The following is a 115,343-nucleotide window of genomic DNA, read 5'->3' as shown; positions in this document are numbered from 1 at the left end:
TTCCTATTTCAACTATGCCAAGAGTAAAAAGCTAGCTCGAACAGATGATTTTATGAAATTTATGGAATTGAAAAGGATTATAAAAACAAACGCTTTAACTACCTTTTATCAACCAATATTTGATTTATTTACAAATAATATCATAGGATATGAAGCGTTAAACCGCCCACCAATGTCGAAGCAATTTCCGACGACAGAGAATTTTTACAGTTACATTGGGCAAACCAATCAAGTGTTTCAGCTTGAATTACTTTCCAGAAATTTAGCGATACAAAAGTTTCATAGTGAGGTTAAAAAACACCCACACCAAAAAGATCATTTACTATTTATTAATATACATCCTAACGTGTTAGTAGACTCTAAATATAGAAGTGGAGAAACATTAGAGCTTTTACAAAAGTATCAGATATCACCAAAACAGGTCGTTTTTGAATTGACGGAAAGAACAGCTGTAACGGATTTTCCAATGTTCGAACGTATTTTATCAAATTATCGTTCACAAGGATTTCGAATTGCAATCGATGATGCGGGAAGTGGCTTTAATAGCTTAAAAACACTGGTCCATTTGAAACCAGAATTCATCAAGTTGGATCGTACATTGATTGATAATATTCACTGCAATGCTTCGCAGCAGCAATTAATTCATTTACTCGTTGAATTTGCGCTGGAATCAAGTACGACCGTACTAGCAGAAGGTATAGAGAAGATGGAAGACTTACAATTTTTGAAGGAAAAAGGAGTCCATTTAGGGCAGGGCTATGGTTTAGCAATGCCAAGTCCACAATTTCAATAAAATTACATTAGGTCTGGTACACTAAAAATCATTTTTAGTGCCGGGCTTATTCACGGTCCAAAACTTCATATAATCCATACAATCCGTTTAAATTCCCTTTACATTCAACTGTTATGATTGCCTTATCAAAGATTAAGGAGGCAATAAAATGAATGCACGTGCAATATTTATTGATATGGATGGAACACTGCTAACAGCCTCAAACAATATTTCCCGACGTAATTTAGAAGCAATTTATAAGATTATAAATCAAGGCACCAAAGTTTTTCTGTCTACTGGCCGACATTATGAAATTACCGTTCCTTATCATCAATCACTAGGATTACAAACGCCAATGATCTGTTTAAATGGCGCCTCCATTCACGATGCATGGGCAGGTAGAACAATGCAGATGAGGCCTATCAAACTAGATGAACAACGTTTTCATCGTCTTACCGCAGAGATTGATTGTAATGTTATCGTTCATACAGCAACAGGATTTTACTGCAAGGAAATGAGCCCTGAAATAACAGAATGGGTGGAATCAGGTCAAACTTCTCCACGTTATATTGGCGATTTAAGACAGGCAAATTATCAGAATGTACTCAAATATAGTGTTCAAACAGGAAGACCAAGCCCAGAACTATCCTCTTTATTTAAAGATGATGCAAATGTCATTAATTGGAATAACGGGTTTGAAATTGTTGCTCGAGGTGTTTCTAAATGGTCAGCCATTCAAATATTACTTCGCGCATATGGAATTAACCCAAATGAAGTCGTAACCTTCGGGGATGGACCAAATGACATCGAAATGCTACGTCATGCAGGAGTTGGTGTGGCCATGGAAAATGCTAGTAAAGAAGTAAAAGATGCAGCAGATTATGTTACAGGACATCACCAAAACGACGGCTTAGCTGAATTTATCGAACGTTATCTTATTCAATCATTTGCTATTTGATTTGTGTAAAGTTATGTTTTGTCTAGAAAAAAAGAGGTTGCCACCAAAAGTTAGACTTTTGGGACAGCCTCTTTCTACTTATTTTTGATCAAAGTTAATACGCTAGCCCTTACTTGAAATAACAGCTTCAATACTTAGACTTCTATCAAATTTTTCTCCAGAATGAGAAGCTCCTGATCAGCTATTTTCCGTATAAACCTCCGATCATGCGATACAAATACTATGGTTCCTTCATATCCAGCGATAAACCTCTCTAATGCTTCAATCGCTTGAATATCTAGAAAGTTAGTCGGTTCATCTAATAATAGAATATTATATTCACCTAAAAAAAGCTGGCAAAGTTGTAAACGAATCGCTTCTCCTCCACTCAATGACGTCACATTTTTTCGTAAATCTGTCCCTACAAACTGCATCAAGTGTAAAACACTTCGTAAAAATCCTTCCTCATAATCAGAACGACTTTTCACAAATTCGAGAACTGTTTCATCACTGCTGAATTGATAACTCATTTGACGAAAATAACCGATTTTGGCTTTAGGTGAAATTGTTAGTCCTTTCCCTTGCTCCGCGATATGATGCAGCAACGTACTTTTACCACTACCGTTTGCACCTGTAATTGCTATTTTCTTGCCAAGTGGTAACTGGAAGCTTGTATCATTCAATAACATTTTATCCTTCAATTGAAGTGTTAGCCGTTCTGCCATAATGGGAAACTTATTATGAAGCTCCACTGACTTTGACTGGCGGAACACGATTTTTCTTTCTTCTTGGACCGCATCCACTTCCTGTAATTGTTCCATCCTTTGTTCAATCGCTTTTGCCGCCCGATGGACTGACTTTTGGCTAGTACCTTTCGATTTTGATTCAAACATCCGATTCGCTTTTGCCTTTGATTCTTTTTTTGACATGCTCCCGGCCTGCGCAATTTTTTCCGCTTTTTTCATTTTTTCTTGAGCGGCTTTTTCCAATCTACTTTTTTCTTTGAGGAATTGCTCATGTGCTTGCTGCTGTTGTTCCCGTTCTATTTGCTTCTGCTCTTTATATTCACTGTAGTTTCCTTTATATACATAGATCTCTCCATCACGTATCTCCCAAATCGTTGTAACGAGCTCATCTAGGACAGTACGATCATGACTGATTAACACTAGCGCTCCATAGTAATATCGTAATTCGTCTAATAAAAAGGAAATACCCTCTTGGTCTAAATGTGTTGTTGGCTCATCAATCAATAAGGCTTCATAATAGTTGGTAAATAACTGTGCAAGCTTTAATCTTGTTTGCTCACCCCCACTTAGCTGATCTGAATCCTTTGGTACGGCTAGTTTACCGACCAAGGCAGCATCCGCTTCGGTAGCAGTTGGCGCTTCCAATTGTTCAAAATAACCACAATCGACATGCCGATTTACAACGCCACTTGTCGGCTGGATTTTACCTACCAATAGCTTAAGCAATGTGCTTTTTCCTGCACCGTTTTTCCCAACGATTCCGATCCGATCAAATTGATGAATGGCTAATCGATTCGTTTTTATTACTTGTTTATCTAAATAAGTCACTTCAACATTTTCTAATTCAAAACATATTTGTTCCATAATTGCTACCTCCGAAATTTGTTGAATTTCGTATCGATAGCTATGATCGATACGAGTTGGTTTGCGTTAGTACCAAACTCGTATCAAAAGAAAAGTAACATCATCATGGTTATTTCCCCCCATTCCATAAAAGTCATAAAAAATCACAAGCAACTGCTTGTGATAGTGGAGTAAAAGGGAAAAGTACTATCCTCCAAAGAATAGAGCCTCAGTAAATAAGCCCACTTTCTCGTACAATAATAAAAGGAATTCTAGACAATAAAAAAGAAAGGTAGAAAACTCCGCCTTTCTAAACATGACATATTGTATCGCGATTCATTCTATTCGGCAGTAAGACTTACCGATTAAAAAATCGCTATTATATCAAATGAAGATTATAAAAAAGGACAGACTGATCCCGTTTACTCTGCATACACAAAACAGAGTCTTTGAACATATTAAATTACTGGCTCAAAGCTGGGAATCGTAGTCTCATAGCATGTGTCACCTTCTCATAATCCTCCTTAACGTATCAAAATTAATTACAAAAATTATTATATAACCTGCACAAATAAAAGTCAAAAAGAACTGAGGGGTCAGGTACATCGTCCCAGTTGCTTCTCGCTAAATTTATCTAACACAGGTGATAACGAAGTGGGACGGGGGGACTGACCCCTCGTCTCTATCTTCTTACTATTACTTTGCTTAGTCCCGAACCGATAACGGCAACGACTAATCCAACTACTGTTCCTGTGGTAATGCTACTTAGAACAGCAAATGTTCTTGTAATAATCGCATGGCCTATAGGAGGCAATTCACTTAAATTTCCTCCCAGAGTAGGTGCTGTAGGAAAAGCTTGATTCCACAAGAGTTGATGTGTAAGTGCAAGTAATATTCCGTAAAATACTCCTACGAGTAACAAGGCTATAAAAGGTTTGGTTGCTTTTTTAGCTAATACAACTACAATCCAAACGACCGGTGGAAAAAATACTAATAATGAATTTGCAAAGCTACCTGATTCAACTCAATTCAGATCATGTGCAATAACACGTGGAACACCCAATAACGCTAATAAGAATAATAAGCCAACTGAAATACCTAATTTATTCTTCATTTCTTCATCCCCTATCACTATTTAAATTTTGTGCCGTTCTTATCCGCACAACTATACAATACCGACAATTTCTTATATCCCACTTAACTAATTATTAAATATTTCTTAAATAGGGGTCAGGTACATCGTCCCATATAAAAATCACAAGTAGCTACTTGTGATTGTGAAGATTTAAAGGGAAATTATTTTTCATGTCATCCTCATATATTTTTACTATCTATCAAATATTACTTAGTAACTTCGTCATTTGCTATGATTAGATTTGGGTATAAAAGAGTAAAGATTTAGTGCTAGGTTTGTGAAAGCATATCATTTATGTCATTTCTCCAAGTGTGGTATTTCAATGTCATCTTAATCAAGCTTCAGGTACTACTAAGATAAGTTGCATAAGTTGTACTATCCTTCAACCAAGGAACGGTAAATTAAAATCTCATTATTATGTTCAATTATAATTAACATGGGAGCATCACCTTTTGTATATTCTCTGTCGTTTGTATCATAAATTATTGTTCCTTTTGGAAGTTTTGAGGCATAAAAGTTTCGATACCACAATGTATTAGTAGTCTGTTTTTTAATCTCACCAATTTTGTCTCCCTTAGTATATTCCTTACTTTTAATCCATTCTAAATCGGAAGCATTTGAATAGATAAGCCCATCTAATTTCAGAATGTCTGCATTAGGATTGCCATTTAAAATTTCCTTTGCTGTGGGATTCCCCAAACCAAAGTGAGGAAAGGAACCAGTTAAACTTAAAACGGCTAATAAAACTATAAATAAAGATAAGCTAATAAATATGGCAACTTTTCTCCACAAAGTGATTTTCTCCCCCCCCACCTAATATTCATTGAGCTCTACCTTGAGTAGTAGTAAAAATTTATTTTCTTATTCCATTATCCAGTTGCATTATATCAAAAATTTTTTCATACAGAAAAAGCATTTACCGATTAATCCGAATAATTAAATCACAAAACTATCAATTGAAAGGCTAATAAAAATAATTGTCCATAACACTATCATTTCAAAATATAGCTTTTTATATTTGGACCACTTCTCTTTTCCTTCATCAAAAACCTTAGTTACTTCTCCGAATAGAATTATTATAAAGATGGTAGGTATAAATACTAGCAATTTAATAAGATGTGCTTTTTGTTGTTCAGTCTAATATTCATATCCTAATGTAGATGAATAGACAATCACACAGTACAAAATCAAACAACCAATATATCCAATTAATCTTAATAAAAACTTTTTACGTTGCAAATTACCCCCCCTAAAAATAATCGCTTATAAAAAAAACAGGAATAATCCACTTGACGATTCCTGTTGTTGTTTTAAGTAATGCACCCGCTCGTGCAATAAAAATATTCAATTATTCACCTTTTGGTTGTTTGTAGGAATATTGAATCAAAAACCCAAAAAACTAATGCAGCCAGCATAGCTGTAATATAAAAACCTATTGATATTAAAGGATTTTCCCCAAATAACACAATAATAGCGATTGCTGAAGCTATAAAAGCCCCTATTGCATATACTATAAAATTTATAATATGATATTTCTTAGGATTCTGATTTAACTTGAATTGAATCGGAGTAGCAAATAATGCATAGAAAATAAAGTAAAAGATTGCAAACACTATAATTGCTATATAGTGGAAATTAGTTGTTGCAATCGTAGTGATTATGCTAAGTGTCAATGCAGCACAAATTGAACATAGTAGGGAACGAGACACCATATTCGAATCTATCCTTATTTTACTTTTTACATTCATTATAAAATCACGTCCTAAAAACTCTTATTAAACAATCGCAACAGCTAGTTAAGAGTTACCAATTATCCCCATCATTACCTAATTTGTTTCTAGTTTCATCCAATGTTTTTTCTGTATATATCCTCTCTGAATCACTTGCATTTTTTGCTCCGTTTTGTGGGTCAATTTTCAAATTCTTTTTCTTCACTATCAAATCAATTGCAAAACCAATGATTAGTATTCCGACAAATATTATAAGTAATAACATCCATAATTGCATCCTTTAACCTCCAACTTTTATTCACCCTAAAAGATATAATCCGCGTCTTTACCTGAAAGATCTTCGTTACTGATAATAAATCCACCTATTCTTTCTTACTTATTCCTATTTAGTATTACTACTTCATAAATGGATCAACAGCGCATTTGCTTTATTAAAGGAAAGCTTCATTGTCATTTAAGAAGAAATATTAGCTTCATGTGCAAAGTTCGCGCTAGCCCACTCACCTTCGCTCTTAAATAACTCATGTACAGCTTCACGGTCCGTCGGAGGTTCATCTATCCAATTTAACAGGGTACGAATAATAGATTCTTTATTTGGGAAGTAGTGGATAAAGACTTCAGATTGCTCATGAAGTCGTGTCGTCCAAATCTGAGAACGCACCATCACCATTGAATAGTATGTTCGAATGAGTTTACGAGCGAAGCCTTGTGTAAATGTTTTAAAATCTTCGTTAGAAGCTGTATCTAACCTATTTAACGTCCGATTTAGAGACTCAGAAATATCACCATTGAAGCGAATTGCTATCTCCGATGTAAGTTTGTACGGACCAAACCGTTCTCCTATATCTTCTCCGTACACACAAACACAGATTTCCTTTAGAAATGCATTTTCGTAATAATTTGCAGGGTCAATCGTATAGTCGTAATATGCAACAGCTATACCAACATCACGAACCAGAGAACGATACTTTTGAGAAAGTTCTCCAGCAAGTTTCTTTAATTCAGCCAATTTATCGGAACTCAATTTGCCATCAAACATAGCGATAAGGTCTAAATCTGATTTAAAAGCAACAGCTTCACCTCTGGCTACGCTACCGTACAAATAAACACTATGCAATTGTTGATGAAACAATTTTCTAAGACTCTCGACAGATTCACGAATGCAAGGTACATAGACTTTATCAATTTTATCTAGACTAACATCGCTTACAATATATCCATTAGAGTCTAGACCATATCCAGCTCTTAAAATCGCCATTTCTATCTCCTCCCTCTTTCCTTACTCCAGCAGTTCAAGATCTTTATACTTCTATACTAACATAATATTCAAAAATATCATTGGGTTTTTGTATATAGAAAAAGACGACCATTTTTTTAAAAGATCGCCTTGTTTAATACTTGTCCCGTCTAGCTTAGCAACGTTTAAACTATTCAACGGGTATCCAAATTTCCATCTCATATTCATTGGTTTCTTCTTTGCCGAACATATCAGCCTTTACTATTTCTATTTCAGGCATTCCTTCTTTTATCGTATAACCTTCCTTGTCAAACACCATCCATAGTTCTCCATAAGTATTTGGAATCTCCTTAGAAGGACCGACATGTTTGAACACTACATATTTTTGTTTTGGGAAAGTATGTAAGGTCAATCCTTTTTCAATTTTATGGAAGTCAACAGATTGCATCTCAATTCCACAGGTATAAAAGTAATGGTCACTTCTTGGAGGTAAACATACTCCTACAATTTCATCTATATTACCTTTTGAGATAAATTTTTGTGATTTTGCCCATAATTCTGGGATTGGATAAACAATATCACCGCTCCATTTTCCTGCAGCACTATACCCAACTAATACAAATGAATTCCTTATAATTTCTCGAAAAAACATAATTAATCCCACCTTTTTATATAACAATATTCACTTGCTTCATAGTAAGTATAGTGAACAATTATATGCTATTCCTGTTTTTTCTTGCTTTTTACAAACCGTTTTATTGAAAGTTACCTGTATCAATTAAATTAACTTTCTTCGTTTATAATCGTACGTATTCATTAAACTTTGTACCTATTCTTGCGCTTGTCCATTCCAAAACGAATAAGTTTTTAGCAAAAATGGGTAACTCTTTTTCATATCCACAAGATTCCTTAGTTGTCTTTCCTATACAAACAAAATTCCCTTACATAAACTGTATTAATTGTATGAAAGAGAGGTTATTAACTTGCGAAAATTATTTAAGGCAAGATTAAAAGGTGAAAATGAAGTTCCTCCTGTACAAACTAATGCTTTTGGTTTTGCAAAATTCGTAGTCGCTAATAAAAGTAGAACTAAGATTAAGTTTACACTTGAAGTTAAAAATATTGAAAACTTCGTTCAGGCGCACATCCACTTTGGCAGACGTGGTGAAAATGGACCTGTAATAGTATTCCTTTTTGGTGCTGACTTAGAAACACTTGAGGAACAAAATGGTATTACGACAAGAAAAGGCGTAGTTACAGGAACTATTACGGATGACGATATTGTAGAAAATGACGTAGGTGTAGAAACTGTAGAAGATTTATTGACATTAATGGAGCAAAAGTTAACCTATGTAAATGCTCATACTGAACAAAATCCAGCAGGTGAAATTAGAGGTCAAATTGTACCACTTTAATTTTCTACGGGTTGAGGGGTCAGACCCCTCGTCCCAGTCCCCTCGTCTCTAATTCCAATAGCTGTTTTTTCATTTCTATTCCTCCTCGGTAGCCGGTCAGTGATCCATCCTTTGCTACTACTCGATGACATGGTACGGTAATTAAAATTGGATTCGCTCCAATTGCCGCTCCTACAGCTCGAACTGCAGTTGGTTTATCGATTGCTTTTGCAATGTCGGAATAGGATTTCGTTTGTCCATAAGGTATTTCACGCAACGCATGCCACACAGCTAGCTGAAAATCTGTTCCATTAAAGTCAACTGGACATGTAAAAGTTTTACTATTTCCTTGCAAATACTCTAGGATTTCATTTGCATAAGGCTTTAGCTTCTCCACGTCTTCCACGATCGAACCTTCGGGGAAATGCTTCTGCGCCCAATCTGTTAACTCTTCGAGGGATTTATTCTGCGAACCTACAAAACATAGTCCATTAGTAGTTGCAGCAATATACATATTCCAATCCTTTTCTTTTAACAATGTCCAATAGATTGCACCTTGATCTGTCTTCATTTACTTTCCCTCGCTTTTTTAGATGTTTTTTGATATAACTGGCGAAAATGCGCTGGTGTTTGTCCCGTTTTCTTTTTAAAGAGCGTTGTTCGGAATACCAACACATATGGAGATATCTGTAATAGCTTTATTTGTTTATAGCAAATATTCCTTAGCAGCTTTTATACGTAATTCTTGTACAAACTTAACAGGAGTTATCCCCTTTACTCTTTTAAACGTTCGATGTAAATGATAGGGACTCCCATGAGCGATATCCGCCAACATAGCTAGTGTGATTTTTTCTGTAAAATTGCTTTCAATATATTCGGTGATTAGAGCCACCCATTCCTGATCAGGTAACTTTTCATTGGTTGGCTTACAACGTTTACAAGGACGAAAATTATTAAAGATGGCTTGTTGTGCGGTATGAAAAATACGTACATTTTCTTTTCTTGGAATTCGCGATTTACATGAAGGCTTACAAAAAATGCTAGTAGTTTTACCGCATAGTAAAATTGATCATTGTAAATAGCATCATTCGTTATGATCGCTTGCCACATTTCATCTGTCATCACTTCAACGTCACACGACATATCCCTATCCGTCATATTTCTCACCTCTACTGTCATTGTATTCCCTCTACAAGAAGATTGGAAGACCTCCGAGATATAATAGCAAGATATCAAAATAGAACATAGGGGTCAGACCCTCTGTCCCATTCATTGCTGCCAAAACCGTGGGACGAGGGGTCTGTCCCTTCGTCCCACCAATCCAAGATATAATAGCAAGATATCAAAATAACGCTTGTGGTAAGATAAGTCCATAGAAGAATAATGAGTAAAGGAGGTTGAAGCAATTATGACGTGGTATGAAGCTCAAGATGATATCGTAATTCCATTACCTCATGACTTTGATATACATATTAATATGGACTATTTAACTAGAGAAAAGAATGAGTTGCTGTATGAAATTGATGATGGAAAAATTAGAAGAGCGGTAGCCATTGGGAATACTATGTTTCTGTTGCAGATCAGCGTAATCGACAATAAGGAAATGGTTGTTGAGGTTTTAAATGAAGATAAACCTATAGAAAGATGGCAACGGGAAGCAATTGTGGCTTATATTCGTGAATGGTTTGACCTAGATACAGATTTAACACCATTTTATGATATGGCCAAAACAGATCCATTACTCCATACACCGGCTGAAGATTTTGTTGGATTACGAATTATAGGGATCCATGACCTATTTGAAGCGTTATGTTGGGGAGTAATTGGCCAACAAATCAACTTAACATTCGCCTATTCTTTAAAGAAACAGTTTGTCGAGCAATTTGGTGATTCCCTTGAGTGGAATGGAAAACAGTACTGGATGTTCCCATCTTACGAGAATATTGCCCAATTAACACCCTCAGATTTAGAAACAGTTAGAATGACCGTAAAAAAACGGGAATACATCGTTGGTATAGCCCAATTAATAGCAAGTGGAGATTTATCCAAGGAAAAATTATTAAACATGGACTTTAAAGATGCAGAAAAAGCTTTAATAAAAATTCGAGGCATCGGTCCTTGGACAGCCAATTACGTGCTTATGCGCTGCCTTCGGTTTTCAACAGCATTTCCAGTTGATGATGTAGGACTGATTAATTCCATTAAAGCCTTACAAAATATGGACCGAAAGCCAACGAAAGACGAGATCCTAAAAATAGCATCACCCTGGAAGAACTGGGAAGCATACGCAACCTTCTATTTATGGCGTGTACTTTATTAATGGGACGAGGGGTCTGACCCTTGAATAATTTATTTCGTTTCACAAATCCTAAAGGGACATTCGTTTATAGAAAGGAAGAATCCTATGAAAAATAATAAAACTAATGCGAAAAAACGATTTGGAACGATAAAATCTTATCAAGAAATCAATAAAGATATTGCTAAAAATAAACAACAACCTGTTCCCCAACCGAAAGATTATGATGAGATTGAGTATTAGGGATTGACCTGATACGACAAGGTATAAAATAATACCAATTTACAGCTCTGCAATTACTAAATTAGTTCCCTGATCACTTCCAAGGAAATTTCGCATACTAGTACTACCACCTAATCGATCTTCCAACACTTCCCTTAAACAATGAAGGTTGACCGCTAGGTGGTAGTTTTTATCGTAGCCCATATAATCATCAAAATTCTATCTAAAAAGAAATCCGTATCCTAGTCCCTTCACCCAATTTACTTTCCACCAAAATTTCTCCACCATGGGCTTCCACAATTTGTTTTGCAATGGCTAATCCTAGCCCGCTTCCTTTATGTTTTTCCCCTGTATTCGTCCCACGATAATACCGAGTAAACAAATTTTTTATTTCTTCTTCGGCAATACCATTACCATTATCCGTTATGATAATGTGAATGTGATCTCGTTGGTTTTCAATGGCAATTTGAATATTGGTATCTGGCGGGTTATGAACAATAGCATTGTAGATTAAATTCATTAAAGCACGTTGCATCAAGGTTCTATCAACTTTGAAACGATACATTTCTATTTCAGTCGAAAAATCAAGATTGGTTTCCTCGTATAAGGGATGATTTAAAATCTGGATAACCGAGTCCCTTACGATTTCAATTAGATCTTCTTCCTCTTTTTGTAATGGAAAAGAAGTACTTTTTAATTTATAGGTTAGATTTAGATCTTCAATAAGGTGTTCGATATAGTCCGATTTATTAAGAATGATATCGACGTATCTTTTCTTTTCAGATTCATCGAGATCGTAATCCTGAAGCAGTTCAGAATATCCCTTGATAGAAGCTAGCGGGGTTTTTATATCATGCGTAATATTCGTTACCCACTCCTCCCTTGTTTTTTCCATTTTTCCTCGTTCCATCTCATTGGACTTTAAGGTAGAAGCTAATACATTTAAATTTTGAAAGACACTTTTATAAATTCCTTTTGGATGATATACATTACTAAAATTACCTTTAGCTAAATTTTGGATACCATCAGTTATCTGTACAAGTGGTTTAGCTAGCCGCTTACTGAAAAAGTAACCAAACAACAATGCTATAAAGGTTACAACAATTACAACCATTGATATAATTTGAATACTATCTCGTATCAATGTTTCTCCCCGGAAATAAAAGTTCGCCTTCCCAATGACCTCTTCCGGAAATCCCATGATATAGCTTAGATCACGGTGGTCCTTTTCTAGCATCCCTACAAAAATCGTTGAGTTTGCAAGTGCTCCAGTAAACTTATGATAGTGAATTAAATTAGCCGGGGTATAATGGCTAGGTGCACTAATCGGTTTAAATGCACTATAGATCTCAGAACCGTTTTCATCGAGTACCTGAATCCAAATATCACTTTCTTCTAGTTCGGCTAACTTCAGTTCAGAAATGGATACCTCACCCTTCTCAACCTGAATATCGTCCGCAAAATCCAAGGTATAATGGCTTGGATTTTGATATGGCAAAATAAGATCCTGATCAATAAAATTACCACGGACTAAGGATATATTAATAATGAGAAACACAATAAACGATAACAACAGGCTTAACAACAAGTACGCGAGAAATTGGGTGGTAATTTTCCATTTCATGAATGATTCCCTCTAACTTGTAGCTTATATCCTAGCCCTTTCACTGTTTTAATCCATTTCGGATGACTTGGATCATCTTCAATTTTTTCTCTTAGTCTTCGAATATGGACCATAATCGTATTGTCGAGTCCAATATAGTCTTCTCCCCAAACTGCTTCACAAATTTTACTCTTACTAAAAATTTGGTTCGGGTGATTTGCTAAATAGATTAGTAATTGCAGTTCCTTTGCTGTAAGTGTGATAGATGAATCTCTCTTTTTCACCTCTCCCGTATTCGGGAAAATCATGACATCTCCAAAGGCAATATTCCGATCTTCACTCTTTTGTTGTGTAACATAGTCATTTCTTCTCAATTGTGCCTTGATACGAAATAGCACTTCTTTGGTACTAAAAGGCTTTGAAACATAATCATCTCCACCAATGCCAAGGCCAAGCAGCTTATCAATTTCGTCCGATTTTGCTGATAGAAATATAATTGGTGCGAAGGTAATCTTTCGCATTTCTTGGCAGACCTCATAGCCCTCGATATCTGGAAGCATAATATCGAGAACGATGATATCTGGATTATTTTTTTCACAAAGATCGATTCCTTCTTGACCAGTCGTTGCCTTGTCAATCTGCTGAAAGCCATCCTTCCTTAACACGGTTTCTAGTAGATTTAAGATATCAACTTCATCATCGACTAGTAATACTCTCTTTTCCGATATACCTGGTAATGACATGGTTAAGCTCCCTTTCTAATATCCTATATTGTTATAGTACATCTTTTGTTCGGAAACGTAAAAACCCCATGAAAACTGCAAGCAAAAATAAACTAATTGAGACAATAAGCATGATGAAACTTTTCCCACCCATATCCAATATATCGGACATGGATGAGACGACTGGATAATCCCATGGATAATAAATCCAATACTTCTCTGAATTAGCGACAAACATGGCCGGAAAAGCAAGTCCTGCACCAATTACCATCGGAACACCAAAATGGGTAAATCGGTAACTCATATAAAAGATAACCCCAATAATAGTGAAGGTTGAAAGAAATAGAACACCAAATCGTTTTGCCATCCACCAGAAAGGAATGGAATCCATACCAAGGACCATCGCTGCCAAGATAATACCAACATAAAGCAGCACCAAACTATATACGATAACTCCCATGCCTACTAATAGTTTTGATGCATACACTTTTCCCCTCGCTACTGGCAATGCTAATAACTGCTTCCAGTTATTATTGCTATGTTCCATTCTCGCCATCATGGCAAGGACGACGGTAATGATGAGGGGCAAAATCAACCAGCTGTACACTGACATACTTCCCTGATACAACAGTGTTAGAAAGCGATTTTCCATTTCCTCTGCTCCATCCATTGTGGCAAAATCCAAGCCTTGAAAGATGGCAAACATCGTTAAAATGGTTGTTGTCAGGATAATTTTGGATCGCTTTAATTTATATAATTCCACGTTAAGTAATGTCTTCATCCAGATTTTCCTCCTTACAATATATCTTTCTGTTTAAATTGCCACATGCCAGCGAACAAAAAAATTGCCATCAGAATGAAGTTGCTGCTCAGCACCTCACTTATTTCCTCATAAACCAAACCATCTGTGAAAAACGTAAATGCATACGGGTATAACTCTGCTACGTCTGGAAATTGAAATATTAAGGTGGTTGAAAAAATAACTCCAGCAAACCCAATCACAATCGAGATTATCTTATTTTTAAAGAAGGAACTTAACCAATTGTGTAGACTAGCAACAGCTAAAATCATTAGCATTTGTTTTCCGACATATATTCCATAGCTACCCCAATCAACTTGTTCCGGAAAACCCATGATATTCCCAACCAAAACTAGTCCTAGCATATTTAATAAAATGAGTAGCACGCTATAAAACAAACCTGCAAGAAACTTTGAAAAGTAAACTTCTCCCCGGCGAACAGGTAAACTTAATATTTGCTTCCAGTTATTTTGACTTTCTTCAACATGATAGATTATGGCATAGATTATTCCAATAAACATCGGTAAAAAGATTCCCCATCCAAGTATGCGATGATTTTCTAATAAGAGTAGATCCCAAGAGGTGTAGCCAGGTTCTGCCGTATCGAGTAGGTAATCATATCGGATACTAAAATCCAAAAACATTGCCAACGTGGTCCCGGCTGGAATAACGAATAAAAAAAGCCAGATCCAGCCTTTTTTTTGCTTATAGATTTCTAGCCAGATCAATGCTGCCAGCTTCATAAAATCTCCTCCTTGCCTGTAATTGATAGGAAGATTTCCTCTAAGGAATGTTTTTTCATCATCAATTGATGTACATCATATCCGTTACTAATGAGCTCTCGGTTAATTTTTGCAGGTTGAAGATTAGGATCAAAATAAAGGAAACGTTCGTCACCTGTATAAGAAATACCAATATCGTTTAAAAAGGCTTCTACTTCCACTCTCGGTTCAACTTCCATTTGAATTACTGCTTTTTGTTTTCCTCGTAAATCATCCATGGTACCTTGAAATAACAATTTTCCATTGTTAATAATACCAACATGGGTTGCCATTAATTCGATCTCACTTAAAATATGACTGGATATTAAAACAGTTATCCCATATTCCTTGGGCAGGTTTTTGATCAGTTCGCGAATCTCAATAATACCTGATGGATCCAATCCATTGGTTGGCTCATCCAATATAAGCAGTTCTGGATTACCAAGAAGTGCTTGGGCAATGCCAAGACGCTGCTTCATGCCAAGCGAGAATTTTTTTACCGCTTTGTGCTGTACATTTGTTAATTTCACAATTTCCAACACACGAGCGATTTCGTTTTTTTCAACCCCTAGTATTTTCCTGGTAATCTCTAGATTTTCACGTGCCGTTAAATGTGCATAATAGGATGGTGTTTCCACCATGGAACCGATACGTTTTAAAATTGCTAGGCGATCTTCTTTAATCGGCTTCCCAAATACTTTCACATTTCCCATTGATTCCTTAATTAATCCTAGTAGCATGCGAATTGTTGTCGATTTCCCAGCTCCATTCGGCCCTAGAAATCCATAAATTCCGCCTTTAGGAACCTGTAAATTAACGTGATCTACTGCCATGAATTTTCCAAATTTCTTCGTTAAATCTCTAGTTTCAATAATATAAGTAGTCATCATTTCTCCTCCATTGTTTTCAATACATTCATTCTACCTCCTGTACCTTAACTCATAATTTTCCGTACCTTAAATAAACCTTAAAAATAAGAACATTACATTCAATCGCTGTTGCAATAAATGGCATGTTTATGCTACATCATCCATTAGCTTCACAAATATCAAGTAAATATGTTCGACTAAATCATTGACTTAGATTCAATTTATTGGTATTACGAGAATAGAGATATACATAATGAATGGGTGGGATTGAATTGTCTAAAGCGGATAATATGCTTGCGATTTTATGGTTATTACGTTCAAAAAAACGCATAACAGCGCAGAATTTGGCAGATGAACTTGAATTGAATATTCGTACGGTATACCGGTATATCGATGCTCTATGCGCAAGTGGTGTACCGATCATTGCAGATTCTGGACACCATGGTGGCTACCGATTATTACATGAGTTTGTAGAAGCACCATTGTTTTTTAACTCTGATGAACAAAAAGCCCTTGTACACGCTGCCCGTTTTGCGCTTGGAGCTGATTATCCTTATGGAGATGCACTTGATCAAGCGATATCAAAATTAAAGAAATATACAAATGATGTACAACGGGATGCTATTGAACGTCATTCCGCTGGATTAGATGTGATTCAATCTCCATTCACTCAAACATTACAGCCTGTCCTCGAGGATATTGAAAAATCGGTAGCTAGCAGCCTTACCCTTGAAATCATCTATCAAAAAGAACATGACCCGGAGTCATCAGTTCGTTCGCTTGACCCTTATGGACTCGTTTTCTGGATAGGAAAGTGGTATGTGGTGGGGCACTGTCACTTACGCAAAGCAGTCCGAAACTTTCGAGTCGATCGAATTCATGGATTACGTCTAACAGATAAAACCTTTGAGCGACCGAAGCATTTTGAGGCAAAAGAATTTTTCCTTAAAAATCTCCTTCCTACTAATAATCCTAAGGAAGAGCTTATTGATATTCGCATAGAAGGACATCCACAAACACTAAAAGACTTACACAATAATTGGTTTCTTGAACAACTTGAAATTGAGTTTAGGGATCATGAGATTTTCTTTCAGTTGGATAAGAAATCAACTATCGTTTTTTTACCACATATATTACTTTCCTATGGAAAGAGCCTAAACATACTCGAGCCAAAATTTTTAAAAGAAAGATTAGTAGACATCACGGCTGACCTACATGACTATTATCAATCCCATTAAACTTCACTGACAGTAGATGTCAGTTATGGTGTAGTACACTTAAGTCACAACAGTTTGTTTATTACCCAAAACCATAAAAAATATCTAAAAGGAGTGTATTAACATTTATGCGAGTACAAACATTGGACTTATATGACTATCATAGGTGGGCGAATCAGCACGTTTTTGACCATTTGAAAGCTTTTTCTACAGACGTATATAGGAAGGAAATTCAAAGTGTTTTCCCTTCCATAGCGGAGGTTTTCGCTCACATGTATTTGGTCGATAATATTTGGTTCTCGGTAATGAAAGGCGATTCGAATGAGGAATTGACCGAAATAATTTCACGTACACAGAAGGAAGTAGAAGGGAAAAGCCTTGAGCAAATGGAATCCATGTTCCAACAAGTTTACGAGCAATGTCAAGACTTCCTTAAAAGTCAAGATGACTTGGATAAAATTATAATTTGTGAACATCCTCAATTTGGGCGTTTGGAAACACCACTTTCACAGTTGGTTCAGCATGTTGTCAATCATGGGACTTATCATCGCGGAAACATAACAGCTATGCTGAGACAGATGGGACATGAAGGTGTACCAACTGATTACGTTTTTTATCTATATACCTTGTCCTAGGTCAATCCTGACGATTAGTTGGTTTAGTCAATTGTGACTTCACCAATCTTATATCTTCCGTCGGGCAGTTTTTCTTCCATTTCTAGCTGGATTCCTGGCTTCATAGTTTCTGGATCTAGGATAGCTACTAATAGTTGATAAGTGCCTGCAGTAATTTCATTAGAAATATCTAGGTTAGCTACCTCTGTATGCTTGCCTGGCAACCATGCTCTTATATCAATGCCATCGAGCAATTGTTGATAGACGATTTTTCCGTCTTGATCTGCTAAGGATAGTTCTACTGGCCATGGGAAATAGAATGGGGCTACTCCCCTATTTTCCCATTGCATGGTTACTTCGGTTTTGTTAACCGATGTTTGTATTAAACGAAAGTGATAGCCAATTTTGTTTAAGAATTGATTGATTCTAGCTTGTAGTTTACCATCGGTTGGATAATAGGTAGGTGAGCTTGGACCTAACCAGCTAACATGCGTTGCTTGTAATTGCTCCATTACCCTTAGGAACTTAGAAGTAGAAAAATAGTCGCTCCAATCGTCTGTTGGTGCAAATTCTCCTCCGATTGGACGAGACTTCCATGCATCAGGCATGGCTGGATTTTGTTCATTTGTTAACCAAAATTCATAGCCATCGTTAATCCAACTCAAGAACTCTTCAATAGTATGATCATACCTACCAAACATATCATTATACAGTCCCATCTCGTTATTGATTGCAATCTGATGTGGTCGTCTCATCAATAAAATTTTGTTCTTAAAATTATCTGTATAATGATTGACATATGTTTCGGCTGTCGGAAGCTTCGGAAAAGGAATATAAATGCCGTCTTCTTGAAGAGTATGCCATTCCCCCCAATGTCCTAAGCTTCCAAGTTCAACAAATGCAATAGCTGGTTCATGATCATACTTTTCCGCTACTGCTTCAATTAATTTTTTATGGTAATCAATTAACGTATTGTTGTAATAATTAGGGCTAAATCCACTGCCCCACTCATGCTTATACCAAGTGCCATCTTGATTGATTTCCTCATACAACCAATCTGGGATATCCATATGTGAAGACTCTCTTGGGTAGTCAAGCACTACTCGAAAGATTAATTTGATGTTTTGATTTTTCCAATATGTTAATCGAAACTTCTCTTCAATGCTTTCAAAATCATAAAATCCTTTTTCAGGTTCGAGCTCCCTCCATGTGAGGTTAGCATATACTAGCGAATGAGGCTGTGAATACGGGCCACCATCGGCGGGAGGTGCAAAGCCCATAAAAGGATTCACCGTCACTTCTTCCACTTGTGAACTAGGGAAAAATGTTTTATTAAACATGATGATGAATACGACAACTAATAAAATGATCACTATAAGTACATTCATTTTTTTCACATCCATTTCCCTATGCCGCATAATCCCCATTGTAATTAATGAGGGACACATCTTTCACGCCTTCTACCGCTGATATTTTGTTTACGAAGGCAGTATTATCGCCCTTGATTTTCATTTCGATGGTTAGCTTAGTGAAGTCATTTCGGACAACCTTTGATTTTAAGCTATGCTTGATTTTCCCTAGTTGGTACTTAACGGATTCCGTGGCCGCTTCTTCATAATGAATGATCAATAAAAAGATTTGGTTTGTTCCTTTTCGCCTTGTCATTAAAAAGACTACTAATCCTATTAGAATGGAGCCAAATATCGCTAGTATGTACACGCCAGCACCAATTGTGATGCCAACCGAAATTGCCCAAAACATAAAAATAACATCCATTGGATCCTTAATTGCTGTTCTAAATCGAACAATACTTAAAGCCCCGACCATTCCTAAAGATAGCACGACATTTGTACTGATTGTCATGATAATCAGTGTGGTTATCATTGTCATCAGTATTAGCGTTACATTAAATGTATGGCTATATACCACACCGCGAAACGACTTTTTATATATAAAGAAAATGAACATACCAACAGCAAATGCCATCAATAATCCTATCACGATACTTTGTAACGGAATACTTCCTATCATATTATCCTCTAGAAAATTGCTATTAAAAATATCATTGAAATTTAATTGGTTTTCCATATTGCTAGCCCCTTCTTTCTATCTTTCAAACATTGTTTCGTTTCACTTTTTTTCACCTTCAAATCCGTTTAAAGTATTCAATCTTCTTGCCATTTCTTGAATGATGTGCCCTTTCGCTTCTACAGGCTGTGCACAATACGTAAAGTAGCCAAAATTTCTACAGTAATAACGGAGTCTTCCAAAAGCTACTACTAGTCCAATTAACCCAGAAATAAAGCATGATAATCCATAGCTTCCAACTAACACCGTAATTGGTGCGGTTATTAAACTAACCAGCAGATAACTGGAAATAACAATCAGAGCCCCTTTTCTGTCATCAAAATAAAGTAAAATTTGCATAACGACAAACATTATAATGAAAAAATAATTTCCAACGGTAACAATATTAAAAATGTCGACCTGTTCAACTGTAATTGGCAATAGACTCGTGCCAATAGCAATTGCACAGACGGTAAAAAACAGTTGAAATTCCATGATGAACACGATCTCTTTCGATAACACGTTAAACATTTTCATATGTGCATTTTGGATCTCTTGATAAGAGGATGACCCAATCACTTTGTCGTAAAAGGATTTATATTTATTGTAAAAGGCAGTCTCAACTGTTAGAACAAAAATAATCATCGCTGGTAGAATGGTTAGGAATGCATAGAAGAATGGGACATCAAATAATGGTGCCATCACGTACGTGTCACTGACAATCATTTGTAAGTCGCTTCCCCAGATCATAAAAGCATGAATGAACAAACCAAACGTGTAAAATAGTCCCACAAAAAATAAGGACGGGTATTTCGAGAAATACGTTAGAAAGTTAAAATATTGCTCATTATTAATAGGAAAACGTTTTTTAATACTGTTAATAAAGAAAAGCATAAGTAACAAAAAGCCAATATTAACGCAAATAATTAAGTGGGTTGCGGTTAAATAGTCAAATGCGACATAGCATACCCAAATAGCGGCGATAGAACTTAGTACACCAACTAAAAATCCCATGATGATTTGCTTGTAGTATTTTAGCGCTGAAATGTACATCATTAGTCCCCAAATAATAATTAACTCGATTAAAAATAAATAAGCAACTAGCTTAAACATGAAATCCAGTGGGGATAACAGAAAAAAGACAGCACCAATAACTCCCCCGATTACGACTGTGACAGCAATCATTCCATATAACGAGGACAAAATATTTTCCTCTTTATTCTCATAAATTTGATCGGCGAGATATCTTGTGCCAACCATGATGAAGCCACTGGTTATAATTTGTGAAAAGACAAAGCTATACAACATTCCAGCAAGAAACAGCTCTCTTTCATAGTAGGGAGTACTCGTTAATTCAAGAAATTGCTGGGCGACTGTTAGGAGTAAAATACACAAAAACAATGGACCTGTAATAACGATGGAAGAGAAAGTAAATGCTTTTACCCCTCCAAAAAAGCTTTTATCTTTCACTAATTTTTTTAGTTGTATCCCAACTCCTGCCATTCCGCAACCCTCTTTTTTTATAAATTTTTTTGTAATCATCTATAAATGTAGACTTTGCATAGAGGGCCTCTACTCTCTTCTGGCCGTTTGTTCCCATCACACTTCGAAGGTTTGGATTTTCAACTAGTTTCATAATCGCTTCTGCTATCGCTAAATAATTCATCACAGGCACAACGTATCCTGCTGACCCATAGCCATCATCTAAGCCGGTAATCAATTCCCTACAACTTCCTACATCCGTACAAACGAAGGGTTTTCCACAAGCCAGACCTTCTAAAATCGCCAATGGTTGACCTTCACTAATACTAGTTAGGACCAAAAGATCCATTCGTCCAATATGCTCCTTTATATTGATGGATCCGGTAAAATAAACGTCATCAATCCCGAGTGAATGAACAAGCTGTAGACATTCCTCATAGTATTCTAAATCCTCTTCATATGGTCCAAAGATGAAAAACTGCGCATGTGGCACCTGCTGTTTGATAATTGCGTAGCTGTGTAGCATCGTTTTAATATCTTTAATCGGAACGACACGTACAATAGCACCAATGTTGATGTACGCATCATCCTCCTTTGTTTTCTGAGGTAAGTGTCTATAATCCATAGCATCCACCCCATTAGGAATGATCGATATCCTCTCTTCCTCACAGCCAATCTCTATTTGAATCTCTTTATTTTTAGTAAATAGACTAATAACTTCATCCGAATAAGAATAGGCACAATTGGATAACGAGTAAAAATACTGAATCCAAAAATCCTTAAACGAGCCATGAATCCAATCGGCTTTAATTATTTCTTCCTCTCGTTCCCGGGTGTATATGCCATGTTCTGTTAACACAAATGGCTTGTCGTAGCGATACTTGCCGAATGCACCTACAACCCCGGCATAGCCAGTCGATACACTATGATAGATATCCGCTTCAACCAATGGATTGGTTAGGACTAATAGTAACGGCACCAGCATCGAACGAACTGACCAATACATTTCTGTAAATGGAATTTCTGTTTCCTGCTCCACACAGAGCTCTTGAATGATGTCAAAGATGTCCTTACTTGCCATAAAATTAGCGACAGAATCTATTTTTACTTTTCTACTGTAAAATAGGGATAAGAAGTCCTCCCAATTCGACACTTGGTTCGTTAACAGGGACTTAATCACGTTTTTTTGTGACTGATTCAACTTATAACTTTTACCTGGTATGCCCTTCTCGGGCAAGTAGGAATCCAAAAAAACTTCCCTTACTTCGACTAAATTACTAGGAAGCGTATATTTAAACTTACCTCTGTCCTTTTCTTGAGCACCTATCGCATAGATGATGAATTCGTGTTCTGGCATGGAAGTGATTAACGTTTGAATCCAACTAGATACTCCACCAGTAATATATGGATAGGAGCCTTCAGCAACGATACAAATTTTCATGATTCCCCTCCTAGCTCGATTGAGAACTTGGATGAATGAGCACGTATGAGGTAATGATTATCACTTATTTTCTCCACCTCACAGCCATCTCCCCGAGTAAAAGTTTTATCACTGCGTAGAATAAAATCTAATTCCCCTGCAAACTGATTAATGTACACATCCAACCGGTTGCTTGTTTGCGAAACAAATACTTCTGCTTGTTGGAAGTTTTTCACAACAGCTGCACTTTCGGAGGCTGTTTGACTTTTCATCCAGGGATAATTCACCTTCACATCATGCATCATTTTGTTAAATTCCTTTAATAATGTATCCCAATCCTTTGATCCACTTCGCTCCCTATCTAGCAAATCATCTGGATGGATAAAGTGAGAAAAAGCACCGATAGAAGTGGCAGAATTCGCAATACTCCATTTGCTTTCATCGATATAAAGATAATTTGATGTGAACCTCGGAATTTCTGTATACCAATCGTTTGATTCAAACTCTTGTATATATGCGATCTGTTCCTCCCCGTAATAATATAAAGAAGCAAGATTAGTGACAGACGGAATCGCTTTTTGAATTGCTTTTTTCCCTTCTTCACTTAATACATTTGACGGTGGAACATAGGTGCGCAAGGTGTAGTCTGGAAAAAGTTCATTAAATAAGCTTTCTACCTCTTCTAATGAAGAAACCATATCCTGTTGATCCTTCCAGGCATTGTAGCCTAATTCATCAACCTTTGTTTGATCCAACGTTAACGATTGGTGGTTGTATCCATGAACACCCACTTCTCCTCCCATTTTAATGAGTTCACGTCCATAGATTTTTAGATTTTCTTTTACTAAACGTTCATTAAACGGGCTTTTGATTTTATCGTTATAGGTTTCAATTAAAACCCCGGTATAAGTCAGATCGTTTTTTATAGCTGTTTTCACCATGTCTGGCCACCATATATCCTTAAAAAAAGTAGGGATATCTCGCTTATAATTCGCATAGATCTGCTCATCGTACCCTTCCGGAAAGGGAGCAGGAAAATCATCAATATAGACTACCTTTGAATTCAAAATGGGATAAATATAATCGTCATTTAAGTAGCTAATCGCCCCTGAAATAAGGCCGCGATTTAGTTTTGAACTGAGCATTGTCCCATTAAACACCATAAACTGACCATCTTTATAGGAAGAACTCCATAGAAGTGGTATTCCATCTGATGATTGTACATGTAGGGTAGCGGTATCTTTTAATCGGAGATACAATGATGAGTTAACTATAAACTCCTTGTCTATCTTTAATCCTTGTGCTTTTAATAATAAATCTGAGACCATTTCCACACCGACTGCTTCTTGATATGTCGTATCTGTTTCATAGATCCCCAGTTTCTGATACAAGTTGAAATATGTTGTACCCGGTTCTGGAAGAATACCGAAAAACACCTTCCCTCCTAACGAAACATAGTCCGTAACCTTGTTAAAATCCTCTACTTTTTCTAAATCAGAGAAGAGAATAATTACCGTTTGATAGCTGGAAAGATCAGCTGGCATTTGTAAAACAGGAATTGTCTCATACTTCTTCTTCATATAATCTAATGTTCTTTCAAAGTTATCAGTTAAGGTTTTACTTTCTATTGAACTTGAATCATACAAAAGTAACATCTTATCGTGTTGGAACTGTTGTACTTCCTCATCTGATAGAGCCGACGTATACTCAAGCTCTGTTGCGTGTCCATTGGTAATTCCAAAGCTTAATAAAAATTGAGAACGAGACACTTGAATGGATATGCCCAATAAAAATAAAAATAAGATAATCATGACCATTGTTTTACTAATCCTAAAATTATAGCTCAATTTTATCCCCCTAAGTCCAATAACGAACAATGCTTAACCCAAACTCTGATAAATAAATAGGTCGTTCCTTTAGCTCTTTTAAAACTTTTTTTAATTCCGTTTGATTGTTTAGAGAGAATTGTAGTTTCATAGCCAATAGATAAGCCATTTCATCGAGTGGATACTCCTCTTTAAATCTATTACTATATAATTTTGCTTTTTGATAGTTTTTCTGCTCTAACTCCAAATTAATTTTATCGATAAAATGTTGATTCGTTCTTTTTTCGTCATCCAGGATCTTTTCTAATAATGCAGAATATATTCCTTGATATTTCTGTTTAGTTTTCTCATCTAGGAAACCACTTTGCAAAAAATCATTTATCGTATCTGCATATTCGAATGTGATAGACATATCATCTGGATGTCGATGCATTCTTGCTGAAAAAATTTGAATCGAATTTTGGAGTTTTCGCTTCATTTCCATAATTGCGGTAGCAGCATAATGCGATGTTTCTGAGTCCTCATTTTCTAAAGCCATTTGTAAAATGATTGGATCCGGGACCGCGTTTTCTTTTAAGCAATGAATGAGCAGCCTTCTCTTTGTTCTGTTATCGTTTAATAACAATGCATCCCGAATAGGAACATAGTTTAATTCCGAGGCGACATTCACAAGGTTCGTTCCTAGCTCCAGTGTAGAATGTACCTGACTGTTTTGTTCTTTACTATGCTTTTGGCCGAATGAGTGAAAAAGAACTAAGACTAAAATAATGCCTAGCACAGGAAAGAATGTGATAATAATTGATTTAAATAGTCCATTTTTCCTTTTATTAACGATCGAAAAAGTCGTATACATTACACAAAAAACAAGATAGATTAGAATAGCTAGTTTATACATAAGCATTATCCTTTTTAAGCGCTTGGGAGCTCTGTTGCTCTCTCGTTATTTTATCCTGATGTTGATACGCACAATGCAGTGCGGATGAGATTAATTTAGAGATTACTGTCATTTTGTTTAAGTTAAACAAAGTCAACTGTTCAAAATTAGTTCTGTATACTTGAATCACCCCTATAGCATTTTCTTGTACCATAATTGGTGCAGATAAGTATGGTTGTTGGTCATCAAGTTTTTTATTTACATAAATTTGATTTTTGTTTATCGTTTGTATAAGACTCGCATTATTTGTCATTGCAAGTAAAGGATTTCTATCCAATCCTTCCGATTGAGCTACTAACCTTAGATGTTTGTGTGAACGATCAATAATATAAAATGCCACTGCTTTTTCTTTCATAATTTCTTCAACAATTTTTATGGAACCATGATAAATTTTGGTTGGCTCAAGAGAATCTAAATGCTTCATTACTTGGTAGACCGCTCCAAAACTGTCATTTGTATATAGTAGTTGGTTTTGTAGTTCATTTTTTACGGTTAATGTGTCATTGAAGATTGTTTGCAGATGTTTATATCTTTCATCTGATCCATCTACATCCGACCTTAGCTGTATAATTCTTTTATCTTTTTTATCGATAAGATAACCAATTGTAAGTCCTACAAATATATAAATTCCAATATGAACTAATGTATTATGATCAACTAATAGTGAAATTAATTCCCTACCATTCATAATATTTTCATAAAGGAACCAGGTCGAGGCTAATCCAATTGACAGGATTGATTGATTCCGACCAAGTATAAATGATGTTATAACGATGTAGAGAAGTGGATAGTCTATCATTAAAAGATAATCGTAGATGTAGATGCTTAGTAAGTAGATTATAGCTAAGATGACAAAGTTCTCGAGGTATGGGATCATAGGTGTAAACGATATCCTTCTTTTTCTTTTTTTATTTAATAGTAGGTCAAACTTGTCGGTACTATTATTTTTAAACCATTGAAAAGTCTTTTCTAATCCTTCTTCTAAGCTATGAAGTGGGACCCAATCCAGATCTTGTTTTATTTTTGAGTTACGTAATCTTGAATTCTTTATGTCTCCTGGTTTTGGATCGTCATAAATAACATTCTGTACTTTTCCCATTTTACTTAAGCTATTAATTAGTTCATTTATACTAACCTCTTGATTCGTTGACAGATTATATATTCCGCTAAGGTTTGATTCGACACCACGAAGAATTGCATTCGCAACATCTTGAACATAGATAAAGTCCCTTGTCTGCTCTCCGTCACCATATACGATGACATCTTTTTGTTGAAGGACGCGATTAGTAAAAATAGAAATGACTCCACCTTCCCCAGCCGTACCTTGCTTCGGGCCATAGACATTGGAAAAACGGAAGCAAAGCGTACTTAAACCATATACCTCTTCCCACTTCTTACAATATAGCTCTCCAATCCATTTATTTATTCCGTAAAGCGATATTGGATCACAGGTGGATTCCTCCTTTAGAGGAATTTCTTCATTTAAACCATAGACAGCCGCAGAGGATGCAAAGACTACTTTTTCTGTTCCATATTTTTGGGATAACTGTAAAATGTTAGCTAGACCTAATACATTTGCTTTTGAATCAACAAATGGATCGTCCATTGATGTTCCAACGTCAACTTGGGCAGCTAAATGAATAACGACATCAAATCTATTGGCTTTAAAGACTTCTTCACACTTTGGATCCTCGACTTCTAAGTTATAGAATTTGTGTTTAAATTGTACATTCTCTTTGTTACCCGTAGTTAGGTTGTCAATTATAAACACCTTATGACCTTCCTTATGAAACGTCTCTGCTACAAAGGATCCTATGAAGCCATATCCTCCAGTAATAAGAACTTTCACGTTATCACCCCCAATTGAACCATTTTTTTTTGATATTATTGTTAGGTTTTGTTTTGTACTCCTAAAAAAATTCTATATAAAGAATATTAATATGCTTAACGTTCTTAAAAGAGAACTTATTTTATTATAAGTACTTTTTCCTATTAAGTAAAGAGCGACTATTGTCGAATGTAGTATTTAACGAAACAAAATAAAAAACTGTAAAGAAAAATCCTCATAAATGTTGTTTTTAACAACATTTATGAGGATTTTAAGACGTCCTATCCTTTATTTAGTTAACTAACCCTTCTTCTTTTAGGTAGGCATGGGCTACTTCTTCAGCACTTTCCCCCTCCACAGCAACTTGATAGTTCATTTCACGCATTTGCTCATCGGTTATTTTGCCAGCTAGTTGATTTAATATATTCTCAATTTCTGGATATTTTTCCAATGTATCCTTTCTAAGTAGTGGTGCTCCTTGATAAGGAGGAAATAGTTCTTTATTGTCTTTTAATACTTTTAGATTGTATCTTCTCAACTCACTATCTGTAGAGTATGCATCAATTAAATTTATATCTCCCTGTTCAATTGCGGTATATCGAAGTTTTGGTTCCATCGTTACTAGATTAGGAAATTCAAGATTATATAATTTTTGAATACCTAAGTAGCCATCTTCTCGGTCTGTGAATTCTAAGGTGAAACCCGCTTTGACTTCTTCTATGCCACGTAAATCCGAAATTGTATCGAGATTATGATTCTCTGCAAACGACTGTGGAACGGCTAATGCATACGTATTATTATATTGCATTGGTTCTAGAAGAACTAAATTAAAATCTTCTAATAACCCATCTCGTGCTTGTTGATAAACTTCTTGTCTATCATTACTTACAGCTGTTTCTTTCAAAAATTGTGAAACGACCGTTCCAGTGAATTCGGGATAAATATCAATACTACCTGATTGTAAAGCATTAAATAGGAATGGAGTTTTCCCAAGACTTGGCTCTAATTCAACTTCTAATTTCGTTTCGTCCTCTATTAGGATTTTATAAATATTGATTAATATTTCAGGCTCTGACCCTAATTTTCCTCCGATAACAATCGTCTCTTGACTTCCCTTTATCAAATTAGGCACTAACGATATGCTTATCGCCAAAACAACGATGATTCCAATTGTTGCTAGCGACTTTTTGTAGGAAAGCTTCTCCATTCCTCGTAATAGTAAGTCAAACATAACTGCTAATAATGCAGCAGGTATTGCACCGATCACTATAAGAGCCGAATTATTTCGATCGATTCCAAGTAAGATAATATCACCTAAACCCCCTGCACCAATCAATGCAGCAAGTGTGGCTGTTCCAACGATCAGAACCATAGAAGTACGAATCCCTGCCATTATAACTGGCATCGCTAATGGTAACTCTACTTTCATTAATCGTTTCGTCGTGTTCATCCCCATTGCCATGGCGGCCTCTATCAAGGATGAATTCACCTCTTTAATTCCGGTATATGTATTACGCAAGATTGGAAGTAAGGCATAGATGACTAAAGCAATGATGGCAGGAACTTTACCAATACCAAATAGTGGAATGAAAAGTCCTAATAACGCTAAAGATGGAATCGTCTGCAAGACAGCCGTAATTCCGATAATACTCTCAGCCAATCTGGCTTTTTTAGTTAAATAAATCCCCAGCGGAATTGCTATGATGACAGCAAAGAATAGTGCTATAAAAGAAATTTGAATATGCTCAAAAAGAGCTTGTATCAGTTCACTTTGCCGGTTTTGAAAAACTTCTATAAAGTTAGACATTTCCATCCCTTCCTTCCACTATCTGTCTAGAAAAATAGTGAATGAGCGTTTTTCTATTCACGACACCAACCATTTTTCCATCCCTTTCAACCATAAGTTGGTCATGTTGAGATAATTGTTCCAACACTTCTTCAAGTGATGCAGTAATGGAAATGGTTGTTGATTGCTGTGGTTTATTATCTTGGAGTGGTGTTTCGACGAATTCTTCCAAATTAAAGTTTGAACCTAGTTTAGTTGTTGGTCCTATAAAATCTTTCACAAAGTCATTGTTAGGGGTTTTCAAAATCTCATCTGGGGTTCCCAGTTGAATAATTTTCCCTTGATTCATAAGGCAGATACGATCCGCTAATTTAATAGCTTCGTTCATGTCATGTGTAACAAACACAATCGTTTTCTTAATCATCTTTTGTAGATGGATTATATCCTCTTGCAATTTATCGCGACTAATAGGATCTAGTGCACTGAATGGCTCGTCCATTAAAATAATCTCTGGATCAGCGGCTAAGGCACGAACGACCCCCACTCTTTGTTGTTCTCCACCAGAAAGCTCGTTAGGTTTTCGGTTACGGTATGTTTCTGGATCTAGACCAACCATGTCCAATAATTCCGTCACTCGTTCATGAATTTTCGCTTTTCCCCATTGTTTCAATTCAGGCACAATCGCAATATTTTCTTCAATGGTCATATGTGGAAAGAGAGCAATTTGCTGTAGGACATATCCAATATTCCAGCGTAACTCATGTATGTTGTATTCGCTTATTTTTTCCCCATCTATAAAAATGGTACCATCACTTAAGGGAATCAAACGATTCATCATTTTAAGTGTTGTTGTTTTACCACTACCACTTGGACCAATAAGAACAAAAAATTCCCCTTTATTCACCGTAAAACTGATTGAATCAACTGCAGTTGTACCGTCTTTATATCTTTTTGACACATCCTTAAAAGAAATCANTACGTAGGAGGTAGAGTCGGTTCTTAAGGCTTTAAGTAGAGGGGGCAGGTCCATTGTCCCAGTGGGACAATGGACCTGCCCCGTCGCCTCCTCAATTATTTTTCTTTTAATACTTCTTTCATTTGCTGATATTCATCGCTTGTGATTTCCCCGTTGACGAATCGTTTTCCTAAAATGGTCATTGGAGTGTGCTGATTATACATATAAGCGCTTCGTTTACGATTACATACTATAATCAACATGACCATGATACCAAAGAAAATAAATGGGAAAATAAAAAATGGAAAGTGTACAAAATTCATATCAAACAACTCCTTTTATTTATTTAATCGTTTCTTTCGTTGCCCCCATGGTTTAAAGACAGATATGCCGAAGATAAAAATGAGGGAAATTAATTGTATAATGACACCTGCCCATAAAGTAAGCTGAGACTCAGAGAGATTATATCCATTTCCTGTTACTGTAAGCTCCTGTAAGTTATTTAATGTTAGTCCATACATTCCCCATATATTAAGAACAATAAGAAATACTGTTAAAACTTCCTTCACGATGACCCACTTAAATTTAAAGAATCCCCATTTGGTCCAAAGAGATAAAAGAATACCGGTAATGGTTGTACCAATCGTTGCTGCTTTGATGGATGTTTTCGAAAGGACGTGCATAATAGCATAACAGCTCTTCATTACGCTTACATCATCCGTTGTAGCGGACGTAATACTTAAAATAAGAAACGTAGTCATGTTGCCTAACATAATTGCTGCAAATAATATATGAAGTGTGATCAATCCTCTCCTTGCCGTCATAGAAAGCTTCACTTGTTCACCTCCTGCCTACAAAATCAACTATATCAAGCAAAGTTGAACATCCTCTGACACATCTATAAACTTTTTATAAAATGAATATAAAAAAACTTACCAATTACTTGGCAAGTTTTACATTACGATTTCAATGTTTTTTATTGTTACTCCAACAGGATATAATAAACAAATTCTTATCCTTGGAACCGATAGCCTGTACCCCATACGGTTTGAATATACTGAGGGTTTGCAGAATCTTTCTCTATTTTCTTACGAATTCGCTTAATATGAACTGTTACAGTTGCATTATCTCCCATCGAGTCCAGTCCCCATATTCTTTCAAATATCTGTTCTTTGGAGAAAACTTGATTTGGGTGTAATGCTAAAAATGTCAGTAATTCAAATTCTTTATTGGTGAACTCCACCTCTTTATCCTTCATAAACACTTGTCTGGATAGCGTGTTAATATGAAGGTCTTTTATATATATGTCGCTGTTCGATTCATTTGTCTGCATTAGTCGGTCATACATAGCAAGATGTGATTTCACCCGTGCAACTAATTCATTTGGGCTGAATGGCTTTACGATGTAGTCATCCGCACCTAGACCTAAGCCACGCACTTTATCAATGTCATCGGATTTTGCCGTAACCATAAGAATAGGAATATTGGTTTCCTTTCTAATCATTTTACATAGTTCAAATCCATCAATCTTAGGCAGCATTAAATCAAGCAAAATTAGATGGAACGTCTTACTTCTTACTTTCTCTAAGCCATCCATTCCATCTGATGCTATTTCTACTTGAAAACCGGCGATTTGCAGGTAATCTCTTTCTAATACAGCGATACTCTGGTCATCTTCAATGATTAATATTTTCTTACTCATTTCCATCATCCTTTACCTTTTGCAGCGTGAAATAAACACGCAGACCTCCAGTTTGTATATTTTCCGCCCATATGCTGCCACCATGCACCTGTATTATTTGTGATGCAATTGCTAATCCAAGCCCACTACCACTCGTGCTCCGAGAAGGATCAACGCGATAAAAACGGGTAAAGATGCTCGCTAGTTCTTCTTCAGGAACTCCTTTCCCGTTGTCACTAATACATACCTCTATCATTTCCTCTCTATCAGTAAGTGATATTGTAATTCGTCCTGGTGTTCTTTCAATATATTTCACACTATTGTAGACAATATTTTGTATAACACGGATCATTTTATTTCGATCTATGAAAACATTGCTTTCGACGTCCATATGTTGAAAAACGAGTTGGATTCCTTTTTCCTCCAAATCATCTTCTATCTCTCGCAAATAGTCATCCATAAATGCTGTCACATTCACCACTTCAAAGTGAAATGACTCCCTGTTTACATCTAATTTAGATAAAAGCGAGAGTTCCTCTATTAACTGATTAATATATGTTGCCTTAGAATGTATCGTATCAAAATATTGCTTCTGTTTCTCTGCTGTATTTGCCACTCCATCCTGTATTCCCTCAACATAGCCGATAATGGACGTGATTGGCGTTTTTAAATCATGCGAAATGTTTGCGACTAATTCTCTGCGATTATGCTCATATTTATCCCTTAGTTCTAGGGACTCCTTTAATTGCAACCGCATATTATCAAAAGTTCGGATGAGTTTATTCAATTCATCTTTTCCTTTCGGTCTGATCGTAAAATCAAAATCGCCTTTACTAATATTGTCTGCAGCGCTAGATAATTGTTTTACTGGTTGTAAAATTCTTTTCGACATAAAATAAGATAACAGTACATTGGTACAAACAAGTGTAAGAATTAAACTCAGAAATAAAACTGGGAAAAACACTCTAGCAGATGTAACAAATGATGGCGAATTCTCCAATATAAAAATTGATCCCTCCATACCGTCCTGAAAATAGAAATCATATTGCATGACGGAATAATGTTCATTTTCCACCCGTACTGGAATTGGTCTAAAGTCCTCGTCCCCGAACGAAGGCACGTCATTATTACTTATTTTTTTTAGATTGTCTGAAGTATATATCAATTCATTTCCCTTACGAATCACAAGGTTAGCTTCTTCCATTTCAAGCTTTTCAGATATCGAATGGACAAAGGATGCATCGAATAGTTTCTCCTGCTCTATTGATGCCGTTTTTTTCAATCGATTAAAAAGTTCAACATTTTCTCCCTGCGCATTTCCCCACCAATGGCCTGAATGAAGTGCGGTATTACCACTAAGAACAACATATAACAAGAACATAATTAATGCGATCACAATTATTGGCGTAACAATCATGGCAGCATGAGATAAAATAAGAAGCTTTCGAATGGGCATAAGCATTTCTCCTTCTGTGTACGTTCCATACTAATCATAATTACAAAAAAGGAACTAGAAGTAAACGAATTATAAACTTTTTATAAACTAGTATGATCTCTAATTTGTAAGAGTTAAACACAAGTCTTGATAAAAAGTAACCCTTGATCATATTACTGTTTTTGCTTCTTTACATACATAAAGTATGTATGTTAAACTGAAGAAAATTACATTATGGGGTGAATTTTAATGAATTTTAATAGTTTTTATCCAGTGGTAATGACTGACAAGGTTGCCGAAACAAGTGAGTTCTTCCAAGAGTATTTTAGTTTTTCCACTATCTTTAAGACGGATTGGTACGTAAGTTTGAAAAAGGAAAATACAGATTATGAATTGGCCATTTTGGACAAAAGACATGAAACAGTTCCAGCTACTTTTAGGAATGATGTACAGGGGTTGATCCTTAATTTTGAGGTTGATAATGTTGATGAATATTATCAGCTGTTAATTAATCAACATCAATTACCGTTACATTTAGATATTCGGGATGAAGCTTTTGGACAACGTCATTTTATTACTAGTGACCCAAATGGTATTTTAATTGATGTTATTACTATCATCCCACCGGATCAATCGTTTCAAAAAAGCTATCAAGAGCAAGTCTGGAAGGAAGATTAAAGTGGGCGATTATGTACCTCTAAAACTTTATTTCGATGAACAATTAGCTATTCGATTATCGAAATTAATACGTGAGCATTACCCCAGTTTCTCATCAAATTCTTTTATATCAAGTATAACTAAACAAGTAGAGGGTAAGGAATTAAAGGCACGAGTTGAAGTAATAGCTGATGAACTATACGTCCATTTACCAAATGACTACTCTGAAGCCATTTCAGTTTTGTTACAGATAATAGGCCCAGAAAATGAATCGGAAGAAGGAATGTTTACCGAGGGGTATTTTCTCATGCCGGTAGCAAAATTTATTGAAAATTATGGTCTTGATGACTTTGATTTATCCATGGGGGCACTTAAAGAGATTACGAAAAGGCATACCTCTGAATATGCAATTAGGCCGTACCTTGCCAAGAATATTGACCTCTGTTTAGAATATTTTAATGAATGGGTTACTGATACCAATTCCCATGTGAGACGCCTAGTTAGTGAAGGTACTCGTCCAAGACTACCATGGGCAAAGAAAATGGAACCTATACATAACGACCCACTTAATAATCTTACTTTAATTCAGAAACTATTACATGACACCTCACCTTATGTACAGAAATCTGTTGCCAATCACATAAACGACTTGACGAAGGATTATCCCTCTGATGTACTATTATGGATAGAAAATATAATAGAAAGACACCAGGAGATAAACACAAGCTTGATAAACCACGGATTACGAACATTGATCAAAAAGAAAGATACAACTGCAGAAAAAATAATAACAACTATAAATAGGGTGTGACAGATAGACGATGAGAAAAACAAAGGAAGAAACGATTTTTACAATTAATCGTTTAATGGATGTTGCAAAACGCCATTTTACTGAAAAAGGTTATGCAAATGTTGCCTTAGAGGACATTGTAAAGGAAGCAGAACTAACGAGAGGAGCGGTTTATCACCATTTCACAAACAAAAAGGGACTATTTCTAGCTGTATTTGAAGAAATTCAAAAAGAAGTTGGGATATATGTAGAGAAAGAGGCTATAAAAAGTGATGATATGTGGGAACAACTTATACATGGTTGTCGAGCATTTCTAAACGCTGCATCTAAACTAGAAAATAAAAGGATATTATTAATTGATGGTCCCGCAGTTTTAGGATGGGATACTTTCCGTATGATGGATCAGAAGTATTCAATGAACTCATTATATGAACAATTAATGATCATGCAAGAACATGGACTGATTACTTCACCATCAATTGAAACTTTAACTCATATTTTATCTGGTGCTATGAATGAATCTGTCCTTTGGATTACAGATCAACCCAATAGAGACCAAGCAATTGAGGCAGTTATGAATGTATTAAAAACCATGTTAAGCGGTATAAAAAAATAAGAAATAGTGGGACGAGGGGTCTGGCCCATCGTCCCAGTTTTTTTGCCATAAGAAATCTAACATCCTACTCAGAAAAAGCAGTAATTGCCTCTTCCATAAACTGTAGTACTTCCTCTTTTACTGGATAAAGATTGATATCTCGAGATTTTTCCGGTGATTTACGTATTTCAAAAAATTTATCACCAAGTTCTTCATTTCCTTCAAATAGCTGATCAGATAATATCATTGTATCTTCAGCAATGAGTTGGCCTTCTTCTGAATCAGGAGTAACGCCTTTTTCTAGAGCAAGTTCAATCCTACGATTTATGTTAATCCACTGTCGAATACTTGGTCCATCCTCTTCCATTTTCGGAAGCCTTTCTTTAAGCATTTCCTTCTCTTCTTGGTCAAAATATTGATCCCAATGATGATCTATATTTTCTTTATTCTGTGCATCCCGAACTAAAGGGATTAACTGCTCCCATTTCAAATCACCCTCAGCGTGAAAGACATTGAGTAATGTAGTTGTATGTTTAACTGATGTATTCCATTCTTCAATCTTTTGTTCTAGTGAATTTTTATGAGCATGAAGCAATTGCTCGATCGTAATTTTGGTTAATACTTTTTCAATATCTTTTAAGGATAAGTTTAATGTTTTTAATAACGTAATCTTCTCTAAGGTAAGTAAATCCGTTTCAAGGTACAATCGTTTCCCATTTGCATCTTTTTCACTTGGTGTCAATAAGCCTATTTGATCGTAATACCTCAATGTTCTAACAGAAATATGTAACTTTTTACTAACTTCTCCAGTGGTGTAAATATTCATCCCCAATTCCTCCTAAAAAAATCTTGCAGGTTACGTAACGTCACCATGTACACTAACTATAGCATAAATGGAAGGAAGGAATTTTAATGAATAACTTTTTTAAGAAAAGCCCATGGTCATGGAAAGAACTTATACAAATGATTGTCTTAGTAATCATATTTGTTCCATTCTTTATTGAGTATCTATTATTACAATCATTAACGGATTGGTTTCAAAATGATTTATATTCTGGAACGCTTATAGGATTAATCATGGCAATCATTTTTACAGTAGGGCTTTATTTTATTGCTATCAAGCCTAAACAATTATCATGGAAGGAAGTCGGTCTAAAACGTTTATCCAAGTCTTATTTTAGGTCGACAATTGGTTGGATCATTATACTATTTGTTGGTACGATCGTACTCTCTTATATCATGGAATGGCTATTCAACATTGGAACTGATAATAGTAAGACAGAAAGCATACAAACTAGACTCTCAACATTTAACATCATGATCGCTTTTATTTCAGCGGCAGTCATCTCACCAATTTACGAGGAGATCTTCTATCGCGGATTTTTGTATCGCTGGATTAGAACAAAATACGGACTAGCTACTGGTATGATTGTTAGTTCGTTCATTTTTATGATTGTACATATTCCAACCTACAATTCCTTGCCCTATACATTCTTGTCTGGGCTAGTTTTTGCATGGACCTACGAAAAAACACAGTCTATCTACCCAGCAATAATCATTCATAGTATATTTAATGGAATGTCCATACTATTGACAGTGCTATTGTAGTCAAAAAAATCGACCGGTGACAGGTTAAATTTATCAATACATGTTTTACCCCTAAACGGCTGGAGTGTAAAAAGCAGTCCTGTCATGAATTCCAACAAAACTGCTTTTTACAGTTGCCTTTATTATACCTTTACAGAAGACGGAAAATAACGGTTCTTCAAACGGGTAGATATAACTTCTAAGATGATAGCTATAATTAAGATCGCGTATGTAATCAGACCAACTTCCCTTAAATCAAAATAAAATCCTGATGCCATAAATAGTTCAAATCCTATACCACCTGCTCCTGCAGCTGCTCCCATCGCAACGGCCACTGAAAAGTTAATTTCAAATCGGAGAAAAGTCCAAGACAATAAATATGTGAAGGTGGAAGGTATGATACCATGTACAACAATATGCCACCAGCTGGAGCCTGTTGCCCGTAGCGCTTCAATAATACCAGGGTTTACTTCCTCAATTGCTTCTGAAAAAGCCTTTACTAAGTACGCAATCGAATGAAACAGCATTCCAAGTACTGCTGCTTCACTTCCTAAGCCTGCAGCAATAGCAAAGATAAGTACCCATAATACGGTGGGAACTGCACGGATAAATGCGACAAATACCCGTACTACTTTCGCAATCCAAGGTTTTGATATATTATCTGCCGCCAATAGTGATAGAAAAAAGGCAATAACCGCGCCAAAAATTGTTGCCAACACACCTAACCCTAACGTAATTCCGATTTGATAGATTGCCTCTCCCCAGCTAAAATGACTTAAGGCTGGCTCAAAAAACATTACTCGTAGATTATATACTGTTTCCGTAATCGCCCGTTTTATCTGTAGTCCCGTATAGTTAAAAAAGAAAAACGCTAGTACCGTTAGTCCTGTTAATATCCAAATGGTCCATTTAACTACGGAATCCACTTTATTTCCAGATTTAATATTAATTTGCCCATTCCTCTTACGCTTGATCAAATTCGGATTAATCTCATTAACCATTTCCATTATAATATCACCTTCCGTATTTTATTTGATAATAATTCAATAACAATGACGGCGATAACAATGGTAAATGTGATTAGTGCAACAACATTATAATTCATGTTTTTATAATAGAGGTCGAACATATATCCAATTCCAGTCCCTGTTAAGATTCCAACCAATGTTGCACTACGAATATTAGTCTCAATCATAAACAAAATCCAACTAAGCATTTGTGGAAGGCTTTGCGGAATGACGGCTTTACTTACAATATGGAAGTAGGTTGCACCGGTAGCAGTGAGTGCCTCTACAGAGCTTTGATTTGCTTCATCTACCGACTCAATAAATGCTCTTGTCAAGAAGCCTACTGTTGCAACAAATAATGCCAAGAATCCAGTCATCGAATTTTGACCAAATGAGATAAGGAGAATGAGCGACCATGCTACAACAGGAATATTTCTGGAAAATGAAGCAATAAATCTAGCAATCACACTAAAAAATTGATTCACTTTTGTTGTCTTAGAGCCCATTAATGCTAAAAAAAGTGATACAACCGCAGCTAATGTTGTAGCCGCAATCGACATAAATATCGTCTCACCTAATTTTTCTAGAATCTGAGGCATTTTAGTTAATGACTCTTGCGTAATTAACAGATTAGAGAACATCCAACTAATTGCAGCAGGTATGGTCATCATACCATCTATTAAGTTAAATTTAGTAATCGAGGTAGATAAATAGGTTACAATAATAATTAAGATGAGAAAAAAAGTAGTTTGCCATTTTTTTGTATGCATTCTCTTTTCGTTCATACTCCTGCTCCCTTAAACTGTTATTAATTCTCTCGATTCGATTCCGTATATATGCTCAATCTGATCTCTATAAAGAATTTTACTTGGCCCATCAAAAACAATTTCTCCTGCTTTTAAACCAATGATTCGATCCGCATATTCCTTGGCTACTTCCACTTGATGAAGGTTGACAATACAAGTAATTCCTAGCTCCGTACTAATCATTTTTAAATAGTCCATGATTACTTTTGAGGAATTTGGATCAAGGGATGCTATTGGCTCATCGCAAAGAATAAGCTTTGGATCTTGTATAAGGGCACGACAAATTCCGACTCGTTGCTGCTGTCCACCACTTAACTGATCACAACGTTTATATGCATGCTCAGAAATACCAAGTTTTTGTAACAAGAAAAAAGCACGTTCCTTCTCTTCCTCCGTAAATTTTCCTAGAACACCTTGGATGGTAGATTTATAACCAAAACGACCATGTAACACATTTTCGATAACAGTTAAACGGGGCACGAGATTATAGTGCTGAAATATCATCCCTATATTTGTACGAAGCTTTCGTAATTCTTTTTTCTTCATCGCCCCTACATCAACTCCATCAAACTTGACTTTTCCCTCACTGATTTCAACCATTCGATTAATGCATCGAAGCATGGTAGATTTTCCTGCGCCAGATGGTCCGATAATCGATAAAAACTCTCCAGCTTTCACTTCAAATGACACATCATTTAATACCCTGGTCTCCCCATCATACAGTTTACTTAGTCCTTCAACCTTTAGTAATGACATGGAAAAAGCTCCTTTTTAAATTATTGGAAATATGGAGTATGTATTACTAAATACATACTCCATTTTAATTCCGTTCAATTCCCTACCTAGTTCTGAGATAACTCACGAATTGGATTGAACCACTCATCTTTAACGGGAGCAAATCTTTCTTGATCAGATTTAGAGAATAACCCTCCCTCTTCCGAATCTTTAGGTACAAAAATCCCCTCATTATTTGCTATGTCATCAGAGGTAAATACTTCTTTGATCCGATCATAATCCTCTTGTTCCAGTACATCCATATTTGCAACAAATGGGGCATTTAATACAGGCGTTACACTCATTAACATAAATTCACTTCCAGTTACCGTATTAAATGGCTCTGCAGCATCGTCTTTCACTCGATAAGTCGTACCAACTTTATTCTCTTCTCCATCAACAACTTCAACATAATTATTTACACAGGAATCACAGAATGCTGCAACATCAGCATTACCATTTAGTAAATTAACCGCTGATCCTTGGTGAGAACCACCAAACAATACTTGGGAGAATAGTGGACCACCTTCCATTAAATCCTCTTCCGTTAAATCCATATCAGAGAAATGTCCTAGAATAGAAGAAGATGGAACAACAAATCCAGATGTTGAACTGTTGGATACAAATGAAAATCTTTTCCCTTCAATTGTATCTAAAGAAAATTCGCCATCGACTTTAAAGTCATCTTGATCGTCCACATTAACAGACAACCAACTATGATACATCGCGTCGTCTAATGTACCGGATGGACCAGTTGCAACAACAATTGGCTCAATCTTGTCATTTTGTTCCTTAGCTTCGATATAACCTTGGGCACCCATAAAAGCAAGGTCCGCATTATTATTAACGATCGTTTCAATTGCAATTGCATAATCCGTAGTTAAATGATGCTCTATTTCTTTCCCTGTTGCATCTGCAATTGCGTCTCCAATTGCATCTCGTGCAGATTTCAAATCATTTCCAGATTCATTTGGGTACCAAACAATATCAATTACATCGTCTGATCCAGCACTTCCTACCGAACAAGCGGCTAACATGACAGTTGCTACAAGGAACATAACACCTAAAACCCATCTCTTTTGCATAATAATTCCCCTCCATGATCATTAAAATGGCAATTCCTTTCTACAGTGAAGGATCTTCCTTCAAAGCTAGTCTTATTAAATCACAAATTTTGATTAAATTGGTTGAATTTACTATTTCTTCACACAACTTTAAGGAATTTAACATTAGGTAAACAAAACATTTACTGGGCTTGTGATATCGCCTATTTTAATGGGTTTTCCAAATAATCCATGATAATCCGTCCCACCGGTCATTACTAGATTATAAGAATCTGCTAATGCTTCTACTTTTTGATAATCCTGCTTGGTATGGTCCATATGATTTCGTTCAATACCACCTAAACCAGCATCTACCAATTCTGGAATAAGCTCGTAGGAATCAAGCTGACCGGGATGGGCAACAACTGCTAATCCCCCATCAGCAACAATAGCTTCTACTGCTGTAAAAACATCTACATACTCGATATCTCTAGCAAAACTATTTTTAAAGAGCTTTATATACAGTTCCCTATAGGTGGACGAGGAATAATTAGCATTCGTCAAATGGTGCATAATATGTTGCTTGTAAATCGTCTGACTTGGTAATGCATTTTCTTGTATTATCTTTTCGTCAATGGCATATCCGCTATCTATTATTTGTTGAATCTGCCACAAGGAGTTTTCCTGCCTTCTTTGCAAAATTGGTTGACAAATTGCTCGGATATGAAAAGCATCTGGATGATAATCATAACCAAGAACATGTACTTTACGCTTTCTTTTAAAATCATAGGCAGAAATTTCAATCCCTGGAATGGTGGTAATGTTATATTCCTTACCAAGTTTGCTTATAATTTTTTGTCCATTAACGGTATCATGGTCAACAATACTTAGATGGGTTACACCGTTATTCTGTGCCTCTTTCAAAATATCTCGTACAGAATCTGAACCATCAGAGTAGTGACTATGTACATGGAGATCAGCCTTCATTTCTACCACCTGCCGCCACCATGACCTGTTTGGAATTCATGTCGAAAATCTGATCACATAGATTTTCCATAAATTCTATATCGTGAAATATACCAACAAGTGTTGTTCCACTGGACTTTAGCTTTTCTATTACCTCACGAACCTTGTGTTTGGATTGCTCATCTAAACTCGCTGTAGGCTCATCCAACAATAACAGTCTAGGTTTTTTCACGGTTGCTATTGCAATATTAAGTCGTAATTTTTCTCCACCGGAAAACGTATTCGGAAATGTATCCCATATTGTTGGATCCAGTTCAAAATGCGATAATGCTATCTCCGCATCTCGCTTAGCGACTGCACTTGATTCTCCCATTTCTAGTACTGCTTGTTCTACTAGTTCCCTGCAGGTTCTTCTCGGCATGACATTTAAGAACTGCGAAACATAACCGATTTCATGTTTACGTAAATAAATAATTTGTCTTTCAGTTGCTTCTTTTAAGTCCAGCCTTCCAAAATACTCGGATTCAAAGTAAATGTTTCCCTCATCAGGAAGATACGTACGGTAAATACTTTTTAAAATCGTGGATTTACCACTACCACTTTTTCCTACGATGCCAATAAATTGCCCTTTTTCTAATTGAAAAGTAATATGGTGTACTGCTTGCCTAGTCGTACCAAAGTGATGATTATTAAATTTCTTCCCAACATCATGCACTTCCAATATGGACATCCTTATTCCCTCCCTTTGTTCCTTCTATAACTCGTTGTTGTCATCACCTGTCCGTTCACAATCGTCGTTGGAAGCATCGGATATCCATCGTCCATTTGTTCAATAATTATAATATCTGCCTTTTTACCAGGTTTGATCGAACCTAGTTCATGATCTAGATGGACAGCTTTAGCTGGATTTAACGTCACCATTTGGAACATTTCATTTAGATCATTCCCATACGTCTCGTTTAGTTCAAAAATCGCATGTAGTAATGCAGCAGGATAATAATCACTGCAAAGAATGTCTACATTTTGACTACCGATAGCTTCAGCAGCTGATAAGTTTCCAGAATGGGAACCACCGAGAAGCACATTCGGTGCACCTACCATTGTTTGTAATCCTAATTCTTTAGCTTTTTTTGCAACCTCCATGGTAATTGGGAATTCGCTAATGCTTGTTCCAAAAGACTGAACTAACTCTAACTTATCGATATGGTCATCATCGTGAGAGGCTACCGCAATTCCTTTTTCTATCGCCATACTTGCTACTTCAGATATTTTTTCCAGTGTTAATGATTCCCTACTTCTTCGTTCAGCAATGATGACATCCACTTCCTCATCCGTTATATTACGATAACCTTTTAAAGTATCACGGAACACTTCCAAATTTCGATACTGACCCTGGCCAGGAGTATGGTCCATAAACGATAAAAGATGGACTTTATCTTGTTTGATATTTTTGATTAAACTATCCACCCCATCCATGTTGTCCAGTTCAAATCTGGCATGCAGGCGGTGACGAATTAAATGGGGGTGATGATGTGTTCGATCAATTGCATCTACTAGTCGCTGAACATTCTTCGGAAAACGCATCGGTTTATGGGTAAAAACATCCTCTCGGTAGAATGATAAAGAATGGAATATCGTCGTAATTCCATGACCGATTAAGATTTTTTCCGCTTCCCTCAGACTAATATCAACATCCATTAAACTTGTTGGTCTAGGGGATACAATCGATTCAATATAATCAGAATGTATATCAATAAATCCGGGTGAAATATATCCTCCTCTTGCATCAATAAAACGAGCGTCCCACCTACTATCTAATAGGCTTTCCGGGATAATATCATGAATTAACTCCCCTTCAACAACCACTGCATAACCTTCGACTATCGCTGTTTCCGTCACTACTTTTCCATTATGAATTATGATCAATACACCAAACCTCCTATAGCAATGAATAGACTAACTGTTGGGTATACTTATGAGCGGGATCCTCTAAAATCTGATCCGTTAACCCTTGCTCAACAATCTCTCCGTTTAGCATAACTATGGTCCGATCCGCGAGCATTCGAATAACAGCCAAATCATGGGAAACAACTACCATACTAATGCCAAATTCCCGTTGAATGCTTTTAATTAAGTCAAGTACATCAGCCTGTACAGAAAGATCAAGTCCAGTTGTAACTTCATCTAAAAATAATACAGGCGGATTATTGGAGAGTGCCTTCGCAATTTGGACACGCTGCTGCATCCCCCCAGAAAAATGGCGAGGTTCTTCCTTCATACGAAAACCAGGAATATGAACGGTCTCTAGTAATCTCTTCCCAATTCCCTCCATTTCCCCAACATTCCTATTCCCTGCAGCAATCAATTTTTCTGCGATGTTCCCAATCGAGGAAAAGTTCATTTTCAACCCATGTACTGGATTTTGATAGACCATTCCATATTTATAATTGCGGATATAACGTTTTTTTTGAGAGGATACTTCGAACAAATTATGCCCACTTAGTTCCTCATCATTGAGAAACACTTCTCCTGAAGTTATCTCGGAGTCAAAATAAAGACATTTCATTAGGCTGGATTTCCCACTTCCACTTTCTCCAACGACTCCCAAAATTTCACCAGCAAACAAATCTAGTGAGATATTCTGACAAGCATACACCGTTCCACAAGACTCACAATAATTTTTCGTTAAGGATCGATCTTTTGCGTTTTCACATTGGTCACAGCCAGATCCAAATTGCCGATTTAAATTCCGCACCCTAAGAATTGGTTGTTCATGCATCAACACTTTCCACCTCTTCTTTCTGAGCTGAATTTAATCTTTCCATACAAAAGCTACTATCATTACACTGGAATACCTTCTGTCCTGTTTGATCATCGAATAACTCATCGAAAAATACATCTGTTGCTCCACATAGGTGACAAGACTTATCCGTAAAATCTTCCAACCTGAACGGATAATCATCAAACGCAAGAGAAGCCACATCCGTATAAGGTGGTATTGCGTATATTTTCTTTTCACGACCAGCTCCAAATAAAATTAATGCGTCAGATTGATGCATCTTTGCATTATCAAACCGCGGGATAGGACTTGGTGCCATAACATAACGATTATTTACATAAACAGGATGATCCGCTCCAGTCGATGTTGTTCCGTACTTCATAATCTGTTCAAATAACATTAGCCAGGCTCCACTATACTCTTGCTCTGAATGAAGCATTTTCGTAACAGCTTTTTTTGCTTCATACGCCCTAAGAGGTTCTGGTTCAGGAACCTGTAGGATTAGAATCTGGTCTTCAGTTAGTTGAACTTCAGGAATGCGATGCCGAGATTGGATCAATGTGGCGGCTTGTGTCTGTTCGGTTATTTCTACCCCTGTCGTTAATTGGACGAGTTTCTTTATATTTACAGCGTTCACTGACTCATCTGCACCTTGGTCAATTACCTTTAATACATCCTTTTTTCCGATGAGTGATAGCGTAATTTGTAGTCCTCCGGTTCCCCAGCCACGAGCAATGGGCATTTCTCTTGATGCAAATGGAACTTGATAGCCTGGTATTGCTACCGCCTTGAGGATGGTACGGCGAATTTCTTTTTTGGAACCTTCGTCTAGAAAGGCAAAATGTGTCTTACTTATCATTTTTTCCAACCTCCTGTTTAACTCCTCGTACACTATCGAGTTTCGATTGAAAAGTTACATAATGTGGAAGCTTTAAATGTGATATAAAACCAGTTGACTCAACCGAATCAATATGCAATAACACAAATTCCTCATCATGTGTTGGAAAGGAAGCTTCTGGATGTTCTAAGCATTGATCAAGAATGCTCATAGCAATGGCCTTTGTTTCGTTCTGACCGAAACAAATCCCATATCCAATCTCAAACTCTAGTTCGTTCCCCTGTTGTTTATTTTTTTTCGTGACTGGTACAAAGGACTCGACTTCCGTTACTTTCACTTCTCCAATATAATAATCTTCTTCCTGATCCTCTACGGTTTCATTTGGTGGTGCAACATAGATTGGTACCATTCCGACCCGAACTTCTCCAACCGTTGGATGAACCTGACCATATCCACGTAAGGAAGCATAGCCTAAGGAAGTAACGGCACCGGTTTGACCTCGAGTAAGAGTTTGCAATCTCTCGCTACGAGTAGCAGGAAACTGTAGACTTTTTTTCGTGATATCATCTGGAGGATTATTATCCGCTTCGTGTTTTGTAAACAACCCCTCCTTCCGAAGATAATCTACTACCTTCGAAAAATAGATCAAGTCATTTCTTAAAGGTCTAGAAGATATTTCCTGTTCATAATCAGTTACCCACTGCTCGATTTCTTCTTTTGTTTCATGTATTAATTGAAAATCTAAAAGGCGGTGGGTATAATCACTGGATGCTCCAAGCAATTGTCCTCCCGGGATATCTTTAAAACTGGCAGAAATGCGGCGCTCAACAAACATACACTCCGTTTCCACTGTTTGACTGTAGTAGAGCCTTGGTAATGTAGAACGATGAGCACGAAGTAAGAAAACCGCCTCTTCCATACTTCCTTCTGCTTGTTTAATTGCTAAGGCTGCAAGATTAGGTTCATACAGACTGGCTTCTGACATCACTTGATCAACTAAAGCACCCATCGTAGCAAGAATGGTTTGAATATCAATCACTTCTTGCCCTCTTAATCGCTTATAAGTTAATCGTTTAATAGAAGCTTCAATAGCTTCAGTTCCCCCTTTTACAGCAACATACCCCATTATTGAATTCCTCCATTCCGTACGACCTTAGTTGTTCGTGGAATACAAGCTACTTGAGATGTAGCATCTGTCAGAATCATATCGATACCTAGTGGAAACTCTTTGATTCTCTCATTTCTTGCTTGGATAATCGGCTCTGTAACATCTAGTTGAATAGTTGTTTGTTGTTGAATACCTGGGCCACTTAGAAAAAGATTTCCTTCCTTTGTAATTCGTTCATTCTCGAAAATCCATGTAGCAGCATATTGAGGGTCTAAAAGGTTACCAATCTTGCATTTTTCCATAGACTCTAATATTTCTTGCTCTTCTGTTCCCTGTAAAACAATCACAAAATCCGCTTCAACAATTGATACATTTCTAGCAAAGGTATATTCAGCAATTTGTTTTTCTACATTCTTATGTTTGTTTGATACAATATGAAAACTGACCTCTGCATCAAGCAATGTTAGGATAGTAAGATACGTTGCTTCGTTACAATCCCACCCATTTGTTTGTGAAGTAGTAGGTTTTATTGTGGAAATCTCCCCTGGCCTAGACATGCTATGTAGCAATTTACGAAATACATCTTGCATATCATGTACAACATCTATCACTAGTAAAATCCTCCTTTTTTCTATTCAACCAAGCTAAATATCCATCGTTTCAAATTGAACTCTTGTCTTTAATAACTCAGTCTGTTTTTTTACTTTTGTTTTAAATATCAATTGTTCTTCTTCCAGCAGTCGCTCTTCCCATTCATTTGTTTCTTCTACATTTGCTTTATATGCACTATCAATGATAGCTAGATGTTTTGCGAGTTCGTCCTTCATTCCAATCACAATACCGATTCCGATTTGCTGATGGATTTCTACTTTTGCTTCAGTTACCAGTACCTCACCAAGATGGAAAAGAGAATTTTTAGCGGTTTCCCGCATTTTTATCATCGTCAATCCATATCTAGGGGACATGATTTCTCGATATGGGTAGCGCTCAATTATACTTTCCGCAAATTCCCTTGCTACGTCTGAATTCCCTTGAATGAGGATTTCTGTTCTTCTTCGTCGATTCATTCTTTCGACCTCCTTCCAAGTTTATAGTAACTTGTCGCCAAGTTACCCTGTGTTAAGAAATCCTTAATTGTTTGTAAATGGAATTAACAATGAATTATTTTTTTGTTTTGGATGAGAGGTGATGGCGGTTGATAGGGGTGGCGATGGTGGGTGATTGTTTGCGGATGGTAAATTGTCGGTTGTGAGCGAATATTTGAGTTTATGAGCGAATCATGAATAGCTATTTTTAGGCCAAAACAAAAAAAGCACATCACCCAAGGTTAACGGGTTCGGTTTAGGAGTACAAAACACTAAAAAACAACGGAAATAGAACCTTAAATAGTTAGTAATTAACACTGTAAATGACATATGAATTAACATTAAAAATAACACAAAAAAAGAGCTTGGATAATCAAGCTCCTTTTCCTATGATTTTATATGTCATTTTATTCAACAATCGCGCCCGGTTGCTGAAGATTGTTATTGAAGTAAACTGCTCTACATTACGGTTCGCGGAAGCGTGCACTTTTTTGCAGGGCTAATGTTGTGCCTTTCTTTTTGCATTTTTGCTATTGACTTCGCATAGTTGGTCTTATACTGTACGATGCACTATTCAAATTGTTAGCTTTATAATCCGAGTCTGGCACCTACTTCTGCAAACTCTATATCTTTTCTTTCTGCATTCCAATTACCCCCTGTTTGTCCGTCCCATATCGCTCCTGTTTCAACGAAACCGACAGACACAAACAACTTCCGGACGGCTTCGTTTACCATCCAATATGATGTAGAAACTGCATCGGCTTTTCCTTGTGGAAACGACTTTATATAATCAATAACTTTCATCATTGCTTGTTTGCCAAATCCTTTGCCTTGATGCTTTTTATCAATCATAAAGCGATTAAGTCCATAAGTAGATTTATCTCCATATTTTTCACATAAAAATGCACTTTCCGCCAGTTCGTAAAATCCAATATCGACATATCCTATGACTTCATCATTGTTGCATATAGCGAAGATCATAGGAGGTTTTTCGTCGTTGAGTATCTTTACATAGGCTTTAGCCAAACAATATATGCTGGAATCCACATTTCCTTTCTGCTCGTCTGTTATGCTTAACTTCAACACTGCCTCAAAATTATCGTGGGTAATTTTTCTTAATTCAATCATTTTTCTTCCCTACTTCCGAAAAATTCTATTATTCGCCCTTTGTTATTCAAGTATCCTGACCCGTTAGCAGAAAGGTTGCCGCCTAATTTAACAATTGCACTCGTTTTATTTCTCGCCTGTTAGTATTCAATGAAATGGCCCGTTTGTTGAATAAGCTCATTCAGTTCTTATATATATTTTAACACAAAATTTCCATTTATCTTCAAAAAAACAGTACATTTTTTTCAAGTGAACTATCTTAGATATATAATATTTTCCAAAGAAAATTCTTTATCTGTTATTCCTAATCTTTGAGCGGGTGTTTTTACGGTTGTTTGTTTACCTTCCTTGCTTTTGAAAGGTAAACAGAAGTTGTAGTACGTTCTTAGTATGGTTAATGCCATTTGAGCATACTTTGGATTGAAGTTTGAATAAATATAGCTTTTTCCATCTCCGCGAGCCGTAGTAAGAGGTCTTTCTAATATAGATAATCTCCTTCTGATATGCTGAATAAATGAATTGGTTGCATTATCATTAACAGTCACGATAAGTTTTGCAACTTCCTTTGGTTCAAGAGAAGATAAATCTGTTGTGCAATCAACAGAGCGAAAACCTCTGTCAATGGATGCAAGTGGATGTTCGATTGGATTGTCAGCATACTCATTATGGCTGCCCGAACCATCACTAACTTTCTTATGAAATATATGGGTTTTAAATAGCTCTTTGAGATATAAGTAAGCTAATTTTCGCAAAGAGTTTGTTCCTACTTCATTTAAATCTCCCCATTCGAGTAAATCCTGTTTTGCTTGTTTGAACTCCTCGTATGCCTTTTTTCTAGATTTAGTCTTATCCGTTTGACATAAAAAATGATGACCGTCAGTAAGGCGAATTTCCTTGGAAAACACACGATTGATTGAATTGATTATGGATTTGTCATCATCTGTTACAAAACGCCATTCTGAGGCATTTACAAGCTGTTTTATCAGCCAAAAATGAGCAATGTTAGTATAGGCGGCGTGAACGTGTAATCCATCAATGTACTTTTCTCTCCGTTCAAATTTTCGGAGTTCCTGATAGTATTCTGTTTGTGATTGGGTATCCGTTTTTGAAGGGGGCTGAGGAAAATAAGAATATTCACCAAACCTAGCGTTCCTCTTTGCAAATTCACTTAAATGGTCTTCTTTAAACAGCTGAGTATCCTGTTCCACATCGCTTAACGTAATATCCCAATCATATGCTACGTCACTTCTAAATACATATCGAGACAAGACATCCGAAGTAATAATGACACTGGTAGGAAGTTGGAGTTCTTCAATCCCATTAAATTGAGAACCACCTTGACCTTTCTTTCTTACATTGTTTAGATGATATATCATTCTATCGCTGTTTAGCCACATCTCACCAAACTTAGTATTTTTTAATGGGCGAGTTTCGTGTTTCTCTAAAAATTCTAAACATCTACGGTAAAGTATCTCTAATTTGTCATAATAAGTGCCTCTTCCGATGCCAAGGATTTCACAAGTTCTAGTAACAGGGGTTCGGTTGAGAAGTAGCTTGGCGAACATTGGTATAACATCATTTCTCTTTTGATGGTAAGTTGTAGACTGCCTTTGATTTGGAAGTACATTAGTGAATTTATTGCATTCTTTACATTGGTATCGTTGTGAATTGGATTTGCTTTTTCCTCTTTTATAAAAAGCTTTTGGTTCATTGAATGGGGTTAAGTCAAATGCTGAACATCCATCTTTATGAAATTCATATTCTGGCTCTATGTCTTTTACTGTTTCAATACGAACCAGTCTTTTAATTTCTTCTACAACAGACCAATTCGAAATAGTTAAAGTCCGTGTTTCCAACACAGCACCCATTTTCTTTAGTGGGGTTGGGTTGCATATTAACGATTTTTCACCACCAGAAGTAGCCAGCTTGTACCTATTCGGCTTCCCTTTAATGTCAAACTTTTTTTGAGGCAGTCCATACCACTTACAATAGGGATTTACACAATGGTTAAACTGGAGTTGGTGAGTTTGATCATTCAATTCAAGCTCAATTGGTCTAAACAGCAATTCCTTATATCTAGTGCCAAATTGTTTTGGTGTGAGAACATCATAATTCTTAACTCTAGCAGCAATCTCTTCGTCAGATAAAGGGGGATGAACGATAACAGAGTTTTCATCTCTATTAGCTAAACGCTTTAACTTAACCAATTGCATCCTCCTTCACTAAATCCTCGATTTCAAGTTGTTTGATAATCCGTTTATTGTTTCGCTTATTTTTTATCCACTCGATAAAATCTTCATCGTCTAGTATATTGATTAGTATTTTATCTACAACTTCGCTTTCTGTGTACTCCGTATATTCAGAATAATAATTAACTATCGCCCTTACACGTTCAGAAATCAGCCAGTCTACATTATCGGACTTGTTATTCTTTGGTTTAATAAATTTCATCTTTATACGACCTCATCAATTTTAACATCCACTTTAACAAGCACTTTGGGTTGTGAAAATAACATCATTTTTACCATACTTATTAGGATGTTGACAATAGCTATTGTCATCCTGTTAATTAGTATGCCATTTTGTATGTTATTTCATACGTTAATTATGACAAAACATTGATACAAGGGCAAAAGATAGAGGTCCAAATCATATGTGATTTGGACCTCTAATTTGTTTGGTATTTTAATTTTTGTACTTCAAAACCGAACCCGTTAACCCAAGGTGCTGTGCTTTTTTAAATGTCGATGGTAATATCGTATTTGAATTTATCGCTACGATATAATATCTTTGTATGTTCTAAGACTGACTGAGAATCAGCATCAATACAATCGCTTTCAACTATAATGAGCGGTACCATACTTTTACATGCTAGCAGTTGTTGCTCCTTTGATGTTGGAAACGTAACACTTAGGAAGGTTTTTCTGCTAGTGAATCGCTGGATCCCTTGTTCTCGATAATACGCAAACATAGATAGTATGGATGGACCATCTTCTTCGATCGTTGGTAAATTTGCTTCATTTACATACGAATAGTGAATAGCAATTGGTTCCTCATTGATCAATCGCAACCTCCCTATTTGATAAACTGTATCCACCTCACTAGCCTGTAAAACTTCGTAGATTTTGGGATCATAGGTTATTTTTTCGCATGATATATTGATGGTTCTTAAATCGTACCCCATTTTTTCCATTTTTTCTGTAAAACTCGTTTTCCCTGTAAGTGGTAGCTGAATGGGAATTGACTTCTCCTTTAAATAACGTCCTTTCCCTTGGACCGAATAAATATAGGAACGCTCCTCTAGTTTTAATAAAGCATTTCTTACCGTAATCCTAGGAACATCGTACATTTCTGCCAATTCATTCTCAGAAGGAAGTTTAGCTCCTGGGGGTAGCCTCTTTTCGATAATCTGTTTGATTAAATCATCGATAATAACCGACTCTTTTTGCACAACCATGACATTCAACCTCCTTCTTATAGGTACTTCTTGTCTCTACGTATCCTTTCAATATTTGCTAGTACCTCAATGCATATAATTTAAAAGACCTTTCTATTTATCGTAAATGGAAAAAAGGGTAATGTCTAGAATGGAATTTTGCTTCCTGTAACTCATTAATATTTATTGAATTCCACTATTACCCTATTGTTTTCGTCCATTTCACTAATCCTTTTACATCATATACTAGTGTAAATAAATTGTAATTCATTCGCGTATTAAATATTGCCATTACATGAGTTTATAACCAGGAGGGATGATCATGCCATGTTTACCAGGCTACCGGTACTGCGGTCCGGGGTGTAGTGGTCCAGGTGCACCAGTAAACCAACTAGATTACTATTGCATGCAGCACGATGCTTGCTACCGTCAACATGGTTCTAGAAGAGTATGTGATGATATATTTTTAAGACGTCTCCAGCCGTATATCCATAGAAGAGATCAACTAGGTAGAGATGCTGCATTTATGTATCGGGTTATTTCGTTAAAGCGGGGGTTTTAGCAGGATTGCAGTGGCGTGAATATTGCATAAAAATTAAAAAGATGCCCACACTTCTGTTTCGCAAGTGCCGGGCATCTTGAAATAGACTACATTTCAGATGATTCAAACACGTCTACAAACTTCTCAAATTAAATTGAACTTACCGCTTCCTCAACAGATGTGGTACCAGTAACTACTTGAAATTCTTTTCCTATTGTTGACTCATTTTCTAAACTAGCAAAGATAACACGTGCTACATCTTCTCTAGGAATTTGACCCCTATCGAGTTCTGAGGCTACCTTTACTTTCCCAGTTCCTTTATCATTGGTTAACCCGCCAGGATGGATAATCGTATAATCTAAATCGGTCCGCTTCAACCATTCATCCGCATAGTGCTTGGCTGCAACATATGGCGCGAAGGATGGTGGAGCATCCTGGATTGCTTGACGTCTCGTGTCAAAGGAACTAATCATGACAAATCGCTTCACACCAGCAACTTTTGCTGCCTCGATGGTTTTAACTGCACCATCCAAATCAATCATAATGGTTTTATCTTTTCCAGTATGTGGACCAGAACCTGCTGTGAATACAATCGTATCGACTCCCTCAGCAGCACCTGCAATGGTTTCAATGTCGTCTTCTAGGTCCACCACTACAGTTTCCGCACCCACATTTTCAAAAAAGGAGGCTTGCTCCTGCTTACGGATCATCGCCTTTGCTTCCAATCTATCACTATCTTGAATAAATGATACAAGATGTTTCCCTATTTGGCCATTTGCCCCTACAACAAGAACTTTCATTTACTACACCCTTTCCCAATTATTTTATAAGACCTTCCGCAATAATAATTCTAATCTATAGTATTTCCTTATTTTTATCGTAAATCGAAAAAATGGATGATGTCTAGAAAACTGCCTCATTTGCGCACAATTCACACGAGTTATTTCAATGGTAATGATAATAACACCACCGATACTCGGAAGCTTTTCTACACTAGATTCTTTTTCTCCTAATTTACAAGTCCATTAGCATAACTGAAAGCTTTATAAAATATAGCCAAATTTATCCAAGGAATTAGATCTTAAACAAAAGCTCACAAATATTGTAATATCAACATCTGTGAGTGCGTTAAGCTATTATTATACTGATTTTTTTATACAAACAAATCCATGATATATGAAACGAATTGGTTTAAACCTTTTAACCTGTACCCAAGAACGTGTAATTCAGTAATAACAAAAGCAACACTTAGGATGATTGTGTAAATAACTAATATCTTTCTCTTTTTTTCTTTAATCATATACCGATAATCTAAGAAGGATATGGATACAAACAACAGGATCAATAAGAAAGTTTGCATTAGTCGTCCACTTCCTTCACTTTTTCCAGAGTAGGATGAATAATTAATCCGGATCTCCTTACATTTGATTCCACTTTAAAATCAAATGTAACCTGATTTAAATATGCAGATGAACCGCTTATTTTCTTCCAGTAATCAGGATAGAATCTCCTGATGTCTCTACCGATTCCATATATATCTGCATTCATTTCTGAAGCTGCTTGAAATTCGTTTACAACACTATCTTTTATGTGTTTGGTTATTTCCTTCTCTACGGATTTTACATGTTCCGGTTTTAGTAAATCTACTGGACATGTCTGGTCTAGCAGATTCCCCTCCAATGTCACATCCACCTTAACGGTAATGCTTTCACCTTTCAATTGAGGTCTTACATTACTTTGAAAATCGGTTAGTTGAAAGGTGAAATCCTCCTCATTCTGTTCTGGACATTTACCTTCAATTATCGAATAGTTTAATCTATTCTCTACAATTTGTGTCCCTGTTGTTTCTGGTCCATAAATATAACCTTTCAACTTATCCTTGTCGAATATAGCAACTCCATTTAGCTCATATGTTTCAATTTCCCCTCTAATTTCCTTTGGATGAATGACATCCAGCGCCACCTCTACACCAGGAGTTGCAAGTGATGTCATTAAATCTCGTAGCCTAACCTCTACAGCATTAATTTGTCTCAACTCAGCGCCTTCGATAATTTCTGCCATCGCTTTTGCAGGTACACCACCTAGCTCTATTTTATTGTTTAATAAATCTTCCGCTGACCCAGGCGTAACAACAACTAGTGCTCCTGCTCGACTATCTCGATCTCTTTCAAACCAGGTAATAACTGGTGATAAACCCGCTCTTGCCATTTCATCACCGAAGATAAGGATTTGTAAATGTGCCCAATATAAACGACGAGGAGACAACTCATTTAAGTTTCTAATGGCACCCAACACAGTACTCCCATTGGCAGTTACACTCCAAGTAGGTAACTCAGAACCACCACCGCCCCCTCCTTCTTCTGGAGTAGGTGGTTTAATAACTTGGGCCGTTATTTTATATTCCTCTTCTACCTTATCTATACCTACTCCCATTACTACAGCTACCTCATTTAATTCTTTTTGATCCCAACATCCAGCTAATAAGAAAAGTAGAAAAATGGCTAAATAGCAATGTTTAAACTTCATATTATCAATTTCTCCTATTAAAATGACGTTCTTTGTTTCCTTCTTGCATCCTATTTTGGTTATCGTTCGTAACTTCTTCTGGTCTTTGCTCCATTCCCCACCATGGTGCTCTTATAAATAAATCTTTCCAATCCTCTTTATGAAAAGGAACTAAAGGCGCTAAATAAGGAACACTAAAGGAACGTAAAGAGTTAACATGAATGAAAATGAAGATTAATCCGAAAATCAAACCAAATGCTCCCAAAACAGACGATAAAATTAATAATACAAACCTTAATAATCTAGCGGTGATTGCAATGTTATAGGATGGTGTTGTAAAGGAACATATAGCTGTAAGTGCTACTGCGATAACGGTTGCTTGGCCTACCAAACCTGCTTCCACAGCTGCTTGACCTAGTACTAAACCACCGACAATTGAGACTGCTGCACCAACTGTTTTTGGCAATCGTATACCCGCTTCCCTTAGGATCTCAAAGGTAATCTCCATGATTGCAACTTCTATTGCAAGTCCAAAAGGTACACCTTCTCTTTGTCCGGTGATTGCAATTAATAACGGAGTTGGTATCATTTCTTGGTGATAGGTAAGTAAAGCCACATAAAAACCTGGAAGGATAACCGAAAGTATAAAAGCAAACCCTCTCAGTAATTTCATAAAGCTAGATATATCGTAACGCTGATAATAATCTTCATTTGACGTTAGAAATAGTCCAATGGTTGCCGGTACCAGGAGTACTACTGGCGTTCCGTCAACCATTATAGCTATCCTACCCTCAAGTAACCCAGCTGCAATCCTATCTGGTCTTTCTGAATTAAAAACGGTCGGAAAAGGGGAATATCTTTTAGGGTCTTCAATCATCTCCTCAATATAAAGTGACTCTAAGACTCCGTCAATGCTTATCTTATCGATACGAGAAATAACTTCTTTAACAATATTATCCTTCGCTATTCCATCTATAAAAAGGACGGCTATTGAAGTCTTACTCTCTTTACCTATAGATTTCTTATAAACCTGTAGCTTCGGTGTGTTTATCCTTCTTCTAATTAACCCAATACTTGTCATCAAAGACTCATTAAACGATTCACGCGGCCCACGAACGACCGTTTCTACAGTTGATTCTGAAACAGGTCTTCTTTCCCCACCTGCCGTTTCCGCAGCGTAGGATATATTGTATCCATCTACAAATATGATCGAATACCCTTGTAAGAGATGTTCAATTACTTCATCATGCTTCGTAATTTCCTTCATTTGATTCGTAGATAACGTGATTTTATTAATAACATCGTTTATATTCGTAATTTGATTATTTAAAGCTCGGATAACATGTTGGTCTATGATTTCTTTTTCTACCAAGCTGTCTATATACAAAATTCCTACTTTACAACTATCTCCTTGGATATATCTTACGCAAAGATCCGAATCACTACCGAATAATTCCTTGTATCTTTTAATATTATCATCTAGATCATTCAGAACTATCTTTTGATTCTTTTCATTTTTGGAGTTTTTTGATTTTGCTTGCTTTATTTCTTTCCTTTTTTTAAACATCATTATTCCGCCCTTCTAACTTTGCACCTGGTTTTCTAAACTGACTGATAATTAGCAGGACAAGCGGTAAAATAAATCCAATAAATGTAGCGTAATAAGGATAGTAATCTGTTAAAAATCGATAAATTCCTATTAAATCTTCACTATTTATGATGGATACAATGGAGAGTAGTGCTGCTATAGGAATGACCAAAATTTTGTGATCCTCCACCTTAAACAACTGTGCTAATCCCAGAGCCAAGGCATAAAGAAATAGGGTTACTTTTGCGAAAGATCCTAGTGACCATAGTAAGATCCCTAAAATATCTAATCTCTGTAATGCACCCATTTGGATGTCCCTTAAAATCAGGAAAGTGGGAAAGTATAGACCCTGCGCTCTTTCTTCTCCATAAATTGCAACAACTCCTGTTACTGGACCAATAAACATAATAATCAGTATTAACATGGTAATGACGGAGTACCTTTTCAGTTGTTTTGTGTCCTTAACAAAAGAAAATATCATACTTAAGACAAAAATAGAGCTATATACCGAAAGAAGTGTCATGGTCCCATCTAGGGTAGGTCGTATCGAATCCTCTAAAATTGGGAGAAAGTTATGATAATCCTTATCTTTATGCGTAAGAATGGATGCTAAAATACCTATTGGAATCAAAGACACTAGAATAACTTGATTCGTTCTAACAATTACTTCTAGCCCACAACGGACTGCATAAACAGCGAGCATTAAAATAGCGATTAAATAAACGAATATAGGTGTCCGAGGAGTAACGGCAGCCGTATAAAACTCTCCAAATCCTCTAATTGATAAACTTGCTTCATGAAGGAAATATATTAAAAATATAATGACAACCAATTTTCCTAACCATTTCCCAAGTATTAATTGGGAATATTCAACCATGGTACATCCTGGATATCGTTGTGACAATAACGCAACCGTAACACCAATTAAGATAGCTGGAATAATAGCCAATAATAATGAAATCCAACTATCTCGACCTGCATAGCCTATGATTACAGGAATAATTAAAAGATGACCTGTAACGGTGATGCTTGTAATTCCTAGCATTAAGGCTTGTGTCTTACTAATATTGACATTTTTCATGGAGGCACCTCAATACTTTCTGAAGTTTAACAATAGTAGTTTACACATTAAGTAGTTTTTTACTCATTTCAGTGGTATAACGAAAAGGGAAATTTAATGTATGAGAAAAAAAAATAGGAAGGCTGCATTTGTCTTCCTATACGTAAGTCTAATTAGCATCTGTTACTACATGTAATGGAGCTAATTTTCTTGAATATTTCGCTTCTAATGAGTCTACTTCTTTTACTTGACTATTTATTGAAAAGAATTGAATTCTTTTACGGCTTTTATCTCTTCATGATTGCAATTGACGCAATAAAAATAATGTAAGCAATGATGGTTTTCCAATGACTTACGATCACCGTCATAAAGCTTTATCATGTCAATATCCATATACGCACTATAATCATCAAAATAATCGGTTATTTTACCTTGATCATCTATATTTGATTTACAGTTTGGGCATTCAATGGTAACGGATTCAAAACCATTACATAAGGGACAAAAATACATCCATCCCAACTCCTTTATTTTCTGTCTATATTTAAAATTTCTCAAGGAAGCTTGATTTATGTAAAAAACGAAAAAGTAAATTAAAAGATATGAACTTGGTTATGTTGGATGAAAAACTTAAAATAAAATAACGGTCCGACAATTTGTCAAACCGTTACAAGGTTATTAGGAGAAATCTGGGGGACAAAGGGTCAGACCCACTGTCCCAGTAGAACAATGGATCATTTCTAAAAATCCCTCAGGATGGTCGATTTACTAAAATAGAGCAAATTGTATTAAAGGAGGCGTGTGAATTAAAAACCGGCAACAATGAGTTTGGAAAAGATAAAATAAACTATGCCATTAGAATACCTTCAGATTTGGATTCTTATTGTATCGCAGATAATATTAAGAATTATTTACTCACTACTTGAATACAGTCATCAAAAGAGGAAGCCACCTTATGTGACTTCCTCCATTCCCTTAATAGCTTCTTCTTCGTTGCCAAATGTATAAGTAAACTCCTGATAAGATTAGTATGAAGCTCAAAGCCAAGTAATTAAATATGGAAGTTGCGGTATTTGGGAGCCCATTCCCAATAATTGAATCCTTATTTATTGTACCTCCCTCGTCTTCCTTTGGTTGATCCTCTAATCCATTATCGCCATCTCCATTTGGCTCCGGATCATCATCCTCGTTTGAACCTTGTCCACCAGAGCCATCCTTATCCTCATTCCCTGAATCATCATTTTCATCTGGATCTTCAATGTCACCAATTGATTCGTCATCTTCTCCTTTTACGAAAGACCAGATTGGTGAACGAATATAACCCGAGTAGTCATCCGTAATCGTCGCGTACCAGAAGTATCTTTCGCCTTCGGTTAAACCCGACCATGTTACTTCGGCGGTTTCACCACTCTGGACATTTTCAACAGATCCAATTTCATTATCCGTATACACATTGACCGCAAAAGAATCAGTTGCAACACGTTTTTCCTGTGCCGATAAGTCTAGGTCAATGACAAATTCATCTTTTCCAGGGTATTCCTCTGAATCATAATAATTATAGTCATCTACATAAGGAGAGTACGTATTGACATAAATTTGATTATTATCTGTGTCAAAATGTAATAAGCGCATATAGCCTTGTCCACCTTCAGGACCTGCTTGATAATCTGCTAACATCTGATAAACTGCACGATCAGGTTCACCGTCACCATCATCATCAATCTCATCGATCAATGTTTGTGCTTCATGATAATGACCAGATAACACGGCAACAACGTTCTCATTCGGAATGACAACCTCTTGGTAAAGTTTTTCCCCTAATGGATGTCTTGTACCTGTTGCTTGCAAGTACTCATGGAATGTTAATATCGCTGTACGATCAGGGTGCTTACTTAATACCTCATTCATCCAAGCAATTCCCTCATCATCAATTCCCCATCCTAAATACATCATGATATAATCATTACCCTCAACCGAAATTAAGTCATAATGACCACGGTTATTTAAATAAGAACCACCATAGTATTCCTTATCACGGAAGCGATCTTCACCGAAATATTTATAATACTCGGCATAATCCTCCGTTTTTTGTAATACGTCATGGTTACCGGCTAACACACCATAAGGAATGTTCGCATCATCTAAAGTTCTCATATATTCATCCGCATAGTCCCATTGGTATGCTTGATCTGCTTCATCAACCAAATCTCCGCTATGGAAGACATATTCAATCTTCATCTCTTCTTGCATTTCCACAATCCATTCTGTCTGACGCTCGAAAATATGTGGATAGCTTTCTGAGTAATATTGTGTATCAGACATCCATACAAATGTATAGTCATAGTCATCGCGACTAGCAGGTATTTCGTCTTGAACTAATACATGAATTTCACGGTTTTGGCTATAGGCACTAACCTCGACATTTCCTTTTAAAGTAAAGTCATCTGTACCAGCAATTTGATAATCCACAATCTCCCATGCAGCTGTCTCAAAATTCCAAGCGTACATCGTTACTTTTCTACCTTCTAAGGAATTTCCTTCCCATACTAATTCTACGGTATCATCCGTTGATACACTCTCATCTAAGGTTACATCAAAGCGATGGTATGGAAATTCTTTCGTCGCATCGGTTACTAAATATTCGCCATCCTTTTCATCGACAAGTGATATTTCTTGTTCTGCCAAAAGGCTTTGGCCTTCTAAGTCTTTCGTGCTAGGCGGTTCAATTGGTGATGTTCCTTGATAAGCAGTAACAGATTCCGTATCACTCGGTTTATATTGGAATCCTTGATAAAATCCAACATGGACATTATCTCCCATAGGATCACTGACTCGAACCTTTAATGTTGGATCACCACTATCAACCTCTGACACATTTTCTGGTGTTTGTGGATTTTCATCCACCGTCTTAAATGTGATTTCTTTTACAGCTTCATTACCTACTGTATCCACAGCTGTGAGAACAAGCTTATGTTCACCTGCTTCCAGTGCACCTGAAGATGTTTCGTAAGGTAACTCAATTTCTTCATTATCTAGTAAAACTTGGTAGCTTTCTACCCCTGCAATGTTATCTGTAATATCTGCATCTATCGTAAAGGAACCTTTAAACACTTTCCCGTTCATGACAGAGGCATCAATAGTTGGAGCAGTATTATCTATTAACACGTTTGTTCGAACATTCTGCTCCCCATCGGAGAGTTCGACTTCATGAGTACCATCACTCACCTCCGTCGTATTCCATGCATACGCTAAGGAATTGGCATGCTCTTCGGTAATTGTAAATTGAAAGTCTTCATAAACGCGATGAGTTCCATCATCACCCATATCTAAGACATGATTTGGATCTGGATGATTTGGATCAGTTAAAATGGTACCATCAGCTAACACTAGACGAACATTTCTTAAGTTATAATCGTCACGGTTTTCACCAGGATCTCCTTCCCATGGTGTAGCTTTATTTCCGGCACGAATCGTAATCGTGTTCTCACCCATTGTTAAGTAATTCGGGTCAATTGGTACCGTAATGGTTTCCCATTGTGCCATCCAATCATCAAAAATATGCACAATTTCATCGCCGATCGTAACACCATTTTGGAAGTACGTATTGATACCACTTACTTCGAAGGCAAAATAAGCCGTATGCTCAAGGGTACGATAGTTATCTTCTTTACCTTCCCCATCAATTCTCAAATCTAGTTCAGAAGGATCCTTCGTTTCTGAGGTTCCTTTGACGACATAAGTACCATGTAAAATCTGATTCTCCTCCACATTTAAACGTAAAGGGGAGTCATCTAAGTCACTTTTAATGGAAACAGTCTTTACACTTGTTTCGGTCGTATTTACTCCATCCGAAGCGGAAAAGTAATACTCAATCTTTTTCTTTCCAATCATTTCTGGAGCATAGATTCGATAGCTAAAATTATCTTCCTCTTCCCCTTGCTCGATCAATGCTTTTTTAAATTCCGTTTCCCCATCCATACGATAGTGAACTGCAACTGTTTTTAATTCTTCTTGATCACTCGCTGTAGCGGTAACATCTAAATCTTCTGTTTGCTCAATTGATGTAATATCGGATGCATGTTCAACCACTGGTGATGTTGTATCCTCTAAAACATTCACTGGTTCTTCCGGTACTTGGTAAGCTTCTACTTCACCTGGTGTTGCATCAAGCTGTCCTGCACTTACCTTTTCCATCACATTGGAGTTATCGGTTGGATATTTGTAAAATATGCCCTTATCTGGTTGGGTATCATCTGCGGTGTCCAGATCGTTATAATAAGCAATTGCATATTCATGACCGATATTGGAAGCAGCAATGAGCCCCCTCATACTGCCATTAGCCATCCCTGCTGATTCAATTCGTACAATATTCTCTCCTTCTACTAAATTAGAACCGTAATTCGCATTAAAATCTGCTACCGTTAGATGATTGTTTTGACCATTTATAATCCAGAAAACCAATGTTTCCTGTGATTCAATCACAACATCATCTGGAATAGATGGCCAAATAACATCACTTGCAGGGTCATTTCCGTAACGATATTGCATTTTATAATGTTCAAATGGAATTGGTTGATCGGTATTGTTGTAAATCTCAATAAATTCATAGCCGTCCGCTGACCCGACATTCGTGGAATCCGGAACAACCTCTGTTACGAGTAATGGTGGCAAGCTTTGCGTATCAATATCATTCGTTACTACATTTATCACATATTCTTCTGTTTGTACCATGTTTATCCCATCGGTTACTTCTATATAGTAGGTAAGATCATCTGCCACATACATCCCTGGAATCTCCACGTGGTAGCGATTAGGATCTGAACTATCAGGGGACATGGTAAGACTACGATATTCCGTTTCTTCACTTTTTACATAAAGCTTAGCCGATGGAATTGCTGTCTCATCAGTAATTTCTGCTTCAATGGTTACACTAGAAAAAGCTTCCGCTTCGACAACTGGCTCATGTACTATTACAGGAGGAGTCGTGTCCTCTTCCATTTCATCAAGCATGACTGGCTCACTCGGAACTTGTTCTTCCACAATCGTTCCAGGGGTTGGTGCTGCTAATGTTTCCCGTTTATTCATGCTTGTTCCTTCATAAGGATATTTATATTGAATCACAGCTCCGGTATTGTCATTATCTACTCCATCATAATCGGCATAAATCACTTCTTGTTGCTGTGCATCACGAAGAATCAATGCACGATTTCCACCATTTGCAAATCCAGGAAATGCCGTATCTGTCACTTCAACAACCTGGTCACTTGATAGATTCGTAGAAAAATGAGCATTAAAATCTTCTAAGCTATTATTTCCGTTGTTGTACCAGAATACACGTGTTTCTTGTGGCTCAATGTCTACATTCGGCACCTGGAAGCCAATTTCTCTACCGGAATCGGTATAATAATAGATCGTATGATAATGCTGGAATGATAAAGTCTGATTCGTATTATTATAGACTTCAAAATACTCATAGTAATCCGTTCCTCCCCCTTCTGTATTTGGGGAGATTTCGGTAATCAGCAGATGTGGATATGATTGAAAATCTTCATCCGCTTCACCGATAGCAGAAACCTCTATCAGGATGGTCTCCTCATTTGCTTCTGGATAACGAACTCGATGATTAGGATCTGTTGCTGTAATAAAATACTCCAGTGTGCCTGCTATTACATGATCAGCACTTATGTTTGCTGCAAATATGTTCGCTTCTATTTCAATCATAGGGATAGATTGATAGTTTTCTTCATCATGAAAACGATAGTGGAGTACACCATTTACTTTTAATTGATCATCCGTTAATTCTGCTTGAATGGTTATCGAACTACCCTCTTGAGCTTCTGTAACGGGTTGATGATCTAACGTTGGGGCACTGTGATCTGACGTAACAATTCGTTGTTCGGGAATTTGTACTTGCTCTATGGTTCCTGGAGTTGGATCCACAACTGTTTCATAGATATTCATTTCAGTACCTTCTTCTGGAAACTGATAGGTCGCCACTTTTCCAGAGGCAACATCTTCAGCAAGGTAACTGATCGAAATAACTTCGCTCTCTGTATCCTTTATAACAACTCCACGTTGTCCACTGTTATAAAAGCCTGTACCTTGATAGGACACCAATTGATTACTCGTTAATTCTGATTGATAATGAGCATTAAAATCTTCCACCGTTAAGTTTTTCGGATTGTTCCAAAATACAAGTGTCTCACCAGATTCAATCGTTGTTTCCTGGAAACTAAACGCCTTATCCTCTGTTCCGCTTCCATCGGTGTAACGAAGTGCAATCGTATAGTAATCTAGTGATATGGCGCTATCGGTATTATTATATACCTCGAAGTATTCATAATCATCTGCGCCATCATTGTTAGGCATGATCTCCGTAATGAGGAGTGATGGCAAAGATTGATAGTCGATTGCTTTTATTTCCACTGTTTCTTCTGTCGTTTGAACCGTTACTTCATCTGTTGTATCCTCTTGTTCTTCCTCTTTTTCTACCTGGTCTTCAACCTTTTCTTCGTTATGTATTACTTCTTGCTGCTGTTCCGTTACGTCCTGATCCACACTTTCCGTATCAGGATTCTCTTCTTCTGTATTCTCAATCGTCTCTTCCGTTGAGCCTTCCTCTTCTTGCGCCTGCTCCGCATCTTCTGTAGCTAGTTCTTCTGCTTCTAATTCAAGTGTCTCCTCTACTTCTCCTTCAGTGCTTGCATGTACAATAGATGCATAATCTAGCACATGAGATAAAAGTAAGAAAAAAATAAGTATAATAGATACCTTTTTCATAACCTTGTTCGACACTTTCACCTTGTAATCCCTCCTATTTTTGCTTTCGCATTCACTATACAAAACTAGTGTTAATCAGAAGGTAGATATGTGTTAATTTTTGTTGAAGTTTTTTGCGCTTCTTGTCCTAGGACATTATTCCTGTATTTTTATCATCAACAATTAACTCCTAAACTAAGACGGTATATAAAAAACAAAAGACCTTGTAAATGGTGAGCATTTACAAGGTCTTCATATTATCTTAAAGAATGCTTCTAAATTGTCTTGTTCGCGATTTTTGATTCTGAGGAAGCTAAGTCGTACAAATCTAAGACTTTAAGAGAATAATTATTTTTGTTCCTTTACCTTCCTTGCTGACTAATTGAAACGAGGAATTCTTTATCAGCTTAAGCTTCTCAAAAGGATTCTTGAATCCAATTCTAGAACTAGAGCTACTTAGCAATTCATCTTGTTTTTTTATTGAAATACCTAATCCATCGTCTTCAACAACTATTTTAATTTGATTCGCTACTTTTTTTACCGATAGTTTCAAAGTTCCTCCACCAGTCTTTTTGGATAATCCATGTTGTACAGCATTTTCTACTAATGGCTGTATTGTCATTGCGGGAATCAACGTGTCAATATCATGATCAATATTATAAACGATTTGTAAGTTATCACCATAACGAAGTTTTTCAATCGTCAGGTATGATTGAACAAATTCTATTTCTTCTTCTAAAGCTACAAGAGATTCCTGTTTTTGATAATCTAACTTTGAACGAAAATATATAGATAAATGTTCAAGTGCTTCACGAGTTTTATCAATATCTTGGTAACTCAAACCTATTATTGTATTCAATGTATTATATAGAAAATGTGGTGCAATTTGTCCTTGAAAATACATTAATTCATTATGAATGGATTCCTTAAAAGCCTCTTTTATAGATAATAACGATTGAATTCGTGAGATAAATTCATTCTCATCCACTGGCTTTTGGATGACATCATTAGCACCTAATTGTACAGAAGAAGGTAAATGAAACGGATGCCCTGAAACAGATAAGAGGAGAATAGGCAATTCAGCTAAATGAAAATCCTCTCTTATCTTTTTTGTTAACTCTACCCCTGATACATCCTGTGTTTTAATATCAATCACAGCCAATTCTATCGAATCCAAGGTTATAAGATCATAAGCGTCTGAACCTTTATCACAAGCTATAACAGAATTTCCTTGGTTTATCAGTAGGTTCATCATATTTGCCAGTTGATGATGATTTTGATCAACTAACAATATAACGTTTGAATGGTTGGAGTTAAATTGTTTTATTGGATACTCTAATGGTTCTATTTCAGTTACTGATGTCGCCACTTCATTATCGGATCGATAAACTTGTAAAGAAAAGGTAAAGCAAGATCCTTTACCAGGAACCGAGTCAACCCAAATTTTACCACCCATTAATTCTACTAGTTTTTTTGTGATACTTAATCCAAGACCGATACCTTCTCTTTCACTATTATTTTGTTGGGGTATCTGAAAAAAGTTTTCAAATATTCTTTCTGCATATTCCTCTTCCATTCCTACTCCAGTGTCCTCAATAGATATATGAATTTTGTCTTTATTCTGATATGCTGAAACTGTAATTTTACCTACCTTTGTAAACGTAATAGCATTTTGCAGAATTTGAAATAATATTTGTCTTAAACCACTTTCATCTGCAATAACAAATGGTAGATTTGCTGGTATTTGTTTCTCTATACTAATTTTTTTCGGTTCCTTAATAAAGATTGATAGTTCTTCAACCATTTCATTTATTAATTCTAGACGAACTGGTTTTAAATTGAGTTTATCATCGTGTATTCTAACAAAATTAAAATCTTTTACTAAAGAATATATTTTTTTACAAGCATGATTGATCCAAAAGACTAATTCATGCTGCATTTTTTTTAATGGACCTCTTTTCCCTTGCATTAACATATCTGAATATTGAATAATTTTATGTAAGGGTGTTATTAATTCCTCGGTTGTTTTTAAGAGAAACTGATCTTTTATCTGACTTTGAACAAGTACCTCTTTCGAAAGTGTATCAATTTTTTCATACGCCAATATTCTTCTGTAACCTATAAAAAAGGAAAAGCTTATCGTCATAATTAAAAATAAGGTTAATGGAATATGACTTACATCAATTTCTAAAAACAGTTCCAAACCTAAAGAAAAACCATAAGAAGTGAAACAGGCACCGGCCACTAATAAATACCTAGCTCCCTGTACTCTATGATAAATAGATTTTATTAAAATGAAAATGATATAGATAAAAGCAATTACCATTATAATTATAAATAGAATCTGAATGGATTGAACAGGCAGATTTAACAGCTCACTAGGTGGCTTTGGTATCCCTAAATAGATGGCTTGTATAATAAGAATAGAAGCAACCCACTTGGTTAGCCGATTACTAGCATGCTTTTTAAACACATGGTTAATGAATAAGAGGAAAAATAATACCGATAAGCTAATGAAAGATAACTGGATACTTAACAAAACATTCATAGGGATGTCCTGAAAGAATAAGTAAATTAACTTCTCATTTTGTGTTGACACATAAACACCTTGTAAAAAGCAAAACAATGCAAAATATAACTCATCTAAAGCTTTTTTATTTAATACAAAATAGAAAAAGAAGATAATGCCTAATAAAAAGTAACCGCCCACTATAATCCCATCAAAAAATTTACTTCTATTAGACTCTGATATAATTTGATTCATTTCCCCAAACGATATGGATTTTACAATTCCTCCATTAGGAACACCGTGTGTATTCGATACATGAATAACAATCTCCAAAAGTCCATTCTTGCTAGTGGGAAAAACTAAGTATTTACCTTCACGATAACTATGCTCATCTATTAAAGATGAAGTAATACCCATTCCACCAACAAACTCACCATTTATAAAAGTTTTACTGGCATGGCGTATGGAATTAATTTGTAGTCCAAAACGGTCCTTTTCCGGTACGAGTATGGATAACCTATATGTTCCAGTCTCAATAGAGTTTTTTGTGCCAGTAAATTCTGAATCCCAATTTCCAGGAACTTTTATATACGACTTCTCATGGGAATAGTAAGCGAATTCCTCCGGGTCAATAAGCTTATTTTTATAGAACTCCCATTCCCCATTTAATTTAACAGTTCCTTCTTCCATGGTGTTCCAATTTCTTAAATCTAAAACCCCATTCTCTATATGGTACACATTTTCATTACCAAACCATTTACTAATTAAACCTAATAGTGTTAAGACAATAATTAAAACTGAAGTAATAATAGAAATTGTTTGCTTCATAGCTTTCTTCCTTTTATAAAATGATAGGTTTTAAATTGTAGTCTTTTATATGTATAATAAATTATATAATATATTCTACTTGATAAAATAACTCATTACTATTTAAGGTAAAGGATGAATCAATTGATTAAAGCAATTTTGGTAGATGATGAAGAATTATCTATCATTCCATTAGTTAAGAAACTACAAAAATTTAAAGACATAGATATTGTTAAAACATATTCAAATCCAAAACAGGTTGTTGTTGAGGATATGAATTTTGATGTTGTATTTTTGGATATAGAAATGCAAGAAATGGATGGTTTAAATTTAGCAGAGGAAATTTTATCAAAAAACTCAAACATTCAGATTGTATTTGTTACGGCTCATTCTGAATACGCTATACAAGCATTTGAAATTCACTCCATTGACTACTTATTAAAACCAGTAACCACAAAACGTCTTGAGAAAACCATTAAAAGATTGAAAGAAAGTATTGCTGCTAAAGAACAATTACAAGTCAGCCCACTACCCGAAAGTCAGCTTTCTATTAAATGTTTTGGTGAACTTCAGGTTTATTACAATAAACAGCCTCTTTCCTTTAAAACTGCCAAAGCTAAAGAGCTCTTTGCGTTTCTTCTTACTTACCGTAACACATATATCCATCGTGATAAGATAATCGAAGAATTATGGCCAAATCAAGATTACAAAAAATCAAAAACATATTTACACACATGTCTTTCTCATGTAAGGAAATTGTTTAATAGTATAAATTATTCAGAATGCATTCTCTTTAAAAATCAACATTATTGTTTACAAATGCATTTAAAAGATTGCGATGCCTTTCTCGTAGAAGATGTTATAAAAAACGTTACTGTCATCGATGAATCTAATATAGAACTAGTAAAACAAGTCATCCATTCCTATGATGAACCCTATCTAGATATGAATGGGTACAATTGGGCATATGAAAAGTCTCAGGAATTCCATCAACATATTATCTATCTCTTATATAAAACGATTGAATACTATAAACAGAAAGATATGAATAAATCATTATATTTTTTGGAAATCCAACGTAAACTCGAACCATACGTAGACGAAAATATCGCACAAAGCATGGAACTCTTGATAAAACAAAATAATCGTTCAGAAGCAATTAAGTTATATCAGGAACATAGAAATTTAATTACAGAAGATCTTGGGATTGAACCTTCCGAAACGGTAAAGAAACTGTATGGTACGCTTCTTAATACCTAATCTGCATAAGTATATAGATATTAATGGATAGAATCACTAGTCACTACATAAATAATTGCATGAAGGTATTGAATGAACGGGTGCTTAAAGGGTTCGTCCAATACATTGTGAAATGCTAGTGATTCTATCTACTATACTACTATTTTTTGACCTTATATTTATTCTAAAAACTTGAGTTTCGTTTGAGAAACGAATCTCTCCTCTATATAGTGCTTGTTTCCTTTATTTACTAACCGTTTCTTTCCAATGCTGATTATTTCTTTCAAGTTTTTTTCTTCTATAGTAGACGATAATGAGAATAATTAAGACGCTGATTAATACAAAGAAACCAATACTCCAATTCAATAGCACACTTGATCTTTTTGTCTCATCTTTGTTTAAGTTATTGCCTTCTACAGTTTGTAGTTGTACTGCATTTGTAAAAAATTTATCTGGTCCACTTTGTACAACAATTGAAGCATTGTTTTCCAAGAATTGCAGATAAGCTAATAATTCATTAGAGAAGTATTGATTATTTTCATCTAAATTATCAAGTACTGCCATATAATAATTTTCTTCCCATGGATTCTTCTGCATAAAGCCATAAAACTTCGCCTCAGATTGTAAGAAACCATGATCACTTAAACGAGGAACCGATTCATCATAATTCACGATCAGATCTTCTACCATGGACTTTAATAGCTTATGCTCATTAATAGATCCAATAAAGATTATATGTCCCTTTTCTAATTGTTCCTCCGTTATTTCTGAAGAAGATACTAGATGAATTGTGGGAAGACTATTATTGATTGACAAAACGTTAAACAAATTTTGCATATCTTCATTTGATATTTCTTCATTAGGTAGTACAATGAATAATTCGTCATTTCTATCTGAAAATGGAAATGGAAAACTGTTAAAATTCATGTCATATACATCCGAATTAGATTGCGTTGGCAATATGAGTTTACTATCATCAAAAATATATATCCATTTACTTTTTTCCGTTGATAAACATGGATTTTCAGTACGTAACCCATTGGCTTCCATTTGGAATGTCACTAATTGATTATCTTGTAAAATTTCTTTGTCGAATGGTATATTGACTTTTGCATTACCGTCAGCATCTTCTTCCAATGCTTGTATATCCACTGAATGTGGTACCCCGTTGATTGTAACAATTAATTCAACTTTCCCATCGACTTCTGTTTCAGTTTTATTTGCATGTATTTCCTTCGAATTCTTTATCAGATCTGAACGTTTTAGATATAATTCGATAGAAGGGTTTTCAATGTCGTGCTTATTCGCTGGCAAATAATAATAATACGTTTGTGTTCTTGTATTAAAATTATCTAACATCAAGTCTGCCATCCCTAAATCGCTTAACGTGACTTCATTATCATTTGGTTGCTCCTCAATTAAAGTAGGTAAATCCTTTATTTGTAGTGTTTCTCCTGTTATTTGCTCCACATATTGATTGGTCGTTAGTAACCTAATGTTTTTTAAAATATCCTTCGAATGATTCGCTAAAACTACTAAAGCATTGACACTATGCTGTTCATATTTTATCTGAAGTTGTGAAAGGTATAGAGAATCCTTATTTATTTCATTTTCTTCACTATTTAATGTTTGATTCATCCATGACGTCTCAAATTCCTCTGTCGCACCAACGATTACAATATTACCATTAATAGCTTCCACTTCATCTTCATTTACTACAGATATTGTATCTTCCATTGATTGGCTAGATAAGTAGCTTGCAATTATATGTGCACTTTGCATTGTCTCATTGGAAGGGGACTTTGGAATAATGACATCCACCTGATGCTCTAAAGATCCGATGTATGAACGTGGATAATCTTCTAAACTGATAGCAGAATCCTCGTTCAGTTCTGTTTCTATATTTAGGAATGAGTTGGCTTGAATTGTCATCCAGTTCCCTGTTGAGTTTTGGAAGACGCATACCCCTTCCATTACATATCCTGAAAAGCTAGCAGTAATTGTATGAATACCTTCATTCAATGCTGTTCCTTCCAATTTCACCCGTACGTTATGAGAATTCTCACCTGCAAGTGAAACAGTATGAACAGGTTCTCCATCAATTTTAATGGTTAGGGATGATGGTTCAATTAATAATTCTGAATTTGTTATATCGAACTGTACATAATAATCATTCGATTCGAGATCTGAGAAAAGTTCATAATAAAAATTTGATTCTGCAGAAGGACCAGATAATTCAATAGGTTTATTTGTCAATGGTTGTTTTGTTATTTCACTATTTGTACCTTGAATAGGTACACTATCTATTTCAACGATACTATTTGCAAAAACATCAACATAGGTAAAACTAGTAACATATAAAATAAATATAAGTGAAAGGAAATATAATTTTATCCTCTTCAAGATTATTTGCCTCCTCTTTCGACTGTATAACGTTCTGTTTTATACCAGACATTTTCTTCTTTTTTTATCTTTCGTTTTACTTCTAAAATAAGTGCATATATCACAAGGACAATCCACATCTGAGAATATGTAAAGTACATAGCTATAACATACAATATATTTCGAACAGTAAGTTGGTCTTTTTCAATACTTAGTGTAATCATGATTTCTGTTAAATAGAGCAGAAATGCCATGACCCATAACACAATGGCAACATTTCCTATTTGTAGATTTAAGTCATAGAACAAATTTATAATAAAAATTAAATTCGAAAGAATCACACCAAGGAAGAACAAGAAATACGTGAAAAAGAAATAGAATATATCGAATAATATCTTTTTATGTCGTAAGCTAAACATCTTCCCCAGAAATTTCAGAACGACATATTGATTCCCTCTTGCCCATCTTGTTCGTTGCTTCCACCAAACATTTAAGGTTTCGGGTTCCTGTTCCCATGTGATTGCTGCCGGGAAATAACGTATATAATATCCAAGATTATAAACTCGAATCGTGAGTTCTGTGTCCTCTGCTAAAGCTGAGTGATCCCAGCCATCCAACTGCTCAATAATGTCGCGGCGTATTGCGAAGTTCGTACCTGGAATAGTTGCAATTCGAAACCAATTAAATCTTCCAGCTTGTACCATCCATTGAAAACAGATTGTCTCGATATTAATACATTTTGTAAGCCACGTTTTATTTGCATTAATGACTCTAAATTTCCCTACTATAGCAGCAGCTTTCTGATCATTTATCAGTCCCATCACTAAGTGCCATACTGCTTTTCGTTCTGGTGTGTTATCAGCGTCATAAACTACAACTACTTCACCTTCTGTATTCTGTAATGCATAGTTTAATGCACTTGATTTTCCTTTTCCTTTAAACGGACCTTTTGTTTCGATAGTTCGAATAAAAGGGTATTGATCCGAAAATTGATTACCAATTTCTTTTGTTCGATCACTACAATTATCACAGATTAAGACAATCTGCAGTTTATCTTTCGGATAAACTAGCCTTGACATAGCGGTTAGTGTTTGTTTAATTACAACTTCTTCATTATGTGCTGGGATAAAAACATTTACGAAAGGTAATTCCAAGTTTCTCATTTTTCTCTCCCAAGCTGGAATTACTCTTTCAAATTTTTTAAAATGCTGATATCCTCCTTGGGCTAGAAACATATGATAGAGTAACATTACCCAAATAATGATGAGCGAAGAATAAAATAAAATATCAGCCATCAGTTTCGCTCCTTAAATAATCGTTTACGATAACGTATTCTTAGCGTCAATATATGAATAATAAATATAACTATAGTCGATAACGTAGCAAATACGACTAACCATAGTGCAATTTCAAACGGTTTCTCTTTCAGTCGATCTTTTACATCAGTTTTCCACGATAAAGTTTGATCTACTTGAACTTCTCCATTACCAGGCAATACAATATGAACTAAATCTGTTTTAACAAAGTGTTTCTCATTTCTTAATTCAATCCACTCTAAATTAGGTACTTTTTCTAAGAGGGCTACCATTTCTTTTAAATAGTCAACTCCTAGGTAGGGATGATAAAATCCACCAATTACCGCACCGGGTACTTGTACAACATTGCTTATCGATTGTTCCATTTCAGCAATTGGATCATCAAGATTATCGTCCACAAATCCTATCGTTTCTGGATATAATGTCATTCCATTCAAAATGGAAGGTTTACTAATAAATAATGGATTTATCATGACTTCCCAATTTTTATCTGAAACTTGCATTTGTCCAAATAATGCTGAAAAATAGGTTGACACTACGTTGTATCCGTTGGAGCTCATCGTATAATGAGGCGCTTCGAATGCAACAGGTGTATATTCCAATTTTGTCAATGAGTGAATCGAATCTTGTAACTTTGTTTGGACATATTCAGTTTCAATTTTTTGGAGATTGTTAACATATTGATTATATTCGCCTTTACTAGCAAACTGATCTTCCATCTTTATCTTTTCGGGAATTTCCTCTGGGTTTAAGGTAGTAATCGGTTGATTTAATTCTGCATCCCAAAATTCGAATCCCTCACCTGTTTCGGCATATCGATAGCTATGGGTATATCCATGAGATATTACATATGCTCCTCGCCGAACGAGTTCATCAAGAGCCTTTCTAAGTTTAGGCTTTTTTTCTAGAGTAATCTTCTCTCCAGTATTTGAGTTAACATAAACCGGAATCATGGCTAAATAAACAGGAATACCTTTGTCCAACAAATAGCTACCTGCCTCTAGTACTAGTTCTGGATCGGAAACTGGAGATATATCCTCTAACCGTATATAAGCAGGGTGTGTTTTCGGTTTTTCTAACTGAAATAAATCATACATAGCATGCGTAATAGCATATTTCTCCTGTGAAAATAAATTATTCAATGCAATATAGGACGTTTGACCATCTTGAATAATTACTGGATACTTTTCATCAAATTGTTGTCCATAAACTATAACTGTAGCATTTTCTGGTGCATCCACATGTAGTATTTCAGCTGGATATGTTAGGTTATTAGTACTGACACGATGAATAGTTTTCATCCCCAGAAAACTCCAGTTTTGAAATTGATGCAAGTCTTTTGCCCCCTTACCGATTGCAAGCAATCTTCCATCAAATTCATTCAATGCATGATCTTGAGAGGTTTCATCTGTTTTCTTGGCTGAGTAAAATACTACAATATCTTGTTCCTGTAATTCCTCATTATTTACTCGCTCCCATTCCAACACCTCAACGCTTTGAAACATTCCGCTTAACGTACTATCGAGAAAATGAACATTAGCAAACGTTTGGTCATCTGCACCATAATAAATAATTAAAACTTTCCTCTCGTCTAGATCATGCATCGTACTCGATGCATGAATTGTATCTGGAACGAACTCAAAAAAGGGAAAAATGAATATGATGGTTAAAAATAACAATTTTTTATAGACCATAAAAAACTGTCTCCTTCTCGACATCATGGATAAATTGCAAATAATCCATCTGTCCCATTTGTTGGTTATATTCTTCATAGCTAATATGAAAAGATAATGTTACGCTTTTTCCAGAAAGCAATTGATGTGTTCCCAATCGTTCGCCTATTTTTTCAGCTACCAGTTCTGCATTGTCTTTAGGTGTTTCAATTAATAAGAATGCAAATTTATTATTACTATACCGGAATTTTCTATCTGAATATCGCAGCGATTCACTAGCCCTCATTCCAATGGTTTTTAACAAATAGTCCAGTTCCTTCTGACCATACGTCTTTGAAAACTCGTTATAATTGTCCATTTCCAAAAATAATATTGTAAACTTTCCACCATAGCGATTAATACGGTTCATTTCCCTCTTCATTTCAATTTCCAGACGTTGAGAATTGTCAAATGACGTATCTGGATCAATGGCAACAAATAGTTTAATTTCCTGCCTTAATTTATTTCTTTCCATTACAATTCGGCTAAGCTGGTCATAAATATAACCCCCAAACAGATTCGTTAACAATAGCCCAACACCGTATAAGACAAAGATTTTCATCGTTAAAAATTCACTATAAAAGCCTCCGTGTTCGATATTTTGAATCGCCAGAAATAAAATAATAGAACCCATAGTAAAAAGAAAAAATAAACTTACAATAAGTCCAACGATCATTCCAAAGAATAATGTAATTATAGAAATGAGGGCGAATAATCCAAATAATATTTTTCCTACCAGTCCATTCGGCCATAAGAACTCAAACATAAGAGCATAGCTAATTGCAAATAAACATATTTTGACAAATAAATTTTTATCCTCATTGAAAAACGCCTTCATCTATTCCTCTCCTTTCAGCTAGTAATGGAAGTAGATTATCAAATGCATGTGTGTCTAAATTATTTAAAGAAATATATCCTCCACCATACTCCTCCGATTCATCCGCAACTTGAAGGTCCTTCATTCTATCATTTAATTGTATTGCTAAAGCATTTTCTTCCACTTCTAAACACATTAAAATCGCAAGCGCATATACAGAAGCTCCCTCATAATCGACAACAGGATCTTTTGTCTCATCCGAAAATCTTCCATATAAAACACCATCATATTCAGTTAGGGCATCTTTGGTAAATTGAACTAACGCTGATACGTCCCCTCCCCCCAATGCTCGGTGATAACCTATATAATACTGATCAATCAAATTAACTTCAGAATTATATGTATAACTATTTTCCAGATGGTAATAGGTTTCAGGGAAAAAACCGCTCTTAGATAATGGAGCTTCCAAAAGAGTATCAAGGTTTAAATCATACTGATTAGCAGTTAGAATTTTTTCTTCATACATAAAATGTAATGCGTCTGGATCTATATAACTTAAAGTGAGAATATCTCCTTTTTGCTTACTTTTTATATCTGCATGATTTATAAACCCATTACTCTGCATATTGTATTGTACAATTGCTTCACCTATCTTTTTCGCAGTCTTTGTATAGATAGCCGTATGCCATATCTCGCCAGCTTTAGATAAAGCCTTGGCAATTCTCAAATCATCTAATAAAGCATTTGCAGGCGCAAGTTTCTCTCCTTCTATACGCCACGGAATTAACGTGCTATCTTTCATAAAATAATCTTTCAAAACATTATATTGTTTATGAAATTCATAACGATCGTTTTTCTCTACTAAATATTCCATCCATAAACCAATAGATTCTGATAGATAAATATCAGATTGATTTAGTAGATCGGTTTTGATTAAACCGTTTTTTTCATATAGGTGGTTCTTTACAAAACTCTCTGCAAGTAGCGTTTCTTTTACTGTGTTTTCATTCGATTTAAACTCCAAATTTTTAACTCCAATAAAAATAATGATGAATAATAATCCTGGAATGAGAAAAGCCCTTATTTTATTCAAGATTCCACCTCTACATTTCTATCTTTATTGCTGACAATTTAGATTTCTAATATGGATCGTCGCTAGTAGCCTTGATAACCTTTTTATGTTGATACATGACTATATCAGCATACTTTAATAATTCCTCCTCTGACTGACCGTGAAGAGGATAAATACTAGACCCAATACTTATATGGCAAAATACTGGTTTGTTCTCGATCAAAAAATCTCTTTGAAACTGTCTTTGTATGTCCACAATAATGTTATTCATTTGGTCTACATCATCAATAATCATTAAAAATTCATCACCCGATTTGTGAAAAACATTGCTCTTTACAACTTCAGATAATCTCTTAGCACATTCTATTAATAATTTGTCCCCTATTATGTGACCATATTTGTCATTAATTGATTTAAAATGATTGATATCCAAAAACAGGATACCAAACTGCTTATTCTTTTCGTCGGATTGCTTTATTAGACTTTGGAGAGACATTCTAAAATTGCGCAAATTCGATAGACCAGTTAATTCATCTGTGAGTGCAAGTTTTATTAACTTTTCATATCGAAAATTACAACGTTGATTCATTATTAAATGCCAATCTATAGTTTGCTTCATTGTTAGGTTATATTTCAAGTTATCATCTACCTTTCACTAAGTTTTTTAGAGATTTAATATGAACTCTTAGCAACGAATAGTAATATAATACGTATTTAAACATGTAGACTTATAATTCTTGGCACATTAAAAAGACACGATTCTAATAAATAATCGGTATCATTGAATAGCCAGCTTATAATAAATCATAACAGTGATCTAATAGCAGCCATTATTATAGATGACCAAACTAGATCATTTTTTCTTTCAAACCATTTATATTTTATGGTTAATTTCCATTACATACTTGTAATCAAATGAATTTAAAAGTTCAAAATTGCACTCCTAGATAATATTAATTTTATGCTCTTAAAGATCTCTTAAAAAATCGGTTCATATTACCGAATTTATTGTACAGAGGCGAGGGAAGTCTCGCTAGTCGATGAAAACGCCACGACCTATGGCGTCATCGACACTAGGACGTCCTGTCCGTCGGGGCTGAACAAGGTTGTTCCTGCATATGAACGAAACTTACCCAATATTTTATATATTACCTCTATATACTTACATTTTCACCGATTTACTTCGCTTTTCTTAGAATTACATTTTTATTTAAGGAGATTATGAACATCTTTATAGGGTCTAACCAAAGAATTATAGAGGTTTTTTGGAAAAAGGGTGCACTTAATAAGCCACCCTTATCTTTTTCAAAGAAATGGAAAATAATGTGCTATAATCGAACTTTCCTTTTCCTTCCCACAATATACTCACGGCGACAAACCCTTCCACATCTCACGGCTTCCATTGCGCATACATTCCTTCGTTCAGTCTATCCATGAAATGGGGTCGGCAATGCTTCCTTTCAGGGTCATTGCCCGATAGTATAAAAATATACCGACAGCTCCGTGCTTCAAATGTTATTATCGACTTTAATCTAAAATATAAGTGAAATTTGAAAACTTAGTATATAGACATGGAGGCAATTTTCGCAACCTCCTCTAACTCTATATTTCCTTCAACATTATCTTCTATAAAGTTTACCTCTTCTTGAACACTATCCAAGTAATTCATTATTTACCTCTTTTCTAGACGTCACATACTATTGCTAGTATAAGAAAAAATTTCTTGAATATAATTATACCCTACATACTTTTGTCCTTTTTTATCAAAAACTAATTTGATTAATGTTGACGAACTTATAAATTATTTAAAATAAAAATACAGCAGGAAGTTTTTTTACCCCCTGCTGTATTGCCTTTTTAATGTTAGTTATTCTAAATTTTTGTGTATTTTTACATATGTAAATGTTTTGTACATACAGATTTCTCATATTATAATCAAAAGTATTTAGACATTTTTCTCAATCCAGACATCCTCATGACGCTTAAGATACCAATTTTCTATAGCCAACGCATATGGCAACGGAATGTCATCAATTGTTTCCATATGTGCCGGAACCGAACGATTCATCGTCGTTATGGAAGCAACTTGAAAATGTCTTTGTAATCGATTTTGTGAATAAGACATTTCAATCACATTTTTTCTTTTCGTAATAAACATGCGGCTATTTAAACCTCCATGCCACCATTGAACCTGGTCTGAGGTCAGGACATATCTTGTATGCATATAATCAAGAATCCGGTGTAATACAATAATACATAATAAAACTAGAGACAGTATCCACCAAGCCTGATCAATTTGGAAAAAGTTGGGCTTGAAATAAAATAACCCTATCGTTGCTATCATCCATATCCAACTTGGCCTCAACATTTTAACCCCTAAGGATTTCCGTGGAAGTCTTTGTAATTCCGTATGTAACTGATAGATGGGTAGTAATTCTTCTATTAACTGATAAGCCTTTTGGATCGGCAGAAAGGGATAAAGTGAGTTTACGTTTACTGATCCTTCAGACTTATTTGGATTGGCGGAACTAATTAACTTCACTTCCGCTAACCCAAACATTCGCTTAATAAATGTTTGTTGAATTTCCAAACCTTGAATTTTCTTCTTTTCGATCGCAAAATAACTTTCATCCAATACTCCTCTATTAATGTAAATATGTGTGTCATCGGAAGAGATTTCATATTTCCCATAGCGGATAAACGTCCTCGCAAAACCAAAAGCAGTAGCAATGAAAACTGCCAACACAATGATTCCAAATAATAGCCATTTACTATGAAGTAAGCTTTGAAATATACCCTCTATCTGTTCTTCCTCTGGCAATAATGGTTCCATATGATCGAAAATACCGGCAACAATCGGAATAATCGCCAGGAAACTTAATGATGTAAAACTCGCCTTCCATAAGTCTTTTCGCTTCGGGGTAAAATGAACTGTACGAGTTGTCTCCTGGATAAGTTCTTGTTTTTCTGGAGCTTCCTCCTTATGTACATCAATGTTCGTTACCTCTTCAGTCACACTTTCTTTTTGAACTATGTTTTTCTTACCTGGTTGCACTAATTCAAGTAAAAAGTCAGCATGTTTCTTTGTTATTACCTCAAAATGGATGGCATCGTCTTCCCCGTCCATCGCTGTTTCAAATGTTAACGAAGTTATTCCAAAAATTTTATGAAATATTGTTGTCTTCCTTGTCACATTTTGAACTCTAGAAAACGGAATCGTGCTTGTCTGCTTTACAAAAATTCCTTTATGTATATGAAACGTTCGATCTTTCCACTCATATTTTTCAACAAACCAAACTACCACAATATAAAGTAACTGCAATACAAGAAATATCACAAATGCATATCTTCCATACTTAAAAAGCCAAAACTCGGAATCCTTTCTGAATATAAACAAGATTAGTCCAATCAAAAAACTATTTTTCACTAATTGATAGATTCGAAAAGCAATCGTTAGCGGATGATATCGCATTATTCATCCACTTCCTTCAACTTTGCATAGTCCGCTAATGTTTCCCTTATCTTAAGTGCAACATTTTCATCTAATGCAGGAATAACATGAGAAGAACCCATTGTTTCTACTTTGATTGAACGAACTTGATAACGCTTCATAATCGGTCCTTGACTGGTGGAAACGGATTGTATCTTAGCCATTGGAACGGTCACCCATTCTTTATTAAGAATGCCATAGCTTAATTGAAGATACTCATCATCAAACTGATAGCTCCAGCTTCGATAGAGATAACCCGGTTCTATGATAGACCATATTATACCCAATATATTAAGCACGACTAAGCCGATCAATACCCAAAAAACCCATGTTGGCCAAGCAAAAAAATGATCCAACCAAAAAAAGATCCCTATTACCACAAATACAATCATATTACTAAGCGTGTCGGTAATCATGCGTACTTTTGGAAAAGAAGGTGATAAATTATGTTTTAATGTTCTATTACTCACAAGTAGTAACCTCCTCATTTCATTATATTTCTATTTTCATATGAATGAAGTATCTTTTCAAATCTATTGAACTATGAAATATCCTGTATTCCTTACTTCTTTGGTTAAAAATTTTTTACTCCTTTTAATTTATATAGCTTTTTCCAAATAACTTTATCCAATTTCTCATGGCATTTTTCATGATATCCAAACTTTTCGAATTTCTTCGTTTTAAGTCTTCCAATCGTGTGACGAACTTCTTGATCATGAAATATTAAGCTTCGATACTGCTCGTTTTTTAAGTAATCTTGGAACCAAGAGTGTTTCTTAAGTTGGTTTATGTTTTTCTCAATGTCCTCTTCCCTAACTTCCTTTAATAAGGAGAGATCTACTATAACACTTAAGAGCTCAAATAATATCCCTATTCCTCCCAATGTGTTACCTCCTATATAGTTGTTGTTAGTAGAATTACGATATTATTAAGAGAAAAGTTTCATGTCTTGAGTAATAAAAAAAGAACAGCATCCAAACAACACTAAAAACCATCAAAATACAAAAAGAGACAGGTTACTTCTCAAGCTCCCCATCTCTAGAATCACAAATCATTCTTCATCATTTTTAGCTTTTTGAAATAAAGCTTCTGGGATCATTTCAAAGCCTTCGATCATCGTATTTTCTTCTACTTCGATCATGAGACTAAGCTTTCCATCGAAGTGGATTTGCCGTACATATCTCAAGTCTTGTGGACCAATTTTAATATCCGCTACTTTTGTTTTAATTTTGATCGACTTTGAATTATATTTCGGTATGATACTACTCGCTTTGAATTCGTATTTTTCATCATCAATGACGGTCTTGAAAGCAGTTTCTACCTTTTCTGAATCGACATCTTCTACGCCACTGCTTTTTAGAACTGTTTCTACATCCTTGTAGTCTAATTTCGGTATCTCTTCCTCTTCATTCTCTTCTATTACACGATGAATTTCGTCGTATACATTGGAAAGTGTAGATGTATTGATTTGGTCACCCGTAACCTTTTTCACAATTTCTTCAAAAACCACTTTATCATCCGCGGCAGTCATCGTCTCTTCGGCATTTAATACTTCCTCAATGAAATGATAATTCAGTTCATACGCTTTCCCTGCCGAATAAAGGACGTGGTTAACATCCGCAGCATTATCTGTGAAACAAGGGAATAAAAACCCTGATATTGGAGCCTTCAAATTGATGACAGGGTCTACGACAAAATTATATTTGAATTCCTTTTCTACATAGTCAAACAGTAATTCTTTTTTCGGATCTTGGGTTTTATTCATACTACATAGGATAAAAGAACTGGAATAAACCGTATCTCTTCCACTTTCTTCCGACTCTTCATTGCCGCGCTTCATCGGTTTCATATATTCTCCTCGAATAAAAGTTACGACAATATCCATTTCATATTGCTTGTCTTTCAACATTTTTTCTACGAGGCGAAGCATTTGACCCTTCCACTCTTCCGTATCATTACTGAGTAAACCTTGGTGTAGAATGAGCTGACTGTTATCTTCTACATCACGTTGGAACTTTAATTCAAATATTTTTTCGTCCATCTGACCAGATAATACTTTTTTAAAGTTGGCCATAAATAAATCTTTCTGTTCCTCTTCCAGCAATTCAAATGGTACACTCTGATGATGATAAATTTCACTCGACTCTTTCATGATGTACACATTAAAGATTTCATGTATTTTTAATAAATCATTATTTACTTTGAATTGTTTTCGAATATTTGCAATGTCTTTTTTGTTCAATTTTGTTCCACTCCTAGTTGGTATTACATGTGTTTTTCGAATGTGTATTCTATCATTTTAACACAGATCCCATTTGTTTTATCCACTCTTTTCTGAGAACTAGTAGTGCTTGATTAAGGACGTATTATAAGCTTTTTGGTGTGGGGATTTATTATGATAATGATGTATGGGGATCCATCAACCAAAAGGTAAGCTGAAAATGTTAATCTAGCTTACTTTTTTCAGATGATAATACTTTATAGCTGGAGTTAACAGTTCATTTTATAATAAAATATACATGAGACTTTAGTCCTTTTTTATTTGAATTATAACAATCTTGAAGGGAGCTTTAATAAAATGATAGCATTTTTTATTTCAATAATAATTCTAGCAATCCTAGTGACATTCTGGTTATTCTTCATAAGCAAAAAACAATCTATTAAGCAAGTCCCAGTAAAAAAAGTAGATATTAGTTTTAAGAATGTTAATGGAAACTATATAGCTACAGGAAATAAAAATGAGTTTATTGTTAAAAAGGATGACCGCTTTGAATTCTTGGTCAAAGATGGAGAAATTATCGCTTGTAAGGATAATAGTCGACATAGTCAATTCATCTATTATAAGGAGGCATAGAGATGGGAATTATAGATTGGGCGTCCAATAAAGTGCAAACATTTACAGGAGAAGAAGAAAGACGAGAATTAGTTGAAAAATTCAAAGAGGTACATACAGAACACAAAAGTGTTGTCTATACAAAAGTAAATAAGTTAAATCATTTCATTCAAGAGTTTAACAATCGAATACAACAACTAAATATTTTTAGAAGGGACAAGGTTAAAATAAAAATAGGTAATCTTAGAGATTTTTTGGTTACGTTCGGTAATATAGATCAACAAATCATTTTTGCTATTGAAGAACAAAAAGAAATTATCTCTCTTTCCTCTAAAGATTTTGAATCTACCGATAACTATATTACTGATATAGATTGGAGTAAAGATGATGTTTTCAAAAAGACTTTTTTAAAAACAATCTTTGGTGCAAGATCAGAGACTAGGCGTCAAAACCTAACAATGAAAGAACACCTTAACGAGTATCAACTAGAAATTAAAAGTAGAGAAAAACAAATAGAATTTAAACAACAAAAAGTTATTACCGACACAAAAATTAGCGATTTATATAGCTCTACTATTGTAATTGTTGATCATACAATTAAAGAAAAAATCATTCCTGAAATGGAATTGGTAGGGGCAATGCTTGAAGCTGAATCAATTAAGAATATGATAATAGCTGATAAAGATCCGACAAATGCTACTATTAACAAAGACATAAGTCTGTTAAAAGATACCGTCTATAGTCGGCATTATCACTTTGTAAGGAATTCATTATTATTTTTTATTCTTTGTACAAAAATTTACAATACTCCTATTCTAACAAAACTATTAAATGAGGAAGCTTCTGATCATGACTATAAACAGCTGGAAAATCAAAAAAATATTTTATTAGAACAGGATTCAAAATTGTCATTAAACATGATGGAGGAGTAAAAACATGGAACTTAATAAAGTTATCGACCTAAGAAATAGCCTAGCTGAAAAAGAGAAGAAGGTCTATCTTAATATAATGACACAATTGAATACTAATACGAAGGAATTATTGTCTAACAATATTGGTTCACAATTAATATCTTCCTGTGTGCGTGATATTTCCGGTCAGGTTGTTCGTAAATATTTTGATTTAGGTGATTTATATATCACAGCAGATCAATTAGCAAAACGAATAACTAGTTTTAATTATAAAGATGAATACGATCCATTACTACATAATACTGAATACCAAAAAGAAGTATATAACTATAGCGATGATGTAGAATTTTCAAAGACACTATCAAACATCAATAAGCGCAGTGCTGAAGCCACCAAAAAGGTATTCGATGAACCACGTGACACAAGCGAACCCTTTTATGATAAAGGTAAAAAGTACCAGTCCCGTTCCGAATATAAGTATAGTGAGATTAATCCGGATAGTGATTATATGAAAGATGATTTAACTGGTCAGGAAGCAAGAAAAGAAACTATTCAAGGTGATCATGTACGTTCGGTAAAAGTAGCCTCTTACAATTCTCGTTATCTTGATAAAGAGTATGTTGAGAAGATGTCAGAAATCTATAATTCAGATGAAAACATGCAATGGATTAATGAGCGTGCCAATCAGTCAAAAGGATCTGCTGCGACGTTTGAAGAAACAATTCAAAAGTGGGAAAATTCATCACCTCACACGAAAAAGGAACTACAAGATAAAGGTTTTTTAAACAAGGAGGGAACAGTTCCGAAACATGTTAAGAAAGAACTAGAAAGAAACTTCCGTCATATTGGTAATGTAGAAAGCATGACTGCATTAAAACATACAAATTATCGAAAAGTGGGTAGTGATGCTGTTAAGGAAACAACCTCGTCAATGGCGAAAATCATGACGGGGCAATTAATTTACTACGTTCTTCCCCCACTTGTTTATGAAACAAAAACTATATTAACTAAAGGTTTTGTAACATTAGAGAGTTTTTTCCATGATATAAAGAAAGCAACTAAAAAAGTAATAAAGTATGTATCATCAAAGCTTAAACATATTCTTGCCAATTTCACAGAGAACTCACTAAAGAAATTTATAAAAATCTTTTTTGATATTTTACTAACTATCGTTAAAAATACGGTAAAACGAATTATGACGCTAGTTAAAGATTTAGTATTAGCACTTGTTGATTCGGTTAAAATTCTGTTTAACAAAAATGCTACTGCGTCCCAGAAAGCCGATAGCGTTTTCAATCTTATGTCTGTTACTGTCGCCAACTTTGTAGTCATTACATTAATGGAGTTTATAGAAAAGCAATTTTCAATTCCTCCTTTTCTAGTAGAAGCTATAGAATTACTAGCAGTTGTGTTAACAACAAATTTAGTTATGGTTATTCTACAAAAACTCGATCTTTTTAATGTAAAATACGGCTTTATGATAGCTAACATTGAACAAATATTTAGAGAATCTAAGCAAAAATATGATAGTAAAATCTTTGCTATGGAGACTGAAACTAATTTTGAAGTAGATGTCATTATAAATGATGTAATTTATGACATCAAAAATATTAAAGAACGATTAACTGAAATAGATGTCCATTCTGAATCAATCAAGGATGATTTAGAGAAAGTGAATAAAATTTTTAATATGAAGATAGATTTTGAAAAAGAATGGGAGAAATATGTTGGGTTCGCAAATTAGGAGGAAAATATATGGTTTTCATTGTAGGATTAGTAGTTGTTATCTTTATATTATGGTTTTTGGCAAAATTAAACAGTAGGTAGGTGAATTCAGCAGATATGGATAAAAGCATATTTTCAGAATCACAATTATTACAAATAAATATTGGAGAAAAACATGGATTAACTCCAAAACAAATAAAGATGTATGCCCAACCTCATTTTAAAGTAGAACAAATGGAAAAAATTCGTTGGGGACTCGAACAAGGACACCCTATAGAAAAAATTAGGATCTATGCCGTTCCAAACTATAATGGAGACCAAATGAAGATTATCCTTTGGGCAATTGAATCTAGATTTACTGATGATGAGGTTCAAACAATAGCAAACTCTAATTTGAATGTAGATGAAATGTTTGAGATTTATGAAGTTATTAGTAGAAAACATTCTTTAAATACTTAACAGATTTAGTGCACAAAAAATATGTTAAAATTTAGCATTTTAAACGCAGTCAGTCCTCCGCCTCTATATTATTTTATAAAAGTGAGGACTGTCCATGTCGTTTCTATTTAATCTTCAAATTTAAATATCCAACAATATAGGAATAATCATTGGTTCCTTCTTCGTATGTTCTTTTACGTATTTTGCGATGGACCTTTTGATTTGTTTTTTCAAGACATTCCATGAATATCTATTTGCTTCATGTAGCTCGTTGATGGTTTCTATTGTAATTCGATTCATTCCTTTACGGAGTTCAGAGAAATTCTGATCGACGAATCCACGCGAAATAAACTCGGGTTCGGAGAGGACTTTTTCTTCCTGTTTGTTCATCGGTATGATAATCATGAGCATGCCATCCTCTGCAATTCGTTTACGATCACGTATTACAAATTCCATATCCCCTACATCCACTCCGTCAACATACGTGTCACCACTCGTTATAGTTCTTGTACTACGGGCGGTAGAATTTTCAATATCCACAACATCACCATTTTTAATAATAAATGTGTTGCCTTCCTCTACTCCAACAGATTCTGCGAGCATTCGATGATGATGCAGCATACGATATTCACCATGAATAGGAATAAAATATTTTGGCTTCATCAGGGTAAGCATGAGCCTTAAATCTTCTTGATATCCATGACCTGAAACATGCATTCCCGAACTACTTCCTGATCCATAAATAACATGCGCTCCAAGTTTATATAAGTTGTCGACAATGCTAGTTACATTTTTTTCATTTCCAGGGATTGGACCTGCTGCAAGGATCACAGTATCTTCCGGTAATACATCAACATCGCGGAAGTTTCCAGTGGACAGTCTACTAAGGGCTGCCATGGTCTCTCCTTGGCTCCCGGTGCATAAAATAGCCACCATTTCTGGAGGCAATTCATTAATGTCACGGGCATCAATTAACATGCCTTTAGGAACGTTCAAATACCCACGTTCCATTGCTACCTTTACCACATTCACCATTGATCGCCCAAGTAAGGCAAGTTTTCTTCTCGTTTTCTGCGCAGCGTGGACAGCCTGTTGGATACGGCTAACATTGGAAGCAAAAGTGGATACAAAAACTTTTCGTTTTGCCTTTGTAAATATTTCTTCCAAATTTTCACCAACCATTTGTTCGGAGGGAGTATAACCAGATCGTTCTGCATTGGTACTTTCCGACAAAAGAAGCATTACTCCCTTGTTCCCAATTTCAGCCATTTTATGAATATCTGGTCGTTCATCATTCGCAGGGGTCAAATCAAACTTGAAGTCTCCAGTATGTACGATCGTTCCTTCTGGAGTGTTGAATACAATTCCTAAACAATCTGGAATACTATGGTTTACTTTAAAAAAACTTATCCCCATTTCACCGATTTCGACTTTCGAATCTGAGTTAATTTCAATCAGTTCACTTTCTCGTAAAATTCGATGTTCTTTTAATTTGATTTCAATTAGTCCAAGTGTGAACCTTGTCGCATACACTGGCACATTTAACTTTTTCAAGAAGAAGGGGATTCCCCCAATATGATCTTCATGGCCATGTGTAATAATTAAAGCCCTTACTCGGTTCTGATTTTCGATAAGGTAAGAAATATCCGGGATGATTAAATCAATCCCTAATAAACTTTCATCGGGAAACTTGTTTCCGCAATCGATAATTACAATATCATCCCCATATTCGATAGCGTACATATTTTTCCCAATTTCGTTTATGCCGCCAAGGGCAAAGACAGATACACCATTATCTTTTGTTCCCATATTAATCCCTCCAGGTATCAAATATGGATTAGTATACCCTTGTTTTTTGTTTTTATTGGTGGGTTGAGGGGTCTGTCCCCTTGACCCATTTAAGTTAGAAATTCCCGTAATGGCTCTGCTAGTTTTTTTACATCTTCCATTCCCTGTTGATATAACGTTGTCAGTTTTTCCTTATCTCTTTCGATACGCCCGACCTCTAATTTTTCGGATGGATTGATTACAAATACATTCCCTTTCTTCTCTTCCTCGAAGATATATTGCAGTGTTTCATTATAAATGATGTGACGTTTTTCTAATGCTTTTACTAACCCTGGATATGCTTTATATTTTTTCCGGATGTACCAGCCGAATGATTGCGGTTTTTTATAATAACCTCTGTTTCTCGTTAAGATTACTACATTTTTTCGATTTCCATCTCTTTCTGATTGTTTTATAGGGATCGGGTCAGATATACCTCCATCCATCAGAATCCGATCATCATATGGTACAGCAGGGGCAACTAATGGTAGAGAACTCGATGCACGAATGACGGTAAGTAGGTCCTTCCCATAATCTTCTCGTTTATAAAAGACAGGATCCCCAGTCATACAATCCGTTACACCAACAACAAACTCTTCCTTTGCATCATGAAAAGCCTCGAATTCAAAGGGTTCTAATTGATTCGGCAAACTATCGAACAAAAAGTCCATCCCAAAAAGCTGTCTTTTTTTAATGAAATTCCGAAGTGATAAATATTCTGGATGATCGATATAATCGATGTTAACCGCTCTATTGCGGTCCATTTGACGAGAAACATAGGAAGACCCATTACATGCACCAGCAGATACACCGATGATATAAGGCAGGTAAATCTCCTGCTCCATTAAATAACGAAGAACTCCCGCTGTATAGACTCCTCTACTTCCTCCACCTTCTAATACTAGTCCTGTGTTTTTCATGTAATCTCCTCTTCATTTGCCATTTTTATTTATACGTTTTATCAATTAAAAGGGACTTCAACCTATTTGCAGAAAGGAACCCTTGTTAAGAATAAGAATATAACTATTTTCCATTATAAAACGAAAGAATGGAACTTTCTAACTAAGAGCTTATCATCTCGTTCTTCTCACTTTTCAAAGCACTTTGTTACTTCAAGAGAATAGCGCCCTTATTTATAGAGGATTACACATATTACTTTTTACCTTTAGCATTTTTATTAAACACTGTTAGCACGGGAAAGGACGCTAACAGTAGCTAGTCCCACTAGCTTTAAATGAAAACATAATTCATAGATTGGAATATAAATAACTAAATACGTTTCATAAAATATTTTAGAGGTGATAAAAAGTGGCAAGAGTTAAATATACAGACAATGACGTTGCCTTAATGGCAAGGATGATGCGGGCAGAAGCGGAAGGCGAAGGGAAACAAGGGATGCTTATGGTTGGTAATGTAATTGTCAATCGACGAAAAGCAGATTGTTTGGATTTTGAAGGTTTAAGGTCAATAGAAGACGTGATTTTTCAAGTACAGGGTGGAAATTATTCTTTCGAAGCAGTACAAAAAGGTAATGTTTTCTATAACAGAGCAAGAAGTGCAGAAAAAAGATTAGCCAAACAAACCTTGGACTATTGGAGAGAACATCCTTCCAAGTATGCTCTTTGGTATTTTAATCCGTATGGTGAATGCCCACCTTCGTGGTACGGTCAACCATTTGCAGGACAATTTAAACTACATTGTTATTATGAACCACAAGCTAATACATGCGAAGGTGCTTATAGATGGTAAAAAAATCCCCATACATGGGGATTTTTTTTGAGCCTAACTTATTTAGCGGATCATCATTCCGTTATTTCCATGAATACGAACTCAACTCCGATACCGCCAGTTTGTTGAAGTTCCTGTCCTGATTGCCTAAATGATAATATTGCTGTACTTTTTAAATACATATGGGGATGTCATTATAGAAAGAAGTGCACCATAGTTAAGATTGAAGGTTACTTCATCCCCTACCACTAAGTTATTTTCCTTTGCATCGAGGACAGTATGATCGCTGCTGGAACCGAGAATTTCAATATCCAACGTTGGTATTAATCCAGCCACCAGAACATCTTGACTCCCTATTCCAAGAATAACTCTTTTCATTTGTCCACGATCTTCAAATTGCTGGATTTCTCCAAAAGCATTCTGACCTATTTCTCCATAAGGTACAGATGGTTTTATTTTCGATTCAATAATTTCTGTAACGAATGTAAACGCGTCAGTATATAGATCTGGGATTACCATTCGGTTTAAAGTTTCACGTCCTAAATAAATTGATTCACCCAACCTTAAGTTATTAACCTTCCCAACACTACCAGTTGTCATAAACCAATTATAATTGGCCGAGTTTCCACCTGATACATATGAAAGAGGAAGAGAAAATTTTGTTTCAACATCACTTGCCAGTTTTGATAAATCATTCATTTTTTGTTCGTTTGGTTTGACTCCTCCAAAACACGCAAAGTTTACACCAATACCAACAATTTTAATCCCTTTTAGCTCCATGACCTCTTGAATAAAATGCTCAAGATTTTCGGGCATTATCCCTTCTCTTAAATCTCCCATTTCAATCATTAAAATAATTTTATGCACAGTTTTATTTCGTATAGCAGCTTCAGATAGTTTTTTAATAACAGAAAGCTCGGTATTGATGCTAATATCTGCATTTTTTATAACTGAATCAATTTCACTTAAAGCAGGTATTTTTAATAAAACAAAGACTGCTTTAATTCCTGCATCACGCATTTTCTTTAAATTTACTAATTTGGAATCCGCGAGCATGTGAATACCATGACCCAATAATGTTTTTGCTATTTCTGGAGCTCCACATACCGTTTTTGTAACACCCATTAGCTCGATATTTTCAGAGCCGTATATTTCAACTAACTTCGCTGTATTATGTGCAATCTTTGCAAGGTTAATTTCGACCCGTGGTAAAATAGACTGGTTCAATTAATTAATACTTTTTTCTGTTTGCTAATCAATTCTGGGTAAGCGTCAAAAATACTTTCGATCAGTTTGTCGCACCCAAATGTAAGAGCATCTGTGGTCGGAAGTTTAATATCTTCTTCATATTCTGAAATGGTTGCCATAAGTTCTTCATCTGACATGTTTTCATGGTTGATAGTTACCGCAATCACTTTTGCCTTTGAAAAGTTTTCAATAAGATCGATCTCACTTTTTACCGTTGGCATTTCTATATAACTGAAATCACCTAAGTGTGGTCGTTTGGGTGCGTGTTGAATGATAACTGCCCCAGGTTGCGATCCTCTTATAATTCCACACGAACTTATATATGCAGGATGACTTAATGACCCTTGCCCTTCAACGATAATAATATCAGGATTATCGTTTTCATAAGCTTTCATGATTTGATTTTCAATTTCACCTGTCATAAATTGAGAAGGAATGGCATCAATTGCAACACCGTATTTCGCTCCTTGTATTAACCCTGTTTGTCCGGTTGCAATAAAAGCAACATTTAGTCCCCTTTCAAGCAAGGCATCTTCGAGTAGCACCGATGTTGTTCGCTTACCTATTGCGCTATCCGTACCTAGTACAGCTATTACTGGTGTATCAATGTGTAATATCCTTCCAGAAAAAAGATGCATATCCTTTTTTTGCACAGGCTTTCTCACGTCAAGGATCGTTACATCAAACTGTTTAGCATGCTTTATAAATTCCTCATCATCTGTGAAAAATTCATGAAGAGGGTTCACAATATTCATCCCTAATTCCATTGCTTTAAAAAGGAGATTTCTCTCATCTATTTTCAAAAATGCCTCAGAAGGAGCTATTCCGTAAATGAATTGATCAGGAACACTCTGTAAGTTTTCAAGTGCATGAGTAAGACTCTGGAATATAGGAATTCCATTTTCTTCTCCTACAAGGCAGTCACCCGCATCCATTCCAACCTTTGTACTGTCGATTACTCCAACAATATCAAATTTTCTTGAGTTTCTAACCAGTCCATTAGCTGTCTTTCCATCCATTGTTCCAAAATTATTCTCACAATATACTATTGCTGTTTCTTTCATAAGGCTTTTCCTCCTAAAATCTATTTTCACTGAGATCTCCGCGCAAAAGAGATTTTACATTTTTTGTTCAAGGAAATAAAAACCTATCCCATATAGAAAAAGCCCTATAAGTTAAAATGTAATTTTTTTCAGAATATAAAAACATTCATGCGTTCCTATAAGTATAGCACAGTTAACGATATGTAATTGTTTTATTTTCCAAAGCTTGTTGATATAAACCAAAAGATATAGGAAAAGTACACTAGGGGGTCAGACCCCTCATATCATTTTCGTTGCCAGCCTCTGACTCTTCATTATTTGATTCAGTAACGAATTAGGGTCAGTCCCCCCGGTACACTATCACTTTAGCATAGTTGGAAACTGACCCTTTTCTGTCTGTATTAACTTAACTATAATTTATTTGCATCAACATTTCACACAAAGTTATCAAGCAATGCACGCACTTCATCTGTTGACTCTGTACTCATCAATTGATTTCTTAATTCACTTGCCCCTCGAAACCCACGGACATATATCTTAAAAAAGCGATGAAGATGTTTGAATGGACGTATTTCAATTTCCTTTGAATATTGATCAATGAGGTCAACATGTAATCTTAAGAGATCTAGTAATTCCTTACTACTATGGTCTTTCGCCTCTTTTTCAAAGGCAAATGGATTTTTAAAAATACCACGCCCAATCATAACCCCATCGACACCATATTTTCGAACAAGATCCAAGCCAGTTTGACGGTCAGGAATATCTCCATTAATCGTCAGAAGCGTATCTGGTGCCACACGGTCACGAAGCTCCTTAATCTCCGGAATCAATTCCCAGTGAGCGTCCACTTCACTCATTTCCTTTTTAGTGCGAAGGTGAATAGAAAGATTAACGATATCTTGTTTCAATAGGTGTGTAAGCCAGTCATGCCATTCGTCTACATCAGTGTAACCAAGCCTTGTCTTCACACTTACCGGCAATCCTCCTGCTTTTGCTGCTTGTATTAGCTCTGCTGCAACTTCTGGACGACGGATAAGACCGCATCCCTTCCCATTTGGTGCCACATTAGGTGCAGGACAGCCCATATTAATATCTATACCACGAAAACCTTCGTTCGCCATACCTATACTCATTTGTCGAAAATACTCGGGTTTATCCCCCCATATATGGGCCACTATCGGTTGTTCATCTTCTGTAAAAGCCAAACGCCCACGCACACTTTGGTGCCCCTTTGGATGACAATAACTTTCCGAGTTTGTAAACTCTGTAAAAAACACATCAGGTCTAGCTGCTTCGCTCACCACATGGCGAAAAACAACATTCGTAACCTCTTCCATTGGTGCCAATATAAAAAACGGTCGTGGTAAATCACGCCAAAAATTATCTGTCATATTCAAATTCAAATCCTCTCATTACGGGACTTCAGGACACCCCCTGATGTTCCCTTCAAAATAAAAAGCAAAGATGTCCCCCCCTGCTTCTTTTACACTTATACCATGCTTAAAGCATTTTTTATCAAACCACTGTAAATTTTAATAATTTTTTCCTATAATATCAACAGATAAAGAAGTTCATTTAAAATAAAGTAGGACGAGTACAGTCAGGGGGACATCGTTCAGGTATTTACACATTTTCGGAAACTCTCTTGAAAAATAGCAAGCCACATTATAAATAATTTATTTAAAAGGGTCAAGCCCTTCACGTGGACATTTGTCCAATTGGAGGGTCTGACCCCTTCCTTTATTCATGAAGTTATTGTAAATGGACTATTGGTGTCATGGAGTAATAACTCATAAAAAAACAGGTGGAAATCGCTTCCTCCTGTTTTCCAACTTCATACTCCATAACTACTAAGTACGCTTTTTCTTTTTTCTTGACGAATCCTTCTTCACTTTTCCAGTTTCCCTATTTGTCGTTCCTTGCCCTTCAACATCAGAAGACCCCATTCCAACACCAACTTTTCTTTTTGCCACGATATTCACCTCCAACAATATATATTGTTCCTTAAAAAATTGAAGCTATGTTATTTATATTGAGAAATATAGGGGACAGTCCCTCCCCTACACACGATCCTACAATAAAATTTCCCCAAAAAAAGAGGCATAGTACCTCGGTAGATACTACACCTTTTTCGTTTTACTTAATTCATGAAACTGCTGGTTTTACCTGACCATCCTCTTGCTTCTCAATTTCTCTTACAGCCTTATCACTTGTATCCACCCGTTTTACAAACAGTGCTAGTACTAGAGCAACGATGTTTATTGCCAATGCTACATAGAATGAATACTGGATTCCACTAAGTAACGCTTGTTGTGACATAGAGGCTACAGATGCTTCTGTTAATGTTGATGGATCCACACCACTCATTAAATTCTCGCCTTTCGTTGTTGCAACAGAGTTCATTATTGTCACCATAATAGCCGTACCGATTGATCCTGAAACTTGTTGCGCTGTATTGTTAATCGCTGTCCCATGTGGATTCAACTGTGTTGGCAGCTGATTCAAACCATTTGTCATAATTGGCATCATTACCATAGACATTCCGAGCATACGTAAAGAATATACAAGTATGATATATGTGTAAGTGGAATCAATTTGCACGTGCGCCAGCATATAGGTTGAAACTCCAGTAATAGCGAGTCCGATTATAGATAAGGTACGCGGACCAAATTTATCAAACAGTCTTCCTGTAATTGGTGACATTATCCCCATAATGAGCGCGCCAGGTAATAGCATTAAACCAGAATGAAGAGGTGAAATACCACGAACATCCTGCACATAAGCCGGTGTTAAAATCATACCTGAGAACATAGCAACTGCATTGACAATGGCAATCACAGAAGCAAGAGCAAACATTGGATATTTATACGGACGTAAATCTAATAATGGTTTATCCATTTTCAATTGACGAATAATAAATAGCATTAAAGCAATTCCACCAACAATTAATGTAGTTAATACAACGGAATCGCTCCAGCCTTGAGAACTTGCATTACTTACTCCATACAATATTCCACCGAAACCGATACTTGATAAAACAAGAGATAAATAATCAAGTTTGGCATTTTTATCCTGTGCCATGACATTATCAAACTTCCATATAGCTAGTACCAAACTAATAATCGCTAATGGTAAAATCATTTCAAAAAGTAATCGCCAATTATGATACTCGACAATATATCCTGATAATGTAGGTCCAATTGCCGGTGCAGCGATCATTACCATTCCGAAAACACCCATAGCAGCACCTCGTTTGTCACGTGGAAAACTTACTAACATGATGTTCATTAATAATGGTCCCATTACAGAAGACCCTGCAGCTTGAATCATACGTCCTGTTAACAGGAAACCAAAGTTAGGGGCAAAAGCTGCTATTGCAGTACCTAACGTAAAGATTGCCATAGCTGTAACAAATAAACTACGGTTTGAAAAACGTGTAATTAAGAACGCTGATGCAGGGATTAATATTCCACTGACTAGCATGTATCCTGTAGCAAGCCATTGTACCGTAGAGTAATCTTCAATTTCTAAATCAACCATAATAGATGGAAGAGCTACGTTTAACAATGAATTATTCAAAAATGATACGAAAGCTCCTAAAAATAAAATACTGATCATTAAATATGGTGTCTTATTCCCTTGTGTATTCATGACTATTCCCTCTTATCTTTACTAATATGTTTTGCACTTGATTATTTTATACCCACAGTTTAATTTTTGCAACACTTTTATACCGATAGTATAAAAGCGTTGTTTTTCTGTATAAAGAAACGTATACTTACTTTTAGAAAGGATTGGAGAAATCTATGAATGAGCGTAAAAGGAAAGTAGCAGATATTGCTTTAAAGCTGTTTATCGAAAAAGGGTTTCAACAAACATCTATTCAGGAAATTATTGATAAAGCAAATATATCTAAAGGGACATTTTACAATTACTTTTCTTCCAAAAATGATTGTATTGCAGAAATATTGGAAAACATTCGTTATGATGCAGGACAGCAGCGTGTTGCCATGCAAATCGGTAAGGACCCTCAGGATCGTGAAGTTTTAATTGAACAAATTACTATATTAATGAAGTTGAATGAGGAAAATAAACTACGAACTCTATTTGAAAATATTCTATCCTCTGATCAAGCTGATTTAAAAAAACTAGTGATACAGCATAGAGTTATAGAAATGGAATGGTTAGCCAATCGTTTGGTTGATATTATGGGAGAAGACATTCGAGAGTATGCGACCGAAGCAACTGTTTTGTATTTTGGCATGCTGCAGTATATGTTATTTACTTTAAATTTAACTAACAGTAACTATTCATTAGATGAACTGATTGAAACCATTTTGTCTCATGTAGAACTACTTATACCGCAGATGAAAAAGAAGGGTAGTACCATTTTAACTAATTTTGCTATCGATTTACTTCAAACAAATGTCCACAAAAAAGTTATGACGAAACCTGAATTAATGGAAATGGCCAATCAATTGAAAGCAAACTATGACTTTAATGAAGAGCAACAGGATTTATTTGATGTCATCCTGAGTGAGTTGGAGCGGGATCGTATCCGTAAGATAGTTGTACAAAAGCTATTGAAACCGTTTCTACAATTATTTGAGGAATCAACTATTGCATCACAGGTCCAGCTGTTTACTAATGCCGTCTGGACTTATTTAAAAACGATATGATTGGAGTATACATAACTAGAGTTATTTAAGCGTGGACCAATTTGCGTTCATTAAATGCGATCAAACAAAATCCCCTCGCTCCATGAGCAAGGGGATTCTTCTATCATATTTATTAGATGGACAAACATCTATTGAAAAAGGTGATGCAATACCCGATCTCTATCATTAAAAAATTGCTTCATGATCGCATAATGTGGCGTTTCCTCAAGTTTTACCTGATGCATTCCATCTTCTGCAAGCTCCACTATTTTTGCATGTGGATAAGACATAAGTATTGGAGAATGAGTTGAAATAATAAATTGAGATCCTTGATTGACTAGTTCATTAATTCTAGCTAACATGGACAATTGTCTTAGTGGTGATAGTGCAGCCTCTGGTTCATCCAGGATGTATAAACCATTTCCCCTAAACCGTTCGGTAAAGGCAGCAAAGAAAGATTCCCCGTGAGATTGTTCATGAAGTGACTTTCCACCAAAGGAATCAATGATTTTCCCACCCCTGCCTGGTTCCTTGTCCATATTCTCTATATTGGAGGCAACATTGTAAAAAGTCTCCGCTCTAAAGAAAAAGCTATCTTCAGCCCGATGAACCCCCTTTACTAATTTTATATATTTATCTAAATTAGAATGCGAATCAAAACTTGAAAAATTAAAATTAAACGTACCACCTTCAGGATTAAATCCCAATGCAATGGCAATCCCCTCAAGTAAAGTAGATTTTCCCATTCCATTTTCACCAATAATATAGGTAACATTAGGGTGCAAAGTCAGATTTGTAAACTTTTTAATAATTGGAAGAGAAAATGGAAACGTATCATAGGAAAAGATCTGATCTCTTTTTAGACTAACCTCACGAATATATTGGCTGTTGAAATCTAATAACATGATTTCCTCCTAGTATCTATAAGCTTCTAATGAAAAATGTCTGTTAGTAACATAATACATACTACGATTACATCACATAAATGCGAAGCATACAATAATTTATTAATTCATAAAAACATATTTTTATTAAGATGAGGAAATCGAATAACTTCTTGCTGTTCTACAAACAATAAAGTTAAACTTCATTCAGTTCGAGGTGTTTTTATCGCCCGCTGACAACTGGAACCATAGGGGGCTGTATAACTGGCCTGACGTGTGATCTTACGCCTATTCATGCGGAATAAATGTATATAAAGATGCCCTTTCTGCGTCTTCACCTTGTCAAAGAAAGGATTACAAAAGTATGAAAAAGTTTCTTGTACTTATAAGTTGCATGTTTCTAATGTTAGTAATTATATCACCTGTCCATGCAAGCGGTAATATTCCTAGTAATATTTATGTGGTGAAATCTGGTGATACTCTACCTGACATTGCCCATATTTATGATACTTCTATTGAAGATTTACAAGCAATGAATGGATTGCAATCTGATGAATTATCCGTTGGACAGAAATTGCGGGTTCCCATTATGTACGAAGTTAGTCCTGGAGACACACTGCAAGATATTGCAGCTATTTATCATTCCTCCCTAGAAACAATAAAAACAATAAATGCATTTTCTTCTGATCAATTATTTCCAGGTCAAATATTACAAATCATTCCCCCAAAAATAAACATGCAGGGACAGGATATCCTTATGACAAAAGAGGAGTTTAGGGATTGGTTATTTCATCAAAAATTCAGCAGGAAAATAAGTCTTATTCAACAACATCACACCTGGTTACCATCGTATAAGCATTTTAAAGGTTCCAATCATTTTCAAATGATAGAAGGTATGAGAAATCATCATATCAAACAAATGGGATGGAAAAATATCGCCCAAAACATAACTACCTTTCCAGATGGAAAAGTAGCCGTATCTCGGCCATTTAATATAGCTCCTGAAGGCTCCATCGGCCCAGAAGCTAACACCATTGGGTTAGCTATCGAACACGTTGGAAATTTTGATATAGGTAACGATGTCATGACGGAAAAACATAAGGAAACGATTATTTATATTACTGCCTTACTTTGTATCAAATTTGGACTTACTCCCTCGATAGACAGTATTACGTATCATCATTGGTGGCACTACAAAACGAAAGAAAGAGTATTAGATGACGCTGCAAGTTATGAAGTGAAGTCTTGTCCAGGTACGGCATTTTTTGGGGGGAATTCCACCAAAAGTGCAAAGAACAATTTTTATCCCCTAGTTGAAAGAAAGATGGAGGAAATAATAGCATCCATGGATGAAAATCAAAGCGAACAATCGAACACCTCAAAATAACTAGAATTCATATAAAGTGAATCTTCTTCCTATCCTTGGGACCTCTCCCCATACAGTGGGACTGGGACAGTGGACCTGTCCCTTCGTCCCACCTATTCAGATATCTATTGTTTTATAAAGTTCTTCATGATGGGTAGTAATGCTTCGGGGTCTGGCATATGATCTTGGCTCGGTAGCTTCTGATATCCTGCGCTTGGGATGGCCTCACTTAATTGAGACGCTACCTTATGCATGGAAGCAGGACTTCTCTCACCTACAATGATATGTACTGGTGTTGTAAGCCGAGCAGCCTCAGCAACAGGTGGTAAATTGCTTGCTAACTCTGTATCGTAGGCAAGTGTTGGAGCAAGTGCCAGCATCGTCTTCCACTGTGGTGAGCGTCGAAACATACCATCAATCACTTCTTTAGTTATGCCGATACCTTCTAGAAAATAGCTCAGCGCTTCGTCATTTCTACCATTTTCAAGCAGTTTATATAATCCTTTACTATACTCTTTAAATTCATTTAAGCTTTCTTTGTCATCAGCATAGGCCGGATCAAATAGTACCAAGTTACTGACTTTGTTACCTAGACGCATGGCAGCTTCAAGAGCGAGAATAGCCCCTGATGAATGACCATAAAGATTGGCCTTTCCTCCTGCTACATCAATCATAGCATCAATGTCTTCAAGTTCACGTTCAATGGAATACGGTAATGTGTTGCCACTGTCCCCCCGCCCACGTCGGTCATAATTGTACACGGTAAATTGTTCTGAAAATACTTTGGCATCATGCAAAACCGGGTCAAATGAACGAAAACAGGTAGCTCCTGTAATGAATAGAAGTGCTGGTCCACCACCACTGACATCATATACTATCTTTGTGCCATCTTTTGATTGAATTGTTTTCATATCTATCCTTCCCTCTATTTTATTATTTTGATAGCCATTCGCAAAATTGGGGTTCCGTTCAACAATATCTCAACAGATGTTATTTTTGAATTCTTTTTCATTCTGAGTAAGTAAGCATTCGCTTCATTTCTTCGATTTTCCCAACATGAAGTGCTTCATGTAAGATGGCAAAACTCGCACAATCTTCAAGGGTTTGAAAACCATGCATCGGATTTTCAAGGGTTTGATTCAATTTTGCATTTGAGATTTGTCTGATATGGTTCGACTGTCTCTCTAAATCTGTAATGAGCTGCGCAAGTATTGGCACACGTTCATTCCACTGATCAGGGCTTGTTCCAGTATTAAATAATTCAAGATAATTTACCGGTAAATGATTCTGCTTATAAGGCAAATCAAATAAAAAATATTCTGTTGATGATAAGATGTGTCCCATTTGCCATAGTATGTTATTTCGAAATCCTCTTGGTTTTATATGAACAATGTCTTCCGGCATGGATGTGGCAACTTCAATGGTCCAGCTTCTTACCTGTTCAAATTGTTTAAAGAAAATTTCACTCATTTTTTGTTCTGTACCTCCCCATTTGGCAGTTCAATCAGATACGCTGTTAATTCTTTAATCGTGTCTTTGCTGGTGTTGGCAAACGTATAAATATCGCAATAAGCATACAACTGGTCCTCGCCATTTTCATTAGACATTTTCATCGTTCCTTCAATGACCGTTTTATTACCATCTATAAGGATATTATTTGTTTTATATTCCTCAGAGACCACACCACGCATCGGTTCAAGCATATTTATGACAGCTTCTCTTCCTTGAAGTTTAGATTCACCAACGAAATGCCACTCCACATCTTCTGCAATATTTTCAAAGATATAGTCAACATTTCCGATCGCGAATGCTTCACTGAATCTCTTAGCTCTTGCAACCTCAGATGATTCCTTCCTCAAGTCGAAACCAAAATAGACAATAACTTCTTTTATCTGGTTATCAATAAACCGAAAGTGTTCCATATTTTGAAAATTAGCACCAGAATTTAGTTTACATTCATAACGAACAAAAGCTTCATTCTCATCTGTAAAAATATTTTGGATGTGGTATTCATGTATGTCCTTACAACTTGGCCAACATCTCTCAAAATAGGTCTCTCGATTAATCTGATCATCAACCGGACTACTAAACGTGAAGTCTCGACTTAGCAATTCCTCTAGAATTCCCCTTTCTTTCGTTTCATACGCTTTGAAATAGTTCCTTACTAGATTTGTATAATTGTCATGCACCATACTTTTATCCCTCCACTAGAAATGATATGAGTCTTCATTTATACTAGCACGCTAAAATATAGTGAATTTCTTAAATATTGCTATTTGTACGATTCAGAAAGTTTTTTATCAATAGAGGCAAAGAAATGAGAATAGGAGGATCATTGAGGCGTGGTCCACGAAGTGTAAGGTGCTGTTGGGGTATAACCATTTCTGATCCCACTTTTATCGGCTTTTCAGCTATTGCACGTAATGTTTTCTGGGGAACGAGTATTTCATTTGCCTTCATCTCCCAATACACTGCTGTCGCCATTAAATAATAAATTCCGGGGCGAACATCTGTGAAAGAAAAATTTCCCAACGAGGATAATAGCGTTCCATATTGTGGAAGTCCCTCTGGTATAGGTTTAGTAAATAAGCCAATTAAAATTACACCATGAAGTGGAACCTCGGCTGCAATCGTTCCTGTCACTTTATTACGTTGGTTTCCGATTATAAGTTGTTGTGACCAATCCTTATGTTTTTTCAGGTATTGCAAATGCTTGTTGACTTCTATAGAGGATTTTCTAAATTGCATCGGAGTCATGCCCACTCTTTTAGTGAATCGTGTCGTGAAGGTTCCTAAGCTTTGTTGGTCAATTTCCATACTTATATCACGTACAGTTAAATTCGTATGTAATAAAAGACTTTTTGCTCTTTGTAATTTTAGAGAGGAGACATATTGGTGAGGAGATAGACCGGTTTTTTCTTTAAATATGCGCGAAAAATGATACGGACTGTATGCTGCTTGATGCGCTAGATGGGAAAGTGGAAGAGCTTCATCCAGATGTTCATGAATATATGCGATCACCTCATCAATTTCTGGATATCTATTATTCACTTTTTTCTCCCCCTCACTAACTTCATTTTTCAAAATTATATAACAAATAATTACTTACCACAACAATTCTCACGTACGAATATAGATGGAACACCGTATTCCTCCTAAATTCCTATTCTAATGGCTTGATCTATATTGTATACATGCACGTCTATTCACTTAATTCTTATAGGTATATAAAGTGGAACTTCATTCAGTGGGGATAGGCATAAAGGACAAAGCGGTTTCCCCCTTCCCCCACTGAATATTAGTACCACACTAGACTATTCCCCTACCCATCCTCCGTTATCACCTCATAGTTTGGAGGTGGTTTAATACTGTCCGTTACAGGCGGTATAATTTAAGAATAATTATAAATCTTTTTATATCGCATTAAAAAGTAAATACAAACTAATAATGACAGAAATTCTGCAAATGGAACTGCTAACCATATACCATCTACCCCCATCATTAATGGCAATATCAGTAATCCTATTAATACAAAAACAAGGGTACGCATAAGAGAAACTGTAGCCGATATTTTACCGTTTGAAAAAGCAGTAAACAGTGCTGAAGTAAATATATTAAAGCCCATGAACATAAAACTAATACTAAAAATCTTAAATCCATCAATTGCAATTCTATAAACGCTACCTCCCTGCGGAGCCATAAACTGTATAAGAGAAGAACCAGCTATAATGGATAAACCATATACTGCAATAGATACCAACGCTATTAATAGTAGACTATACTTAAATATCCTTTTCAATTGGTTATTATTTTTACTACCAAAGTTATAGCTTATAATTGGAGCAACTCCCATCGAATACCCCGCAAATATAGAAATAATAATATATTGTGCGTACAGAAGTATGGTCACCGCTGCCACACCATCTACTCCTAAGTGCTTAATCATTAAAATGTTGAAAGCAAAGGTCACAACTGCTAATGATAGATTTGACACCATTTCCGAAGCACCATTCAAACTCGTAAGCAAAAGAACTTTTCTATCTGCTTTAAATGTAACAAAATAAAGTGAATTTCGTTTATTAAATGTAAAATAGGCTAACCCAAATATAGCCGGAACCGCAATTCCTATACCCGTACCAATTGCCGCGCCAACTGTTCCCATCTGTAAAAGGACGATGAAAACATAATCAAGGACAATATTTGTGAGTCCACCTAAAATCGTTAGAAATAATCCAATTCTTGGTTTTCCTATTGTTATAAAGAATTGTAGAAAAAGATCTTGAAGTATGATTAAAGGACTAACTAATAATAAGATCATTGCATACTTATGCGTATAACTAAAGAGCTCCTCACTAGCCCCAGCTCCAAGCATTGTTAGTAGTGGTTTTATAAATACAAGTCCAAAAATCATGATAATAATACCTATCGCACTACCGCATATAACAATAAAGGTAAAGTTCTCTCTTGCTTGTTGAGATTTACTTTCACCCATTTTTTTGGCTAATACCGCACTTCCCCCTGTAGCAAGCATTAACCCAATTGCAAATATTAAGGCATAAACAGGAAGAAAAATATTTACAGCAGAAAGAGCACTAGCGCCTACAAATCTAGCAAGAAATATACCATCAATTATTGTATATACTGACATAAAGACCAGCATAATAATCGTAGGCGTTGCGAATTTAATTAGTGTAATAAAGTTATACTCTTTTCCAATTTGTTCTCTGGCCATTTCCATGAGTAATTTCATCTCCTTCCTGATGTAATTATTATTTTGTATCATAGGGATGGTGAATACTATAATAGGTATTAACTTGATCTGTAGTCTTTATTTTCAGATTACACTGATTTAAATAGCACGTTTGTTTACATACCTTTATCATCACTACAGGCGATAGCTATACAATCTATCTAACTTGGTATTACTATCACTTACTTTGCTATAATAAGGGGTGGTGTAACACTATAGTCAAGAGGGGAATTATACGATATGGACAAAAACTTACACATTCATTTAACGACAGGACAATTTGCCAAACTATCTGGAGTAACAAAAGACACTTTATTCCACTATGACAAAATCGGTATTTTTTCTCCGGAGGTTAAAGCTGATAATGGTTACAGATATTATTCCATAAATCAATTAGATGTTTTTCACGTTATCGCGACGCTTAAAGAGTTGGAAATGCCATTAAAAGAAATTAAGAACTATCTTTCTAAAAGATCTCCCGAACAGCTTATCCTTCTTCTTGAAAGAGAAACTGACGCTCTTGATAATAAAATTAAACAACTTCAAAACATGAAGAACTTAATTACAGAGAAATTAAGAGTTACTAAAGGAGCAATACAGATAGATACGTCAAATATTGTTTTTGAGGAAAAGAAAGAGGAACGTTTTGTATTAACAGAAGCAATGCCTTTCACAGGAGAAAAAAGCATTTACGATTCAATGATAAAACACTATAACTATTTAAATACGAATAATATCAATACTCCTCATTCAGCTGGATGGATGATAGACAAGAATAAAGTTATAAAAAATGAAATCTCTAGTTATGACTACCTTTTTACTAGAGTAAATGAATCATCTACCGAATATAATTTCAAAAGAGAAAAAGGAACGTACATGACTGCGTATCACACAGAGGGATACTCAAGTATTGGCGATACTTTTAATAGATTATTAAAATTTTCAATTGACAAAGGGTTAGAAATACAAGATTTTTTCTATGAAGAAGTTTTATTAGATGAACTATCTGTTAGAGGTTATGAAAGATATTTATTTGAAGTAACTGTACGCGTTTTACAATAAGTATAATAAATAGTCTACACTTATTTTCGAAATAGAATGATGTAAAAGCCAATACGGGTGTGCGGATAGTCAACGAAAGAATGAGTCATAAGTAAGTGATGTGTATGAAAAAACCCCAATTTCGGAGTTTTTAATTCTCACGAAATCGAGGTCAATTTCAGGAATGTTATTTTAGGTATCAGTTTTTCTGAATTAGAATTAACTTATCGTATTCATTAACTCATATTGACGAAGCTTCAATTCGAACAGGGTGAGCGGATCACGGTAGATTTCAGGTTTTTCACGCATCGTATTTAGGGAATCTTTATGTTTTTCCATATCACCCTGCACTTCCTCACTTACACTATTTAGCACTTCAAGTGAGTCTGAGAAAAATGTACTTACATCCCACTCTATCGATCCTTCAAATAATTCTAATTGTTGTATGAATGGATTTATTAGTTCCTGTGTAATTTGAGTATAATCCTCATTTTCGATGTAGTTATTATATTTAATATGGAGTTTTTCTTTATTTTTTGAAATGGAACCTAACAGTTTGCCTGCTCCTTTTAACAACATCTGAGAAGGGTTATTCCGCAACATGATATTTGCTTTTTCAAGGTGTACCAATCCCCTTGATATCCGTTCTAAATCTCTCTGCCAATCATCCAATATCTTAAAGTCACCATCCAAGACAATCTTCTCTACACTATATTGATGATTAAAACTTTCGCTCATTTCGTTACATTTAATTTGGCTTTCCTTGAACTCTCTCTCGCAATCTTCAATCCATTCCTGAAAGGCATTTTTAATATCATATTGTGTAGTTTTTTCCATAAAATCAGCAATCCGCCTATTCATTTCATCATTAAGGTCAACATGGAGTTTGCCAAAATCACTGTCTTCATGAACCAATTCAGAACAATTTCGAAGGACTTCAGGAATCTTCCTCATCATATTTTGAATTAAATCATTTTTTATCTTCCTGAATGAATATTTAATGACGTTTGCTTCTTCCTTTTCCATATTACCTAACTGATGATGTATCTCTTGAAGTCTTGCAAGTAGATCTTCGTTCCAATTAATTTTTTCAATTATGCCATTTTCCACTTCTACCCGTTTTTCAATCAGAAACTCAATTGTATTTTTAATAATACTCCGGATTTTAGAAGGACTCGCCACCTCTATGTTATACTCCTCAAGCATAGGCTTAATAAATTCCGATAAATCATCTAGCAAGCCTTCTTTCTCCGCCCATGTCTGAATAGATTCAAAAAGCTTTATTCCGTCTTGTCTACCATTTTGATTAGTATTGGAGTTTTCAAATTGACTTTCTGCTTCACTAACCAAAGTCGCATCAAAATCTGATGGAAAAATCTCATTCCAAGCAAGTATAGCTGATGAAGATATTAAGGTATCTGAAACGGATGTTATTTCCAACCAATTAGTTAAATGGTTTTGTATTAGCTTCGAAATGTCCCTTATTAAAAACCTTCCGCTAATTAATTCAAAGTATGATACTTTAAATAAGTTTGGAAGCTTCTTCCACATATAGGATTCTTCAAAATTATTATTCGAAAGTAGTTGATTGATCTCTTCTAGCCACTGAATATAAAAGTCACTTTGTTTATAACTGTTCCATAATACTTCAGAAAGGCTTTCAAATCGAAACTTATCGATATGTAATAAAGACACTAAAACTTCATTTAAATAGTTTGGTTCATATTTATTTGTATGGCCTTGCTCCGCATATCCTTCTATAACCTCAAACCATGAAAGTGACTTTGTTCGAATTGCCTCGCTTACTGCAAGTTCAACCGCGTTATCCCAATCCTTGAAGTTCTCAAAAAAAGTCTGAGCTATCTCCGTCACACAGGAATAATCTGGATCTAATTTAACCGCATTTTTAATAGCATCTACAGCATTTTCGTGCTTGCCTTGCTGTATATATAGAGAAAACAGCTGCAGTAAAACTTCCGCTTTCAACTCTGCCGACTGAGTTTCAACCTCCTTGTAGAATTTTTCAGCATCCTCCAATAATCCCATTTCAAAATGAGCATCTGCTACATTTTTTTGTGCCCATGGAATTAATTTATCATCTAAAGGATTTCCCCATTTATAAATAGCTGCTTCATAATCCTCATTTAAGAAATAAACTTCCCCTTGTGCATAGCGAATAGAGGACAAATTAGGCCGTTGCTTCTTCATCTCCTCCATATACATTTCACCCAAAATTTTGATTGGGTGCCCATTTTCGTTCTCATCTATTATAGTTTGATAATAGGATTTATTAATTAGTTCATTCTCAACTGTCACGATAATCCCCCACTTGTTGATTTAATTTTGTACTCGCGATTCCAATCTACGAATTTATATATATTATTGTTCATGTCATACACTATCATCATGAAAAAAAGTCTCGTCCATAATAATAGCGACAACTATATATAGTCCATCATTACTATATTCGAAATAAATCTATAGTTTGTGGGGACAAAGACATAAGTTTCAAGCAGACTATTAAACGCAGCCCAACTTAGATCGGATAATAAAAAGGGGGGGATTTTTCCAGGATGGCGTATGGGGCTATTTTGTAAACTAATAGGGGGTCAGTCCCTCACCTAATAATAAGGTGTGTGACTGACCCCACATTCCTACACATTCCTTCTATTTTGCATTTTCGTCTGGTTGATGAAGACCAAAAATATTTCCTTCTGTATCTGTATAATATCCTTGCCAGGCCATTCCTGGCAATGCATATTTTGGCATTGCTACCTTGCCTCCATATTCCAGAATTTTAGCTTCAGTAGAATCGTAATCTTCCACTCCCAACGTACAAGCATAACCATTTAATGCCTGGTTAGGTTCTGGCGGAGAACTTTGACGTTGCATCAACGCTCCATTAATACCAATCTCACTATCGTCACCAGTCACAGCTCCGAAGTATGGCATTCCAGCGTATTCACTCCAGTCTTGAAAAGTCCATCCAAATACGTCCCCATAAAACTTTTTAGCTCGTTCCATGTCATCTACATGAATTTCAAAATGTACTACTCTTCCCATGATTTCCTCCTAAAATTAATAAATTTGATTTTCTTATAGTCACATCTATTATGTATTCTACAATTATCTGGGAAGTCCTTCTAAATCACTAAAACATTTAAAGTCCTATTTCTTTTTTTGACGATATAAATCAACTGTTTTGTATCCTTGTGATAAGATATCAACCATCTGTAATTGACGCTTTTCACGTGTTTTCTGTTGCTTAGCAGAAAAGATATAACGAGCCCAGTCCCTTTGATAACCAGGTGTTAAATCCTTATAAAACCTTAGTTCATTTGGATGATCTGATAATAGCTTTTCTATATCTTTTACGTTTTCCTCATAATCAGCTACACACTGACTTGCAGCGGTTGACTTTTTATTCTTCTTCTCACGCATTAATCCGACGACAGTATAAACATCATCCATACTTACCATCCGTGAGAATTTCACATCACTATTCTCCACATATCCATCCCCATCTACTTTCATTGCTGGAAAAATATCATCTCTATGAACAAATGTATCATACCGCTTATTCCCTTTTTTCGGATAGGCAAAAAACATGTATCCTTTCTCACGTAACTGTTGCTCATTGATGATCTGATTCGTATAGTTCACCATTTCATCAATCGTTTCTACAAAGATGAAAATAGCATCGTGCTCACCTGATAATGTGGTTCTATATTCATTAAATAAATCATAGTCTTTTGGTTGATTCAAAACGGCCATGTTTTCATATTTACTCAGATTCAATTTATTAATAATAGACATAAACACACTCCTTGTTATTTTACAGTACATTCAAAATATCCTTCTGGTGTATATCCTTGCCTTGGCATCATTCGAATAGCATAAGCCAAAGAATATAGTACACCTATCTTTTTAGAGAACACTTCACTATTTGGATTCCCTTTACCCTTCAGCATTAAAAACTTTAGCTTTGGTACGGTAATTAATTCAGATTGCTTGTCTTTCTGCACTGTATATTTACTACTATATCAAATTTCATAAATAGTTGTATGTTTAAATCCTGCTCACGTAAATGACAATGAAGCGTACTTGATTTCTCTATGAGAAAAACTAATAGTATATTTATTTTTATTATCATCTCTAATTCAATTATCGTTCGTCAAAACATTAGTACATGATATTAGTTAAGGGTTAACAACTAAATATAAGTGAAAAAAAGCGTAACCTATCGAAGGAGAAAACGCTTGATATTACGCTTTATTATCTTTTATCACCCATAAAATCTAACGTATGAATCATACCAGTGGTCGGGGTCGTTATGATGTGATAAGACATTAATTTTATAAGATTTTCCAACTTAAATGTGCAAAATCTTCGTATATTAGAAGTAGATTGTCCGCATTTTTGTCTCGGTTCAAGGGCCACTAAACCGCCAACCTCCATCTGAAGAGAACCTAAATACCATTGTAGAATAAAATTTTTAAAGCTATACTAAACTAAACTATTTAATTACCATAAACTTGGGGAGATCTATTTTGAAAAAAAGTATATTGATCATTATAATTTTATACAGCATAGGATTAGCATTTTCTCTGTGGATCTATAATCACAAGCCTTTATTCATGGATGATGTCGGTCAATTGTTACCCACTAAGATAAAAGAGGTACATAGTTCTACAAGTGAAACTGAGTTACAAAGTTGGGTAAAAAAAGCAATCGATAACGATGAGAAAATCTCTGTCGCAGGTATGCAGCATAGCCAGGGAGGGCATACATATTATCCTAATGGCATCGTGATAGATATGAAAAATTATGACAAAATCCTTGATTATAACCCTAATGAGAAAACGATTACGGTTCAAAGTGGAGCTACATGGGAAGATATCCAAAAGGAAATTAATCCTGATCACCTAGCCATACGTGTGATGCAATCACAAAATATCTTTACAGTGGGGGGATCCATTAGCGTCAATGCTCATGGGAGAGATATTCGTTATGGTTCGCTAATAGATACCGTTGAATCTTTCCGACTTCTCACTCCAGAAGGTTCAATCATCAATGTCAGTCGAACTGAAAATAGTGAACTATTTCCACTAGTAATCGGTGGTTATGGTTTGTTCGGTATTATTCTAGATGTTACATTACATTTGACCGATGATGAACTCTACCAAATTCGATCAAGAACACTCGATTACCAGGATTATACCGATTATTTTCTTAATGAAGTGAAAAAAGATAACGATATCCGAATGCACATTGCTAGATTATCAGCAGCTCCAGAAACCTTGCTAAGCGAAATGTATGTCACAGACTATCAGTTAGCAGAAGACCAAGATAATCTATCAAACTATGCAAAATTAGATAGAGACTCCCTTGCCGCACCACAAAAGTTCATGCTTGGCCTATCACGCCAAAGTGATTGGGGAAAGGATTTACTATGGGAAACGCAAGAAAAATTCTATGTTGGACAAAATGAGGACTACATTACTCGTAACAATGCGATGCGAGGGGACAGTAAATTTATGGAGTATGACAACCCTACTAAAACAGAAATTTTACAAGAATACTTTGTCCCAATTGAGGCGTTCACTAGCTATCTGGACGATTTACGGACAGTACTTGAAAAAGAAGAGCTAAATCTATTAAATATTACGATACGTTATGTAAATGTGGATGAAGAGGCCGTATTATCCTATGCAAATGAGGACATGTTCGCTCTTGTCTTGCTAATTAACCAAGGCAAAAGCCAAAAAGATATTGAAAAAACGGAAAAAGTCATCCAGAAGATGATTGATGTTACCTTAGAACATAACGGTTCTTACTATTTGCCATATTATGCTTATCCTACACAAAAACAAATGGACGAAGCATACCCACGCAACAAGGAGTTTTTTCAACTAAAGAAACAATTCGATCCAAATGAAGTATTTATGAATCTATTTTACAAGGAGTATAGCCAATGAATTTCCGTAAGTTTCTCATTGCCCAAAGTATCCTAATTGCAGCAAGCAGTGTTGTTTTTCCATTTTATTTATTATTAATAAAAAATGTTGGAGATAGTTACTCTCAATTTGGTTGGGCCTATGGATTATTTACCTTAACTGCAGCATTTGCCTATCCAATAATTGGCAGACTAGGGGATCGTTTCGGAGATAAGTCGATGCTTCTTGTTTATACGTTAGGAATGGCAGCCGTGATGCTAATTATTCCGCTTCTCATTCATGTATGGCAGGTTTATGTAATACAGATTGTCATGGGGATTCTTGGTGCGATTCAAAAAAATACCGAAAAAGCATTCTTAGCTCGCAATGAAAAAGATATCGATACTGCTGGTACAAGAATTGGGAATTATCATCTACACATATCGCTTTGGAGTGGAATAGGGATTATTCTAACCGGGTATTTCATTGATTTTCTAACGATTGCGAGCCTATTTTATTTAATTTCGTTTGTTTATGTTATTGCTTCACTAGTTATTATTAAGCGGTCATAATGAAGGCGCTCTATTTTTTTACATTAATCTACTTAATATAATAATAGTATGAAACTAACAACTACTTAGTATAGTAGGCGGCGGACGCTTCCTGTTAAACTTTTTTTATTCCCGTCCAAATGCTTATGACTTCATATTTTTCTTATCAAGGATTTCTTCTATTACGTCTTTATCGATGACAGAAGGAACGAGAATCCATCAATTAATCCAAAAAAGCTGTCTTAGATAATTGCCCTTTCATTTAGAGTACAAAATTAGTTGAGCTATGCGCTACTGTTCCTCAAGGCCCTAATCGGCAGAAGGACATAATGTTTTTTATATCATCTTAACTAATATTTGGTGAAATAATGTTAGGATTTGTAATAATGTGTGGTTTCAACTTCACATTAATGCTATAATGATTAAGCGATGAGCTGATTTGTGTAAGACGAGGAATGGTAATACCATGTGGATGTGAACACATGATTCTTCGCCACAAATTTACGTAGGAAACGTCTGTATTTATACAGGCGTTTTTTTAATGATAAGGAACAGTCACCCATATAAGTTCATGTACATGGGGCTGTCCCTTTATTTATACTGATACTTAATTTACATGTACCGCTTCCCATTCCTCAATAAATGCTTGCAGTAAACTGTTAACATCTTCCTCACTAGGAATATTACTTAAGATTTCCTCTTGATTATATGCTTTTCCACCTTTAACTACGAAGTCGATTTCCTGTGTATGTTTAATATTCTCTAATGGATTCTTGTTTAAGATGACTAGATCTGCCATTTTCCCTTCTTGGATAGTTCCAATATCATCTAGATTAATAGACTTAGCAGCATTCACTGTTGCTGCTTGTAGTGCCTCTATTTCAGTAAATCCAATTTCCACAAATATTTCTAGTTCCCGATGTAAAGCCATCCCTGGGTACGTATACAGTAAGGCTGGTGTATCAGTTCCAGCAACCACGGTTCCCCCCATATCATAGTAGGTTTTAGCAATAGCTTTCGTTAAGTTGTTTACAACAGCAGTACTTCGTTTTATTGCCTCTTCATGTTCTTCATGACTTTTCCAATATTCTACAGGATGCTTCCTATTTTCGATAGATTCTATCACTTTATTATTAGGTGACCAAATGTTTGGATAACTCATTGCTTGATCGAACAGAACCATGGTTGGACAGATTTTCACATCGTACTCTAACAATTTATCACACAGTTCTTTAACTTTTTCTTGATCTGGTTCTTCCCAATTTATATGACTCCACTCTGCTTGTTCCACTAGTGGATTCCACCCTTTATAAATCTCTTGTGCAAAGCCAGATGCATGTTCAAACCAAGTAACACCCGCTTTCGCTGCATCTAACGCTGTTAATTCCTTAGAATTTATTAAATCAATAGATACTTCTAAGCCAAATTTCTTCGCCTCATCAGCTGACGCTTCCATAACATCTCTTTTTATCCATCCATACAGTTTTATAAATTTCGCTCCCACTTCAACTTGTCTACGAACTTCTTTTCTTGCCTCTTCTGGATCGTCAGTTACAAAATTACCATAGCTGGTTGGCCCCCATTGACCAGGTGTTCCATCAATCATTCTATCTGATACGTATACTCTTGGTATTGGTGAATGATCTGGTTTTTGAATTAGGTTATTAAGTAAGAGGACATTACCTGCTGTGTTCCGTACGGTTGTTACTCCTGATGCTACAAAATGAGGCGCGAACCCCTCATTAATATGACAATGCATATCAATTAAGCCTGGAATAATATATTTCCCATTTGCATCGATTGCGTCTGGCCCCTCAGGCAACACTTCATCCTGATTTATTATTCTTTTAATCTTATTTCCTTCTATTTCAATTGCTCCTACAAAAGATATTCCGTTCTCCACATCGATAATCGTTCCATTTTTAATGAATAATTTTTCCATTTGCTTTACCTCCTATATTCGTTTAACTGTGTTCAATGTTCTGATTTTATTGTATATTGATTAAAGCAATCGTTTTTCAAAATTGTCATATAGTGGAATTTTGTTTTAGGGGGGGGAACCGAAATGGTGGTGGAATACGGAAAAACACTAAGAGTGATTCGGAAACAAAAAGGTATAACTTTAAAGAAATTAGCAGATGGAGTCTGTTCAGTTTCTTTTCTATCAAAGTTTGAACGTGGCGATTCTGATATAACTCTCGGTCTGATGACAGGAATTTTAGAAAAGCTAATGATGAACTTTGATGAGTTCTTATACATACATCACGATTTTCTGCCTGATAAACTGGAGCAATTTTTTAAAATATCAAGCACTGCCTATTTAAATAGAGACGCGAAACTACTGAAGCATTTAAAAAACGGACAATTAAAAAAGTGGAAACAATACGGCGTGGAAACCTACCATTTTAATGCACTATTGATTGAAGTATATGAAAGTATAGTAGATAAGGACTATATCAATGAAGGAGTCCAAGAAAAAGATATTCGCCTCCTTTCTGATTATTTGTTTCGAGTAGAGGTATGGGGATATTATGAATTAACGCTTTATAATGGAACGTTACTATTACTCCAGCCAGATATGGTCATTATGCTATCCAGAACTGCTTATGAGAAAAGTGCTCGTTTTAGAGACTATAATAAGGTAAATGATGCGATCACATCTGTGCTTTTTAATACGTTTATCTTTTTACTTGGACCTGTGAATCGATTTCACGAAGAGTTCTCCTATCAAAAGGAGATTAGTGAATTTATATCGTATCTTGAGACAATTACAATTCCTGAAAGCAATTTAACGGAAAGAGTAAATTTATTACAGCTCAAGGGTGCATATGACATCAGGACTGGTAACAAAGAAGAAGGTACTGCAAAAATAAAACAAGCTATCAAACTATTAAATGATTTGAATTCTACTAGGATGGCGAAAAATAATATCGAACAATACCTTCTGCAAATTATATAGTAACGATGAAATACCCAACTATTAAGTGTTAGGTGTTTCTTATATTTCTCGTTGCTTTTCGGGCGATTTCTAATCAAACTAATTAAAAAGATTAAAATAGCGGACCCAATCAGAGCTGGAATAATGGCGTAACCACCCATTTCAGGATCACAATTTCCTAGTAGTGCTGAAGCATCTATGCCCCAATATTACCAGCAATGATAATTCTAATGACCACCAAGTATATCTTCTCTGAATAGCGGGACCGACGAAACAAAAAAACCATTAAACATTTCTAATGTTTAATGGTTTTTTATTTGATACCGGTGGTCGGGGTCGAACCGACACTCCCGTGAAGGAACGGGATTTTGAGTCCCGCGCGTCTGCCAATTCCGCCACACCGGCATATATTGGAGGCGGTAACCGGATTTGAACCGGTGATAAAGGTTTTGCAGACCTCTGCCTTACCACTTGGCTATACCGCCCTGTTCGCTGGAGCGGAAGACGGGATTCGAACCCGCGACCCCCACCTTGGCAAGGTGGTGTTCTACCACTGAACTACTTCCGCAATTGGCTGGGCTACTAGGATTCGAACCTAGGGTACACGGGATCAAAACCCGATGCCTTACCGCTTGGCTATAGCCCAATATATACTATATTTTTTAAAATTATATTATGGGGCGACCGGTGGGGATCGAACCCACGAATGCCGGAGCCACAATCCGGTGCGTTAACCACTTCGCCACGACCGCCATAATAAAAATGGCAGGGGTAGTAGGAATCGAACCCACATCAAAGGTTTTGGAGACCTTCGTTTTACCATTAAACTATACCCCTACTAGATTATTCATATTCAATTGAAATGTTAATGGTGGAGGGGGGCAGATTCGAACTGCCGAACCCTGAGGGAGCGGATTTACAGTCCGCCGCGTTTAGCCACTTCGCTACCCCTCCATTATTTTAAAAAAACAAATGGTGGCTCGGGACGGAATCGAACCGCCGACACAAGGATTTTCAGTCCTTTGCTCTACCGACTGAGCTACCGAGCCATTAAGGTTATTACTATTAAATTAAGTGGCGGTCCGGACGGGACTCGAACCCGCGACCTCCTGCGTGACAGGCAGGCATTCTAACCAACTGAACTACCGGACCAACTTATGTTAATTAAATTAAATTGGTTGCGGGGGCAGGATTTGAACCTACGACCTTTGGGTTATGAGCCCAACGAGCTACCAGACTGCTCCACCCCGCGATATAAGAAAAAGTATTAAATTTAAATGGTGGAGGATGCAGGGCTCGAACCTGCGACCCCCTGCTTGTAAGGCAGGTGCTCTCCCAGCTGAGCTAATCCTCCATGTTGGTGACCCGTACGGGATTCGAACCCGTGTTACCGCCGTGAAAGGGCGGTGTCTTAACCGCTTGACCAACGGGCCATTAAAAGTAAAATTAAGTGGCGGAGAGCGAGGGATTCGAACCCTCGAGACCACTATCGCAGCCTACACGATTTCCAATCGTGCTCCTTCGACCACTCGGACAGCTCTCCATGGCTCCACAGGTAGGATTCGAACCTACGACCGATCGGTTAACAGCCGATTGCTCTACCACTGAGCTACTGTGGAATAAATGGAATTGCCTGGCGACGTCCTACTCTCACAGGGGCAAAGCCCCAACTACCATCGGCGCTGAGAAGCTTAACTTCTGTGTTCGGTATGGGAACAGGTGTGACCTTCTCGCTATCGCTACCAGACATGTAATTATAACACCAAGTGATCTCACATTT

Annotated in this window: 104 protein-coding genes, 14 tRNA genes, 1 rRNA gene and 1 pseudogene (1 of these 120 running past the window's edge); 24 read left to right on the top strand and 96 right to left on the bottom strand. The window is 35.8% G+C overall.

Annotation, left to right across the window (positions count from 1 at the left end):
- Together ACFSTA_RS07030 and ACFSTA_RS07025 are read left to right on the top strand one after the other, a co-directional pair.
- Positions 1 to 793: the 3' portion of an EAL domain-containing protein gene (locus ACFSTA_RS07030; RefSeq protein WP_377555884.1), read on the top strand. Its footprint begins 44 nt before the window's first position; only the last 793 of its 837 coding nucleotides appear in the window; the start codon falls outside the window, past its left edge; the stop codon is at positions 791 to 793.
- Between the two features lie 148 nt (positions 794 to 941).
- The gene (locus ACFSTA_RS07025) at positions 942 to 1,730 is read left to right on the top strand and encodes an HAD family hydrolase (protein WP_377555883.1); all 789 of its coding nucleotides are present in this window, start codon (positions 942 to 944) and stop codon (positions 1,728 to 1,730) included.
- Positions 1,731 to 1,864: 134 nt separating this feature from the next.
- On the opposite strand, the gene ACFSTA_RS07020 is transcribed toward ACFSTA_RS07025, so the two are convergent.
- The 8 genes from ACFSTA_RS07020 to ACFSTA_RS06985 form a co-directional block, all read right to left on the bottom strand.
- Complete coding sequence (locus tag ACFSTA_RS07020) at positions 1,865 to 3,319, bottom strand: Msr family ABC-F type ribosomal protection protein (RefSeq protein WP_377555882.1); 1,455 nt, start codon at positions 3,317 to 3,319, stop codon at positions 1,865 to 1,867.
- A gap of 442 nt (positions 3,320 to 3,761) precedes the next feature.
- Complete coding sequence (locus ACFSTA_RS07015) at positions 3,762 to 3,806, bottom strand: erythromycin resistance leader peptide (protein ID WP_377555900.1); 45 nt, start codon at positions 3,804 to 3,806, stop codon at positions 3,762 to 3,764.
- Positions 3,807 to 3,980: 174 nt separating this feature from the next.
- Positions 3,981 to 4,112 carry a hypothetical protein gene (locus tag ACFSTA_RS07010; RefSeq protein WP_377555881.1) on the bottom strand — a complete coding sequence of 44 codons (132 nt, stop codon included), beginning with the start codon at positions 4,110 to 4,112 and terminating at the stop codon, positions 3,981 to 3,983.
- Between the two features lie 696 nt (positions 4,113 to 4,808).
- Positions 4,809 to 5,225, bottom strand: a complete 417-nt coding sequence (locus ACFSTA_RS07005) for a hypothetical protein (protein WP_377555880.1) — start codon at positions 5,223 to 5,225, stop codon at positions 4,809 to 4,811.
- A 560-nt stretch (positions 5,226 to 5,785) separates the two neighbouring features.
- Positions 5,786 to 6,181, bottom strand: a complete 396-nt coding sequence (locus tag ACFSTA_RS07000; RefSeq protein WP_377555879.1) for a UPF0715 family protein — start codon at positions 6,179 to 6,181, stop codon at positions 5,786 to 5,788.
- A 55-nt stretch (positions 6,182 to 6,236) separates the two neighbouring features.
- Positions 6,237 to 6,440: a hypothetical protein gene (locus tag ACFSTA_RS06995; protein WP_377555878.1), complete on the bottom strand. Its 204-nt coding sequence runs from the start codon at positions 6,438 to 6,440 to the stop codon at positions 6,237 to 6,239.
- A gap of 177 nt (positions 6,441 to 6,617) precedes the next feature.
- Entirely contained in the window at positions 6,618 to 7,421 is an 804-nt protein-coding gene (locus ACFSTA_RS06990; protein ID WP_377555877.1) for a nucleotidyltransferase family protein, read from the bottom strand.
- A 169-nt stretch (positions 7,422 to 7,590) separates the two neighbouring features.
- Positions 7,591 to 8,052: a GyrI-like domain-containing protein gene (locus ACFSTA_RS06985; protein WP_377555876.1), complete on the bottom strand. Its 462-nt coding sequence runs from the start codon at positions 8,050 to 8,052 to the stop codon at positions 7,591 to 7,593.
- 331 nt (positions 8,053 to 8,383) lie between these two features.
- Between ACFSTA_RS06985 and ACFSTA_RS06980 the strand changes: the two genes are divergently transcribed.
- Positions 8,384 to 8,815, top strand: coding sequence for a CHRD domain-containing protein (locus ACFSTA_RS06980; RefSeq protein WP_377555875.1), 432 nt, complete (start codon positions 8,384 to 8,386; stop codon positions 8,813 to 8,815).
- Positions 8,816 to 8,834: 19 nt separating this feature from the next.
- Here the strand turns inward: ACFSTA_RS06980 and ACFSTA_RS06975 are convergent, their stop codons facing one another.
- Positions 8,835 to 9,365, bottom strand: a complete 531-nt coding sequence (locus ACFSTA_RS06975) for a methylated-DNA--[protein]-cysteine S-methyltransferase (protein ID WP_377555874.1) — start codon at positions 9,363 to 9,365, stop codon at positions 8,835 to 8,837.
- A pseudogene (locus ACFSTA_RS06970) lies at positions 9,362 to 9,973 on the bottom strand (bifunctional transcriptional activator/DNA repair enzyme AdaA). The gene ACFSTA_RS06975 and the pseudogene ACFSTA_RS06970 overlap by 4 nt, the downstream one beginning before the upstream one ends.
- Before the next feature lie 229 nt (positions 9,974 to 10,202).
- Here ACFSTA_RS06970 and ACFSTA_RS06965 point away from each other — a divergent pair.
- Together ACFSTA_RS06965 and ACFSTA_RS06960 are read left to right on the top strand one after the other, a co-directional pair.
- The gene (locus ACFSTA_RS06965; RefSeq protein WP_377555873.1) at positions 10,203 to 11,114 is read left to right on the top strand and encodes a DNA-3-methyladenine glycosylase family protein; all 912 of its coding nucleotides are present in this window, start codon (positions 10,203 to 10,205) and stop codon (positions 11,112 to 11,114) included.
- 84 nt (positions 11,115 to 11,198) lie between these two features.
- Complete coding sequence (locus ACFSTA_RS06960) at positions 11,199 to 11,333, top strand: hypothetical protein (protein WP_377555872.1); 135 nt, start codon at positions 11,199 to 11,201, stop codon at positions 11,331 to 11,333.
- Positions 11,334 to 11,535: 202 nt separating this feature from the next.
- Here ACFSTA_RS06960 and ACFSTA_RS06955 read toward each other — a convergent pair whose 3' ends face one another.
- From ACFSTA_RS06955 to ACFSTA_RS06935, 5 genes are read right to left on the bottom strand one after another with little or no spacing between them, the layout of a single operon-like run.
- On the bottom strand, positions 11,536 to 12,936 hold the full coding sequence (locus tag ACFSTA_RS06955) for a sensor histidine kinase (RefSeq protein ID WP_377555871.1): 1,401 nt from the start codon (positions 12,934 to 12,936) through the stop codon (positions 11,536 to 11,538).
- Positions 12,933 to 13,658 (bottom strand): winged helix-turn-helix domain-containing protein, encoded by a 726-nt coding sequence (locus ACFSTA_RS06950; RefSeq protein ID WP_377555870.1) that lies wholly within the window; start codon positions 13,656 to 13,658, stop codon positions 12,933 to 12,935. Before ACFSTA_RS06950 ends, ACFSTA_RS06955 begins: the two co-directional genes overlap by 4 nt.
- Positions 13,659 to 13,689: 31 nt before the next feature.
- Positions 13,690 to 14,418: an ABC transporter permease gene (locus ACFSTA_RS06945; RefSeq protein WP_377555868.1), complete on the bottom strand. Its 729-nt coding sequence runs from the start codon at positions 14,416 to 14,418 to the stop codon at positions 13,690 to 13,692.
- 14 nt (positions 14,419 to 14,432) lie between these two features.
- Positions 14,433 to 15,179 (bottom strand): ABC transporter permease, encoded by a 747-nt coding sequence (locus ACFSTA_RS06940; protein WP_377555867.1) that lies wholly within the window; start codon positions 15,177 to 15,179, stop codon positions 14,433 to 14,435.
- Entirely contained in the window at positions 15,176 to 16,084 is a 909-nt protein-coding gene (locus ACFSTA_RS06935; RefSeq protein ID WP_377555866.1) for an ABC transporter ATP-binding protein, read from the bottom strand. Before ACFSTA_RS06935 ends, ACFSTA_RS06940 begins: the two co-directional genes overlap by 4 nt.
- 254 nt (positions 16,085 to 16,338) lie before the next feature.
- Between ACFSTA_RS06935 and ACFSTA_RS06930 the strand changes: the two genes are divergently transcribed.
- Complete coding sequence (locus ACFSTA_RS06930; RefSeq protein ID WP_377555865.1) at positions 16,339 to 17,304, top strand: helix-turn-helix transcriptional regulator; 966 nt, start codon at positions 16,339 to 16,341, stop codon at positions 17,302 to 17,304.
- A 107-nt stretch (positions 17,305 to 17,411) separates the two neighbouring features.
- On the top strand, positions 17,412 to 17,918 hold the full coding sequence (locus ACFSTA_RS06925; protein ID WP_377555864.1) for a DinB family protein: 507 nt from the start codon (positions 17,412 to 17,414) through the stop codon (positions 17,916 to 17,918).
- A gap of 23 nt (positions 17,919 to 17,941) precedes the next feature.
- Here the strand turns inward: ACFSTA_RS06925 and ACFSTA_RS06920 are convergent, their stop codons facing one another.
- The 13 genes from ACFSTA_RS06920 to ACFSTA_RS06860 form a co-directional block, all read right to left on the bottom strand.
- The gene (locus ACFSTA_RS06920; RefSeq protein WP_377555863.1) at positions 17,942 to 19,285 is read right to left on the bottom strand and encodes a DUF4832 domain-containing protein; all 1,344 of its coding nucleotides are present in this window, start codon (positions 19,283 to 19,285) and stop codon (positions 17,942 to 17,944) included.
- Positions 19,286 to 19,304: 19 nt separating this feature from the next.
- On the bottom strand, positions 19,305 to 19,928 hold the full coding sequence (locus tag ACFSTA_RS06915) for a DUF4956 domain-containing protein (protein WP_377555899.1): 624 nt from the start codon (positions 19,926 to 19,928) through the stop codon (positions 19,305 to 19,307).
- 99 nt (positions 19,929 to 20,027) lie between these two features.
- The gene (gene pelG, locus ACFSTA_RS06910; RefSeq protein ID WP_377555862.1) at positions 20,028 to 21,467 is read right to left on the bottom strand and encodes an exopolysaccharide Pel transporter PelG; all 1,440 of its coding nucleotides are present in this window, start codon (positions 21,465 to 21,467) and stop codon (positions 20,028 to 20,030) included.
- A complete protein-coding gene (pelF, locus tag ACFSTA_RS06905) occupies positions 21,424 to 22,887 on the bottom strand; it encodes a GT4 family glycosyltransferase PelF (protein ID WP_377555861.1) in 1,464 nt (487 codons plus the stop codon). The genes pelG and pelF overlap by 44 nt, the downstream gene beginning before the upstream one ends.
- A complete protein-coding gene (locus ACFSTA_RS06900; RefSeq protein WP_377555860.1) occupies positions 22,884 to 24,713 on the bottom strand; it encodes a DUF2194 domain-containing protein in 1,830 nt (609 codons plus the stop codon). Before ACFSTA_RS06900 ends, pelF begins: the two co-directional genes overlap by 4 nt.
- Positions 24,714 to 24,723: 10 nt before the next feature.
- Complete coding sequence (locus ACFSTA_RS06895) at positions 24,724 to 25,587, bottom strand: hypothetical protein (protein WP_377555859.1); 864 nt, start codon at positions 25,585 to 25,587, stop codon at positions 24,724 to 24,726.
- The gene (locus ACFSTA_RS06890; RefSeq protein ID WP_377555858.1) at positions 25,580 to 27,475 is read right to left on the bottom strand and encodes an NAD-dependent epimerase/dehydratase family protein; all 1,896 of its coding nucleotides are present in this window, start codon (positions 27,473 to 27,475) and stop codon (positions 25,580 to 25,582) included. The genes ACFSTA_RS06895 and ACFSTA_RS06890 overlap by 8 nt, the downstream gene beginning before the upstream one ends.
- A 271-nt stretch (positions 27,476 to 27,746) precedes the next feature.
- Positions 27,747 to 29,261 (bottom strand): osmoprotectant update ABC transporter permease/substrate-binding subunit OpuFB, encoded by a 1,515-nt coding sequence (opuFB, locus tag ACFSTA_RS06885; protein ID WP_377555857.1) that lies wholly within the window; start codon positions 29,259 to 29,261, stop codon positions 27,747 to 27,749.
- The gene (locus tag ACFSTA_RS06880; protein ID WP_377555898.1) at positions 29,254 to 30,216 is read right to left on the bottom strand and encodes an ABC transporter ATP-binding protein; all 963 of its coding nucleotides are present in this window, start codon (positions 30,214 to 30,216) and stop codon (positions 29,254 to 29,256) included. The genes opuFB and ACFSTA_RS06880 overlap by 8 nt, the downstream gene beginning before the upstream one ends.
- Positions 30,217 to 30,311: 95 nt before the next feature.
- Positions 30,312 to 30,518, bottom strand: coding sequence for an SHOCT domain-containing protein (locus tag ACFSTA_RS06875; protein ID WP_377555856.1), 207 nt, complete (start codon positions 30,516 to 30,518; stop codon positions 30,312 to 30,314).
- Positions 30,519 to 30,533: 15 nt separating this feature from the next.
- Positions 30,534 to 31,031 carry a hypothetical protein gene (locus ACFSTA_RS06870; protein WP_377555855.1) on the bottom strand — a complete coding sequence of 166 codons (498 nt, stop codon included), beginning with the start codon at positions 31,029 to 31,031 and terminating at the stop codon, positions 30,534 to 30,536.
- 176 nt (positions 31,032 to 31,207) lie between these two features.
- Complete coding sequence (locus ACFSTA_RS06865) at positions 31,208 to 31,903, bottom strand: response regulator transcription factor (protein ID WP_449290218.1); 696 nt, start codon at positions 31,901 to 31,903, stop codon at positions 31,208 to 31,210.
- A complete protein-coding gene (locus ACFSTA_RS06860) occupies positions 31,890 to 33,332 on the bottom strand; it encodes a sensor histidine kinase (protein WP_377555852.1) in 1,443 nt (480 codons plus the stop codon). The genes ACFSTA_RS06865 and ACFSTA_RS06860 overlap by 14 nt, the downstream gene beginning before the upstream one ends.
- A 228-nt stretch (positions 33,333 to 33,560) precedes the next feature.
- Between ACFSTA_RS06860 and ACFSTA_RS06855 the strand changes: the two genes are divergently transcribed.
- The 3 genes from ACFSTA_RS06855 to ACFSTA_RS06845 are packed head-to-tail and all read left to right on the top strand — an operon-like array spanning position 33,561 to position 35,374.
- Positions 33,561 to 33,989: a glyoxalase/bleomycin resistance/extradiol dioxygenase family protein gene (locus ACFSTA_RS06855; RefSeq protein WP_377555851.1), complete on the top strand. Its 429-nt coding sequence runs from the start codon at positions 33,561 to 33,563 to the stop codon at positions 33,987 to 33,989.
- A 1-nt stretch (position 33,990) separates the two neighbouring features.
- A complete protein-coding gene (locus ACFSTA_RS06850; protein ID WP_377555850.1) occupies positions 33,991 to 34,779 on the top strand; it encodes a DNA alkylation repair protein in 789 nt (262 codons plus the stop codon).
- 10 nt (positions 34,780 to 34,789) lie between these two features.
- A complete protein-coding gene (locus ACFSTA_RS06845) occupies positions 34,790 to 35,374 on the top strand; it encodes a TetR/AcrR family transcriptional regulator (protein WP_377555849.1) in 585 nt (194 codons plus the stop codon).
- A gap of 64 nt (positions 35,375 to 35,438) precedes the next feature.
- Here ACFSTA_RS06845 and ACFSTA_RS06840 read toward each other — a convergent pair whose 3' ends face one another.
- Complete coding sequence (locus tag ACFSTA_RS06840; RefSeq protein ID WP_377555848.1) at positions 35,439 to 36,179, bottom strand: MerR family transcriptional regulator; 741 nt, start codon at positions 36,177 to 36,179, stop codon at positions 35,439 to 35,441.
- An 86-nt stretch (positions 36,180 to 36,265) separates the two neighbouring features.
- Here ACFSTA_RS06840 and ACFSTA_RS06835 point away from each other — a divergent pair, with 86 nt between their 5' ends.
- Positions 36,266 to 36,961, top strand: a complete 696-nt coding sequence (locus ACFSTA_RS06835; protein WP_377555847.1) for a CPBP family intramembrane glutamic endopeptidase — start codon at positions 36,266 to 36,268, stop codon at positions 36,959 to 36,961.
- 122 nt (positions 36,962 to 37,083) lie between these two features.
- Here the strand turns inward: ACFSTA_RS06835 and ACFSTA_RS06830 are convergent, their stop codons facing one another.
- From ACFSTA_RS06830 to ACFSTA_RS06755, 16 genes are all read right to left on the bottom strand, one after another.
- Positions 37,084 to 37,947 (bottom strand): ABC transporter permease subunit, encoded by an 864-nt coding sequence (locus ACFSTA_RS06830; protein WP_377555846.1) that lies wholly within the window; start codon positions 37,945 to 37,947, stop codon positions 37,084 to 37,086.
- Complete coding sequence (phnE, locus tag ACFSTA_RS06825; protein WP_377555845.1) at positions 37,947 to 38,732, bottom strand: phosphonate ABC transporter, permease protein PhnE; 786 nt, start codon at positions 38,730 to 38,732, stop codon at positions 37,947 to 37,949. Before phnE ends, ACFSTA_RS06830 begins: the two co-directional genes overlap by 1 nt.
- A 12-nt stretch (positions 38,733 to 38,744) precedes the next feature.
- A complete protein-coding gene (gene phnC / locus ACFSTA_RS06820; RefSeq protein ID WP_377555844.1) occupies positions 38,745 to 39,509 on the bottom strand; it encodes a phosphonate ABC transporter ATP-binding protein in 765 nt (254 codons plus the stop codon).
- A gap of 86 nt (positions 39,510 to 39,595) precedes the next feature.
- Positions 39,596 to 40,612 carry a PhnD/SsuA/transferrin family substrate-binding protein gene (locus ACFSTA_RS06815; RefSeq protein ID WP_377555843.1) on the bottom strand — a complete coding sequence of 339 codons (1,017 nt, stop codon included), beginning with the start codon at positions 40,610 to 40,612 and terminating at the stop codon, positions 39,596 to 39,598.
- A gap of 144 nt (positions 40,613 to 40,756) precedes the next feature.
- A complete protein-coding gene (locus ACFSTA_RS06810) occupies positions 40,757 to 41,557 on the bottom strand; it encodes a PHP domain-containing protein (protein WP_377555897.1) in 801 nt (266 codons plus the stop codon).
- Positions 41,547 to 42,266 (bottom strand): phosphonate C-P lyase system protein PhnL, encoded by a 720-nt coding sequence (locus tag ACFSTA_RS06805; RefSeq protein WP_377555842.1) that lies wholly within the window; start codon positions 42,264 to 42,266, stop codon positions 41,547 to 41,549. Before ACFSTA_RS06805 ends, ACFSTA_RS06810 begins: the two co-directional genes overlap by 11 nt.
- Positions 42,267 to 42,268: 2 nt before the next feature.
- The gene (gene phnM, locus ACFSTA_RS06800) at positions 42,269 to 43,462 is read right to left on the bottom strand and encodes a phosphonate metabolism protein PhnM (RefSeq protein ID WP_377555840.1); all 1,194 of its coding nucleotides are present in this window, start codon (positions 43,460 to 43,462) and stop codon (positions 42,269 to 42,271) included.
- A 13-nt stretch (positions 43,463 to 43,475) separates the two neighbouring features.
- Positions 43,476 to 44,315 (bottom strand): ATP-binding cassette domain-containing protein, encoded by an 840-nt coding sequence (locus tag ACFSTA_RS06795; protein ID WP_377555839.1) that lies wholly within the window; start codon positions 44,313 to 44,315, stop codon positions 43,476 to 43,478.
- Positions 44,308 to 45,174, bottom strand: coding sequence for an alpha-D-ribose 1-methylphosphonate 5-phosphate C-P-lyase PhnJ (locus tag ACFSTA_RS06790; protein WP_377555838.1), 867 nt, complete (start codon positions 45,172 to 45,174; stop codon positions 44,308 to 44,310). Before ACFSTA_RS06790 ends, ACFSTA_RS06795 begins: the two co-directional genes overlap by 8 nt.
- A complete protein-coding gene (locus ACFSTA_RS06785; protein WP_377555837.1) occupies positions 45,164 to 46,279 on the bottom strand; it encodes a carbon-phosphorus lyase complex subunit PhnI in 1,116 nt (371 codons plus the stop codon). The genes ACFSTA_RS06790 and ACFSTA_RS06785 overlap by 11 nt, the downstream gene beginning before the upstream one ends.
- Positions 46,279 to 46,872 carry a phosphonate C-P lyase system protein PhnH gene (gene phnH / locus ACFSTA_RS06780; protein ID WP_377555836.1) on the bottom strand — a complete coding sequence of 198 codons (594 nt, stop codon included), beginning with the start codon at positions 46,870 to 46,872 and terminating at the stop codon, positions 46,279 to 46,281. The genes ACFSTA_RS06785 and phnH overlap by 1 nt, the downstream gene beginning before the upstream one ends.
- A 33-nt stretch (positions 46,873 to 46,905) precedes the next feature.
- Entirely contained in the window at positions 46,906 to 47,328 is a 423-nt protein-coding gene (gene phnG / locus ACFSTA_RS06775; protein WP_377555835.1) for a phosphonate C-P lyase system protein PhnG, read from the bottom strand.
- A 606-nt stretch (positions 47,329 to 47,934) separates the two neighbouring features.
- On the bottom strand, positions 47,935 to 48,474 hold the full coding sequence (locus ACFSTA_RS06770; RefSeq protein ID WP_377555834.1) for a GNAT family N-acetyltransferase: 540 nt from the start codon (positions 48,472 to 48,474) through the stop codon (positions 47,935 to 47,937).
- A 233-nt stretch (positions 48,475 to 48,707) separates the two neighbouring features.
- Positions 48,708 to 50,660, bottom strand: a complete 1,953-nt coding sequence (locus ACFSTA_RS06765) for an insertion element protein (protein WP_377555833.1) — start codon at positions 50,658 to 50,660, stop codon at positions 48,708 to 48,710.
- Complete coding sequence (locus tag ACFSTA_RS06760; RefSeq protein ID WP_377555832.1) at positions 50,653 to 50,904, bottom strand: hypothetical protein; 252 nt, start codon at positions 50,902 to 50,904, stop codon at positions 50,653 to 50,655. The genes ACFSTA_RS06765 and ACFSTA_RS06760 overlap by 8 nt, the downstream gene beginning before the upstream one ends.
- 286 nt (positions 50,905 to 51,190) lie before the next feature.
- Positions 51,191 to 51,910: a GntR family transcriptional regulator gene (locus ACFSTA_RS06755; RefSeq protein ID WP_377555831.1), complete on the bottom strand. Its 720-nt coding sequence runs from the start codon at positions 51,908 to 51,910 to the stop codon at positions 51,191 to 51,193.
- A 301-nt stretch (positions 51,911 to 52,211) separates the two neighbouring features.
- On the opposite strand from ACFSTA_RS06755, the gene ACFSTA_RS06750 reads away from it, so the two are divergent.
- The gene (locus ACFSTA_RS06750; protein ID WP_377555830.1) at positions 52,212 to 52,451 is read left to right on the top strand and encodes a Parvovirus coat protein VP1-like protein; all 240 of its coding nucleotides are present in this window, start codon (positions 52,212 to 52,214) and stop codon (positions 52,449 to 52,451) included.
- A 128-nt stretch (positions 52,452 to 52,579) separates the two neighbouring features.
- On the opposite strand, the gene ACFSTA_RS06745 is transcribed toward ACFSTA_RS06750, so the two are convergent.
- The 8 genes from ACFSTA_RS06745 to ACFSTA_RS06710 all read right to left on the bottom strand — a co-directional run bounded on the left by ACFSTA_RS06745 (position 52,580) and on the right by ACFSTA_RS06710 (position 67,679).
- Entirely contained in the window at positions 52,580 to 53,230 is a 651-nt protein-coding gene (locus ACFSTA_RS06745; protein ID WP_377555829.1) for an SDR family oxidoreductase, read from the bottom strand.
- A 353-nt stretch (positions 53,231 to 53,583) separates the two neighbouring features.
- On the bottom strand, positions 53,584 to 53,790 hold the full coding sequence (locus tag ACFSTA_RS06740; RefSeq protein ID WP_377555828.1) for a hypothetical protein: 207 nt from the start codon (positions 53,788 to 53,790) through the stop codon (positions 53,584 to 53,586).
- On the bottom strand, positions 53,790 to 54,956 hold the full coding sequence (locus tag ACFSTA_RS06735; protein ID WP_377555827.1) for a Ger(x)C family spore germination protein: 1,167 nt from the start codon (positions 54,954 to 54,956) through the stop codon (positions 53,790 to 53,792). Before ACFSTA_RS06735 ends, ACFSTA_RS06740 begins: the two co-directional genes overlap by 1 nt.
- A 4-nt stretch (positions 54,957 to 54,960) precedes the next feature.
- A complete protein-coding gene (locus ACFSTA_RS06730) occupies positions 54,961 to 56,505 on the bottom strand; it encodes a spore germination protein (protein WP_377555826.1) in 1,545 nt (514 codons plus the stop codon).
- A complete protein-coding gene (locus ACFSTA_RS06725; protein WP_377555825.1) occupies positions 56,495 to 57,604 on the bottom strand; it encodes a GerAB/ArcD/ProY family transporter in 1,110 nt (369 codons plus the stop codon). Before ACFSTA_RS06725 ends, ACFSTA_RS06730 begins: the two co-directional genes overlap by 11 nt.
- Before the next feature lie 234 nt (positions 57,605 to 57,838).
- Entirely contained in the window at positions 57,839 to 58,096 is a 258-nt protein-coding gene (locus ACFSTA_RS06720) for a hypothetical protein (RefSeq protein ID WP_377555824.1), read from the bottom strand.
- A 462-nt stretch (positions 58,097 to 58,558) separates the two neighbouring features.
- Positions 58,559 to 64,384: a lamin tail domain-containing protein gene (locus ACFSTA_RS06715; RefSeq protein WP_377555823.1), complete on the bottom strand. Its 5,826-nt coding sequence runs from the start codon at positions 64,382 to 64,384 to the stop codon at positions 58,559 to 58,561.
- A gap of 286 nt (positions 64,385 to 64,670) precedes the next feature.
- Positions 64,671 to 67,679, bottom strand: coding sequence for an ATP-binding protein (locus tag ACFSTA_RS06710; RefSeq protein WP_377555822.1), 3,009 nt, complete (start codon positions 67,677 to 67,679; stop codon positions 64,671 to 64,673).
- Positions 67,680 to 67,802: 123 nt separating this feature from the next.
- On the opposite strand from ACFSTA_RS06710, the gene ACFSTA_RS06705 reads away from it, so the two are divergent.
- Positions 67,803 to 68,918 carry a response regulator gene (locus ACFSTA_RS06705; RefSeq protein ID WP_377555821.1) on the top strand — a complete coding sequence of 372 codons (1,116 nt, stop codon included), beginning with the start codon at positions 67,803 to 67,805 and terminating at the stop codon, positions 68,916 to 68,918.
- Between the two features lie 222 nt (positions 68,919 to 69,140).
- Here ACFSTA_RS06705 and ACFSTA_RS06700 read toward each other — a convergent pair whose 3' ends face one another.
- The 10 genes from ACFSTA_RS06700 to ACFSTA_RS06655 all read right to left on the bottom strand — a co-directional run bounded on the left by ACFSTA_RS06700 (position 69,141) and on the right by ACFSTA_RS06655 (position 81,928).
- Positions 69,141 to 71,300 carry a cellulose biosynthesis cyclic di-GMP-binding regulatory protein BcsB gene (locus tag ACFSTA_RS06700; RefSeq protein WP_377555820.1) on the bottom strand — a complete coding sequence of 720 codons (2,160 nt, stop codon included), beginning with the start codon at positions 71,298 to 71,300 and terminating at the stop codon, positions 69,141 to 69,143.
- Between the two features lie 2 nt (positions 71,301 to 71,302).
- Positions 71,303 to 72,574, bottom strand: a complete 1,272-nt coding sequence (locus ACFSTA_RS06695) for a glycosyltransferase family 2 protein (protein ID WP_377555819.1) — start codon at positions 72,572 to 72,574, stop codon at positions 71,303 to 71,305.
- Complete coding sequence (locus tag ACFSTA_RS06690) at positions 72,574 to 74,289, bottom strand: DUF2334 domain-containing protein (protein ID WP_377555818.1); 1,716 nt, start codon at positions 74,287 to 74,289, stop codon at positions 72,574 to 72,576. Before ACFSTA_RS06690 ends, ACFSTA_RS06695 begins: the two co-directional genes overlap by 1 nt.
- Positions 74,279 to 75,145, bottom strand: coding sequence for a GGDEF domain-containing protein (locus tag ACFSTA_RS06685; RefSeq protein WP_377555817.1), 867 nt, complete (start codon positions 75,143 to 75,145; stop codon positions 74,279 to 74,281). Before ACFSTA_RS06685 ends, ACFSTA_RS06690 begins: the two co-directional genes overlap by 11 nt.
- Entirely contained in the window at positions 75,126 to 76,217 is a 1,092-nt protein-coding gene (locus tag ACFSTA_RS06680; RefSeq protein ID WP_377555816.1) for a glycosyl hydrolase family 8, read from the bottom strand. Before ACFSTA_RS06680 ends, ACFSTA_RS06685 begins: the two co-directional genes overlap by 20 nt.
- A 46-nt stretch (positions 76,218 to 76,263) precedes the next feature.
- Positions 76,264 to 76,815, bottom strand: a complete 552-nt coding sequence (locus ACFSTA_RS06675; protein ID WP_377555815.1) for a diguanylate cyclase domain-containing protein — start codon at positions 76,813 to 76,815, stop codon at positions 76,264 to 76,266.
- Between the two features lie 1,326 nt (positions 76,816 to 78,141).
- Positions 78,142 to 79,668 carry a PH domain-containing protein gene (locus tag ACFSTA_RS06670; protein WP_377555814.1) on the bottom strand — a complete coding sequence of 509 codons (1,527 nt, stop codon included), beginning with the start codon at positions 79,666 to 79,668 and terminating at the stop codon, positions 78,142 to 78,144.
- Positions 79,668 to 80,156: a PH domain-containing protein gene (locus tag ACFSTA_RS06665; RefSeq protein WP_377555813.1), complete on the bottom strand. Its 489-nt coding sequence runs from the start codon at positions 80,154 to 80,156 to the stop codon at positions 79,668 to 79,670. The genes ACFSTA_RS06670 and ACFSTA_RS06665 overlap by 1 nt, the downstream gene beginning before the upstream one ends.
- A 104-nt stretch (positions 80,157 to 80,260) precedes the next feature.
- Entirely contained in the window at positions 80,261 to 80,569 is a 309-nt protein-coding gene (locus tag ACFSTA_RS06660; protein WP_377555812.1) for a hypothetical protein, read from the bottom strand.
- 168 nt (positions 80,570 to 80,737) lie between these two features.
- Positions 80,738 to 81,928, bottom strand: a complete 1,191-nt coding sequence (locus tag ACFSTA_RS06655) for a DUF4317 domain-containing protein (protein ID WP_377555811.1) — start codon at positions 81,926 to 81,928, stop codon at positions 80,738 to 80,740.
- 336 nt (positions 81,929 to 82,264) lie between these two features.
- Between ACFSTA_RS06655 and ACFSTA_RS06650 the strand changes: the two genes are divergently transcribed.
- The 4 genes from ACFSTA_RS06650 to ACFSTA_RS06635 all read left to right on the top strand — a co-directional run bounded on the left by ACFSTA_RS06650 (position 82,265) and on the right by ACFSTA_RS06635 (position 85,614).
- Positions 82,265 to 82,540, top strand: a complete 276-nt coding sequence (locus tag ACFSTA_RS06650; protein WP_377555810.1) for a hypothetical protein — start codon at positions 82,265 to 82,267, stop codon at positions 82,538 to 82,540.
- Positions 82,541 to 82,542: 2 nt separating this feature from the next.
- Positions 82,543 to 83,451 (top strand): hypothetical protein, encoded by a 909-nt coding sequence (locus ACFSTA_RS06645; protein ID WP_377555809.1) that lies wholly within the window; start codon positions 82,543 to 82,545, stop codon positions 83,449 to 83,451.
- A gap of 4 nt (positions 83,452 to 83,455) precedes the next feature.
- Positions 83,456 to 85,174, top strand: coding sequence for a hypothetical protein (locus tag ACFSTA_RS06640; RefSeq protein WP_377555808.1), 1,719 nt, complete (start codon positions 83,456 to 83,458; stop codon positions 85,172 to 85,174).
- A gap of 98 nt (positions 85,175 to 85,272) precedes the next feature.
- The gene (locus tag ACFSTA_RS06635; protein ID WP_377555806.1) at positions 85,273 to 85,614 is read left to right on the top strand and encodes a hypothetical protein; all 342 of its coding nucleotides are present in this window, start codon (positions 85,273 to 85,275) and stop codon (positions 85,612 to 85,614) included.
- Between the two features lie 120 nt (positions 85,615 to 85,734).
- Here ACFSTA_RS06635 and ACFSTA_RS06630 read toward each other — a convergent pair whose 3' ends face one another.
- On the bottom strand, positions 85,735 to 87,402 hold the full coding sequence (locus ACFSTA_RS06630) for a ribonuclease J (protein WP_377555805.1): 1,668 nt from the start codon (positions 87,400 to 87,402) through the stop codon (positions 85,735 to 85,737).
- A gap of 89 nt (positions 87,403 to 87,491) precedes the next feature.
- Positions 87,492 to 88,340 carry a patatin-like phospholipase family protein gene (locus ACFSTA_RS06625; RefSeq protein WP_377555804.1) on the bottom strand — a complete coding sequence of 283 codons (849 nt, stop codon included), beginning with the start codon at positions 88,338 to 88,340 and terminating at the stop codon, positions 87,492 to 87,494.
- Positions 88,341 to 88,728: 388 nt separating this feature from the next.
- Between ACFSTA_RS06625 and ACFSTA_RS06620 the strand changes: the two genes are divergently transcribed.
- A complete protein-coding gene (locus tag ACFSTA_RS06620; RefSeq protein ID WP_377555803.1) occupies positions 88,729 to 89,169 on the top strand; it encodes a cell wall hydrolase in 441 nt (146 codons plus the stop codon).
- A 126-nt stretch (positions 89,170 to 89,295) separates the two neighbouring features.
- On the opposite strand, the gene ACFSTA_RS06615 is transcribed toward ACFSTA_RS06620, so the two are convergent.
- The 5 genes from ACFSTA_RS06615 to ACFSTA_RS06595 form a co-directional block, all read right to left on the bottom strand.
- Positions 89,296 to 90,375 (bottom strand): alanine/ornithine racemase family PLP-dependent enzyme, encoded by a 1,080-nt coding sequence (locus ACFSTA_RS06615; protein WP_377555802.1) that lies wholly within the window; start codon positions 90,373 to 90,375, stop codon positions 89,296 to 89,298.
- Positions 90,372 to 91,460 carry a DUF1611 domain-containing protein gene (locus ACFSTA_RS06610; RefSeq protein ID WP_377555801.1) on the bottom strand — a complete coding sequence of 363 codons (1,089 nt, stop codon included), beginning with the start codon at positions 91,458 to 91,460 and terminating at the stop codon, positions 90,372 to 90,374. The genes ACFSTA_RS06615 and ACFSTA_RS06610 overlap by 4 nt, the downstream gene beginning before the upstream one ends.
- 413 nt (positions 91,461 to 91,873) lie before the next feature.
- On the bottom strand, positions 91,874 to 92,830 hold the full coding sequence (locus ACFSTA_RS06605) for a tRNA dihydrouridine synthase (RefSeq protein WP_377555896.1): 957 nt from the start codon (positions 92,828 to 92,830) through the stop codon (positions 91,874 to 91,876).
- Between the two features lie 459 nt (positions 92,831 to 93,289).
- Positions 93,290 to 93,412 (bottom strand): YuzL family protein, encoded by a 123-nt coding sequence (locus ACFSTA_RS06600; protein WP_377555800.1) that lies wholly within the window; start codon positions 93,410 to 93,412, stop codon positions 93,290 to 93,292.
- Positions 93,413 to 93,584: 172 nt separating this feature from the next.
- Positions 93,585 to 95,090, bottom strand: coding sequence for a DHA2 family efflux MFS transporter permease subunit (locus tag ACFSTA_RS06595; RefSeq protein WP_377555799.1), 1,506 nt, complete (start codon positions 95,088 to 95,090; stop codon positions 93,585 to 93,587).
- 155 nt (positions 95,091 to 95,245) lie between these two features.
- Between ACFSTA_RS06595 and ACFSTA_RS06590 the strand changes: the two genes are divergently transcribed.
- On the top strand, positions 95,246 to 96,118 hold the full coding sequence (locus ACFSTA_RS06590) for a TetR/AcrR family transcriptional regulator (RefSeq protein ID WP_377555798.1): 873 nt from the start codon (positions 95,246 to 95,248) through the stop codon (positions 96,116 to 96,118).
- Positions 96,119 to 96,246: 128 nt separating this feature from the next.
- Here ACFSTA_RS06590 and ACFSTA_RS06585 read toward each other — a convergent pair whose 3' ends face one another.
- The gene (locus tag ACFSTA_RS06585) at positions 96,247 to 97,002 is read right to left on the bottom strand and encodes an AAA family ATPase (RefSeq protein WP_377555797.1); all 756 of its coding nucleotides are present in this window, start codon (positions 97,000 to 97,002) and stop codon (positions 96,247 to 96,249) included.
- Positions 97,003 to 97,345: 343 nt separating this feature from the next.
- Between ACFSTA_RS06585 and ACFSTA_RS06580 the strand changes: the two genes are divergently transcribed.
- Positions 97,346 to 98,368 carry a LysM peptidoglycan-binding domain-containing protein gene (locus ACFSTA_RS06580; protein ID WP_377555796.1) on the top strand — a complete coding sequence of 341 codons (1,023 nt, stop codon included), beginning with the start codon at positions 97,346 to 97,348 and terminating at the stop codon, positions 98,366 to 98,368.
- Positions 98,369 to 98,472: 104 nt separating this feature from the next.
- On the opposite strand, the gene ACFSTA_RS06575 is transcribed toward ACFSTA_RS06580, so the two are convergent.
- The 5 genes from ACFSTA_RS06575 to ACFSTA_RS06555 all read right to left on the bottom strand — a co-directional run bounded on the left by ACFSTA_RS06575 (position 98,473) and on the right by ACFSTA_RS06555 (position 103,085).
- The gene (locus ACFSTA_RS06575) at positions 98,473 to 99,258 is read right to left on the bottom strand and encodes an alpha/beta fold hydrolase (RefSeq protein WP_377555795.1); all 786 of its coding nucleotides are present in this window, start codon (positions 99,256 to 99,258) and stop codon (positions 98,473 to 98,475) included.
- A 97-nt stretch (positions 99,259 to 99,355) separates the two neighbouring features.
- A complete protein-coding gene (locus ACFSTA_RS06570) occupies positions 99,356 to 99,817 on the bottom strand; it encodes a DinB family protein (protein ID WP_377555794.1) in 462 nt (153 codons plus the stop codon).
- Entirely contained in the window at positions 99,814 to 100,539 is a 726-nt protein-coding gene (locus ACFSTA_RS06565; protein ID WP_377555793.1) for a nuclear transport factor 2 family protein, read from the bottom strand. Before ACFSTA_RS06565 ends, ACFSTA_RS06570 begins: the two co-directional genes overlap by 4 nt.
- Positions 100,540 to 100,609: 70 nt before the next feature.
- A complete protein-coding gene (locus tag ACFSTA_RS06560; RefSeq protein ID WP_377555792.1) occupies positions 100,610 to 101,398 on the bottom strand; it encodes an AraC family transcriptional regulator in 789 nt (262 codons plus the stop codon).
- 340 nt (positions 101,399 to 101,738) lie between these two features.
- Positions 101,739 to 103,085 (bottom strand): MATE family efflux transporter, encoded by a 1,347-nt coding sequence (locus ACFSTA_RS06555; protein WP_377555791.1) that lies wholly within the window; start codon positions 103,083 to 103,085, stop codon positions 101,739 to 101,741.
- Between the two features lie 252 nt (positions 103,086 to 103,337).
- Between ACFSTA_RS06555 and ACFSTA_RS06550 the strand changes: the two genes are divergently transcribed.
- On the top strand, positions 103,338 to 104,159 hold the full coding sequence (locus tag ACFSTA_RS06550; RefSeq protein WP_377555790.1) for a MerR family transcriptional regulator: 822 nt from the start codon (positions 103,338 to 103,340) through the stop codon (positions 104,157 to 104,159).
- A gap of 198 nt (positions 104,160 to 104,357) precedes the next feature.
- Here ACFSTA_RS06550 and ACFSTA_RS06545 read toward each other — a convergent pair whose 3' ends face one another.
- The 4 genes from ACFSTA_RS06545 to ACFSTA_RS06530 form a co-directional block, all read right to left on the bottom strand.
- Positions 104,358 to 106,454: a tetratricopeptide repeat protein gene (locus ACFSTA_RS06545; protein WP_377555789.1), complete on the bottom strand. Its 2,097-nt coding sequence runs from the start codon at positions 106,452 to 106,454 to the stop codon at positions 104,358 to 104,360.
- Between the two features lie 351 nt (positions 106,455 to 106,805).
- Positions 106,806 to 107,201: a VOC family protein gene (locus ACFSTA_RS06540; protein ID WP_377555788.1), complete on the bottom strand. Its 396-nt coding sequence runs from the start codon at positions 107,199 to 107,201 to the stop codon at positions 106,806 to 106,808.
- Between the two features lie 105 nt (positions 107,202 to 107,306).
- Positions 107,307 to 107,954, bottom strand: a complete 648-nt coding sequence (locus ACFSTA_RS06535; RefSeq protein WP_377555787.1) for a YdeI/OmpD-associated family protein — start codon at positions 107,952 to 107,954, stop codon at positions 107,307 to 107,309.
- A gap of 14 nt (positions 107,955 to 107,968) precedes the next feature.
- Positions 107,969 to 108,163: a hypothetical protein gene (locus ACFSTA_RS06530; protein WP_377555785.1), complete on the bottom strand. Its 195-nt coding sequence runs from the start codon at positions 108,161 to 108,163 to the stop codon at positions 107,969 to 107,971.
- A 522-nt stretch (positions 108,164 to 108,685) separates the two neighbouring features.
- Between ACFSTA_RS06530 and ACFSTA_RS06525 the strand changes: the two genes are divergently transcribed.
- Together ACFSTA_RS06525 and ACFSTA_RS06520 are read left to right on the top strand one after the other, a co-directional pair.
- Positions 108,686 to 110,116, top strand: a complete 1,431-nt coding sequence (locus ACFSTA_RS06525) for an FAD-binding protein (protein ID WP_377555895.1) — start codon at positions 108,686 to 108,688, stop codon at positions 110,114 to 110,116.
- Positions 110,113 to 110,646 (top strand): MFS transporter, encoded by a 534-nt coding sequence (locus ACFSTA_RS06520; protein WP_377555784.1) that lies wholly within the window; start codon positions 110,113 to 110,115, stop codon positions 110,644 to 110,646. Before ACFSTA_RS06525 ends, ACFSTA_RS06520 begins: the two co-directional genes overlap by 4 nt.
- A 586-nt stretch (positions 110,647 to 111,232) precedes the next feature.
- Here ACFSTA_RS06520 and ACFSTA_RS06515 read toward each other — a convergent pair.
- Positions 111,233 to 112,567, bottom strand: a complete 1,335-nt coding sequence (locus ACFSTA_RS06515; RefSeq protein ID WP_377555783.1) for an amidohydrolase family protein — start codon at positions 112,565 to 112,567, stop codon at positions 111,233 to 111,235.
- A gap of 123 nt (positions 112,568 to 112,690) precedes the next feature.
- Between ACFSTA_RS06515 and ACFSTA_RS06510 the strand changes: the two genes are divergently transcribed.
- Positions 112,691 to 113,584, top strand: a complete 894-nt coding sequence (locus ACFSTA_RS06510) for a helix-turn-helix domain-containing protein (protein WP_377555782.1) — start codon at positions 112,691 to 112,693, stop codon at positions 113,582 to 113,584.
- A 300-nt stretch (positions 113,585 to 113,884) separates the two neighbouring features.
- On the opposite strand, the gene ACFSTA_RS06505 is transcribed toward ACFSTA_RS06510, so the two are convergent.
- From ACFSTA_RS06505 to rrf, 15 genes are all read right to left on the bottom strand, one after another.
- Positions 113,885 to 113,968 (bottom strand) — tRNA-Leu (locus ACFSTA_RS06505).
- Positions 113,969 to 113,974: 6 nt separating this feature from the next.
- Positions 113,975 to 114,048, bottom strand: a tRNA-Cys gene (locus ACFSTA_RS06500).
- A gap of 8 nt (positions 114,049 to 114,056) precedes the next feature.
- A tRNA-Gly gene (locus tag ACFSTA_RS06495) sits at positions 114,057 to 114,131 on the bottom strand.
- A 3-nt stretch (positions 114,132 to 114,134) separates the two neighbouring features.
- A tRNA-Gln gene (locus ACFSTA_RS06490) sits at positions 114,135 to 114,209 on the bottom strand.
- Between the two features lie 30 nt (positions 114,210 to 114,239).
- Positions 114,240 to 114,315 (bottom strand) — tRNA-His (locus ACFSTA_RS06485).
- Between the two features lie 11 nt (positions 114,316 to 114,326).
- Positions 114,327 to 114,400 (bottom strand) — tRNA-Trp (locus ACFSTA_RS06480).
- Positions 114,401 to 114,432: 32 nt separating this feature from the next.
- A tRNA-Tyr gene (locus ACFSTA_RS06475) sits at positions 114,433 to 114,517 on the bottom strand.
- Positions 114,518 to 114,536: 19 nt separating this feature from the next.
- Positions 114,537 to 114,612: transfer RNA gene (locus tag ACFSTA_RS06470), tRNA-Phe, on the bottom strand.
- Between the two features lie 26 nt (positions 114,613 to 114,638).
- A tRNA-Asp gene (locus ACFSTA_RS06465) sits at positions 114,639 to 114,715 on the bottom strand.
- Between the two features lie 23 nt (positions 114,716 to 114,738).
- Positions 114,739 to 114,815 (bottom strand) — tRNA-Met (locus ACFSTA_RS06460).
- A gap of 26 nt (positions 114,816 to 114,841) precedes the next feature.
- Positions 114,842 to 114,917 (bottom strand) — tRNA-Val (locus ACFSTA_RS06455).
- A gap of 4 nt (positions 114,918 to 114,921) precedes the next feature.
- Positions 114,922 to 114,996: transfer RNA gene (locus ACFSTA_RS06450), tRNA-Glu, on the bottom strand.
- Positions 114,997 to 115,014: 18 nt separating this feature from the next.
- Positions 115,015 to 115,106, bottom strand: a tRNA-Ser gene (locus tag ACFSTA_RS06445).
- A 1-nt stretch (position 115,107) separates the two neighbouring features.
- Positions 115,108 to 115,182: transfer RNA gene (locus tag ACFSTA_RS06440), tRNA-Asn, on the bottom strand.
- 12 nt (positions 115,183 to 115,194) lie between these two features.
- A 5S ribosomal RNA gene (gene rrf / locus ACFSTA_RS06435) occupies positions 115,195 to 115,310 on the bottom strand.
- Positions 115,311 to 115,343: the final 33 nt, after the last annotated feature.

The organism is Ornithinibacillus salinisoli (assembly GCF_042684965.1).
Lineage (GTDB): Bacteria > Bacillota > Bacilli > Bacillales > Amphibacillaceae > Ornithinibacillus > Ornithinibacillus salinisoli.
Note: the sequence above shows the minus strand (reverse complement) of the source record. Positions and strands in the feature narration are given on the sequence as shown.

Excerpts from the sequence above, each read along its gene's own strand:
- phnC (WP_377555844.1), bottom strand. The coding sequence starts at position 39,509 with ATGTCATTACTAAAGGTTGAAGGACTAAGTAAACTGTATGATGGGGAG.
- ACFSTA_RS06840 (WP_377555848.1), bottom strand. The coding sequence starts at position 36,179 with ATGAATATTTACACCACTGGAGAAGTTAGTAAAAAGTTACATATTTCT.
- ACFSTA_RS06805 (WP_377555842.1), bottom strand. The coding sequence starts at position 42,266 with ATGTCCATATTGGAAGTGCATGATGTTGGGAAGAAATTTAATAATCAT.
- ACFSTA_RS06750 (WP_377555830.1), top strand. The coding sequence starts at position 52,212 with ATGCCATGTTTACCAGGCTACCGGTACTGCGGTCCGGGGTGTAGTGGT.
- opuFB (WP_377555857.1), bottom strand. The coding sequence starts at position 29,261 with ATGTCTAACTTTATAGAAGTTTTTCAAAACCGGCAAAGTGAACTGATA.
- ACFSTA_RS06710 (WP_377555822.1), bottom strand. The coding sequence starts at position 67,679 with ATGAAGCAAACAATTTCTATTATTACTTCAGTTTTAATTATTGTCTTA.
- ACFSTA_RS06555 (WP_377555791.1), bottom strand. The coding sequence starts at position 103,085 with ATGGAAATGGCCAGAGAACAAATTGGAAAAGAGTATAACTTTATTACA.
- ACFSTA_RS06565 (WP_377555793.1), bottom strand. The coding sequence starts at position 100,539 with ATGGTGCATGACAATTATACAAATCTAGTAAGGAACTATTTCAAAGCG.
- ACFSTA_RS06990 (WP_377555877.1), bottom strand. The coding sequence starts at position 7,421 with ATGGCGATTTTAAGAGCTGGATATGGTCTAGACTCTAATGGATATATT.
- ACFSTA_RS07020 (WP_377555882.1), bottom strand. The coding sequence starts at position 3,319 with ATGGAACAAATATGTTTTGAATTAGAAAATGTTGAAGTGACTTATTTA.
- ACFSTA_RS06645 (WP_377555809.1), top strand. The coding sequence starts at position 82,543 with ATGGGAATTATAGATTGGGCGTCCAATAAAGTGCAAACATTTACAGGA.
- ACFSTA_RS06920 (WP_377555863.1), bottom strand. The coding sequence starts at position 19,285 with ATGAATGTACTTATAGTGATCATTTTATTAGTTGTCGTATTCATCATC.
- ACFSTA_RS06915 (WP_377555899.1), bottom strand. The coding sequence starts at position 19,928 with ATGATAGGAAGTATTCCGTTACAAAGTATCGTGATAGGATTATTGATG.
- ACFSTA_RS06945 (WP_377555868.1), bottom strand. The coding sequence starts at position 14,418 with ATGAAGACATTACTTAACGTGGAATTATATAAATTAAAGCGATCCAAA.
- ACFSTA_RS06785 (WP_377555837.1), bottom strand. The coding sequence starts at position 46,279 with ATGGGGTATGTTGCTGTAAAAGGGGGAACTGAAGCTATTGAAGCTTCT.
- ACFSTA_RS06520 (WP_377555784.1), top strand. The coding sequence starts at position 110,113 with ATGAATTTCCGTAAGTTTCTCATTGCCCAAAGTATCCTAATTGCAGCA.
- ACFSTA_RS06550 (WP_377555790.1), top strand. The coding sequence starts at position 103,338 with ATGGACAAAAACTTACACATTCATTTAACGACAGGACAATTTGCCAAA.
- ACFSTA_RS06965 (WP_377555873.1), top strand. The coding sequence starts at position 10,203 with ATGACGTGGTATGAAGCTCAAGATGATATCGTAATTCCATTACCTCAT.
- ACFSTA_RS06605 (WP_377555896.1), bottom strand. The coding sequence starts at position 92,830 with ATGACAGATAATTTTTGGCGTGATTTACCACGACCGTTTTTTATATTG.
- ACFSTA_RS06845 (WP_377555849.1), top strand. The coding sequence starts at position 34,790 with ATGAGAAAAACAAAGGAAGAAACGATTTTTACAATTAATCGTTTAATG.
- ACFSTA_RS06745 (WP_377555829.1), bottom strand. The coding sequence starts at position 53,230 with ATGAAAGTTCTTGTTGTAGGGGCAAATGGCCAAATAGGGAAACATCTT.
- ACFSTA_RS06730 (WP_377555826.1), bottom strand. The coding sequence starts at position 56,505 with ATGATGTTTAAAAAAAGGAAAGAAATAAAGCAAGCAAAATCAAAAAAC.
- ACFSTA_RS06740 (WP_377555828.1), bottom strand. The coding sequence starts at position 53,790 with ATGCAAACTTTCTTATTGATCCTGTTGTTTGTATCCATATCCTTCTTA.
- ACFSTA_RS06835 (WP_377555847.1), top strand. The coding sequence starts at position 36,266 with ATGAATAACTTTTTTAAGAAAAGCCCATGGTCATGGAAAGAACTTATA.
- ACFSTA_RS06685 (WP_377555817.1), bottom strand. The coding sequence starts at position 75,145 with ATGAAGGCGTTTTTCAATGAGGATAAAAATTTATTTGTCAAAATATGT.
- ACFSTA_RS06860 (WP_377555852.1), bottom strand. The coding sequence starts at position 33,332 with ATGCCCATTCGAAAGCTTCTTATTTTATCTCATGCTGCCATGATTGTT.
- ACFSTA_RS06725 (WP_377555825.1), bottom strand. The coding sequence starts at position 57,604 with ATGAAAAATGTCAATATTAGTAAGACACAAGCCTTAATGCTAGGAATT.
- ACFSTA_RS06940 (WP_377555867.1), bottom strand. The coding sequence starts at position 15,179 with ATGAAGCTGGCAGCATTGATCTGGCTAGAAATCTATAAGCAAAAAAAA.
- ACFSTA_RS06695 (WP_377555819.1), bottom strand. The coding sequence starts at position 72,574 with ATGGCTGATATTTTATTTTATTCTTCGCTCATCATTATTTGGGTAATG.
- pelG (WP_377555862.1), bottom strand. The coding sequence starts at position 21,467 with ATGGCAGGAGTTGGGATACAACTAAAAAAATTAGTGAAAGATAAAAGC.
- ACFSTA_RS06755 (WP_377555831.1), bottom strand. The coding sequence starts at position 51,910 with ATGGTTGTGCAAAAAGAGTCGGTTATTATCGATGATTTAATCAAACAG.
- ACFSTA_RS07025 (WP_377555883.1), top strand. The coding sequence starts at position 942 with ATGAATGCACGTGCAATATTTATTGATATGGATGGAACACTGCTAACA.
- ACFSTA_RS06875 (WP_377555856.1), bottom strand. The coding sequence starts at position 30,518 with ATGAATTTTGTACACTTTCCATTTTTTATTTTCCCATTTATTTTCTTT.
- ACFSTA_RS06760 (WP_377555832.1), bottom strand. The coding sequence starts at position 50,904 with ATGAAATTTATTAAACCAAAGAATAACAAGTCCGATAATGTAGACTGG.
- ACFSTA_RS06925 (WP_377555864.1), top strand. The coding sequence starts at position 17,412 with ATGCGAGTACAAACATTGGACTTATATGACTATCATAGGTGGGCGAAT.
- ACFSTA_RS06855 (WP_377555851.1), top strand. The coding sequence starts at position 33,561 with ATGAATTTTAATAGTTTTTATCCAGTGGTAATGACTGACAAGGTTGCC.
- ACFSTA_RS06810 (WP_377555897.1), bottom strand. The coding sequence starts at position 41,557 with ATGAAGGCTGATCTCCATGTACATAGTCACTACTCTGATGGTTCAGAT.
- ACFSTA_RS06590 (WP_377555798.1), top strand. The coding sequence starts at position 95,246 with ATGAATGAGCGTAAAAGGAAAGTAGCAGATATTGCTTTAAAGCTGTTT.
- ACFSTA_RS06935 (WP_377555866.1), bottom strand. The coding sequence starts at position 16,084 with ATGACTACTTATATTATTGAAACTAGAGATTTAACGAAGAAATTTGGA.
- ACFSTA_RS06625 (WP_377555804.1), bottom strand. The coding sequence starts at position 88,340 with ATGAAAAACACAGGACTAGTATTAGAAGGTGGAGGAAGTAGAGGAGTC.
- ACFSTA_RS06865 (WP_449290218.1), bottom strand. The coding sequence starts at position 31,903 with ATGGAAATGAGTAAGAAAATATTAATCATTGAAGATGACCAGAGTATC.
- ACFSTA_RS06830 (WP_377555846.1), bottom strand. The coding sequence starts at position 37,947 with ATGGAAATGGTTAATGAGATTAATCCGAATTTGATCAAGCGTAAGAGG.
- ACFSTA_RS06790 (WP_377555838.1), bottom strand. The coding sequence starts at position 45,174 with ATGATAAGTAAGACACATTTTGCCTTTCTAGACGAAGGTTCCAAAAAA.
- ACFSTA_RS06895 (WP_377555859.1), bottom strand. The coding sequence starts at position 25,587 with ATGTATAAACTAGCTATTCTAATCTATCTTGTTTTTTGTGTAATGTAT.
- ACFSTA_RS06650 (WP_377555810.1), top strand. The coding sequence starts at position 82,265 with ATGATAGCATTTTTTATTTCAATAATAATTCTAGCAATCCTAGTGACA.
- ACFSTA_RS06630 (WP_377555805.1), bottom strand. The coding sequence starts at position 87,402 with ATGGGAACAAAAGATAATGGTGTATCTGTCTTTGCCCTTGGCGGCATA.
- ACFSTA_RS06720 (WP_377555824.1), bottom strand. The coding sequence starts at position 58,096 with ATGTATTTTTGTCCCTTATGTAATGGTTTTGAATCCGTTACCATTGAA.
- ACFSTA_RS06735 (WP_377555827.1), bottom strand. The coding sequence starts at position 54,956 with ATGAAGTTTAAACATTGCTATTTAGCCATTTTTCTACTTTTCTTATTA.
- ACFSTA_RS06690 (WP_377555818.1), bottom strand. The coding sequence starts at position 74,289 with ATGGTCTATAAAAAATTGTTATTTTTAACCATCATATTCATTTTTCCC.
- ACFSTA_RS06795 (WP_377555839.1), bottom strand. The coding sequence starts at position 44,315 with ATGCATGAACAACCAATTCTTAGGGTGCGGAATTTAAATCGGCAATTT.
- ACFSTA_RS06540 (WP_377555788.1), bottom strand. The coding sequence starts at position 107,201 with ATGGGAAGAGTAGTACATTTTGAAATTCATGTAGATGACATGGAACGA.
- ACFSTA_RS06670 (WP_377555814.1), bottom strand. The coding sequence starts at position 79,668 with ATGCGATATCATCCGCTAACGATTGCTTTTCGAATCTATCAATTAGTG.
- pelF (WP_377555861.1), bottom strand. The coding sequence starts at position 22,887 with ATGAAAATTTGTATCGTTGCTGAAGGCTCCTATCCATATATTACTGGT.
- ACFSTA_RS06635 (WP_377555806.1), top strand. The coding sequence starts at position 85,273 with ATGGATAAAAGCATATTTTCAGAATCACAATTATTACAAATAAATATT.
- ACFSTA_RS06960 (WP_377555872.1), top strand. The coding sequence starts at position 11,199 with ATGAAAAATAATAAAACTAATGCGAAAAAACGATTTGGAACGATAAAA.
- ACFSTA_RS06640 (WP_377555808.1), top strand. The coding sequence starts at position 83,456 with ATGGAACTTAATAAAGTTATCGACCTAAGAAATAGCCTAGCTGAAAAA.
- ACFSTA_RS07000 (WP_377555879.1), bottom strand. The coding sequence starts at position 6,181 with ATGAATGTAAAAAGTAAAATAAGGATAGATTCGAATATGGTGTCTCGT.
- ACFSTA_RS06950 (WP_377555870.1), bottom strand. The coding sequence starts at position 13,658 with ATGTCATTACCAGGTATATCGGAAAAGAGAGTATTACTAGTCGATGAT.
- ACFSTA_RS06535 (WP_377555787.1), bottom strand. The coding sequence starts at position 107,954 with ATGTCTATTATTAATAAATTGAATCTGAGTAAATATGAAAACATGGCC.
- ACFSTA_RS06510 (WP_377555782.1), top strand. The coding sequence starts at position 112,691 with ATGGTGGTGGAATACGGAAAAACACTAAGAGTGATTCGGAAACAAAAA.
- ACFSTA_RS06985 (WP_377555876.1), bottom strand. The coding sequence starts at position 8,052 with ATGTTTTTTCGAGAAATTATAAGGAATTCATTTGTATTAGTTGGGTAT.
- ACFSTA_RS06570 (WP_377555794.1), bottom strand. The coding sequence starts at position 99,817 with ATGAGTGAAATTTTCTTTAAACAATTTGAACAGGTAAGAAGCTGGACC.
- ACFSTA_RS06595 (WP_377555799.1), bottom strand. The coding sequence starts at position 95,090 with ATGAATACACAAGGGAATAAGACACCATATTTAATGATCAGTATTTTA.
- ACFSTA_RS06995 (WP_377555878.1), bottom strand. The coding sequence starts at position 6,440 with ATGCAATTATGGATGTTATTACTTATAATATTTGTCGGAATACTAATC.
- ACFSTA_RS06770 (WP_377555834.1), bottom strand. The coding sequence starts at position 48,474 with ATGATTGAATTAAGAAAAATTACCCACGATAATTTTGAGGCAGTGTTG.
- phnE (WP_377555845.1), bottom strand. The coding sequence starts at position 38,732 with ATGAACGAAAAGAGAATGCATACAAAAAAATGGCAAACTACTTTTTTT.
- ACFSTA_RS06675 (WP_377555815.1), bottom strand. The coding sequence starts at position 76,815 with ATGAAGCAAACTATAGATTGGCATTTAATAATGAATCAACGTTGTAAT.
- ACFSTA_RS06515 (WP_377555783.1), bottom strand. The coding sequence starts at position 112,567 with ATGGAAAAATTATTCATTAAAAATGGAACGATTATCGATGTGGAGAAC.
- ACFSTA_RS06575 (WP_377555795.1), bottom strand. The coding sequence starts at position 99,258 with ATGAAAACAATTCAATCAAAAGATGGCACAAAGATAGTATATGATGTC.
- ACFSTA_RS06815 (WP_377555843.1), bottom strand. The coding sequence starts at position 40,612 with ATGCAAAAGAGATGGGTTTTAGGTGTTATGTTCCTTGTAGCAACTGTC.
- ACFSTA_RS06585 (WP_377555797.1), bottom strand. The coding sequence starts at position 97,002 with ATGTTATTAGATTTCAACAGCCAATATATTCGTGAGGTTAGTCTAAAA.
- ACFSTA_RS06610 (WP_377555801.1), bottom strand. The coding sequence starts at position 91,460 with ATGAAAGAAACAGCAATAGTATATTGTGAGAATAATTTTGGAACAATG.
- ACFSTA_RS06975 (WP_377555874.1), bottom strand. The coding sequence starts at position 9,365 with ATGAAGACAGATCAAGGTGCAATCTATTGGACATTGTTAAAAGAAAAG.
- phnG (WP_377555835.1), bottom strand. The coding sequence starts at position 47,328 with ATGAATCGACGAAGAAGAACAGAAATCCTCATTCAAGGGAATTCAGAC.
- ACFSTA_RS06580 (WP_377555796.1), top strand. The coding sequence starts at position 97,346 with ATGAAAAAGTTTCTTGTACTTATAAGTTGCATGTTTCTAATGTTAGTA.
- ACFSTA_RS06955 (WP_377555871.1), bottom strand. The coding sequence starts at position 12,936 with ATGAAATGGAAAATTACCACCCAATTTCTCGCGTACTTGTTGTTAAGC.